98 protein-coding genes (1 of these 98 running past the window's edge) are annotated in these 114,929 nt (G+C 62.9%); 51 read left to right on the top strand and 47 right to left on the bottom strand.

What is annotated here, in order from left to right; translation table 11 throughout:
• The 3 genes in view from ACELLULO517_RS21495 to glyA are tightly spaced (at most 32 nt apart) and all read right to left on the bottom strand, a layout consistent with a single transcriptional unit that may run on beyond the window.
• Positions 1–555, bottom strand: the 5' portion of a protein-coding gene (locus tag ACELLULO517_RS21495; RefSeq protein WP_227309481.1) for a riboflavin synthase. It extends 63 nt beyond the left edge of the window; 555 of the gene's 618 nt are visible here — the first part of the coding sequence; it begins with the start codon at positions 553–555; its stop codon lies beyond the left edge, outside the window.
• Between the two features lie 32 nt (positions 556–587).
• Entirely contained in the window at positions 588–1,064 is a 477-nt protein-coding gene (gene nrdR, locus ACELLULO517_RS21490) for a transcriptional regulator NrdR (protein ID WP_227309480.1), read from the bottom strand.
• A gap of 13 nt (positions 1,065–1,077) precedes the next feature.
• Positions 1,078–2,382 (bottom strand): serine hydroxymethyltransferase, encoded by a 1,305-nt coding sequence (gene glyA, locus ACELLULO517_RS21485; RefSeq protein WP_227309479.1) that lies wholly within the window; start codon positions 2,380–2,382, stop codon positions 1,078–1,080.
• A 178-nt stretch (positions 2,383–2,560) separates the two neighbouring features.
• Between glyA and hemB the strand changes: the two genes are divergently transcribed.
• The 9 genes from hemB (at position 2,561) to ACELLULO517_RS21440 (ending at position 13,242) form a co-directional block, all read left to right on the top strand.
• Positions 2,561–3,553, top strand: a complete 993-nt coding sequence (gene hemB / locus ACELLULO517_RS21480; protein ID WP_227309478.1) for a porphobilinogen synthase — start codon at positions 2,561–2,563, stop codon at positions 3,551–3,553.
• A gap of 180 nt (positions 3,554–3,733) precedes the next feature.
• On the top strand, positions 3,734–4,486 hold the full coding sequence (gene radC, locus ACELLULO517_RS21475) for a RadC family protein (protein WP_227309477.1): 753 nt from the start codon (positions 3,734–3,736) through the stop codon (positions 4,484–4,486).
• Positions 4,487–4,731: 245 nt separating this feature from the next.
• Positions 4,732–6,792 carry a putative bifunctional diguanylate cyclase/phosphodiesterase gene (locus tag ACELLULO517_RS21470; protein ID WP_227309476.1) on the top strand — a complete coding sequence of 687 codons (2,061 nt, stop codon included), beginning with the start codon at positions 4,732–4,734 and terminating at the stop codon, positions 6,790–6,792.
• Between the two features lie 99 nt (positions 6,793–6,891).
• Positions 6,892–7,962, top strand: a complete 1,071-nt coding sequence (locus ACELLULO517_RS21465; protein WP_227309475.1) for a BMP family ABC transporter substrate-binding protein — start codon at positions 6,892–6,894, stop codon at positions 7,960–7,962.
• A gap of 19 nt (positions 7,963–7,981) precedes the next feature.
• Positions 7,982–9,541, top strand: coding sequence for an ABC transporter ATP-binding protein (locus tag ACELLULO517_RS21460; protein WP_227309474.1), 1,560 nt, complete (start codon positions 7,982–7,984; stop codon positions 9,539–9,541).
• Entirely contained in the window at positions 9,541–10,575 is a 1,035-nt protein-coding gene (locus ACELLULO517_RS21455; RefSeq protein ID WP_227309473.1) for an ABC transporter permease, read from the top strand. The genes ACELLULO517_RS21460 and ACELLULO517_RS21455 overlap by 1 nt, the downstream gene beginning before the upstream one ends.
• The gene (locus ACELLULO517_RS21450) at positions 10,572–11,459 is read left to right on the top strand and encodes an ABC transporter permease (RefSeq protein WP_227309472.1); all 888 of its coding nucleotides are present in this window, start codon (positions 10,572–10,574) and stop codon (positions 11,457–11,459) included. The genes ACELLULO517_RS21455 and ACELLULO517_RS21450 overlap by 4 nt, the downstream gene beginning before the upstream one ends.
• Before the next feature lie 56 nt (positions 11,460–11,515).
• Positions 11,516–12,460: a nucleoside hydrolase gene (locus ACELLULO517_RS21445; protein ID WP_227309471.1), complete on the top strand. Its 945-nt coding sequence runs from the start codon at positions 11,516–11,518 to the stop codon at positions 12,458–12,460.
• Positions 12,461–12,483: 23 nt separating this feature from the next.
• Positions 12,484–13,242, top strand: a complete 759-nt coding sequence (locus ACELLULO517_RS21440; protein ID WP_227309470.1) for a class I SAM-dependent methyltransferase — start codon at positions 12,484–12,486, stop codon at positions 13,240–13,242.
• 49 nt (positions 13,243–13,291) lie between these two features.
• Here ACELLULO517_RS21440 and ACELLULO517_RS21435 read toward each other — a convergent pair whose 3' ends face one another.
• Positions 13,292–14,026 carry a metallophosphoesterase family protein gene (locus ACELLULO517_RS21435; RefSeq protein ID WP_227309469.1) on the bottom strand — a complete coding sequence of 245 codons (735 nt, stop codon included), beginning with the start codon at positions 14,024–14,026 and terminating at the stop codon, positions 13,292–13,294.
• 132 nt (positions 14,027–14,158) lie between these two features.
• Here ACELLULO517_RS21435 and ACELLULO517_RS21430 point away from each other — a divergent pair, with 132 nt between their 5' ends.
• The 4 genes from ACELLULO517_RS21430 to ACELLULO517_RS21415 all read left to right on the top strand — a co-directional run bounded on the left by ACELLULO517_RS21430 (position 14,159) and on the right by ACELLULO517_RS21415 (position 17,157).
• Positions 14,159–14,905, top strand: a complete 747-nt coding sequence (locus tag ACELLULO517_RS21430; protein ID WP_227309468.1) for an ABC transporter ATP-binding protein — start codon at positions 14,159–14,161, stop codon at positions 14,903–14,905.
• A complete protein-coding gene (locus ACELLULO517_RS21425) occupies positions 14,905–15,723 on the top strand; it encodes an ABC transporter permease (protein WP_227309467.1) in 819 nt (272 codons plus the stop codon). The genes ACELLULO517_RS21430 and ACELLULO517_RS21425 overlap by 1 nt, the downstream gene beginning before the upstream one ends.
• 15 nt (positions 15,724–15,738) lie before the next feature.
• Complete coding sequence (locus ACELLULO517_RS21420) at positions 15,739–16,377, top strand: histidine phosphatase family protein (RefSeq protein ID WP_227309466.1); 639 nt, start codon at positions 15,739–15,741, stop codon at positions 16,375–16,377.
• Between the two features lie 87 nt (positions 16,378–16,464).
• A complete protein-coding gene (locus tag ACELLULO517_RS21415; protein ID WP_227309465.1) occupies positions 16,465–17,157 on the top strand; it encodes a lipid-binding SYLF domain-containing protein in 693 nt (230 codons plus the stop codon).
• Positions 17,158–17,228: 71 nt separating this feature from the next.
• Here the strand turns inward: ACELLULO517_RS21415 and ACELLULO517_RS21410 are convergent, their stop codons facing one another.
• The 4 genes from ACELLULO517_RS21410 to ACELLULO517_RS21395 all read right to left on the bottom strand — a co-directional run bounded on the left by ACELLULO517_RS21410 (position 17,229) and on the right by ACELLULO517_RS21395 (position 21,666).
• The gene (locus tag ACELLULO517_RS21410) at positions 17,229–18,704 is read right to left on the bottom strand and encodes a sodium:solute symporter family protein (protein ID WP_227309464.1); all 1,476 of its coding nucleotides are present in this window, start codon (positions 18,702–18,704) and stop codon (positions 17,229–17,231) included.
• The gene (locus ACELLULO517_RS21405; protein ID WP_227309463.1) at positions 18,701–18,913 is read right to left on the bottom strand and encodes a DUF3311 domain-containing protein; all 213 of its coding nucleotides are present in this window, start codon (positions 18,911–18,913) and stop codon (positions 18,701–18,703) included. The genes ACELLULO517_RS21410 and ACELLULO517_RS21405 overlap by 4 nt, the downstream gene beginning before the upstream one ends.
• A gap of 126 nt (positions 18,914–19,039) precedes the next feature.
• Positions 19,040–20,329, bottom strand: a complete 1,290-nt coding sequence (locus tag ACELLULO517_RS21400) for an NAD(P)/FAD-dependent oxidoreductase (protein WP_227309462.1) — start codon at positions 20,327–20,329, stop codon at positions 19,040–19,042.
• Positions 20,326–21,666 carry a glutamine synthetase family protein gene (locus ACELLULO517_RS21395; protein WP_227309461.1) on the bottom strand — a complete coding sequence of 447 codons (1,341 nt, stop codon included), beginning with the start codon at positions 21,664–21,666 and terminating at the stop codon, positions 20,326–20,328. The genes ACELLULO517_RS21400 and ACELLULO517_RS21395 overlap by 4 nt, the downstream gene beginning before the upstream one ends.
• 326 nt (positions 21,667–21,992) lie before the next feature.
• Between ACELLULO517_RS21395 and ACELLULO517_RS21390 the strand changes: the two genes are divergently transcribed.
• The 4 genes from ACELLULO517_RS21390 (at position 21,993) to ACELLULO517_RS21375 (ending at position 26,988) form a co-directional block, all read left to right on the top strand.
• A complete protein-coding gene (locus tag ACELLULO517_RS21390) occupies positions 21,993–22,889 on the top strand; it encodes an aldose 1-epimerase family protein (RefSeq protein WP_227309460.1) in 897 nt (298 codons plus the stop codon).
• 269 nt (positions 22,890–23,158) lie between these two features.
• Positions 23,159–24,751 carry an FGGY-family carbohydrate kinase gene (locus ACELLULO517_RS21385; protein ID WP_227309459.1) on the top strand — a complete coding sequence of 531 codons (1,593 nt, stop codon included), beginning with the start codon at positions 23,159–23,161 and terminating at the stop codon, positions 24,749–24,751.
• The gene (locus ACELLULO517_RS21380) at positions 24,738–25,976 is read left to right on the top strand and encodes an ROK family transcriptional regulator (protein ID WP_227309458.1); all 1,239 of its coding nucleotides are present in this window, start codon (positions 24,738–24,740) and stop codon (positions 25,974–25,976) included. Before ACELLULO517_RS21385 ends, ACELLULO517_RS21380 begins: the two co-directional genes overlap by 14 nt.
• Before the next feature lie 76 nt (positions 25,977–26,052).
• Positions 26,053–26,988, top strand: a complete 936-nt coding sequence (locus ACELLULO517_RS21375; RefSeq protein WP_227309457.1) for an ABC transporter substrate-binding protein — start codon at positions 26,053–26,055, stop codon at positions 26,986–26,988.
• Positions 26,989–27,104: 116 nt separating this feature from the next.
• Here ACELLULO517_RS21375 and ACELLULO517_RS21370 read toward each other — a convergent pair whose 3' ends face one another.
• From ACELLULO517_RS21370 to ACELLULO517_RS21360, 3 genes are all read right to left on the bottom strand, one after another.
• Entirely contained in the window at positions 27,105–27,857 is a 753-nt protein-coding gene (locus tag ACELLULO517_RS21370) for an SDR family NAD(P)-dependent oxidoreductase (RefSeq protein WP_227309456.1), read from the bottom strand.
• A gap of 76 nt (positions 27,858–27,933) precedes the next feature.
• Complete coding sequence (locus ACELLULO517_RS21365) at positions 27,934–28,848, bottom strand: EcsC family protein (RefSeq protein WP_227309455.1); 915 nt, start codon at positions 28,846–28,848, stop codon at positions 27,934–27,936.
• Between the two features lie 118 nt (positions 28,849–28,966).
• Complete coding sequence (locus tag ACELLULO517_RS21360) at positions 28,967–29,446, bottom strand: MarR family winged helix-turn-helix transcriptional regulator (protein WP_227309454.1); 480 nt, start codon at positions 29,444–29,446, stop codon at positions 28,967–28,969.
• Between the two features lie 113 nt (positions 29,447–29,559).
• Between ACELLULO517_RS21360 and ACELLULO517_RS21355 the strand changes: the two genes are divergently transcribed.
• Positions 29,560–29,940 (top strand): tautomerase family protein, encoded by a 381-nt coding sequence (locus ACELLULO517_RS21355; RefSeq protein ID WP_227309453.1) that lies wholly within the window; start codon positions 29,560–29,562, stop codon positions 29,938–29,940.
• A 31-nt stretch (positions 29,941–29,971) separates the two neighbouring features.
• Here ACELLULO517_RS21355 and ACELLULO517_RS21350 read toward each other — a convergent pair whose 3' ends face one another.
• A complete protein-coding gene (locus ACELLULO517_RS21350; protein WP_227309452.1) occupies positions 29,972–30,937 on the bottom strand; it encodes a GlxA family transcriptional regulator in 966 nt (321 codons plus the stop codon).
• A gap of 121 nt (positions 30,938–31,058) precedes the next feature.
• Between ACELLULO517_RS21350 and ACELLULO517_RS21345 the strand changes: the two genes are divergently transcribed.
• On the top strand, positions 31,059–31,352 hold the full coding sequence (locus tag ACELLULO517_RS21345) for a hypothetical protein (RefSeq protein WP_227309451.1): 294 nt from the start codon (positions 31,059–31,061) through the stop codon (positions 31,350–31,352).
• Positions 31,353–31,416: 64 nt separating this feature from the next.
• Positions 31,417–32,100, top strand: coding sequence for a GNAT family N-acetyltransferase (locus ACELLULO517_RS21340; RefSeq protein WP_227309450.1), 684 nt, complete (start codon positions 31,417–31,419; stop codon positions 32,098–32,100).
• 15 nt (positions 32,101–32,115) lie between these two features.
• On the opposite strand, the gene ACELLULO517_RS21335 is transcribed toward ACELLULO517_RS21340, so the two are convergent.
• From ACELLULO517_RS21335 to ACELLULO517_RS21325, 3 genes are all read right to left on the bottom strand, one after another.
• Complete coding sequence (locus ACELLULO517_RS21335) at positions 32,116–32,547, bottom strand: DUF302 domain-containing protein (protein WP_227309449.1); 432 nt, start codon at positions 32,545–32,547, stop codon at positions 32,116–32,118.
• A 53-nt stretch (positions 32,548–32,600) separates the two neighbouring features.
• Positions 32,601–33,119: a nuclear transport factor 2 family protein gene (locus ACELLULO517_RS21330; protein WP_227309448.1), complete on the bottom strand. Its 519-nt coding sequence runs from the start codon at positions 33,117–33,119 to the stop codon at positions 32,601–32,603.
• A gap of 65 nt (positions 33,120–33,184) precedes the next feature.
• Positions 33,185–33,937, bottom strand: coding sequence for an SDR family oxidoreductase (locus ACELLULO517_RS21325; RefSeq protein ID WP_456304399.1), 753 nt, complete (start codon positions 33,935–33,937; stop codon positions 33,185–33,187).
• A gap of 133 nt (positions 33,938–34,070) precedes the next feature.
• On the opposite strand from ACELLULO517_RS21325, the gene ACELLULO517_RS21320 reads away from it, so the two are divergent.
• Positions 34,071–35,021 carry a LysR family transcriptional regulator gene (locus ACELLULO517_RS21320; RefSeq protein WP_227309446.1) on the top strand — a complete coding sequence of 317 codons (951 nt, stop codon included), beginning with the start codon at positions 34,071–34,073 and terminating at the stop codon, positions 35,019–35,021.
• A 35-nt stretch (positions 35,022–35,056) separates the two neighbouring features.
• Here the strand turns inward: ACELLULO517_RS21320 and ACELLULO517_RS21315 are convergent, their stop codons facing one another.
• The 8 genes from ACELLULO517_RS21315 to otnK all read right to left on the bottom strand — a co-directional run bounded on the left by ACELLULO517_RS21315 (position 35,057) and on the right by otnK (position 42,845).
• Positions 35,057–35,800, bottom strand: coding sequence for an SDR family NAD(P)-dependent oxidoreductase (locus ACELLULO517_RS21315; protein WP_227309445.1), 744 nt, complete (start codon positions 35,798–35,800; stop codon positions 35,057–35,059).
• A 111-nt stretch (positions 35,801–35,911) separates the two neighbouring features.
• Positions 35,912–37,372, bottom strand: a complete 1,461-nt coding sequence (locus ACELLULO517_RS21310) for a CoA-acylating methylmalonate-semialdehyde dehydrogenase (protein WP_227309444.1) — start codon at positions 37,370–37,372, stop codon at positions 35,912–35,914.
• Between the two features lie 28 nt (positions 37,373–37,400).
• On the bottom strand, positions 37,401–38,027 hold the full coding sequence (locus tag ACELLULO517_RS21305) for a class II aldolase/adducin family protein (RefSeq protein WP_227309534.1): 627 nt from the start codon (positions 38,025–38,027) through the stop codon (positions 37,401–37,403).
• A 49-nt stretch (positions 38,028–38,076) separates the two neighbouring features.
• A complete protein-coding gene (locus ACELLULO517_RS21300) occupies positions 38,077–38,871 on the bottom strand; it encodes an MBL fold metallo-hydrolase (RefSeq protein WP_227309443.1) in 795 nt (264 codons plus the stop codon).
• 131 nt (positions 38,872–39,002) lie between these two features.
• Entirely contained in the window at positions 39,003–39,947 is a 945-nt protein-coding gene (locus tag ACELLULO517_RS21295; RefSeq protein WP_227309442.1) for an ATP-binding cassette domain-containing protein, read from the bottom strand.
• A gap of 29 nt (positions 39,948–39,976) precedes the next feature.
• Positions 39,977–40,936, bottom strand: a complete 960-nt coding sequence (locus ACELLULO517_RS21290) for a sugar ABC transporter substrate-binding protein (RefSeq protein ID WP_227309441.1) — start codon at positions 40,934–40,936, stop codon at positions 39,977–39,979.
• A 29-nt stretch (positions 40,937–40,965) separates the two neighbouring features.
• On the bottom strand, positions 40,966–41,529 hold the full coding sequence (locus ACELLULO517_RS21285; RefSeq protein WP_227309440.1) for an ABC transporter permease: 564 nt from the start codon (positions 41,527–41,529) through the stop codon (positions 40,966–40,968).
• Between the two features lie 23 nt (positions 41,530–41,552).
• Positions 41,553–42,845, bottom strand: coding sequence for a 3-oxo-tetronate kinase (gene otnK / locus ACELLULO517_RS21280; protein ID WP_227309439.1), 1,293 nt, complete (start codon positions 42,843–42,845; stop codon positions 41,553–41,555).
• Between the two features lie 457 nt (positions 42,846–43,302).
• On the opposite strand from otnK, the gene ACELLULO517_RS21275 reads away from it, so the two are divergent.
• From ACELLULO517_RS21275 to ACELLULO517_RS21265, 3 genes are read left to right on the top strand one after another with little or no spacing between them, the layout of a single operon-like run.
• Entirely contained in the window at positions 43,303–44,580 is a 1,278-nt protein-coding gene (locus ACELLULO517_RS21275; protein WP_227309438.1) for a sugar ABC transporter substrate-binding protein, read from the top strand.
• A 3-nt stretch (positions 44,581–44,583) separates the two neighbouring features.
• Complete coding sequence (locus ACELLULO517_RS21270) at positions 44,584–46,161, top strand: sugar ABC transporter ATP-binding protein (protein ID WP_227309437.1); 1,578 nt, start codon at positions 44,584–44,586, stop codon at positions 46,159–46,161.
• 22 nt (positions 46,162–46,183) lie between these two features.
• The gene (locus tag ACELLULO517_RS21265; RefSeq protein WP_227309436.1) at positions 46,184–47,206 is read left to right on the top strand and encodes an ABC transporter permease; all 1,023 of its coding nucleotides are present in this window, start codon (positions 46,184–46,186) and stop codon (positions 47,204–47,206) included.
• A gap of 99 nt (positions 47,207–47,305) precedes the next feature.
• Here the strand turns inward: ACELLULO517_RS21265 and ACELLULO517_RS21260 are convergent, their stop codons facing one another.
• Both ACELLULO517_RS21260 and ACELLULO517_RS21255 read right to left on the bottom strand, forming a co-directional pair.
• Entirely contained in the window at positions 47,306–48,310 is a 1,005-nt protein-coding gene (locus ACELLULO517_RS21260; protein ID WP_227309435.1) for a LacI family DNA-binding transcriptional regulator, read from the bottom strand.
• 271 nt (positions 48,311–48,581) lie between these two features.
• On the bottom strand, positions 48,582–49,676 hold the full coding sequence (locus ACELLULO517_RS21255; RefSeq protein ID WP_227309434.1) for a YeiH family protein: 1,095 nt from the start codon (positions 49,674–49,676) through the stop codon (positions 48,582–48,584).
• A gap of 363 nt (positions 49,677–50,039) precedes the next feature.
• Between ACELLULO517_RS21255 and ACELLULO517_RS21250 the strand changes: the two genes are divergently transcribed.
• A complete protein-coding gene (locus ACELLULO517_RS21250; protein ID WP_227309433.1) occupies positions 50,040–50,912 on the top strand; it encodes a sugar phosphate isomerase/epimerase family protein in 873 nt (290 codons plus the stop codon).
• Positions 50,913–50,927: 15 nt separating this feature from the next.
• Here ACELLULO517_RS21250 and ACELLULO517_RS21245 read toward each other — a convergent pair whose 3' ends face one another.
• Entirely contained in the window at positions 50,928–52,466 is a 1,539-nt protein-coding gene (locus ACELLULO517_RS21245) for an HAL/PAL/TAL family ammonia-lyase (RefSeq protein ID WP_227309432.1), read from the bottom strand.
• Between the two features lie 15 nt (positions 52,467–52,481).
• A complete protein-coding gene (locus tag ACELLULO517_RS21240; protein ID WP_227309431.1) occupies positions 52,482–54,209 on the bottom strand; it encodes an amidohydrolase in 1,728 nt (575 codons plus the stop codon).
• Positions 54,210–54,621: 412 nt separating this feature from the next.
• On the opposite strand from ACELLULO517_RS21240, the gene ACELLULO517_RS21235 reads away from it, so the two are divergent.
• Positions 54,622–55,881, top strand: a complete 1,260-nt coding sequence (locus tag ACELLULO517_RS21235) for an alpha/beta hydrolase family protein (protein WP_227309430.1) — start codon at positions 54,622–54,624, stop codon at positions 55,879–55,881.
• A gap of 6 nt (positions 55,882–55,887) precedes the next feature.
• On the opposite strand, the gene ada is transcribed toward ACELLULO517_RS21235, so the two are convergent.
• Entirely contained in the window at positions 55,888–56,982 is a 1,095-nt protein-coding gene (ada, locus tag ACELLULO517_RS21230; protein ID WP_227309429.1) for a bifunctional DNA-binding transcriptional regulator/O6-methylguanine-DNA methyltransferase Ada, read from the bottom strand.
• 219 nt (positions 56,983–57,201) lie between these two features.
• Between ada and ACELLULO517_RS21225 the strand changes: the two genes are divergently transcribed.
• Both ACELLULO517_RS21225 and ACELLULO517_RS28750 read left to right on the top strand, forming a co-directional pair.
• On the top strand, positions 57,202–57,930 hold the full coding sequence (locus ACELLULO517_RS21225) for a 2OG-Fe(II) oxygenase (protein WP_227309428.1): 729 nt from the start codon (positions 57,202–57,204) through the stop codon (positions 57,928–57,930).
• A gap of 71 nt (positions 57,931–58,001) precedes the next feature.
• Entirely contained in the window at positions 58,002–58,130 is a 129-nt protein-coding gene (locus ACELLULO517_RS28750; protein WP_264481604.1) for a hypothetical protein, read from the top strand.
• Between the two features lie 16 nt (positions 58,131–58,146).
• Here ACELLULO517_RS28750 and ACELLULO517_RS21220 read toward each other — a convergent pair whose 3' ends face one another.
• Positions 58,147–59,433: a hydantoinase/carbamoylase family amidase gene (locus tag ACELLULO517_RS21220; protein ID WP_227309427.1), complete on the bottom strand. Its 1,287-nt coding sequence runs from the start codon at positions 59,431–59,433 to the stop codon at positions 58,147–58,149.
• A gap of 81 nt (positions 59,434–59,514) precedes the next feature.
• On the opposite strand from ACELLULO517_RS21220, the gene ACELLULO517_RS21215 reads away from it, so the two are divergent.
• On the top strand, positions 59,515–60,918 hold the full coding sequence (locus ACELLULO517_RS21215; RefSeq protein WP_227309426.1) for an aspartate aminotransferase family protein: 1,404 nt from the start codon (positions 59,515–59,517) through the stop codon (positions 60,916–60,918).
• Between the two features lie 84 nt (positions 60,919–61,002).
• Entirely contained in the window at positions 61,003–62,055 is a 1,053-nt protein-coding gene (locus ACELLULO517_RS21210) for an aldo/keto reductase (RefSeq protein ID WP_264481603.1), read from the top strand.
• Positions 62,056–62,407: 352 nt separating this feature from the next.
• On the opposite strand, the gene ACELLULO517_RS21205 is transcribed toward ACELLULO517_RS21210, so the two are convergent.
• Entirely contained in the window at positions 62,408–62,953 is a 546-nt protein-coding gene (locus ACELLULO517_RS21205; protein WP_227309425.1) for a fasciclin domain-containing protein, read from the bottom strand.
• A gap of 839 nt (positions 62,954–63,792) precedes the next feature.
• Here ACELLULO517_RS21205 and ACELLULO517_RS21200 point away from each other — a divergent pair.
• The 3 genes from ACELLULO517_RS21200 to ACELLULO517_RS21190 all read left to right on the top strand — a co-directional run bounded on the left by ACELLULO517_RS21200 (position 63,793) and on the right by ACELLULO517_RS21190 (position 67,021).
• Positions 63,793–64,749: a formylglycine-generating enzyme family protein gene (locus tag ACELLULO517_RS21200; RefSeq protein ID WP_227309424.1), complete on the top strand. Its 957-nt coding sequence runs from the start codon at positions 63,793–63,795 to the stop codon at positions 64,747–64,749.
• Positions 64,750–64,778: 29 nt separating this feature from the next.
• Positions 64,779–66,479, top strand: a complete 1,701-nt coding sequence (locus ACELLULO517_RS21195) for an arylsulfatase (RefSeq protein WP_227309423.1) — start codon at positions 64,779–64,781, stop codon at positions 66,477–66,479.
• A gap of 170 nt (positions 66,480–66,649) precedes the next feature.
• Entirely contained in the window at positions 66,650–67,021 is a 372-nt protein-coding gene (locus ACELLULO517_RS21190) for a cupin domain-containing protein (protein WP_227309422.1), read from the top strand.
• A 49-nt stretch (positions 67,022–67,070) separates the two neighbouring features.
• Here ACELLULO517_RS21190 and ACELLULO517_RS21185 read toward each other — a convergent pair whose 3' ends face one another.
• From ACELLULO517_RS21185 to ACELLULO517_RS21170, 4 genes are all read right to left on the bottom strand, one after another.
• Positions 67,071–68,411: an LLM class flavin-dependent oxidoreductase gene (locus ACELLULO517_RS21185; RefSeq protein ID WP_227309421.1), complete on the bottom strand. Its 1,341-nt coding sequence runs from the start codon at positions 68,409–68,411 to the stop codon at positions 67,071–67,073.
• Positions 68,412–68,486: 75 nt separating this feature from the next.
• Complete coding sequence (locus ACELLULO517_RS21180) at positions 68,487–70,787, bottom strand: NADP-dependent malic enzyme (protein WP_227309420.1); 2,301 nt, start codon at positions 70,785–70,787, stop codon at positions 68,487–68,489.
• Between the two features lie 111 nt (positions 70,788–70,898).
• Entirely contained in the window at positions 70,899–71,630 is a 732-nt protein-coding gene (locus tag ACELLULO517_RS21175; RefSeq protein WP_227309532.1) for a siderophore-interacting protein, read from the bottom strand.
• A gap of 273 nt (positions 71,631–71,903) precedes the next feature.
• A complete protein-coding gene (locus tag ACELLULO517_RS21170) occupies positions 71,904–72,485 on the bottom strand; it encodes a TetR/AcrR family transcriptional regulator (RefSeq protein ID WP_227309419.1) in 582 nt (193 codons plus the stop codon).
• A 146-nt stretch (positions 72,486–72,631) separates the two neighbouring features.
• On the opposite strand from ACELLULO517_RS21170, the gene ACELLULO517_RS21165 reads away from it, so the two are divergent.
• The 10 genes from ACELLULO517_RS21165 (at position 72,632) to ACELLULO517_RS21120 (ending at position 80,635) form a co-directional block, all read left to right on the top strand.
• Entirely contained in the window at positions 72,632–73,318 is a 687-nt protein-coding gene (locus ACELLULO517_RS21165) for a hypothetical protein (protein WP_227309418.1), read from the top strand.
• 225 nt (positions 73,319–73,543) lie between these two features.
• On the top strand, positions 73,544–74,074 hold the full coding sequence (locus tag ACELLULO517_RS21160; RefSeq protein ID WP_227309417.1) for a sigma-70 family RNA polymerase sigma factor: 531 nt from the start codon (positions 73,544–73,546) through the stop codon (positions 74,072–74,074).
• The gene (locus tag ACELLULO517_RS21155; protein ID WP_227309416.1) at positions 74,064–74,705 is read left to right on the top strand and encodes an NrsF family protein; all 642 of its coding nucleotides are present in this window, start codon (positions 74,064–74,066) and stop codon (positions 74,703–74,705) included. The genes ACELLULO517_RS21160 and ACELLULO517_RS21155 overlap by 11 nt, the downstream gene beginning before the upstream one ends.
• A gap of 50 nt (positions 74,706–74,755) precedes the next feature.
• The gene (locus tag ACELLULO517_RS21150; protein ID WP_227309415.1) at positions 74,756–75,412 is read left to right on the top strand and encodes a cytochrome b/b6 domain-containing protein; all 657 of its coding nucleotides are present in this window, start codon (positions 74,756–74,758) and stop codon (positions 75,410–75,412) included.
• A complete protein-coding gene (locus ACELLULO517_RS21145; RefSeq protein WP_227309414.1) occupies positions 75,409–76,182 on the top strand; it encodes a molybdopterin-dependent oxidoreductase in 774 nt (257 codons plus the stop codon). The genes ACELLULO517_RS21150 and ACELLULO517_RS21145 overlap by 4 nt, the downstream gene beginning before the upstream one ends.
• 5 nt (positions 76,183–76,187) lie before the next feature.
• Positions 76,188–76,652 carry a hypothetical protein gene (locus ACELLULO517_RS21140; RefSeq protein ID WP_227309413.1) on the top strand — a complete coding sequence of 155 codons (465 nt, stop codon included), beginning with the start codon at positions 76,188–76,190 and terminating at the stop codon, positions 76,650–76,652.
• A 155-nt stretch (positions 76,653–76,807) separates the two neighbouring features.
• Positions 76,808–77,563 carry a TIGR04282 family arsenosugar biosynthesis glycosyltransferase gene (locus tag ACELLULO517_RS21135; RefSeq protein ID WP_227309412.1) on the top strand — a complete coding sequence of 252 codons (756 nt, stop codon included), beginning with the start codon at positions 76,808–76,810 and terminating at the stop codon, positions 77,561–77,563.
• Positions 77,560–78,924, top strand: coding sequence for a hypothetical protein (locus ACELLULO517_RS21130; RefSeq protein WP_227309411.1), 1,365 nt, complete (start codon positions 77,560–77,562; stop codon positions 78,922–78,924). The genes ACELLULO517_RS21135 and ACELLULO517_RS21130 overlap by 4 nt, the downstream gene beginning before the upstream one ends.
• Positions 78,903–79,958 (top strand): radical SAM/SPASM domain-containing protein, encoded by a 1,056-nt coding sequence (locus ACELLULO517_RS21125; protein ID WP_227309410.1) that lies wholly within the window; start codon positions 78,903–78,905, stop codon positions 79,956–79,958. The genes ACELLULO517_RS21130 and ACELLULO517_RS21125 overlap by 22 nt, the downstream gene beginning before the upstream one ends.
• Positions 79,946–80,635, top strand: a complete 690-nt coding sequence (locus tag ACELLULO517_RS21120; protein WP_227309409.1) for a glycosyltransferase family 2 protein — start codon at positions 79,946–79,948, stop codon at positions 80,633–80,635. Before ACELLULO517_RS21125 ends, ACELLULO517_RS21120 begins: the two co-directional genes overlap by 13 nt.
• Positions 80,636–80,640: 5 nt before the next feature.
• Here ACELLULO517_RS21120 and ACELLULO517_RS21115 read toward each other — a convergent pair whose 3' ends face one another.
• Positions 80,641–81,114: a nuclear transport factor 2 family protein gene (locus ACELLULO517_RS21115; protein WP_227309408.1), complete on the bottom strand. Its 474-nt coding sequence runs from the start codon at positions 81,112–81,114 to the stop codon at positions 80,641–80,643.
• Positions 81,115–81,199: 85 nt separating this feature from the next.
• On the bottom strand, positions 81,200–82,180 hold the full coding sequence (locus ACELLULO517_RS21110) for an AraC family transcriptional regulator (RefSeq protein WP_227309407.1): 981 nt from the start codon (positions 82,178–82,180) through the stop codon (positions 81,200–81,202).
• 121 nt (positions 82,181–82,301) lie between these two features.
• Between ACELLULO517_RS21110 and ACELLULO517_RS21105 the strand changes: the two genes are divergently transcribed.
• A complete protein-coding gene (locus ACELLULO517_RS21105; protein ID WP_227309406.1) occupies positions 82,302–83,192 on the top strand; it encodes an SDR family oxidoreductase in 891 nt (296 codons plus the stop codon).
• Positions 83,193–83,261: 69 nt separating this feature from the next.
• On the opposite strand, the gene ACELLULO517_RS21100 is transcribed toward ACELLULO517_RS21105, so the two are convergent.
• The 6 genes from ACELLULO517_RS21100 to ACELLULO517_RS21075 form a co-directional block, all read right to left on the bottom strand.
• Positions 83,262–83,957 (bottom strand): GntR family transcriptional regulator, encoded by a 696-nt coding sequence (locus ACELLULO517_RS21100; protein ID WP_227309405.1) that lies wholly within the window; start codon positions 83,955–83,957, stop codon positions 83,262–83,264.
• A gap of 60 nt (positions 83,958–84,017) precedes the next feature.
• Complete coding sequence (locus ACELLULO517_RS21095; RefSeq protein WP_227309404.1) at positions 84,018–85,526, bottom strand: ABC transporter ATP-binding protein; 1,509 nt, start codon at positions 85,524–85,526, stop codon at positions 84,018–84,020.
• Positions 85,523–86,197 (bottom strand): biuret amidohydrolase, encoded by a 675-nt coding sequence (gene biuH, locus ACELLULO517_RS21090; RefSeq protein ID WP_227309403.1) that lies wholly within the window; start codon positions 86,195–86,197, stop codon positions 85,523–85,525. Before biuH ends, ACELLULO517_RS21095 begins: the two co-directional genes overlap by 4 nt.
• 72 nt (positions 86,198–86,269) lie before the next feature.
• Positions 86,270–87,196 (bottom strand): ABC transporter permease, encoded by a 927-nt coding sequence (locus ACELLULO517_RS21085; RefSeq protein WP_227309402.1) that lies wholly within the window; start codon positions 87,194–87,196, stop codon positions 86,270–86,272.
• Positions 87,196–88,266, bottom strand: coding sequence for an ABC transporter permease (locus tag ACELLULO517_RS21080; RefSeq protein WP_227309401.1), 1,071 nt, complete (start codon positions 88,264–88,266; stop codon positions 87,196–87,198). The genes ACELLULO517_RS21085 and ACELLULO517_RS21080 overlap by 1 nt, the downstream gene beginning before the upstream one ends.
• Positions 88,267–88,270: 4 nt before the next feature.
• Positions 88,271–89,380 carry a BMP family ABC transporter substrate-binding protein gene (locus ACELLULO517_RS21075; RefSeq protein WP_227309400.1) on the bottom strand — a complete coding sequence of 370 codons (1,110 nt, stop codon included), beginning with the start codon at positions 89,378–89,380 and terminating at the stop codon, positions 88,271–88,273.
• A gap of 303 nt (positions 89,381–89,683) precedes the next feature.
• On the opposite strand from ACELLULO517_RS21075, the gene ACELLULO517_RS21070 reads away from it, so the two are divergent.
• The 3 genes from ACELLULO517_RS21070 to ACELLULO517_RS21060 all read left to right on the top strand — a co-directional run bounded on the left by ACELLULO517_RS21070 (position 89,684) and on the right by ACELLULO517_RS21060 (position 94,723).
• Positions 89,684–90,805: an FAD-dependent monooxygenase gene (locus ACELLULO517_RS21070; protein WP_227309399.1), complete on the top strand. Its 1,122-nt coding sequence runs from the start codon at positions 89,684–89,686 to the stop codon at positions 90,803–90,805.
• A 402-nt stretch (positions 90,806–91,207) separates the two neighbouring features.
• Positions 91,208–93,055: an alkaline phosphatase family protein gene (locus ACELLULO517_RS21065; protein ID WP_227309398.1), complete on the top strand. Its 1,848-nt coding sequence runs from the start codon at positions 91,208–91,210 to the stop codon at positions 93,053–93,055.
• A 390-nt stretch (positions 93,056–93,445) separates the two neighbouring features.
• Entirely contained in the window at positions 93,446–94,723 is a 1,278-nt protein-coding gene (locus ACELLULO517_RS21060) for a porin (RefSeq protein ID WP_227309397.1), read from the top strand.
• Positions 94,724–94,849: 126 nt separating this feature from the next.
• On the opposite strand, the gene ACELLULO517_RS21055 is transcribed toward ACELLULO517_RS21060, so the two are convergent.
• The gene (locus tag ACELLULO517_RS21055) at positions 94,850–95,497 is read right to left on the bottom strand and encodes a glutathione S-transferase family protein (RefSeq protein ID WP_227309396.1); all 648 of its coding nucleotides are present in this window, start codon (positions 95,495–95,497) and stop codon (positions 94,850–94,852) included.
• Positions 95,498–95,536: 39 nt separating this feature from the next.
• Positions 95,537–96,283 (bottom strand): SDR family NAD(P)-dependent oxidoreductase, encoded by a 747-nt coding sequence (locus ACELLULO517_RS21050; protein ID WP_227309395.1) that lies wholly within the window; start codon positions 96,281–96,283, stop codon positions 95,537–95,539.
• Positions 96,284–96,467: 184 nt separating this feature from the next.
• Between ACELLULO517_RS21050 and ACELLULO517_RS21045 the strand changes: the two genes are divergently transcribed.
• The 3 genes from ACELLULO517_RS21045 (at position 96,468) to ACELLULO517_RS21035 (ending at position 99,780) form a co-directional block, all read left to right on the top strand.
• Positions 96,468–97,358, top strand: coding sequence for a LysR family transcriptional regulator (locus tag ACELLULO517_RS21045; RefSeq protein WP_227309394.1), 891 nt, complete (start codon positions 96,468–96,470; stop codon positions 97,356–97,358).
• Between the two features lie 118 nt (positions 97,359–97,476).
• Positions 97,477–98,280 (top strand): DUF72 domain-containing protein, encoded by an 804-nt coding sequence (locus tag ACELLULO517_RS21040; RefSeq protein ID WP_227309393.1) that lies wholly within the window; start codon positions 97,477–97,479, stop codon positions 98,278–98,280.
• A gap of 201 nt (positions 98,281–98,481) precedes the next feature.
• Complete coding sequence (locus ACELLULO517_RS21035) at positions 98,482–99,780, top strand: glycosyltransferase family 4 protein (RefSeq protein ID WP_227309392.1); 1,299 nt, start codon at positions 98,482–98,484, stop codon at positions 99,778–99,780.
• Here ACELLULO517_RS21035 and ACELLULO517_RS21030 read toward each other — a convergent pair.
• Positions 99,765–101,105: a hypothetical protein gene (locus ACELLULO517_RS21030; protein ID WP_227309391.1), complete on the bottom strand. Its 1,341-nt coding sequence runs from the start codon at positions 101,103–101,105 to the stop codon at positions 99,765–99,767. The two genes, ACELLULO517_RS21035 and ACELLULO517_RS21030, sit on opposite strands and share 16 nt — an antisense overlap.
• A gap of 99 nt (positions 101,106–101,204) precedes the next feature.
• On the opposite strand from ACELLULO517_RS21030, the gene ACELLULO517_RS21025 reads away from it, so the two are divergent.
• On the top strand, positions 101,205–102,284 hold the full coding sequence (locus ACELLULO517_RS21025) for a tetratricopeptide repeat-containing glycosyltransferase (RefSeq protein WP_227309390.1): 1,080 nt from the start codon (positions 101,205–101,207) through the stop codon (positions 102,282–102,284).
• 16 nt (positions 102,285–102,300) lie between these two features.
• Here the strand turns inward: ACELLULO517_RS21025 and ACELLULO517_RS28965 are convergent, their stop codons facing one another.
• Both ACELLULO517_RS28965 and ACELLULO517_RS21015 read right to left on the bottom strand, forming a co-directional pair.
• Positions 102,301–103,926 carry a glycosyltransferase gene (locus ACELLULO517_RS28965; RefSeq protein WP_227309389.1) on the bottom strand — a complete coding sequence of 542 codons (1,626 nt, stop codon included), beginning with the start codon at positions 103,924–103,926 and terminating at the stop codon, positions 102,301–102,303.
• Between the two features lie 70 nt (positions 103,927–103,996).
• Positions 103,997–114,697, bottom strand: coding sequence for a Hint domain-containing protein (locus tag ACELLULO517_RS21015; protein WP_227309388.1), 10,701 nt, complete (start codon positions 114,695–114,697; stop codon positions 103,997–103,999).
• Between the last annotated feature and the right edge of the window lie 232 nt (positions 114,698–114,929).

Raw genomic sequence — 114,929 nt, 5'->3', positions numbered from 1 at the left:
AGCATCACCGACAGCCAGCGTCCCGAAGGTCGTTTCCTCGGCGGTATGGGGGATGATGTTCACGCCGAACACATCACCCTTCACCTCGTTCACCGTCAAGGAGACACCGTCGATGGCAATGCTGCCCTTCGACGCGATGAAGCGCGACAGGGCGGCCGGCACCCGGAAGCTCCAGCGCGTGGAGCCGTTCTCGACGGTGGCGGCAATCACCTCGCCCAAGCCGTCGACATGGCCGGAGACGATATGGCCGCCCAGTTCGTCACCGAGTTTCAGCGCGCGTTCCAGATTGATGCCACGGCCGACTTGCCAGCCGCCGAGCGTCGTCTTGGACAGGCTTTCGGCCGAAACTTCGACGGAGAAGGAGGTGCCGTCCATCTCGACGACCGTCAGGCAGCAGCCGGAACAGGCGATCGACGCGCCGAGGATAACGCCCGGCATCCCCGTCCATTCGGCCTTGTCCTGCGGCACCGCGATGCGCAGCCGCATATCCGCGCCGTCACCGATCGGCTGGACCTCGGCGACTTTGCCGACACCGGAAATGATACCTGTGAACATCTTTTGCCTCTTTCGCCCGCCAGTCTGGCCCGCTAACCGGTCTCGGGCTCGGGCTCCAGCTTGTCCCCGAGCTGCCCCAGGAACTGCTCGAAATCGCGGGCCTCGCGGAAATCACGATAAACGCTTGCGAAGCGGACATAGGCGACGTCGTCCACTTCCTTCAAGGTATCCATCACCAGCTCGCCGATCTGCTTGCTGGGCACATCGCTCTCGCCGCTCGACTCGAGCTTGCGGACGATGCTGTTGACGATGCGCTCGATCCGCTCCTCCTGCACCGGACGCTTGCGCAGCGCGATGCGGATGGAGCGGGAGAGCTTGTCGCGGTCGAAGGGCACACGGCGCTGGTCGGATTTGACGACGACCAGCTCGCGCAACTGCACCCGTTCGATGGTCGTGAAGCGCTGGCTGCAGGCGCCGCAGAACCGGCGCCGGCGGATCGCCGTCCCATCTTCGCTGGGACGGCTGTCCTTCACCTGCGCATCGTCATGACCACAGAAGGGGCAGCGCATTCAGGCAGGGCCCTTAGTTCGGGTAGATCGGGAAGCGCGCGCAGAGGGCCTGGACCCGCTTACCCACTTCCTGCTCGATCAGCGCATTGCCGCCTTCCTCGTTCGACCCGGCAAGACCCGTCAGAACCTCGTCGATCATCTCACCGACCTGGCGGAATTCCTCCGGACCGAAGCCGCGCGTGGTCGCGGCGGGCGTGCCCAGACGGATGCCGGAGGTGATGGCCGGCTTCTCTGGGTCGAAGGGGATGGCGTTCTTGTTGGCGGTCATATGGGCGCGTTCCAGGCTGGCTTCGCCCACCTTGCCGGTCACACGCTTCGGCCGCAGATCGACCAGCAGCAGATGCGTGTCGGTGCCGCCGGTGACGATGTCGAAGCCGCGCTCCACCAGGGTCGCGGCCAGAACCTTCGCATTCTCGGCGACGGCTTTGGCATAGGTGCGGAATTCGGGGCGCAGCGCCTCGCCGAAGGCGACCGCCTTGGCCGCGATGACATGCATCAGCGGGCCACCCTGCAGGCCGGGGAACATCGCCGAGTTGATCTTCTTGGCGAGGTCGGGGTCGTTGGTCAGGATCATGCCGCCGCGCGGACCGCGCAGGGTCTTATGCGTCGTCGTGGTCGCGATATGGGCATGCGGGAAGGGGCTGGGATGGACGCCCGCCGCCACCAGGCCGGCGAAATGCGCCATATCGACCATGAAGATCGCGCCGACTTCATCGGCAATCTTGCGAAAGCGGGCGAAGTCGATGACGCGGGGATAGGCCGAGCCGCCGGCAATGATCAGCTTGGGCTTGTTGGCGCGCGCCTTCTCCTCCAGCTCCTCATAGTCCAGCAGACCGTCTTCGCGGCGGACGCCATACTGCACGGCGTTGAACCACTTGCCGGACATATTGGGCGCGGCGCCGTGGCTGAGATGGCCGCCGGCAGCCAGGCTCATGCCCAGGAAGGTATCGCCCGGCTGCAGCAGCGCCAGCATGACACCGCCATTGGCCTGCGCGCCGGAATGCGGCTGCACATTGGCGAAGTCGCAACCGAACAGCTGCTTGGCCCGGGAAATCGCGAGTTCCTCAGCGATATCAACCGCATAGCAACCGCCATAGTAACGACGACCGGGATAGCCTTCGGCGTATTTATTGGTCAGAACGCTGCCCTGGGCTTCCAGCACGGCGCGCGAGACGATGTTCTCGCTCGCGATCAGCTCGATACCGTCCTGCTGCCGACCGAGTTCCTTTTTAAGGGCGACGGCGAGTTCCGGATCGGTTTCCTCGACGGAGGCCGAAAAGAACCGGGCAAGGCTGGCGGCGGGCGACTGCTCGTTCATATGCAACGTTCCTGTTGGACGGGCCCGGCCGGGTTAGGACAAGGACGGATCGACCGGGCGCGCCTTGTAACACGGGCCGCTATCCCTGGTGAACCGCCGCCTTCCCAAAGCTGGGTTGCCTGTCATGATGACTGTAGGGGTTCTATGGTGCGGTTCGCTCACAGAGAGGTTCTTGCTCATGACCGACAGCCGCTTCCCTCAAACCCGTCTGCGCCGGAATCGCTACGATGCCTGGACGCGGCGGTTGGTTGCGGAAAATAAACTGTCCGTCGATGACCTGATCTGGCCGATCTTTCTGCGCGACGGCACCGGCGACCCGACCGAGGTCAGCTCCATGCCCGGCGTGCAGCGCGTGACGCTGGGGGGCTTGGCCGCCCATGTCGAGACCGCCGCCAACCTTGGCATTCCCGCCATCGCCCTGTTTCCGGTGACGCCGCCCGAGCGCAAGGACGCTGAAGGTACCGAGGCCGGCAATCCGAACAACCTCATCTGCTCCGCCGCGCGCATCCTGAAGCGCGAATTCCCCGAAATCGGCCTGATCGGCGATGTCGCCCTCGACCCCTATACCGATCACGGCCATGACGGCGTCATCCGCGACGGCTATGTCGCCAATGACGAATCGATCGAGGTTCTCTGTCGTCAGGCGCTGGTGCAGGCGGAATCGGGCATCGACATCATCGCCCCATCGGACATGATGGACGGGCGCATCGGCGCGATCCGCCGGATGCTGGATCAGTCCGGGCTGATCCATACCCGCATCATGAGCTATGCCGCCAAATATGCGAGCGCCTTCTACGGACCCTTCCGCGACGCGCTGGGCAATGCCGGCTCGCTCAAGGGCGACAAGAAGACCTATCAGATGGACCCCGCCAATTCCGACGAGGCTTTGCGCGAAGTGGCGCTGGATATCGCCGAGGGCGCGGACATGATCATGGTCAAGCCCGGCATGCCTTACCTGGATATCATCCGCCGCGTGCATGACCGCTTCGAGGTCCCGACCTTCGCCTATCAGGTGTCCGGCGAATACGCGATGATCATGGCCGCCGCCCGAAACGGCTGGCTGGACGAGGAGCGGGCGATGATGGAAAGCCTGCTTGCCTTCAAGCGCGCCGGCTGCCGTGGCGTGCTGACCTATTTCGCCCCGGCGGCCGCCAAGGTGCTCAGCCGATAACGGAAGCCGCCGCTCTGCTGTCGCCCGCGGCTTCATGCCGCGGGTCTACCCGGTGGGGCGCCATCACGGCGTTTTGGCGCCACACCGGGTAGGTCCGCGCAATAAATACGCGGATGACGAATTTGGGTGCTATATCGAAACGTATTCCGTCTTTGCCGATGCCGTGCGACAATGCCCGTGATGGCAAAGCAGTCCCAACTCGCCGATGAACCGGGGCTTTTCGGCTCGGTTCCGTTAGACAACAACGAGACTTCCCCAGCCGTGCCGGGAGCCGAAGGCCATCGCGCCCGGATGCGCGACCGGCTGCTGCGGGCCGGGCATGAGGCCCTGGCCGACCACGAATTGCTCGAAATGCTGCTGTTCCTGGGTCTGCCGCGACGGGACACCAAGCCGATCGCGCGCGCCCTCGTCAGGCGCTTCCGCAGTTTCGCGAACGCCATTGCCGCGACCCCGCAGGAATTGCGGGAGATCGAGGGGCTGGGCGAATCCGGCATTGCCGCCCTCAAGACGGCGCAGGCCGCCGCTATCCGGCTCATCCGGGCGGAAGTGCTGGACCAGCCGATCCTCGCCACCTGGGACCGTATCATCGACTATCTGATCGCGGTTATGGCGCGGGAGAAGGTGGAGCATTTCCGCGTGCTCTATGTCGACACGAAAAACCGGCTGATCGCGGATGAGGCGCAGAGCCGCGGCACGGTCAACGTCACCTCCGTCTATCCGCGCGAAATCATGCGCCGGGCGCTGGAGCTGAACGCCTCGGCCGTGATCCTGGCCCATAACCACCCGAGCGGAAATCCCGCACCCTCGCGTCAGGATATCGACATGACGCATGCGATACAGGCCGCGGCAGCACCGCTATCCATCAGGCTGCATGACCATATCATCATCGGCAACGGCCAATGGGTCAGTCTACGGAAAGAGGGTCTGTTTTAGGCGCTGCCCTAAATGCCGTCCTTAGCCCTTGCACGAAAACGTGTCCCCAAGGGGCGGAAAAAATTGCACTTAATCGTAGTTTAGCCCCAAATGGGGCATGACGACGGTGAAGGCATTCCGCGATAGAAATTGGCCTAGTTCGCCTGGATTGTGGCCCGGCGAAACAGGTGCGTTTGCCCGTTGCGGTCCTATCCGCAGCCCAGTTTGATTTATCGCATCATAAGATTGGATTCATTATTTTAGCGATGAGGCGGCTCGGCAGCATAAAGCAGACCCAGCTGGACAAGGTCGGTGCCGAACGCCGCGCTTCTCCGCTCATCCTGCATCGCGCCATGCTGCTGCTCGCGGGTATCTCCATTCTCGCCTTAGCGCTGGTTCACTATGGTATCGCCTTGGGTCTGCCCCCCGCCGTCTCGGTCAAATCAGCGCAGCCCGATCTTTGCGCCTTGGCAGCCCTGGCTCTTCTCGCTATCGGGGCCGCCCCCGGCCCTTCCGCATCCTTCGCCCGGCGATGCACCGCGCTCTGCGCCGCCGGTCTTGCCGTCATGGTGACCTTGGGTCATTGCGCAGACCGTCTTTTTAGCGTTTCGCAGACCGCCAACGTCGCCCCTCAATTAGGGGATATGTCGGCACCCGATATGCTGGCTTTCGTTGCCTGGCCGGTCGGCGTCCTTCTTCTTGCCATCGGCGAGGGACTTTTGCTCTGCCGCCTCCGCCCTGGGCGCGCAACGTTATGGGCCGCAGCGCTGTGGAGCTGCCTGCCCCTTATCGGCTTCGCCATCAGATTCGATCATTTCCAAACGGCATCGACCCTGCTGCTCGCCGTCAGCAGCCTATCGATCGCTGGTGCCGCGCTGCTGAGCGGCGTCGACCGCAAGCCCCGCACCGCGCCCGCCGACGCGGTCGGCAACCAGCTTATGGCGATGTCCGACATCGGCTTCGATCTGCTGACCGGCCTGTTGACGCGCAACAGTTTCGAACGTTTCGTCGAAACGCAGACGGCGACGCAGTCCGCCGCCATGATGCTGGTCGATATCGATCGTTTCCGCGCCGCCAACCACGTCCTGGGCAATAAAGTCGCGGACGACATCCTGATTGAAATCGCGAAACGCCTTCGCGCCCTGGCGGCACCTCATCCCGTCGCGCGCACGGGCAGCGATGAATTCGCAATCTTCTGCCATCCGATCGCGGAGGACGCGGCCCAGGCCAAGGCGCAGCAGCTGGTGGCCACCATGGCGCGCCCCTTCGCCCTCAGCGATGGCCGGAATTTCTATCTCACCGCCAGCGTCGGCCTGGCCCATAGCGCGACCGACGGTGTGGGTGATCTGCGTGACGCCGCGGACGAGGCCGTCTTCATCGCGAAGAATCAGGGTGGCAATCAGGCGGTCTCGTTCCTGCGCACGCAGCATGACGAGCGGATCGAGCGTGTCGGCCTGGAACAGGATCTTTATACCGCCTTCCGCAGCGATGATGAGCTGTTCCTCGTCTACCAGCCGATCATCAGCCTGCGCGACCATAGTGTCATCGCGATCGAGGCGCTGGCGCGCTGGCAGCATCCGACGGCCGGTCTGGTGCCGCCGTCCCGCTTCGTCGGCATCGCGGAAACCGCCGGCCTCTTCAGCGGTCTGGGTGCCAAGATCCGCGAGCTCGCGGTCCGGCAGGTCGCGGCCTGGCGCGACAGCGGCATCACCAACCTGCCGGTCGTCAATCTCAATATCTCGCCATTGGAACTATCGCGCGCCGATGTTCCGGGCACACTCAGCGCCCTTGTCGATCGTTACGGGCTGGAGCGCAGCACCTTCTGTCTTGAAGTGACCGAAGGCGCCTTCGCCGATGAGGATGCCTCACGCGCGCTGCAGGTGGCGCGGGATGCGGGTTTTCTGGTCGCCATGGATGATTTCGGTGTCGGCTATTCCTCGCTGGCGCAATTGCCGAAACTGCCGCTGACCTCCCTCAAGCTTGATCGCGGCTTCCTCAGCCTTGCCCGCAACGGCGATGACGGAATCAGCCTCTTCGCGACCATCGTTCAACTCGCCCATGTCCTGAAACTGCCGGTCGTCGCGGAAGGCGTGGAAACGCCGGCCGAACTGGCCGTCGCCGCCGATTGCGGCTGCGATTTCGTGCAAGGCTATTTCTTTGCCCGTCCGCTCTCCCCGGCGCAGATGGAGCTTTGCCTGCGCAGCGCGACTGAACTGGGCGGGCCGATCCGCCTGATCTCCCCACCCCTCATCCCCGGCAGGGCCGGTATGTCGGCGACCTGCACAACCGGCACGACCGGCGCCCCCATCCTGAGCTGCACCATCTGAGCGGCAAGACCTCGATCAGTCGCCCCTTGGCTAATTGACGCTCTGCTATGCGCACCCCTAGGGTCTGACGGAAGTCAGCATTCACCCGGGGAACGTCCAATGTCCGAGCGCGTCAAGGATTTGCACAAGCTTGCTGTCACGGAACAGCCCAGCCGCCGCAACATCCTGGCCTGGGGCGGCCTGCTGAGCGCGACTGCCGCGACCCTGCCGCTGTTCGGCGGCCAAGCCTTCGCCGCCGGCAAGCTCGTGGCCCTGGTCCATACCCAGGCGGCCGGCGATAACGGCCCGATCGACGATATGATCGCGCATCTCAAGGCGCTCGGGAAACAGGATCATTTCCCAATCCGCACCATCTATGCGTCCGACCCTTCGACCTATCAGTCGATCCTGTCGACGCTCGCCGGTGCCGGCGCCGCCGTCATCGTCACCACGTTCAATGAAATGGCGGACCCCATCAAAGCGGTCGCGCCCGGCTACCCCGGCACGAAATTCATCCAGCTCTATGCCGACCCCTTCAAACCGGTCATTCCGAATGTCCGCACGGTCGAATACCAGGCCCATTACGGCATGTTCCTGGCCGGGATCTTCGGTGCCGGCGTCAGCCAGAGCCACAGGCTCGGCTATATCGGCGGCATGAGCCTGCCGGGGTTGAATGCTGACCTCAATGCCATGAAGGCGGGGGCCGACTCCGTCTCCCATACCGTCACCGTGAAGGGAGCCTTCGCCGGGTCCTTCCAGGACCCGACCAAGGGGCGGGAGATCGCGAACCAGCTATTCAGCACGGGGATCGACTTCATCCAGACCGATGGCGCGGCGACGGATGCCGGCGTCATCCGCGCGGCCGGTGAAGGCAGCAACCGCATCGTTAGTGCCGTGTTCCGCACGCAGTTCAAGCTCGGGCCGAAGACCGTCGCCTCCTCCGTGCTGGTCAATTTCGGCCAATCGCTGACCGATCAGGTCTCGGCCGCCGTTTCGGGCAAGTTCATGGCCGGGCATTACGTCAGCACGCTGGCCGATGGCATCATCGACTTCGTGCCCTCCGATCTGTTCATGCAGAACGGCCCGCCGGCCTATGTCCATGCCGCCAAAGCGGCCTGGCCCGCCGTCAATGCGGCCAAGGCCGCCATCATCGCTGGCACGCTGAAGGTTCCCTTCAACACCCAGCTCTGACCGGCTTGCTCTGACACCGATGAGCGCGGCCCTTGCCTGCGATGGGCTGACCATCCGCTTCGGTGCCTTCACGGCCTTGAGCGCGGTCAGCCTGTCCTTCGCCCCCCGCCAGATTCACGCGGTCTGCGGCCAGAACGGCGCGGGCAAGACCACCTTCGCCCGCGCCTGCGCTGGCCTGCTGGCACCTTCAGCCGGCACCATCCAGATCGGGGGCAATCCTCTGCGCGGCGGGCATGTGAAGGATGCCCGTGCGGCCGGGGTCGAGCTTGTGCATCAAAGCTTCGCACTCCCGCCCAGCTTCACGATTGCCGAGGCGATGGAATTCGGCCTGACGGGCAAGCGCGGCGCCGTTTTCACGCGGCGCGGCTTGCAGGCGCGCTGGCGCGGCCATCTGGAAGCCTTGGGGGTCGACGCGAAACCCTCCACCCGCATCCGGGATTTGCCGGTCGAGACCCAACAGGCGGTGGAGATCGCCCGCGCCCTGGCCGGGGACGCCCGGGTGCTGATCCTGGACGAGCCGACCGCCGTGCTGGCGCCGGCGGCAGCGGAAGCGCTGTTCGAACGGCTGAAGCGGCTGCGCGACAGCGGCGTCACCGTCCTGATCATTCTGCATAAGATCCGAGAGGTTCTGGCTGTCGCCGATACCGTTTCGGTCCTGCGCGGCGGCAAGCTGGTCGCCGGTCCGGATGATGCGGCCAGCCTTACTGCCGCGCGCATCGCGACCGCCATCATCGGCCATAGTCCTGCCCCCGCTGGCGATAGCGCCGAAACAGCGGAAGACATCGGCGCGCTGGTCGGCACGGACCTGCCGCACGGCCACCGCCACACGCTGACCGGCCCGCGCAGCGTCGCGGCGCTGACGGGCGTCACCACCCGGCCCGGTGCCGACGGTCAGAGCCTGCAAAACATCACTCTCACCGTCGGTGCCGGGGAAATCCTCGGCATCGCGGGGGTGGAGGGCAACGGCCAGCGCCCTTTGGTCGAAGCGCTGGCCGGTCTTGTGCCGCTGACCGAGGGCAGCGTGACGCTGGACGGCGCGACGGTTACGGACCTGCCGCTCGCCGAGCGGCGGAAGCGCGGATTGCGGATCATTCCCTTCGAACGCAATACCGAAGGGCTCAGCCTATCGAGCCCGCTTTGGGAGAATTTCGCCGCACGCAGCCTGCTGGCGAAATCGGCTTTGTCGCTGATCGATCCGGCGGCCTTACGCCGTGCCGCGCATAAAGCCTTTCAGTCCTGGGACGTGCGCTTCACCAGTGTCGATAACCCCGCGCGCTCCCTGTCCGGCGGCAATGCGCAAAAGGTCATTCTGTCGCGGGAAATGGATGCCGAGGCAAAGCTGATCATCCTGGCGCAGCCGACGCGCGGGCTTGATCTGGGGGCCACCGCCTTCGTCTGGCAGGCGATGCGCGAAACGCGCGACCGCGGCCTGGGGCTGATCCTGATTTCCTCGGACCTTGATGAACTGTTCGATATCAGCGACCGGCTGATCGTCCTGCAGGGCGGACGCATCGCCGGTCAATTCGCGCCGCCCTATGACCTCGGCCGCGTCGGCAGCGCAATGGTGGGGGAGCACTGATGCGCGCGCGCCTGCTGGCCATCATCCGGGCCATTGCCTTCATCGCCCTGGCGCTCATTCTCTGCGGCATCATCTTTGAGGCCTCTGGTTTTTCCGCGCCCGATATGTTCAGCGCCATTCTGGACGGTGCCTTTCTGTCGGACGGCGCGCTGATCCACGACCTGCGCTGGGCCTGCCCGCTATTCGTCTCGGCGACCGGCGTGGTGGTCGCCTTCCGCTGCGGCTATTTCAATGTCGGAACCCAGGGTCAGTTCTATCTGGGCGGTGTTGGTGCGACCGTCGCGGTCGCCCTGCTGCCGGGTCTGCCCGCCGTGATCGTGACCCTGGTCGCCATCCTGGCCGGCATCGGTTTCGGCGCGCTTTGGGCTTTCTGGCCGGGCTGGCTGCGCATCCGCTCGGGCACGGATGAGGTCATCACCACGCTGATGGGCAATTTCATTGCCGGGCTTTTGCTGGTCTGGGTGACCAGCGGCCCGTTGAAGGACCCGTCCGGCAGCGGCCAGGTGACGTCCAGCCCACCGGTCCCCCTGGCCATCCGCCTCAGCACCGATACCGGCGTCTCCGTCTGGATTCTGGCGCTGACGGTGCTGGTGGGTGTCGTCACCTGGGTGCTGGTCAATCGCACGGCCTTCGGTGTCCTCGGCGGTCTCGCGGGGCGCAATCCGGTGATGGTGACATGGCAAGGCGCGCGCCTGTCGCGCCTCGGCCTCGGCGCGTTTCTGTTCAGCGGTGCCACGGCAGGATTGGCGGGTGCGATGGAGGTTCTGGGACCGGACGGGCGATTGGTCAGCGGTTTCTCCCCGGCCCACGGCTTCACCGCCGTGCTCATCGCCCTCGTCGCCAATCTCTCGGTCAGCGGCAGCGTCATCGTCGCCCTGTTTTTCGGCGGCCTTGCCTCGGCGAGCCTCTATCTGCCCGTCATCGCCGGCCTGCCATCGGCCGCGATCGACATGGTCAACGCGGCCATCGCGCTGTTCATCACCTCCCGCGCCATGCCGGGATGGCTGCGCCTGCCAAGGCGGAACCGGTCATGATGGACCTGATCGTCGCGGTGCTGCGCACCGGCACCCCCATGATCTATGTCGCCATGGCCGGTGTGCTGGCCCAGCGCGCCGGTGTCTGGAATCTCGGCCTGGAAGGGCTGATGATCACCGGCGCCTGCGCAAGCGCGGTGATCGCGGAACAGACGGGGTCGGTCGCCCTGGGCCTGCTCGGCGCGGTCGGGTTTTGCGTCCTGCTCTCGGCGCTGCTCTGGCTCGTCATCGAGAAACTGAAGGCGAACCCGATCATCGCGGGACTGGGTTTGACCGGCCTTGGCCTGGGCGGCACGGATTTCGGCATCCAGGCCGTCTATGGCAGCGAAGGGGCGGTTACCGCGCCCGCCGGCATCCCGACGCTGGGCCCGGCCTTCGGCCCCTTCGGCGTGCTGGACGCGCTCGTCCTCGCCATGCCCGTCATGGTCTTCGGCGTCTGGTTCGCCTGTCGCCGCACGCGGTTCGGCCTCAGGCTGACAGCCTCCGGCGAACATCCCTTCGCCGCCCGCAGCGTCGGCGCGGACCCCGCGCGCATGCGCCTGATCGCGCTGCTGCTGGGCGGCGTGCTGGCGGGCCTGGGTGGCGCCGAACTGTCGCTCGGCGGGCTCGATATCTTCAGCGTCGGCATGACGGCGGGTCGCGGCTTCATGGCCTTCTCCGCCGTCATCTTCGGCGCCGGCCATCCGGTGGGGGCAACCTTCGCCGCCCTGTTTTTCGCGCTGGTCGAGTTCCTGGGTATCAAGGCGCAGCTTGTCTTCGGTGAGCACGCCCCGCGCGACTTCGTGCTGATGCTGCCCTATATCGCGACCGTCCTCGGCATCTGGATCAGCGCCCGTCTGCGCGGCGGCGCGCTTCTCAGCGCGATCGAGATGCGCGATGGATAGATCGGCGCTTCTTTCTAAAAAAAGAAGCAAAACTCTTATTCGCTAGGCTTTGCACCATGACCCGACGCGTCATTTTCGACACAGACCCCGGCCAGGATGACGCGATCGCCATCCTGCTCGCCCTCGCCTCCCCGGCCGAGATCAAGGTCGAGGCCATCGTCGCGGTCGCGGGCAATGTGCCGCTCAGCCTGACGTCGAAGAACGCGCGGAAAATCTGCGAATTGGCCGGACGGCCGGATATCCCGGTCTATGCCGGTTGCGCCGGGCCCATGGCCGCCCGCCCGCTGGTGACGGCCGAGCATGTCCATGGCGCGACCGGGCTGAACGGGCCGGACCTGCCCGAACCGAGCATGCCGCTGCAAGCCCAGCACGGCGTCGATTTCCTGGTCGATTATCTGCGCGCGGAACCAGCCTGTGAGATCACGCTTTGCGTGCTAGGGCCGCTGACCAATATCGCCATGGCGCTGATCAAGGCACCGGACATCAAGCCGCGCATCCGTGAGATCGTATTGATGGGCGGCGCGTATTTCGAGGTCGGCAACATCACGCCGACCGCCGAATTCAATATCTATGTCGATCCCGACGCCGCCGCCATCGTGCTGGGCAGCGGCGTTCCTGTCGTCATGCTGCCGCTCGACGTGACCCATCGTGTCTTGACGACACCCGCGCGCCTGGCCGCGATCCGCGCTTTGACAACGAAATCCGCTGCCGCCGCTGCTGCGATGCTCGACTTCTCCGAGAAATTCGACCTGGAGAAATACGGCTCTGACGGCGCCCCGCTGCATGACCCCTGCGTCACCGCCTATCTGATCAAGCCTGCGCTGTTCCAGGGTCGACACATCAATGTCGAAATCGAGACGTCAAGCCCGCTCACCATCGGCATGACGGTCGCGGACTACTGGGGCGTCACGGACCGCCACCCGAACGCGCTTTATATGCGCGATGTCGACGCCCAGGGCTTCTATGATCTTTTGACCGAAAGACTGGCCAAACTTCCCTAACTCCTAGCCCTGAAAGACCGATCATGCGTTATGCGCGCGTCGCGGCGATTGAGGATGCTTACCTCAAAACCGAAATCGACAAGACCGTGTCGCCGCGCGATCACATGTACAATACCGGGCAGGACTGGTATTTCACCGTCGGTCTGGACGGCATTCGCGTCGTTCTGCGCGCGCTGTCCATCAGCACGCTGGGTGAGGTCACGCGCATTCTGGACCTGCCCTGCGGCCATGGCCGGGTGGCGCGCCATCTGCGCGCTGCCTTTCCGCGCGCGGATATTTCCTTCGCCGATATCGATACGGATGGCGCCGATTTCTGCGCCAACCAGTTCCGTGGCACGGCAATCCATTCCCAGCCGGACCTGTCGCAGGTCGCGCTCGGCGACGGCTATGACATCATCTGGATCGGGTCCCTTTTCACCCATGTTGATGAAGCAAGAGCCGAAACCTGGACCCGTCATCTGTGCAAGCGCCTGTCGCCGCGCGGCATCCTTATCGCGACGCTGCACGGCAATTGGAGCAAGGAGGTTCAGCGCAAATACGGCGCCATGATCGGGGATGCCGAATGGCAGCAGATCCTGGCCGGCTACGAAGCGTCCGGCTGGGGCTATGCGCGCTATCCGGGCGAGGATGATTACGGCGTCTCGCTCTGCCGCGCCTCCACCATCATTGCCATGGCAAGCCGGATCGAGGGCGTCCGTATTCTGGGGTACAATGAGCGCGCCTGGGCCGGCAATCATGACGTATTGATGATCGAGCGCCGCGACCGCATGGAAGCCTGGTGACGGATCGCACCTTCGGCAAAACCATGCGCATGCCGGACAAGTTGCGCCTCTATCGCCCTCGGCGCGGCCCCGGTGCCTGCATGAAAGCCAGGCGGTCCTCTTCCAGCACCACCGCCGTCAACCGCCCGCCATAGACCGCCCCGGTATCGATGCCGATGCGATGGGCCCTGATCTCCGGCTGATCCTTCGGCGTATGGCCATGGACGACGACGGCCTCCAGCCGGCCTGGCCAGGATAGAAAGGGCTCGCGGATCCAGACCATGTCATGCGGGTCCTGCTCGGCCAGCGGCACACCGGGCCGCACGCCGGCATGGGCGAAGAAATAACCGCCGGCGCGGAAGAAAATCCGCTCCCCCAGCATCACCGCCATCTGCGCGGGCGGCACGTACCGCGCCCAGTCCTCTGACGGCGCCTTTAGCGGCACGCCCCAATCGGCCAGGCAAGTCTCCCCGCCATTGCGCCGCCATGACGCCGCAACCTCCCCGCCTTGCGCGAAGGCGGCGAGGCAAAGCTCCTCGTGATTGCCGCGCAGGTTAATGAAATCGCCGCCGATGGGCGAACCGCGAGAAATGCGTTCCAACACCGTCGCGCTGTCCGGTCCGCGATCGATCAGATCGCCCATATGGATCACCACTGCCTGCGCCACCGGCCGCGCCGCATAATCCTCGGCGATCTGATCGAGGATCGCGGCATGGGCCGCGACGCAGCCATGAACGTCGCCGATCGCGTAGATGCGCTGACCCGCCGGCAATTGGCCGGGCGCCGGCTGAAAGACAAGTTTCATGTCAGGACCGGTCAGGCGAACGGGTCAAAAACAAGTCCCTATCGGTCGGGAAGGCGCGCATCAGCCAAGCCTTATAAGGTTTATCGCCCAGAGGGCTCGACAGCCGCGCGCTGCCCCGGCACAGGAAGCGGTATGAACACGGTCAGCGTGCAAGCCCTCAGCAAGCGTTACGGCACAACGCTGGCCGTGGACAATATCAGCTTCACGATCAAGACCGGGCAAACGGTTGGTCTGCTGGGTGGCAACGGCGCCGGCAAGACCACGACCATCTCTCTGCTGCTCGGGATTCTGACGCCTTCCGGCGGAAAAATCGACATCCTGGGACATGACATGGATCGCGACCGCTTCGCGGCTCTCGCGCGGATGAATTTTTCCTCACCCTATATCGCCCTGCCCGGCCGCCTGTCAGTGCGCGAAAATCTGACCGTCTACGCGCATCTCTATAACGTCCGCGGCACCCGCCGGAGGATCGCGGAACTGGCCGAGGAACTGGACCTGCACGCCTTTCTGGACCGTCCGGCCGGCGCCCTGTCGGCCGGACAGAAGACGCGCGTGGCGCTGGCCAAATCCCTCATCAACCGGCCCGACGTCCTGCTGCTGGATGAGCCGACGGCGAGCCTGGACCCCGATACCGGCGATCTGGTTCGGAGTTGGCTGGAGCGCTACCGGGCGAGTTCCGGCTGTTCCATGCTGATCGCCTCCCACAATATGGCCGAGGTCGAACGGCTGTGCGACCATGTGCTGATGATGCGAAAGGGCCGTATCGTCGACGAAGGCAGCCCGGACGCGCTGCTGTCCCGCTACGGCCGGGAATCGATGGAGGATGTCTTCCTCGATATCGCGCGCGGACGCGGCTTGGCCGCGCAGGAGAGCGCGTGATGCAGGCCTCTCTCCGTCGCATCTGGGGGCTGATCTATCGCCATCTTTGCCTGTATCGCCGGTCCTGGCCGCGCCTGCTGGAACTGATCTACTGGCCCATTCTGCAGATGTGCATCTGGGGTTTCACGGCGAGCTTCATCTCCGGCCGGGCCTTCGCGGCCCAGGGCAAGGACCACACGCTGATCCTCGCTGCCAGCACGATGCTGGGCGGGGTGCTGCTATGGGAAGTCACGATCCGCAGCCAGATGGGGGTCGCGATCAGCTTCCTGGAGGAAATCTGGTCCCGCAATCTCGGCCATGTCTTCATCAGCCCGCTGCGGCCGTGGGAATTGCTCGCAGGGCTGATCGGCGTCGCCTTCGCGCGCGTCATCGGCGGCGTATTGCCGGCCATCCTCGTGGCCTATCTGCTCTATGCCTTCAATCTTTTTACCATCGGCCCGGTTCTGGTGCTGTTCTTCGCCAATCTGATGATCATGGGTTGGGCCTTCGCGCTCGGCATCGTCTCGCTCATCCTGCGCCATGGCGCCGGGGCCGAAGCCCTGGCCTGGTCGCTGCTCTTTGGTCTGACGCCGCTGGCGGCCGTCTATTACCCGGTCTCGACCCTGCCGGTCTGGCTGCAACCGATCTCGGAAGCCATTCCCGCGACCCATGTTTTCGAGGGCATGCGCCAAGCCCTACTCAATGGTCATGTGTCGTCCATCCACCTGCTGGCTGCCTTCGGCCTCAATGCCGTCTGGCTGCTTCTCGCCAGCCTTCTCTTTTCCAGCCAATTCCGTGCCGCCCGTCAGCGCGGCGCCCTGATTTCGATCGGCGAGTAAGTGCCAGGAGTTTCGATGCTGCCCCAATCCACCCACTTCTGGCTGATCCGCCACGCGCTCGTCGATGCCGAAGCCCGCAAGACGCTGTATGGCACCGCAGACGTGCCGATCTGCGAAAGCACCATGGCGGCGCAGGGGCCGGCCTATGCCGAACTCGGCCGCCGCTTGCCGCAGCCGGCCCGCTGGCTGGTGACGCCGCTCAGCCGCACCCACCGCACCGCACAGGCGATCTTCGCGGCCGGCTATCCGGAACAGAGCTGGACGGTGGACCCCGCCTTCATCGAACAATCCTTCGGCCGGCTGCAAGGATTGGCAGGCACCGACCTGCCGAACCATCTCGCCCTGCCCTCGCATGATTTCTGGCCGATCTCCCACGCCGAACGCCCGGACGGCGGCGAGAGCTTCGAAGAAGTGATCGGACGTGTCGGCGTCGGCCTGGAAGCGCTGGCCCGCGCGCATAAGGGCGAGGATATCGTTATCGTCTGCCATGGCGGCGCCATCCGCGCCGCCATCGCCCATGTTCTGGGCCTGGGGGGCGAGAGCGCGCTGCGCCTCAGCGTCGGCAATATTTCGCTGACGCGACTCGAACAGCGCGGGCAGGCTTGGCGCGTCGTCTCCGCCAATGAAACGGTCGAGGGCGTTCCCGCCCTGTGACTGTCACGAATTTGCCAAAAGCGCCGGCCACAAGGGCAGAGGAATCATATTTTGCCTGAGACGAGACCAGAGAGAGGGACTGCCATCATGACGCTCCGGAATTTCGGCTTTGCGGCCTGCCTGATGGCTTTGGCGCCGGTCCTCTCAGGCTGCGCCATTTCCGGGCAAGGGCCAGCGGCCCAACAGGATGTGGTCGACCGCTCCACCCTCGCCTTGCAGGAAATCCTGAACAGCACGCAGTCGACCAGCACCGTCGATAGCCTGCGCAGCGCCCGTGCCGTGATCATCTGCCCGCAGACCTTCAAGGCCGGATTCATATTCGGCGGTTCCGGTGGCAATTGCGTGCTAATGGCCCGTGCCGCCGGCGGCTCCTGGTCGGACCCCGCCTTCTACACCATCGGGTCGGGCAGTTTCGGCGCGCAGATCGGCATCCAGGACGCGGAAGTCATGATCATGGTCATGAACGACCGTGCGCTCGGCGCCGTCATGCGCAACCGCTTCAAGCTCGGCGGCGATGCTTCGCTCGCCTTCGCGACGGTCGGCGCCGGCGTGGGCGGCGCCACGACCACGCATATGCGCGCCGATATCGTGACCTTCGCGCGGACGCGCGGTCTGTATGCCGGCGTGTCGATCGAAGGGTCGGTGCTCTCGCCCGACACCCAATCCAACCAGGCCTATTACGGCCAGCCCTATAACGCGCCGCAGATCGTGGTGCAGATGATGGCGAACAACCCCGGCGCCAATCCGCTGCGCGCCACACTCAGCCAGTACGGCGGGTAAACCACCGCTATCGTCCTCTGAACGCGTCGTCCCCGGATCAGCTCCGGGGACGACATCCATTTGGTCGGCGGTTACTCCGCCGGCCCGCGCGCCAGCACCCCGCGCCCGGGTGCGGTCAGCGCACTGACGACGCCCGCCCCGACCACATTGATGATCAGCGCCCAGGTCCCGATATTGAGGTCGCGCAGCATCTCGGGTCCGCCCGGCCAAAGGGTCGCGACCGTCGTATTCGTCATGGTGAAATAGATCACGGCGAGGACGCCCAGGATGATGCCGGCGATCGCCCCCTCCCGCGTTACCGGATTGCGCGGCAGCAGGCTCATGATCATGGCCGGGAAAAGCTGCGTCACGAAGGCATAGCCCATCAGCAGCAGCGCCACGATCGTCGCACTGCCGGCGATGGCGCAATAGGCGCCGACGAAGGCCACCACCGGCACCATCGTTTTGGCGAGGCGCACGACGCCCTCCTCCGACACGCGGCCGGGACGGAGGAAGCCGACGAGGTTGCGCGCCAGCAGCGTCGACGCTGTGACCAGGATCAGCGACCCCGGCACCAGCGCCGTCAGCACGCCGGTGCCACCGACGATACCGACGACCCAGGGCGGAAAGCTGGCGACCACGATCTTGAGCAGCGCCATATTGGTCGCCGCCCCCTTCAGACCGGGCAAGACCAGCACGGCCGAAAAGCCCACAAAGAAGATGAACAGCAGCACCAACTGGTAGATCGGCAGGATGATCGCGTTCTTGCGGAAGACGTTCTCGTCCTTCGCCGTGAAACAGGCGGCGAAACTATGCGGCCACATGAAGAAGCCCAGCGCCGTCAGGATGACGGTCGAGACGAACCAGGAGACGCTTTTGCCGCTGGCGGCGAAGGCGAGGAAGCCCGGCTTGGCATGGTCCAGCGCCGTGAACATCGGCGTGATGCCACCCTGGTAATGGAAGGGCAGGTAGATGCCGAGGGCGATCGCCACGATGATGATGAGGATGTCCTTGACGACCGAGGTCCAGGCCGAGCCGCGAATGCCGGACAAGACGACATAGACCGAGACGACGGCCGCCCCGATGATGACGGCCGCATCCTTGGGCACCGCGCCATAGCTCGCCGTCTGCACGATGACGGCGAGGCCGGTGAATTGCAGGACCAGATAAGGGATCAGCGCCACGATGCCGACGACTGCCACCAGCAGGCCGAGGGCCGGGCTGCCGTATTTGGCGGCAAAGAAATCGGGCTGGGAGATCAGCTGCCTTTCCCGCGCATAGCGCCAGACGGGCGGCAGCATGAAATAGGCCATGACATAGCCGATCGTGCCATAGGCCAGGATGTAATAGGCCGGCGCGCCATAGCCGTAAGCCCAGCCCGAGGCGCCGAGGAAGGTGAAGGTCGTGTAGATTTCACCGGCCAGAAGGATGAAGACCAGGATGGCGCCGAAGCCGCGGCTGCCGACGGTCCATTCCTCCAGCTTCATCGCATGGCCGCGACGGGCGGCAAGACCCAGGCCCAGCGCCAGCAGGACCGAAAGGGTAATCAGAATAAGGGCTGCGTTCATCGGCGGTTAATCTCCGCCTTTGACGCCGCCCGCGCCGGATCGAGCGCGTAGATGATCGCCATGGTGACGGAGGTGAGCACGACCCAGATGACCATCCAGCCCAGCAGGAAGGGCAAGCCGAGGATGAAGGGCGTCGCACTATTGTGAATGACCGGGCCCAGTAACAGGCCCAGGATCGGCAGAATTGCCAGATAACCAATATGTTTCATCGATGCCCCCATGTGGTTTGAGCAAGCATCGGAAATTCTGGGGTCTGCCACGCTATTGACGCAAGTCTTTTATATGACAGCGGAGGTGCGGGCTGGTGCCGTCTGGCCAGATCGCACTCAGCGCGATCACAGCATATCGCGCAGCCGGTAGTAGCTGGTCGCCAGCAGCAGCGCCGGCACCCGAAGCGCGCGGCCGCCGGGAAAACGCGCCTGGGGAATGCGGCTGAAAACATCGAACCGCCCGGCCTGCCCGGCGGCTGCCTCCGCCAGCACCCGCCCCGCGAGCCCGGCCAGCGCCACGCCATGCCCGGAAAACCCTTGTGCCATCAGGATGTTCGGCGCCAACCGCCCGAAATGCGGCGCCCGATGGCGGGTGATGTCGACCAGTCCACCCCAGGCGAATTCCGCCCGCGCACCGGCCAGTTGCGGAAACACCGCCCTGGCCCGCGCCAGCATCACCGCCCCCAGCCGCGGCGGCGGCACGGCGGAATAGGAGACGCGACCGCCGAACAGCAGACGATTGTCCGCCGAGCGCCGGAAGTAATCGAGCACGAAGTTAAGATCGGCCACCGCCTCGTTCCGCGGCAGCAGATCGGCCACATCATCGCGCGGTTCGGTCGCGACGATATAGGTGCCGACCGGCATGACGTAACCTGCCACCTGCGGCCAGACGCGGCCGAGATAGGCGCCACCGACAACCAATACGGTCTTTGCCGTCACTGTGCCGCGGGGCGTGCGCAAGCGAACGAAGGCCCCTTCCTCGATCGCCGTCACCGGCGTGCGGCTGACTATCTTTGCCCCCGCCGTCTGGGCAGCGAGGCCCAGGCCCAGCGTATAATTCAGCGGATGCAGATGGGCGGCCATCGGCTCCGTCAGAAGGGCAAGATACCGGGTGCTCGCGATATGCGCGCCCATGTCGGCGCCACGGACGAGCTTGGCGCCATCGACGCCGAGCTTCGCCAGCGCCTCGGCTTCCTCCTCCAACTCCGCCACATGCCGGTGCTTGATGGCGGCATAGAAATAACCCGGCGTATAATCGGCCGGAATGGCATGCGCGCGGATACGCGCCTCCACCAGTTTTGTCGCTTCAACCGACATGTTCCAGAGCAAGCGAGCATCTTCGGCGCCGACCATGCGGGCAAGCTTGTGCTGGGCGATCGCATAGCCCGGCAGCACCTGCCCGCCATTGCGCCCGGACGCACCCCATCCGATGTCGCGTGCCTCCAACAGCGCGACGCCGACGCCGCGTTCCGCAAGCTCCAAAGCGGCGGAACAGCCCGTGATGCCGCCACCGATAATGGCGACATCGACGGTGATATCGCCGTCCAGCGGCGTTGTATTGAGGTCAACGGCCCGCGTTGCCTCGTAGTAACTGGGGGCCGGCGCCTCCCCCTTTTCGGCCGGCGCCGAAATCATACGTTCAGAAGCAGATGTTCACGTTCCCAGGAGCTGATGACCTGAAGATAGGTCTCGTATTCAAGCTTTTTGACCGCGACCAGAACCTCGATCATCTTCTCGCCGAGGATGTCTTTCAGCGGCTCGCATGCTTCCATCATGTCGAGTGCGTGGCTGAGTTCGCGCGGCAGCGCATAGGGCATGGAATAGGCCGAGCCTTCGTAAGGCGCGGTCGGTTCCAACTCATTCACCATGCCGAGATAGCCGCAGGCGAGTGTCGCCGCGAAAGCGAGATAAGGATTAGCGTCCGCGCCCGGCACGCGATTTTCGACGCGCATGGCGGAGGGCGAGCCGTACGGCACGCGCAAGCCGCAGGTGCGGTTGTCGTAACCCCATTCCAGATTGATCGGCGCGTTGGAAAAACGCGAGAGCCGGCGATAGGAATTCACATTCGGCGCCAGGATCGGCATCACGGCCGGCGTGTATTTCTGCAGCCCCGCCAGATAGTTGCGGAAAAGTTTGCTGGCCTTGCCGTCCTCACCCGCGAATAGATTTTGTTTCGTAACGGGATCGATGATGCTCTGATGCACATGCATCGCGCTGCCCGGCTCACGGCTCATCGGCTTGGCCATGAAGGTCGCGTAAATCTCATGCCGCAGGGCCACTTCACGCACGGTGCGCTTGAACAGAAAGACCTGGTCGGCGCGGGTCAGCGGCTCGCCGTGCAGGAAGTTGATCTCCACCTGCCCGGCCCCTTCCTCATGAATGAGGGTGTCGAGGTCCAACTCCTGCGCTTCGCAGAAATCGTACATTTCCTCGAACAGCGGATCGAATTCGTTGACGGCATCGACGGAATAGGACTGCCGTCCCGTTTCCTGCCGGCCGGACCGGCCGATCGGTGGCGACAGCGGATAATCCGGGTCGGTATTGCGGCCGACGAGATAGAATTCCAGTTCCGGCGCCAGGATCGGCTCCCAGCCCTTATCCTCATAAAGCTTCAGCACGCGCTGCAGCACCTGACGCGGCGCCATCGGTACCGGATCGCCATTCTTATAGTGGCAGTCATGGATAATCTGCGCCGTCGGTTCGCGCGCCCAAGGCACAAGACGCACCGTGCTGGCATCCGCGCGCAGCGTAATATCGATAATCGCCGGATCGGTCAGCCGGTCATCCTCGTCCGGCGGATATTCCCCCGTCACGGATTGGATGAAAATCGCCTCCGGCAGGCGCAGCGCGCCGCCGTTGAGGAATTTCTGGGCCGGTGTAATCTTGCCACGCGGAATGCCCGTGATATCGGGCACAAGACATTCCACTTCAGTGACATGATGTTCCGAAAACCATTCGCGCAGATCGATCATGATTGTCTCCTCTGTCTGAAAGCTCAGTCGCCAGGCGCGCATTCATGAAATTGGGGGCGCGCCATCTGCCATGCAGGTCGAATGGAACTGCCCCCTAGGGAGGGCCGGACACAGGACGGCAGAGAAGACTGCGTTCAGCGAGAGACAGTGACTGGCTGTCGAGGCGAGACAAGGGAAAACTCCTGTTCGCCGCAAATCTCGCACATCGCCCCCCGGGACATCAAGCGACAAGCTTGTGCGAAGCGGTGCGGCGATCGTCGCGCGGGTGGCTTCCAGCGCCCGCGCTGGCGCCCTATCCTGCCCGCCACAGTGATCAGGAGCGAAGCATGACCGGCACGAATGACGACAGCCATATCCTCTCGGGCGATGTCAAAGCGACCATTCTCGCCCAAGGGGCGGAACTCGCCTCGCTGAAAGGCCCGGACGGCCATGAATATATGTGGCAGGCGGGCCCAGCCTGGCCGCGACATTCCCCGGTTCTGTTCCCCAATGTCGGCCGGCTGACGAACGACACCTATAGCTATGACGGGCAGAGCTACCGGCTGACGCAGCACGGTTTTGCCCGCGACCGCCGCTTCACCTGGGTATCGCGCAGCGCCACCCATTGCACCTTGCGCCTGGTGGATGATGCCGAAAGCCGGGCCATCTACCCCTATGCCTTCCGCCTGGACCTGACCTATGAACTGCGCGGCAGCGCGCTGACGCTGCGCTATACCTTGACCAATACCGGCGATGTCACCCTGCCGGCCTCTATCGGCGCGCATCCCGCCTTCGTCTGGCCGATCCTGCCTGGTGTGCCGAAGACGGATCACGAGCTGCGCTTCGCCCGCGACGAAAAGGCGCCCATCCATGGCGTGAAAGGCGGGCTGCTGACGAAAGCGACCCATCCCTCCCCCGTCAGCGACCGCGTCATCAAGCTGAATACCGACCTTTTCGCTGATGACGCGCTGGTCTTCAGCAATCTCGAAAGCCGTTCGGTCTGTTTCTCGGGCCATGGCACGCCGGCCCTCGAAGTCTCCTGGGAAGGGTTCGAGCAGCTCGGCATCTGGACCAAGCCGGGCGGATCGGGCGATTTCCTCTGCATCGAGCCCTGGCACGGCTATGCCAGCCCCGAGGGTTTCACCGGCGACCTGACGGAAAAGCCGGGCATGATGCTGCTGCCGCCCAAAACCGACCGCGAGCTGCAATGGACGGTTCGTCTCATCGCCGACAAGACGTCCTGATCGGGCAAGGTTCTAAAAATAGAAGCACCCAACCTCTCCGCGTCGTCCCCGGGCTTGTTCCGGGGACCCATCGTCTCAAGCCACCAGGATCGCGATAACCCCCTTTTGACCAAATTTGGTCAAAATAGATTGCACGCGGCGTCGGAGCCTTCTAAGCTCACCTGAATAAGGGAAACGCCGCGCTTCCTATCCGGGCGCGCCAATAATAAGCCGGTCAAGATGGAACATTTCTGTCGCGCACCCATTGTGACTTTATCGGAAGCGACGCCGTGAGTGCGGGCTTCATCATCGGGCTGGATTTCGGCACGCTCTCGGCACGCGGCGTGCTGATCGATGCCGCGACGGGCGTGCAGCAGGCCATCAGCACGGCAGCCTATCGTCATGGCGTGATGACGACGCATCTTGCGAACGGGCGCCGCCTGCCGCAGCATTATGCTTTGCAGGACGCGGCCGATTACCGTGAAGCCGCCGAGAGCGTCTTGCGCGACCTCGGGCAAGGCCGCAAAATCCTCAGCATCGGTCTCGACTTTACGGCGAGTTCTCCGCTGCCCACGCGCGCGGACGGCACGCCGCTATCTGCGCTGCATCCAGATGATCCCCATGCCTATGTGAAGCTGTGGAAACACGCGGCTGCCCAGCCCTATGCCGATGCGATCAATGCGCGGGGCGGCGACTTTCTCGCCGCCTGCGGCGGTCGTCTGTCGGGCGAATGGATGCTGGCCAAGGCCGCGCAACTGGCCGAGGAAGCGCCTGATCTCTGGGCTGAGACAGATAAATTCATCGAAGCCGGGGATTGGATGACCTGGCAATTAACCGGGGTCGAGCGTCGCAGTCAGGATTTCGCTGCCTATAAGGCGCAGTACCGGCCCGGTATCGGCTATCCCGCCGATGTCGTCCTGGGCCTCGCCGCGCGGCTGGCGCCGCCCGCGACTGTCGGCACCGCAGTGGGTCCGCTGAACGCCGCCTGGCGCAGCCGCACCGGCATCGAAGGACCCGCGATCGTCAGCGTCGCCGTCATCGATTCTCATGTCGTGCTGCCGGCCGTCGGCGCCGTGCGGCCGGGCGCCTGGGTCGGCGCGCTTGGCACCTCGGCCGCCTATCTGTTGCTGGAAGACAAGCCGCTGCCTTTGCCGCCGGGGCTGGAAGCCATGGCCCAGGGCGCGGTTCTGCCTGAGTTCTGGTGTTACGAGGCCGGGCAAGCCGGTTTCGGCGATATGCTTGCCTGGTTCGTCAATACTTTCCCGCGCGACGCGGACCCAGCCCGCAACTTCGCGCTGTATAATGACGAGGCGGCGACACTCAGCCCCGGCGCAAACCATCTTGTGACGCTCGATTGGTGGAGCGGCAATCGCGTGCCTTATGCCGATTCCGGGTTGAGCGGTCTCATCGCCGGTTTCACCATGGGAACGACGGCCGCCGGGATCTATCGCGGATTGCTGGAAAGCCTGTGCTACGGCGCGCATGTCATCATGGACCGGCTCACGCAAAGCGGGCTCGATATTGCCGAGATCCTGCTGACCAGCGGCCTCGCACATAACAACCCGCTGCTGATCCAGATCATGGCCGATGTGCTGGGGCGGGAGATTACCGTGCCGGCGCTGGCCAATCCCACCTCCGTCGGTGCCGCCATTCACGGCGCGGTCGCGGGCCAGATCGTGACCGGCTTCGCGGATGGCGCCGCGCGTTTCGGCGCCACGGATGGCCAGCACTACAATCCTGACGACCAAAGGCACAAAGCCTATCAAGCCATCTATCGCAGCTATCTTGACCTCGCCGAGACCAGTGCGGTGCGTGATACGCTGCGCGGTCTGAACCATCATCAACATACCAGCCTGACGGTGCCCGGCTATGACGCGCGCTGACGACAGCACCGCCGCCAGCGGCCTCGGTCTTGTTCTGTCACGCGTCGCGGACGGCACGGCGCAGTCCCGCGCGGAACTCGTCTCCGTCACCGGCTTTTCCCGCACCACGGTCGGGCAGTATCTGACACAGCTTTTCGCGGCAGGCCTTGTGGAGGAAGCGCCGGAGGGCATGCGGCGCGGGGGCGGTCGCCCGTCGCGCCTGCTGCGCTTGGCGCCCGACGCGGCCGTGGTCCTGGCGGCCGATATCGGGGAAACCCACGCAAGGCTGGCGGTGACGGATCTTACCCCCGCCATTCTCGCGGAAAACACCATCGCGATCGACTTGAAGGACGGGCCGATCATCGTGCTCGCACAGCTGGCGGATGCCTATCGCGCGCTATTGCGGACGCTCAGGCAAAACGCCCGCGATGTGCTCGGCATCGGTCTCGGACTTCCTGCCCCGGTCGATCACGCCGGCGGGCGCATCGTCGGCCCTTCTGTCATGCCGGGCTGGGATGATTTCGACATCTGCGGATGCTTGACCACACATCTGGGTGTGCCTGTATTGGTCGAGAATGACGTCAACCTGATGACGCTGTCGGAATTTCGCGCCTTCTGGCCGGACGCCGCACAATTCCTGTTCGTCAAAGCCGGCACCGGCATCGGTAGCGGCATCGTGACGGACGGCAGGCTTTATCGCGGCGCGCAGGGTGCGGCCGGGGATATCGGCCATATGCAGTTGGACCGCACGGGCGGTCCCCTTTGTCGCTGCGGCAAGCAGGGCTGTCTGGAAGCGCATGCCGCCGGCTGGGCCGTTGCGCGCGATCTGCGCGCGGAGGGGCTGTTGGCGCAGACGGCGCGCGATGTCCTTCGGCTGATGCAGGCGGGCAATAGCGCGACCGCTTTGCGCCTGCATGAAGCCGGCCTGGTGCTGGGTGATGCGGTCGCCAATACCGTGAGCGTGCTCAACCCCAGCGCCATCGTCATCGGCGGCATGTTGGCGGAAGCGGGGGAGACGCTGATATCGGGCATCCGCAGTCGCGTGCAGGAACGATCCCTGCCGCTGGCCTTCCGGCATCTCAGCATTCAGCGCGCACGCAGCGGATCGGATGCCGGCTTGCTGGGTGCCGCGCGTCTGGTGATCGACACGCGCCTGCAGCCGCGCCATGCGGACGCGACCATCGCGGCTCATTCCCGCTTCAAACCCGGCAGTCGCACAAGGCCGCAAAAGCTTCGCCTCGTGTAACCGCCGGGCAGAACAGCCGCAGCGACCGTTGGGCCAGGTGCTGCGGATATCATAACGAGCCCGAGGAAACGCATCGATGTTGAAATCCCTTCTGGCCGGCGGCGTGGCTCTGCTCGCCCTCGCGGCCCTTACCCCCCAGGCTTCCGCCAAGGACCTCACCGGTCTTGGCATCACGGTCGGCTCGCTCGGCAATCCCTATTACGTGGCGCTGGCCAAGGGTGCGGCGGCGGAAGCAAAAAAGATCAATCCCAATGCACAGGTGACGTCGGTATCGGCCGACTACGATCTCAACAAACAATTCAACCAGATCGATAATTTCATCGCCAAGGGCGTGTCGATGATCCTGGTCACGGCATCCGACCAGAACGCCATCCTGCCGGCGGTGAAGCGCGCCCAGGCGGCCGGCATCGTCGTCATCGGCGTCGATGTGAACGCCATGGGCGCGGATGCCGTTGTGCAGACCAATAACGTTCAGGCCGGCGAAATATCCTGCCAGTATCTGGCCGACAAGATCGGGCACAAGGGCAATGTCATCATCGAAAACGGTGTCCAGGTCTCGGCCGTTATTGACCGCGTGGACGGCTGCAAATCTGTTTTCGCCAAATATCCGGATATCAAGGTCCTGAGCGACAACGAGAACGCGCAAGGGTCACGCGACGGCGGCTTCGCCATCGGCCAGGGCTATTTCGTGCGCTTCCCCGAGATCGACGCGATCTTCGCGGTGAACGATCCGCAGGCCATCGGCACGGAGCTGGCGGCCAAGCAGGCGCATCGCGACAATATCGTCATCACCTCGGTTGATGGCGCACCGGACATCGTGGCCGAGCTCAAGACCAAGGGCACCATCAAGGCCTCTGCCTCGCAGGACCCTTATACGATGGGTGAGATCGGCGTGAAGACCGGCTTCGACATCATGAACGGCCATGCGCCGGCCCAGCGCATCACGCTGATGGCACCCAAGCTGATCACGCAGGACAATGTCGACAGCTATGTCGGCTGGACGCAGCATTGAGATAGGTTGCCTGCTTAAATGGGTAGGTCCCCGGAACAAGTCCGGGGATGACTCATCTATAACTGTTATCCGCGCACGTGTTGCGCGGACCTACCCGACGCAGCGCGCGAAAACCGTCAAAACTGCACGCCGCGCGTCAATGCGCCGTCCACCACCAGATTGGTGCCGGTGATGAAACTCGCCGCCGGGCTCGCCAGAAACACGACGGCGCGCGCGATCTCTTCCGGCCGACCCATGCGCCCGGTCGGGTTCAGCGCCATCGCTTCCTTGAAAAGATCGGGCATGGTCTGCTCGATCTTTTCCCACACGCCACCAGGGAAATAGGTATTGCCGGGCGAGACGCTATTGGCGCGAATGTTTTTGGGCGCCAGCTGAAACGCCAGGCCTTGCGCGTAATGGATCAGCGCGGCCTTGAAGGCGCCGTAAGGGCCGGCGGCGAAATCGACCTCCCTACCCGAGACGCTCGAAATCACCACGATTGAGGCGGCGTCGGATTTTTCCAGCCAGGGCATGGCGGCATCGACCAGGCTGACGCTGCCCATGATGTCGGTCTCGAACCCTGCCTTCCAGGCAGACGCGTCACGGCTGACGGCCAGCGCGCTGACATTGGGCACCACGATATCGATCCCGCCCAAAGCCTGGGCGGAAGCCGCCACCCAAGCGGCGAGCGCCGCCGTGTCCGACACATCCAGCGCCTGACCGAAATTGCCGTCGCCCAGGTCCGCGACCGCCTGCGTCACCTCAGCCGGATTGCGCGCGCAGATGGAGACGCGCGCCCCCTCGGCCACCAGCATATCGGCTATCGCCCGGCCGATGCCTTTGGTGCCACCCGTGACCAGCGCTGTCTTGCCTGCGAGACCGAGATCCATCGCCCTATCCTCCCTTTGCCGAAACTGCGCCGAACCATGCAATCGGGCGGCCAGCGCAGGATGATGGCTAGAGAGGTCAGGCAACCTCGGCCGGTGTCGGCGGCAGGGTCAGAACCGGCGGACGCGGCCGGCGGCGGCTGCGCGCCCGCTCCTGCTCCACAAGCCTGTCCATGCAGGCGCGAACCTGGGCCGGGTCATAGCGCCGCTCCAACTGCCGGATCGCGAAATGCACCCGCGCCATCTGCTGGTAATAATCCATGAAAGCGTAGTTCAGCGCGCCGCCCGTCGCGGCCCCCACCACCGGCACGATGCGGGTCAGGAATTTCTGCGTGAAGGCGATGCCGAGCAGCGTCGCGATCCGCCGCAGAAAGCCGTCAATGGCAAGCCGGCTGAGCGCCGCGCGCGCCGCCCAATAGCCCGCCTGCCCGTCTGACCCGTCCCGATGCTCGCTGAGCGCGAAAACCTCCAGGCAGGCGCGGCGGCCTTCGGCCGTCGTCGGGTCCTCGCCATAGCTCCGCGCGATGCCGGCGATGGAGCGGAGCATGAGGCCGGTGGTGAGCGGAATATCGACGATCATGCCGGGCGCGCCCATGAAGCCGGTCGCCGCCCCGCTGACCGTGCTGATCAGCTTATGCCGCCGCCCGGCGGAGGTCGCCGCCATTTCCTCGGCAAGGGCGACCGTATCCATGCCGCGCGTCGCCGCGTCATAAAGCCGGTCGAGGCTGAGTTCGACGATCTTGCGGGCGCTGAAAGCACTGTTATTGAGCAGAAAGCGGCCGGCGGCGTTCATCAGCCCTTCGGTCTGGTCGCCGACGAAACTGCCCAGGCGGAAGGCGAGGCCCTTCTCCGCCACCAGAATGCGGGCAGCGTCGCGCATCATCGCCAGATCCTCGGGGGCCAGACCCGCGCAGGCATTGCCCAGCCCCTCAGCCGGATCAGGATCAGAACCGGCCGTCGGCGCATCGGACCAGATATCGCTCGCAATCGTCATGGCATCATCCCCCACTCCCCCTCATGTAGGATGCAACGCCGCAAAAGCGAGCCCCGCCAGCGTCGGGCAGCGCCCCTATGCCCGCGGTCGCCACATAGTCCCCATCTCGGTTAAGGGATCATGACAGGCTGACCTCGAAACCTGCCGCGAATTCACCGGAAATCAAAATCGTCAGCGCAGCGCGCAGGCTTTCCGATTGTGCAGCGCCGAAAAGAGAATCGAAGCGGTGCTGGGCCTGTTCCCATAGCGCATCCGATTCGATCAGCTTGGCCTGACCGATGGGCGTCAGACGGATCAGCCGCGCGCGCCGGTCATTCGGGTCGATGCCGATCGCCAGATAACCGTCCCGCTCCAGCGGTTTCAGCGTATGGGCCAGCGCCCCGGCATCCATCACCAGCGCGGCCGCCAATTGGCCGAGCGTCGCGGGTTCCGACCGCCGCAACTCGCCCAATATCGCCCGCTGCGTCGTCTTCAGCCCGCAGGGTGCCAGCGCCACATCATAGAGTTGAGAGATCCGGCGGGAGGCCTTGCGCAAGCTGGTGCAACTGCAACGGTGGCGCTGATCCTGCCCCCCGGCATCATCCCTGTTTGCACGCATGCGCCTCTCCCACCACCGTCTTGACTCTGATTATCAGCATATGCAGATATAGGTCAATTATCCGCATATGCTGATAATTTCGAGCCAAAGCTTGTTCGTAAGGGGATGGAAGAATGCCGCTCGTTCGGATCGATCTGCGTCGTGGCAAGGACAGCGCTTACCGGCAAAATATCGGCCGCGTGGTCTATGACGCGCTGCTCAGCGTCGGCGTGCCCGAGAAGGACCGCTTTCAGATCGTCAGCGAGCACGACGCCGGCGATTTTCTATTCGATGCGGATTATCTCGGCATCCAGCGCAGCGATGATCTGGTGATCATCCAGATCACCTGGAACGAAGGCCGCACCACGGCGCAGAAACAGGCGCTGTTCAAGGCGATTGCCGAGGGTCTGCATGAAACGGTCGGGCTGCGGCGGGAGGATGTCTTCATCAGCCTCGTCGAAGTGAAGCGGGAGAACTGGTCCTTCGGCAATGGTATTGCGCAATACGCGGTCTGACCGGCCGGACAGCCTTTGGGACAAGGCTGCGTCAGCGCAGTTCGGCACGGAGGTCGCGCACGCCGCGACCCAGCCGCTGGCGCAGCAATGTTCGCAAGGTGGCGCCATCGGCGTAGCCGACTTCAGCGGCGATGGCCTCGACGTCCAGCCCGCTGCCGTGCAGCAGGGATTGCGCATGTTCCACGCGCAGGTGCTGAAAATAGGCCAAGGGCGACTTGCCGAGCACGGCGGTGCAGCGCCGTTGCAGCGTGCGCGGACTGGCCCCCAAAGCCTCGGCCGCTTCGTCGAGCGAGAAACCTTCCCGCAGACGCGCCCGCGCCCATTGCTCGAAGCGCCGGATAAGCGGATCGGATTGCGCCAGATGGTTGGGAATGATGTAGGGCGCCTGCGCCGAGCGCAGGTCCGCGAGCAGATAGCGTGAGACGAGCGACGCCACTTCGGGGCTGGCTTGGCGGATCAGCCAAAGCGCGAGGTCGAGATGGCCCATCGCCGCGCCGGCCGTGACGCCTACGGCCGAGGGCACCAGCATCCGGGATTCGTCGAGCAGAATCCGCGGGTAACGCTGCCGGAACAGCGGAGCCATCGACCAGGTCGTGGTCGCCTCCTGCCCGTCGAGCAGCCCGGCTTCGGCCAGCAGAAAGGTGCCGATGCAGGATGCCGCCACGCTGGCGCCTTCGGCATGCCATCGCAGCAGCCGCGCCTTCGCCTCCTGCACGTCCTTGCGGGCGAGCGCCGGGATCAGGGTATCCGGCGTCACGGCGCGCAGAGCCGGGACGATCACCCAGTCCGGCTTCACGCCGGGGGGTACCACCGTCACCGGCACCGTCAGCCCCTGGGACGTCCGGACGGTTCGCCGCATGCCGAGAACGCTCACGTCAAACCGGGGCTTGCCGCCCGCGAACCGCGCCGCGAGGCCATTGGCGGTGCCCAGCGCGTCCAGCGTCACAGCAAGCCCGGTATCGAACAGACCCTCCAGGGCCAGCACGAAAATGCGCATGGCGCGAATGCCTTTATTATTGTCGTTTACGACAATACCGCCTCTTGCGGCGAGTGACTAGATCTGACCGCACCGGACGCCGCAGCAAGCGGCGCCGCAAGACAGATCAAGGAGATTACGCATGAAAGTCATGGCCATCGGGTCGCTGACGCAGCCGCTGACCCCGGAACAGCGGGCGGAGGTTATGCCCAAGGAAGTTCCGCATACGCTCAAACTTTATCTCGACGGCAAGGTCGACCAATTCTGGTTCCGCCAGGATCAGCCCGGCCCGATCTTCCTGATGAATGCCGAGACCGTCGAACAGGCGAAAGCGACGACCGACCAGATGCCGCTCGTGATCGCCGGCTATGCGACCTATACCTTCATACCGGTTGGGCCGCTCGCCCCGCTCGGCATGCTGATCGCCGGCAAGTAAGGGCTGCGGCGCCGCTCCTACGGCGCCGTCAGATTTGGTCTAGACTATCAGGAGGTTCGGTATCTTGGAGCATCCGCTCGATCGCCCGGTCTGGAACGCGTTGACAGGCCGGCAAGCGGCCTTCGCGGAGAAAGCGGGCGATATTCTTCGCTTCGGCGCAGCCTTCGGGCCCTTCGCCGCAACGGTCGACGGCACAGCCGAAAGCCTGTCGCACCTGGCTGATCTGGTGCCGGCGGGCGGGCAGATCATTCTCCAGCAGGCGGAGACGATTCCTCCGCCGCCCGGCCTCATGCTCCGCCGCACAGCGCTGACGGTGCAGATGGTCGCCGACAGGTTCGCGGGCGAGCCCGCCGGTTTTGACTATGATGTGCTCACGCCCGCGGATGCGGCCGAGATGCTGGACCTGGCGCGACTGACCAAGCCGGGCCCCTTCGCTCAGCGAACGCGTGAACTGGGCCGTTTTCTGGGGGTGCGTCGCGACGGTCGGTTGGTCGCGATGGCCGGTGAGCGGATGAAGCCAGGGTCCTTCACCGAAATCAGTGGGGTCTGCACCCATCCCGACCATCGCGGCCAAGGCTATGCGGCCGGTCTGATGCGGGATGTGGCGCTGGCTATCGTCGCGCGCGGCGAAACCCCGTTCCTGCACGCTTTCGCGGATAATCTGGGCGCTATCGCCCTGTACGAAAAGCTGGGCTTTGTGACGCGCTGGCGGCCGACGCTGACGGTGTTCGAAAGACCGGCCGGCTAGCGGCACCGACAAAAGTCAGCGAATGGCGTCGATCAGCGTTCCCACGATCGCGTCCAACTCGCTGGCCAAATCGGCGAGCCCCGGATAGCGACCGAGCAAGGAATCGACCGTGCAGTAGCGCACTGACACAGAACCGTCAGGCATCTGCATGACGACAAATTTAAGCGGAATCTCAGGCAAGGCCGCGGGATCGACCGTCAGCATCCTGGCCACGTAGCGCGCATGGAAAAAGAACAACTGCCGGGCCGGGGCAATCGCATATCCCCCGCGCGCGAGCAGCATTTGCGGATTGATTTCCTGAATTAGCCAAAGGTCATGCGCCGCGATGGCTTGCTTCAAGCGGTCAAGGGTCTGCTCAAAATCGAAAGCCGATAGCACGATTGTCTGGAAGGATGGTGAGGATGGCGCCGCATAGACAATAATCTCCAAATCCTCAGCTTGTTCCATGATCGACCTTTCGCTTCTTCATCTTGAACTCAGGGAGAGAAGCCCGCTTTTGGTCAGGGCTTGGGGGCCACTCTACGCCAGAACGCGTCAAAAGCGAAGCTATCGAAGAAGGCCGTTGCCTCCGCCACCCGGCCGTCACGGAAGGTGAGGAACCAGGCATAGGTATTGGCATAGGGCTTTCCGTCGTTCGCGGTCCCCTGGCCGTCGAACATCGCCACGACGACGTCACCGTCAGCGTAGATGCCTCTGATCGCGACAGGTCGGAACTTGTCGCTTGATTCTGCAAACCGCGCGGCGAAGGGCTGCAATATCTTGTCGATCAATACGCGCTTGCCGGTGGTCGTGCCGGCGATCAGACTGCCGCCGACAATGGTCCAGCGGATGCTGTCCGCGAATAAGTCCGTGATATTGCCTGTCCCGTTCATCCAGGCGCCGAGCGCCTCCGCGACCTTGTCCTTGTTCAGGGCGGTGACATTGTCCGGGCCAGCGGCCAAAGCCGCCCCGGCTGACAAACTCCCGAGCGGGGCGGCCATCATTGCCAGCCGTCGCGGGTAGCGCTGTTTCGTCGTCATGCTGGGCCTCACTCAGTGACAGATACGCGCCCGTTCCGCCTTGGCGGCTGGCGCGTATCGGAGGGTCAGAAGAAATTCTGCGCGGTCGGCCGGATCAGGATCTCATTGACGTCGACATCGGCCGATTGCGAGACGGCATAGACAACCGCCTGGGCGATCGCATCGGGGCTCAGCGCGGCCGTGGCATACATGGCATCAACCGCATCTTTTGCGGCACCTGCCGCGATATGGGACGAAAGCTCGGTCTGCACGGCGCCGGGGGAGATGACCGTGCAGCGGATGCCGGGACCGGCCTCTTGGCGCAAGCCTTCCGAAATGGCGCCGACCGCGAACTTCGTTCCGCAATAGACCGTGAAACCCGGCGCGACCTTATGGCCCGCGACCGACGACAGGTTGATGATATGCCCGTCTTCCTGCCGCTGCATGACTGGCAGCGCGGCCGCGATACCGTTCAGCACGCCTTTGACATTGACGTCGAACATCTGGTCCCACTCATCGACTTTGAACTCGCCGAGCGGAGAGACCAGCATCACGCCCGCATTGTTGATGAAGACGTCGAGGCGTCCGAAGGTCGCGACGGCGGCCTCGACAAAAGCATAGACGGAAGACCGCTGCGTGACGTCGAGGGTGCAAGCGACCGCATCTCCGCCGGCAGCCTTGATCTCGCTGACAATGCGGTCAAGCCGGTCCGTGCGGCGCGCACCCAGGACAACTTTGGCACCGGATTGCGCGAGACGGCGCGCGGTCGCTTCGCCAATACCGCTGCTGGCGCCCGTGATGGCAACGACTTTGTCCCCGATTGATCTGGTCATGGTCATTTCCTTAGGATTGAGATTTGCTATCGGATGTCGATCTGTCGTGCCGGTGGAGATAGCGGCATGCAGCCCTCTCCTCGGACCGATGCATTGGGCATAAGCGCCGCCATTCCGGAGAAAAAGATGATTTTGATCTATGCCCTGTGAACCAGTGGTTCATAATGGCGCCATGGATCGTGATATTCTGAGCGGGGTCTTGCCCTTCCTGGCCGTCGCCGAGCACCGCAGCTTCACCCGCGCGGCAGCAGCCCTTGGCGTCACGCCGACCGCCGTCTCAAAGGTCGTGCGGCAACTCGAACAGCGTCATCGCGTGGTCCTGTTCCAGCGCACCACGCGCAGCGTCGCCTTGACCGAGGCAGGCTCCGCCCTGCTCGCGCGGCTCAGGCCTGCGGTCTTGGACATGACCGGTGCGCTCAGTGACTTGGGCGGCTACCAAAGCCAGGTCACAGGCGTCCTTCGGCTGACGATGTCGCGCACGGCCGCTCAGTTTCTGGCGGAGCGCATCCTACCCGAATATCGGCGCCTTTATCCGGATGTCCGCCTTGACCTGTCGATCAACGAAGGCACCGTCGATCTGGCTTCCGGGGATTACGATGCCGGTATCCGCCAAAGCGAGGTTCTGGAGAGAGATATGCTGGCAATCCGGCTGACGCCGCCGGTGCGATGGGCGGTCTATGGCAGTCCCGGCTATTTCGCCAAGCAGGGGCGTCCCGCCAAACCCGAAGATCTCATGGGCCATCAAACGATCGGATATCGCTTCGTGACCGCGGGCAGGCTCTACCATTGGGAATTCGCGCGCGATGACCGCAGCTTTACCATCAGGACGCGCGATGAGATCCTGACCAATGACCGCCTCACCTTGATGACATTGGCCCGGGCCGGTCTGGGCCTTGCTTACCTGACCGAAGGGGAGGCCGCGCAAGCCGGAGAGGGCAAGCTGGAGCCTGTGTTGCGCGACTGGATCACGGAGAGCCCTGGCCTATTCCTGTATTTTTCGGCCAGGATGCAGAGCCAGCCTAAATTGCGGGCCCTCCTTCAAGTCATCAGGACAGGACCCAAAAAATCTGCCGGCAAAGCAGCCGATTGATGTGATCTGTCCTTTTCCGCAAGATCTGGCCGAGTCTAAGAATTGATCGTGCCACCATCGATATTGATGATTTGTCCATTCACGTAGCTTGCGTCAGGACCGCATAGAAAGGCGATGACCCCCGCGACTTCCGTCGGCCGGCCGTAGCGCTGAATCGGAATTTCCCGTGCCAGATCATCGCCGCGTCGCTTGATGATGGGTTCGGTCATCGGTGTCAGGATAATGCCGGGTGCTATTCCATTCACATGCACACGCGGCGCCAGCCGACGTGACAGCGCCCGCACCATGCCCGCGATGGCTCCCTTCGCCGAGGAATAGGCAACGCGATCCAGCCCCCCGCGCCGATAGGCCATGGACGAGGCCAAGACTATGCGAAAGGTATCGCTGGCATCGCCCAATCCTCGTCTTTCGATGACGCGTGCCAGCGCATAGGCATTTCTCGTATTGGCGGCGATCGTCCGGTCGAACAGATCAAGGTCCTCATAATCTTCGGGGTCCGGCAGCGAAATGCCGGCCAGATGAACCAAGGCATGAAATCCGTCGCCCGCCTTCTCCACCGCTACCTCGGCTGCGGCGACACTGTCGAGATAAGACAGATGCGTCTGCACCCGATCGGGTGAAGCGAGGTCAGACGCCGCCGCTTCCAGTCCTTGGGCATTGACGTCGACCAGCACAAGCTTCGCGCCGTCGTCCAGGAATCTTTTTGCGGTCGCCCGACCGATCGCGCCGCCACCGCCCGTGATGAGGATCGTCTTTCCGTCGAATGGGCCCTGAGCCATGTCTCTCTCCCTGCACAAGGCAGCTTTCGTCTTTGCGCTGTCACGCATCATCGCAGGCAAGGCGGAAGCGCCCGCGTCGCGAGCAGTCCCAACCGTCCGCCCGAACGCGCTTTACGGCCAGCGGCTCGTTAAAACCTGCCGCCGGGTATAGAAGTTGATGCCGTCCGGACCATGCGCCGCCAAATCGCCGAACAGCGATCCTCTATTGCCGCCGAACGAATAATAGGCAACCGGAGAGGGCACCGGCACATTCACGCCCGGCATGCCACACAGGATATCCCGCTCGAAGATCTGCGCCGCTTTGCCGGAATTGGTGAATAGCACGGCACCATTGCCAAGCTCATGGCTGTTCGAAATCGCAATCGCCTCTTCCAGCGTCGCGGCCTTCATAACCGCGAGCACAGGCCCGAAAATCTCATTCTGATAGATCTGCATCTCCCGCCCGACATCGTCGAAAATAATGGGGCCGATGAAATATCCTTTGCCGTCCCGGTTCGCCTGCGGATCTCTGCGGTCAAGCAGCAGTTTTGCACCATCCGTCACACCGCTATCAACGGCCGCTACGATTTTCTCGTATTGCTGGCGCGAGGTGACGGGCGGCACTTCGCAGTCGGCATCACTGCCGGCGGCCACCTTCATCTCGGCTGCCTTCTGCACAAGTTCCGGCATCAGCTTTTCATGCGCGTCGTCTACGGCCACGACGACCGCAATCGCCATGCAGCGTTGACCGGCCGAGTTGAAGGCGCCGTTCAGGATCGCCGAGACGGCGTTCGGCATATCGGCGTCCGGCATGACGATGGCGTGGTTCTTGGCGCCGCCCAGGGCCTGAACCCGCTTTCCGGCGGCCGTGCCCTTATGGTACACAGACCTTGCCACGGCGCTTGATCCGACAAACGACACCGCCTTCACGTCTGGATGTTCGATCAGCGCTGAGGCGACGTCAGATCCACCGTGAACGACGTTGAAGACGCCGTCTGGAAGACCGGCTTCCTGCAGCAGTTCCGCCAGGAAATTCGCGGCACTCGGCGTCTTCTCCGACGGTTTCAGGACAAAGGTATTGCCGCAGGCCAAAGCCAAGGGAAACATCCACATCGGGATCATCGCCGGATAATTGAATGGCGTGATCCCGACACAAACACCCAAGGGGCGGCGCGAGGATCGCGTCGAGACGCCGGTTCCGACATGATCGGAGTTTTCGCCCTTCAGCAGATGCGGCGCCCCCATGGCGAATTCCACAACTTCCAGACCGCGCTGGATCGACCCCAGCGCATCGACCTCAGGCTTGCCGTGCTCATGGGTGATGATCTGTGCAAGATCGACCTTGCGCATCTCTGCAAGTTCGCGGAAACGCATGAGAATGCGGGAGCGCTGCGACGGCCCTCTCTCCTTCCAGGCGGGGAAGGCTTTGCTCGCTGCGGCCACGGCCGCATCGGCCGCGGATTTGTCTCCGAGCGAGAGGGCGCCGATCACCTCCCCCGTTGCGGGATTATAGAGTTCGCTCGATCGGCTTCCAGGTGTCGATCGGCCAGCGATGATAGAACTCACCGTGTAAAAATCGGGTTTCGCGTCCATTGTCTGCTCCGATAAGAGGCTTTCGCCTCTAGTATATTCCGTAAGACTCGTATTTTTTCGCGGCCACCGCCATGTCTTCGGCGCTCAGCATCTGTACGCGCCCCGCCTGTCTGGCACCGATATATTGCCGGCATAGCGTCTCAAGCCGCAGCGCCGAAGACACCGCGCGATCCAGGCTGGACGAATGACAGATCATGCCATGATTGCCCAAAAGGCAGGCGTTTCTGTCCTGCAAGGCGACGACAGCGGCATCGCCGAGTTCAGGAGATCCGAAGGTCACGTAAGGGGTACAACGGACATCCGCACCGCCGAAGGAGGCCACCATATAATGGAATGACGGCAGCGGGTCCTGCGTTGCAGACATCGACACGCAGTAATCCGAATGCGTGTGTACTATGGCCTGCGCCTCGGGCGCCGATCGGTAGATGGCGCGATGCATCGCCCATTCGCTCGATGGTTTGATGCTGCCGAAAAATGTGCCGTCAAACTGCGTTTCCACGATACGGTCGGGCGTGATCGTTTTTGACGAAGCGCCGGCAGGCGATATCAGCATTCCCGTCTTCCAACGCATGCTGATATTGCCGGCGGACAAGAAAATGAGCCCGAGTCTGCTTAGGTCAATATAGGCGTCCCTCAGCTTTTCCCGAGCCGCCATCTCTTCGTCCGCGAAGTCAACCATGTCCGGATCTGCCCTCGGCTAACGGTCAGAGAAGCTTGTAGATCTTGTTCTGAACCAGGAGCCTGTAAGCCCCGATGTCATAATTCGGCTGAGCCGGATCCTGATCATAGGCCTTGTCGGCATAGTGATAGAGAAAGGTCTTTTCCTGAAATTGCTTAGGCAATGTCAGAAGCTGCTCGCGTGAGGCATGAAAGATATGCACATCCCCGCCCCGTTCGACCATCGGACCGAAGCAGCAGTCATGCAGCACGACATCCGCCTGATCCAGCCAGGCGATATGCTCGGGATCGAATCCTGCATCGGAACTATAGCCGAGCTTGAAATTTCCAAAATCGAACAGATAGGCCAGGGTTCGCGGGTAATGCTTCGTGAAGCGATGCTCGACCTTGAACCCGCCCATATCGTGGGGATTCTGCATGGGAATCGGGTCGAAATACCAGTCGAGCGAAGCCAGCCCACCATCGCCACGGCAGGATTCCTCCATCGCCGGACGAAGATGCGACCAGATGTCCTGAAGAAGCCATTGGGGCGCATACATCTTCATGGGATTATCTGTGCGGAAATATTGCTGATAGGAGAGTTCCTCGATCCCACCGACATGGTCCGCATGCATATGCGTCACGATCAGCTCGCGATAGTCGTCAAGCACGACCTTCTTCTCGCCGATACGATTGTTTTCAGCCAGCATCTTCGGAATATAGGGCGGGCAGTCGATGAAAATCTTCCTGCCATCGACGACAAGCATCATATGGCTGAACCAGAATCGCTCCGTATAAGCGTCGCCCACGCCGAGCGGATAAAGTTCAATAGATTTCGCCATCTCTCAACTCCCAGTTTCGTTTTATGCTTCTTATCTAAAAGCAATTTGCCCGGTATTTATATCATCTTCGATGACGCTTCCAAGCCAATCGCCGAATTTTCTTGTCAAGATATGCGGAGATGTCATTGCCATTACACCGCTGCGACCTCCGCTGCCGATGCGCTTCTCCGGCTGATCGCGGCCAATAGCGATGTCCTGTCCAATGCCGATCTGGAGACCAAGGTCGCCACGCCACCATCGGCCGCCAGGCCAATCAGCTTATGTATTTCAGCCTTAGCGCCGATATCCACGCCAGCCGTCGGCTGGTCCAGGATCAGAACCCTTGGCTTCGCCGCAATCGCGCGCGCCAGAAGAACCTTTTGCGCATTGCCGCCGCTCAGATGACCGACCGCCTTCTTGCGATTCGGCGGATAAATTCGGAAACTTTTGATCATGGCTTCCACAAGCTGGACTCGCCGGGACTGCCTGACCCAACCCAGTCGCGACAGTAGCGGCTTGAGCGCGCTCAACTCGATATTCGCCTGAATGCTCGACAGAAGTGCGAGGCCACCGGCTTTGCGATCTTCTGGAACCAGCAGGATACCATGCTCGGCACATCGCGCCGGATTGCGGCGCCTGATCTCGCGCCCATAGATCGTGACACGACCTTCGGCTTGCATGTCACCGACGATGGCCCGCGCCAGACTTGTTCTGCCCGCCCCCACCAGCCCGGCTATGCCGATGATTTCGCGCGCGTGGAGGCTCAAATTCGCCGGTGGACGCCCGGCCAAACAAAGATTCTCGACCTGGAGGATGATCTTGTCGTCGCGCTGCGCGCGATGCTGCCTGTCGCCCAGGGCCATCTCCGCGCCGCCCACAAGAAGATGCGCAAGCTCATCCAGCTTGATCTGGCTTGCCGGCCCCGTCTGGACCACCCGCCCTTCGCGCAGGACGGTCACCTTATCTGCAATCGACAGCAAAGTGCTCTTGCCGGCACCGTTATGGCCGACAAGAGCATGAATCTCCCCCGCCGCGACCGCGAAATTGATTCCATGCAGGATTTTGATACTGCCAAAATCCTTTCTGATATCTTGCATGATCAGTTTCATGGTCGCGCCCTTTAACGCTAGCCGCCCCAAGCCGGCGGAACGGCCGGCGCGTTTTTAATCGTGATGATCGGCAAATCCAGATAGTCGTTCGGCGCCTTGACCGCGGCATGCTTGCCGTCCAGCCAGTTGACCGCATCTTCCAGGGTGATTTTGCCCTGCATGCCGGGGTCCTGCATCACGGTTCCGACGACGGTCCCCTTCAGGATCGCATCGCGGACATCAGCGGGATAATCGCCCAGCACGAACTTGATATCGGTGCGGTTATTTGACTTGGCAAAATTGGCACCCGTGACACCCTCCGGCCCCTGATCGACGATCAGGTCCAGCGAGCCGGCAGGGTATTTGCTCAGATAATCCTGGATCACCGCCAGCGCTTTGGCATTGTCCCAATCGGCCGCCTGCCTGGCGACGATCGTGATGCCGGGATGAGCCTTCAGAACATCCATGAATCCGGCCTCCCGTTCGATCTGACTCGATGTGCCGAGCTTGCCAAGAACATAGGCGAGCCTTGCCTTCTCCCCGGCCAGGCTGAGGACGAGTTGCGCCTGCCTTTTGCCAAATTCGTAGTCGTCAGAGCCGACATAGGTCACCACTTTCGCCCCGGTCGTGGTATCCGCCTGCGTGCTGAAGGCGATCACAGGAATGGAGGCGGCATTGGCCTCGCGGATGACCGGAACGATTCCGCGCGGATCGCTCGGCGCAATCAGGATCATGTCCTTGCCCTCAGCGATGAACTGCTGAACGATGGAAATCTCGGTCGATAGATCGCCATTGCCGTTTTGGATATCCAGCCTGACATTATTCTTGGCGGCGACCGCCTTGGCCGCTTTGATCAGATTTCCATAAAATGGAACTGACGTATTCCAGATCATCATGCCGATATGCTTCTGCGCGGCCGAGGCCGGACCAGACGGCAGCATGCCCAGGCCTGCGGCAGCCAGGATGATGGGAAGGGTCAGCAGCGTTCGCTTTTTCATCGAGGCCTCCTTGGTTTCTTGTTTCTGATTTATCGGAGTTGAGCCATCCGACGCTTATACGCATCGAATCCAACGGCTAGGATGATGACCGCTCCGGTCACCACGGGCTGCCAGAAGGGCGAAATACCTGTCAGATTGAGCGCATTGCCCAGAACGCCCAGCAGAAGCGTTCCCAGGACCGCGCTTCTGACCTCGCCGACGCCACCGCTCAAAGGAACACCACCCACGACCACGGCGGCAATGGCGGTGAGCGGCCAATCCGTCGCTGAGGCCGGCTGCCCGATGCTTGTCTGCCCAAGCAGGCCGATGCCGCCGGCGACCGATCCGTGAACGATGAGCGCCGCTGCTATGACGGATGACATCGCGCCGACCGCGCCGACCGACAGATCAAACCCGCCGAGAATGATCATCAGCAGCATGCCGCAGGAAACGATGCCGATGATCGAATTGCGTTGCAGCACATTCGACAGGTTTGCCCAGGTGGCGAAATGCGGCAGGGTCAATGACAACAGGATGACGAGCCCGACGAAGACCGCCAGAAGCAGATTGCCGTCCAGCAGACGGCCCATATCGCCAAGCGCGCTGGCACGCATCCCTTGCCTGCTTCTTGCCAGCATCAAGGCTGCCCCGTTTCCAAGGCCTGCAGACGCTCCATGAAGGCGTCGTCATCACCCAGCTTGCCCGACTTCAGGCATAGGCCAAGCGGCCGCCCGACATCGGCATAGGCGAGCGGAATCTTGCCGGGTATTTGCGGGCCCACGGATAGTTTCTTGATCCCGAGGGCAGCAATGATGGCGCCCGAGGTCTCGCCGCCCGCAACAACCAGCCTGCCCAGGCCGGACTCCACCAAACCGCGCCCGATCTCGGCCAGGGTGTTCTCTGCCAGCTCAGCCACCGTGTCGCGCCCAAGCTTCGCCTGTATGGCGAATACATCCTCGGGCGGCGATGAGGTCGCAATCGCGATCTGCACGTCACCCAGCCTTGCGCGCGCCCATTCCAAGCTGCGCCCCACGACATCCTCGCCCGCCATGACCGCATGAAGATCGAGATGCAGCACCTGCCCGCCATGATTCTCGAAGACTTGAAGCTGCGCGCGGGTCTGATCCGCACAGCTGCCCGCAAGAACGGCACCGGCCCCTTGCACCTTCTGCAAAGATCCGGGCAAGGGGAACGCATCCAGCTGCCCGCGCTGACGCCATAGCTTGGCAAGATGGGCGCCGATCATCGCATTGCCGGTAACCAGGGGCCAGTCGACCGTCAGCTCCGCCAACCGATCGAGATCCTCATCCCTGATTGCATCGGCAATGATATAAGGCCGGCCCGCAGCCACGAGACGGTCAGTGGCTTCCTGCATGGACGCCAAACCTTTGGATAAAGTGCGCCAAGGCAAGAGGCCGACAGCAACCCTTGTCTGAGCCGCTAGAACCTTTGTCAGATCGGGCTCCGTCATGGGGGTCAGCGGATCGTAGCGCTTCGAGGAATCCGATACCAGGCGCTGACCGAAAAACAGATAGCCGTTATAGACGGTTCTTTCATTCAGCGGATGGGTGGGACAAAACAACACCCTGTCCGCTTGCGTCAGCGCCTGCAGCGCATCGACGCAACAGCCGATATTGCCCTTCTCGGTCGAGTCAAACGAACCGCTATATTTATAGAATATCTGCTTTGGCGCCGATGCAGAGAACCATGACGCAGACTGGAGGGTTTCCCGCACGGCCTGATCCGGGGGGGCCACTCTCGATTTCAAGGCGACGACCGTGGCCGCGACGCCCGCTTCGATCGGCGTTTCCGGCACGCCCACCCTGACGTCGACGGCCACACCCTGGCTCACCAGCTCACTTGCGAGATCCACGCCACCCGTCAAATCGTCCGCGACAGCTCCGAACAACAAATTCTGGCTTTCCACCATTAGTTCCAGAAACCTTTTTCTAAGCTCACGCCTGCTCATCTTCTTGATTGGCTTGTCGTCGCCACGCCAAGACCTTCGCGTCCCTTAACCCCATTGCCGGCGCAAAGGACCGGGCGTTCTTCCGTATGGTATCGATGTCATAAAATCACCGATAAACGCCGTCAAGCCATTTGTCAGATCCTAAAATCAATGAATGTTCTGGTAATTGCGCCGTTAAATGATATATTTACTGCAATGCAGCAGATGACACCGATGCCATCTTGACACTCGACGCGTTTAAAATTTAAAAGAACACATGCTATGGGAGGAGCAGATCGCGAAATGCGACGCTTGAGGAAAACCACCGGGCAAGTGTTGCACGAAAAGGCGGCAAACTGTCGCTCGCGATATGCCGCGCCGCCGCGCAACAGCGCTTCCTGTCAGTCTCAGTCAGAAAACCATAAATACGGGTTACAACATGTCTCTCGATAAGAAAGACTTTCCGCGCCGCACCCTTTTAAAGGCAGCCGGGGGTGGCGTCGCCGCTGCGGTGGCAACGCCTTTCCTGGGCGGCCCCACGATGGCTGATCCCTATAAGACCGCGACCTTTCACCAGTTGCTTTTGCTCAGCAATGAATGGTGCACGATCATCAATGACGCGGCCCATCGGGCGGCGGATGTGCTTGGTCTTTCCTATAAGGCGACGACCTTCAACCTCAACGATTCGATCGCCCTCACCCAGGCGCAGGCGGCGGCAGCGGCGGGCGAACGCCTGTTCCTCACGAATAGCGCCGACGGCAGCAGCCTGAGGCCGATATCGCAAATGCTTGGCACCGTCGGTGGCTATCTGGTCAATGTCGGCAGCAATCTGCCCTGGTCTTCACCGATCGAGGATGGACCGGCCTTTACGCAAGGATTCATTGCCCGCGAAAATATCGGCTTCTATAACTCCGTTAAATGCATGCTTAATCAAGCCGTCAAAAAGTTCGGTCCCAACCTCAAGATTCTGCATATCACGGCCGCCAAAGGTGCCTTCGTTGACAATCTGCGGTCGAACGCCGTGCATCACGCGGTCAGCGAATTCCCCGGTGCCAAAATCGTCGGCAGCCTTCCCGGCAACTGGAATGCCGAGGACGGCCAGAAGGCGACCGAGGATCTGATCTCGCGATACGGCATCCCCAATTGCATCGTCGCCCAGAATGACGGCGAGCTGACGGGCGTTTTGGCGGCCCTCCGCGGCCTGGGCATCCGGGCCGGCGATCAGGTCCTTACCTGCGGCATCGACGGATCAACCGATATTCTGCGCGCCATCAAGTCCGGCAAGGTGGAAGCGACCTGCTTTCAGTCTCCGGCCTATCACGGCATTCAGGCGACCGCGCGTCTTTTTGACGCATTGAACGGCTACAAACCCTCAGCACCCGAGCGGTTCGTTGGCTTCACCGGCGTTCTCGTCACCAAGGCCAATGTCGACGGCGTCCTCAAACGCTACGTGGACAACAAGAATCTTCCCTTCGATCCCAAGTTGCTCTCTCATGTGATCAGCGGCGATAAATGGGATCCGCAGGCGCCTTTGGTCCCCATCAAATACGAGGATTATTACGCCTCGGCCGGGATTGCCAAACCGGCCGGCTGGCAGCCGCCGGCAGCCTATGCCCAATCCATCCAGGACGGCGAATTCGACAAGGTCACGCAGCGCTATCAAGCCGCCTACAAGCTGTCGCTGGAAGATTTCGATTATCCTGGCTTTAAGGGCTGACACATGTCGGAACTGAGCGTGAAGGGCCTTACCTTTGCTTTTTCAAGCTTTGTCGCTCTGAAAAATGTGGATCTCAGCATCCGTTCCGGCGAGATCGTCGGCATTATCGGAGAGAACGGCGCAGGCAAGTCCACACTCCTGAACATCCTGTCCGGGACCCTTCACGCGACGTCCGGCAGCGTCACGGTTGATGGCGAGGCCCTCGCCGTCAAGAACTACAATGAGGCTAATCTGAAGGGTATCTGGCGAATCTTCCAGGATCCCGCAACCATTCCCAATTTACGCGTCTATGAAAATCTGTTTCTTGGGCATGAATCGAAATTCCTTCGCTTCGGGCTTTTGAATAAGTCCGCCATGATCCAGCTTGCGCGCAAGCTGGTCGCGGATATGCAATTGCGTGTCGATGTCCGCGACGTGATGCATAAATACGACTTTCCGACGCGCCAGGCGCTTGAGGTTGGAAAGGCCACGCTGCTGCCCAGCATTCTTGGTCTGTCGTCGGGCTATGTTCTGTTTGACGAGCCCACGACCGGCCTTACCCGATCCGAAGTGACCTTGCTGCTCAGCCGCATGCGACAGCTCAAGGCATCCGGTGCCGGGGTCGCCTTCGTCTCCCACCGGCTTCAGGAACTTTTCGACGTCTGCGACCGGATTGTGGTCCTGAAGGATGGGCATGTCGTCGGTGCCGGCGCAACCGCTGAATTTGACGAGGACAAATTGCATCGGATGATGGTCGGACGGGATGTCCAAAACCTGGCCGAGGTGAAGCCCCGTGCGCGATCAGACGCGCCGCCAAGACTGGTCGCAAAAGACCTGACGATATATGCGACCGCCGCCAAGGATGCGCATATAAGGCGGGCCGAGGTGGATCATGTCAGCCTGGAAATCGGGACAGGCGAGATCGTTGGCATCGGCGGGTTGCTCGGCTCAGGCAAGAACCATCTGCTGCGGCTTATCGCGGGTGACATGCGCGCCAGCGGCGGCGGCGTCACCTTGGACGGGCGCCCGCTTCTGGGCAGCCTGAAAGCGCGGAAGGATCTCGGCATCGCCTTCGTTCCCAGCGATCGCGGGCGCGAAGCGATCGTGGGCGCCCTCAGCGTCGCCTCCAATATTTCTCTGGCAAGTGGCCATAGCGGTGCGCTCGGCTTCAGCAACCGGATCGGCATCTGGCGCGGACGGCACGAACAGGCCGTGACGAAGGCGATGATCAAGGAATTGGCGATCAAGGCGAGCCCGGAGCAGACTGTCGGGTCATTGAGCGGCGGCAATCAACAGAAGGTTGCCTTGGCAAAGTGGATTCACCGCGACCCGCGGGTGATGCTGATTGAGAATCCGACCGCCGGCGTCGATGTCGGAGCGAAGGTCGAGATCTATCGCCACCTCCTGGCTCTGGCCGCGCGGGGCACCAGCATCCTTTATGTCACCGATGATCTGCCCGAGCTCATTCGCCTCAGCGACCGCGTTCTGATCATGCGCGACGGCGGATTGGTTGCCAATCTCGATAATCGCAGTCACGCTCTCAACGAGCATGAGCTGGTGGCGTTGATGATCGGCCGCAGCCAAGCTCAGTCTCTTCATTGAAATCATCCGCGGACAATGTTGCATGGCACATAAACAGACCACGACACTCGACGATTTCGGGGCCGCGCCCGCCGCGGATAAGCGCTTTCGATTTGTCATCTCCCGGGAGCAGCGCGCCACCTGGCTGCCATTGGTCGCGCTTGCGGTTCTCATCGGCTATTTCGCGTTCAAGCAGCACGCCTTCGTGTCTGGCCTGAACATAACGGTTATGGGTGCGCAGGCTGGCCCGCTTCTGTTGATTTCCCTGGGCGCGACCTTTGTCGTGCTGATGGGCAGTATCGATCTCTCCGTCGCAGCTGTGGCGACTCTGTCAGCGGCCTTGGGGGCCGTGCTGCTGCAGACCTTTGGCATGTCACCCGGATTGGCTTTTGTCGCGACCCTCGTGCTGGGGGCGGTCTGCGGCCTCGTCAACGCTTTGCTGTCCACGGTCCTGCGGGTCCCGTCCTTCATCGCGACACTTGCATCCGGATCGGTTTTTACCGGTGTCATGCTGCACGTGCTCGATGGTTCTGCCCTTCTGGTCGATAACGACGCCATTTCCGAGATCGCCAATGGACAGATCATTCCTATGATCCCGAATGTTCTGCTCCTGGCGGTACTGGCTTGGGGGGCACTCGCGGTTGCCAATTCCCATAGCCGCTTCGGTCGGTATATCGTCGCCATCGGCGGCGGTGAGCGTGTTGCTCAATTGAGCGGCATTGCGGTGACGCGATACAAAACCTACGCCTTCATGCTCTCCAGCGTCTTTGCCGCGATCGGCGGATATTTTCTTCTCGCCCGGCTGGGCTCTGCCACACCGTCCCTGGGTGACGGCTATCTGCTGGATTCCATCGCGGCGATCGTGGTTGGCGGCACATCCCTGTCCGGTGGCGTGGGCGGCGCGTCCCGGACCATTTTGGGCGTCGCGCTGATCACCGTCCTCAGCAATGGGCTGAACGTATGCGGCGTCTCGCCATTCACACAGGAAATCGTCAAGGGCGTGGTGATCGTCATTGCCGTGCTGACCACGATCGACCGTGTGAGCCTGCAACAGATCGTCAAGTAAGCTGTCTGGTCCGATGAAGCGAGGGGGGTGATCCTCCCCCCTCGCCTCTCGTCCTGAGAGACCGTCTGGAGATGCTAATGCGGCAGCGATCCGCCACTATCAGGACGTGCCGCGGATAATGATCTCAAACCCAAGATCCCTGACCGGATCGGTGATTGTCTTACCGGCCAGGCGATCGACAATCATCTGGGCCGTGACCAGACCAATCTCACGCTGCGGAACGCGGACCGTTGTCAAAGGCGGCTCCACCGCTTTCGCAAGGGCTGCGTCATCAAATCCGGCGATCGCGACATCATTGGGAATTTTGAGCGCCAGCCGGGCGCATTCAAGCATGAACCCGGCCGCGATGATGTCGCTCGCGATAAACAAAGCTTCAGGCCTGTCATCGGCACTTGCGAAGCGACGGGCGATTTCGGCACCGCTCGACAGCTCGATCGGGGGAGAGCTGACCCAATTCTCCATCACCTCCAGCCCGGCACTCATCACCGCCTCCCGATAGCCGGCTTCACGCTGTTGCGTCCGGTCATTGTCTGTCTGGGTGCCGCCGGCATAACCGATCTTCCGATATCCTTTGCGAATCAGATAGCTCGTCATGCTTTTGGCGGCCTGGAAATTGGAAAAGCCGACGGCCATGTCGATGGCGTCGAACCCATAATTCCACATTTCAACGACCGGAATTTTTGACCGCTTCAGAAGCTCGACCGTCGCCGGCGTATGGGTGAAACCCACCAGGATAATCGCTTCAGGCCCATAGCCCAGAAGGCTCTTTACGATCCGCTCTTCTTCGGTTCTTGAAAAGCCGCTGCTGCCGATTGTAATGGCATAACCGGCGGCGGAAAAAATCTCGCTCAATCCGTCGATCGTCGATTCGAAAACGGAGTTCGAGATCGTCGGAATCACCAAGGCGATCAGCTTGCTGCCTCTCTTGGAGAAGGCGCGCGCGGTATGATTGTAGATATAACCGAGTTCGTCGGCTGCCTTCTCGATCAGCCCGCGCGTCTCCGCAGTAACCGACGCTTCGCCGCGCAGCGCCCGCGAGACAGTAATCGCGGCCACACCGGATCGCTTGGCAATATCCTGCATCGTGACCGGTTTTTCGAGCATCCGATATGACCTTAGCTTAGACGTCTGGCATTATTTCTAAGTCAAAGCTGCCAAAAACGCCAGAGAGCTAAGACGCCGCTTGTGCCCTGAGCGGCATTTGCTGGTCGATTTCATGACCGACGCAGAAGATAAGCCCATCGTTCGAGAATTTGGGGTATTTTTACTACATAAAAACTCGATTAATGCCAATTAATAACAAAAATTTACTGTCGAATTTTAATATTAACGCCGAATTTTGTGAAATTTCCGGCCTCTTGCCGCAAGCCTCTGGCTATTGCCCCAGATGCAAGCAGCTGAGCAGGGCCAAGCTTACAACGCCCAGAGCCGCCAAGGACAATATGACCGTCGCCGTCACGCGCGCACCCGATTGAGCGACGGCTCTGATATCGACGCCGAGGCCGAGCGCCGCCATCGAAACAACGGTGAGGAGCGTGGCCGTCGTTTCCGCCGGTTTGATCAAGGCATGGGGAACCAGGCTCGCCGATCGCAGCACGATCAAGGCGACAAACCCCCAGATGAACCAAGGCACCAGCTGCGTCAGCTTGGGCCGTTTCCGCGCCGTGGCGGCCATGCCCAGGCTATCTTGTCCCAATCCCTGTTCCGCCACCGCCCGCGCCATCGTCAGGGATATGACCAGGCAAACGGGCCCGAGCATCAGCACACGAACGAGCTTCACCAAGGTGCCCATCTGAACGGCCGTGGCGCCCAGTGGCGCGGCCGCCGCGATGACCTGGGGAACCGCGTAAACCGTCAGCCCGGCGAAAGCGCCATACAGCGCTCCGTGCATATTCAACACGGGTCCCAGGAAGGGCAGCCCGACCACGACAATGATGCCAAAGACAGCGGTGAAGGCGATCGACGCCGCAACGTCATCCCCCTCCGCGCCGATCACCGAAGCCACGGCGGCAATCGCGGAATTACCGCAAATCGAATTGCCGCAAGCGATCAGCAAGGCTATGCGCGGCGGCAATCGCAAAAGCCTGCCGATCCCGAGGCTGAGCAGGATCGCGAAGGCAACCACCCCGGCGATCCCGACAAGAAGAGCCGGACCGGCCGCGAAAATTGTTTTGGCGCTGACGGACAGGCCGAGGCAGACGACGGCGACTTCAAGAAAATATTTGCCGCTGAATCTGACGCCCACCTGCCAATACTTGCTGGGCTTCCAGATGGTGCGAATAATGGTCCCGAGCAGAATGGCGAGCACCAGCGCTTCCAACCAAACCTTGCCAAGCTGGCCGGCTTCAAGAAACTGCAAGCCAAAGGCGATCACGGTGACACCGCAAGACAAGGCGACCCCAGGCAATACCGCGCCCGAGAGCGGTGGTAGAATAATCGGCCAGCTTTTCTCGGCTAGAGGTCGCTTCATCCGCATTCTCTCCTTAGCTTTCTCCTTATCTCTGAATGGTTTTACTGAACTAACAGTGCTTGGAGATGATTCCGATCACTAAAAGCGATCGATTATTTCGCATTTTCTACAGTTTAACCTGACTTTACTCTCGTGCAAAACCTATTTTTTAAACATATATTTTCAATGGTTATTTTTATATTATCCCATCCGATAATCGGGATGGTGAATTGAACGTTCATGGTGCTGAAATATGATTGTTTCCACCACCTCATGGCGTGCGATGGCGCTGCCATTCGTTTGCGCTCTGTGGATGGTGCTGCCCTGACCTTGCGCGCCTGCGACCTTCGTCCCTATTACTCCTTGCGATAGAGGAGAACGCCCATGAGCGGGACGGCCATACACGTCGGCGTGTGGGGCGGAGAGATCGGCGGGGATAACCTGCGATCGATCCTGGCGGCCGCCGAGGACATTGGCTACAGCCATTTAGCAATCCCGCTTCGTAAAATGGACAGGCGCGATGTCAGCGCCATTGCCCGCGTCTTCGCGTCCGGCCAGATCAAGCCGATCAATACCTCGGGTCTGCCGCCTGACGGCGACCTGACATCCCCAGACCCTACCGTCCGGCAAAAAGGGCGCGCGCATCTGGAAAACAGCATCCGCATGGCGCGCGATATGGGATCGACGCAGATCAACGGCGTTCTTTATGGCAGGATCGCGAAAGCAGACGCCCCCATACGGCGTGACACGTTCCGGGCCAGCGCGGAAACGCTGGCCGAGGTGGCTGGATTCGGTGCGGCATGCGGCGTGCGCCTGGCCATCGAAATCGTCAACCGATATGAGAGCAACGCCATCAATACGGTTGATCAGGCAATAGAATATTTAAGGCTGGCCGGAAGCCCCAATATCGGTCTTCATCTCGATACATTCCATATGAGCATCGAGGAGACAGACGTGAGAGCGGCGATCCATAAGGCTCTGCCCTCTCTGTTTTATTTTGAACTTTGCCAAAGTCACCGTGGCGGTCTTCTGGAAGGCGCGCTCGATCTGCGCCTGGCCTTGGGGCAAGTTCTGGACGCGGGCTATGATGGTCTCATCGGTGTCGAGGCTTTCGCTCGGTCGAAGCTCGCGGAAGATCACGCAAACGCCCTCGCCATCTGGCGCGATGTGTTTACCGATTCACATAAATTGGCTGGTCAGGCCTTGGCTTTGGTCCGGGAAACCTGGGCAGACCGCGGCGCTTTGGACCGCCGATGACGCTCTGCGCCCGCGTCAACCGCCGGCCAAAAGCGGATTGAGCGACAGGCCGAGGAAATACCCGCGCAGCGCCGCCAACACCTCCGCATCCTGCGCGATATCATTGACGCGGTCGACGTCCGGGCCGATTTCACGGTCCTCGTCAAGCATCGGCAAGCTTGCCCGGATGGCCGCATGCAGGGCGGCCGTGGGCGCCGACAAAACCGGCTGACCGCGCAGATCCACGGCTTGCGCCGCCGTCAGCGCCTCGATCGCGATCAGCAGACGGAGCACCAGCACTTGCTCCTCAAGCTTGCGGATCGTCAGCGGCGTATTCGGCGCATGGTCCTCGACCGTCTCGGAAACCGGAACGGAATCGAGGCTGGCCGGCGTCGCCTTCAGCCGAATTTCCGCATGGAGATAGGATGCTGTCTTTTGCAGCGCATTGAACCCGACCGATGCGCCGCCGACCGGGGACAGATATTTGGGCAGGCCGGACAGGCGCGGATCCATCAGCTTGATCGTCCGCTGAAGACTGGCACTGGCAAGATGGCAAAGTGCTATAGCCAGACTGTCGAAGGCAAGGGCGATCGCGGGCGTGTGGAAATTTGCGGTCGAGAGGATCACCCTGTCCTCGGCGAGCACAAGGGGATTGTCGGCGGCAGCATTGATTTCAAGCGTCACGGCTTCGACCGCAGTATCGAAGGCCGCCAGCGTCGGCCCATAGATCTGGGACAGAACCCGGAATGACAAGGCATCCTGGATCGAGCGCGACGGCGCGTCATGCAGATAGCTGCCCGCCAGGATTTGCCTGAACATCGCAGCCGCGCGGGTCTGCCCATCGGCCGGGCGCGCGGCCGCCAGGCGCGCGTCGAAGATCGTGGGATTGGCGGCATAGCCTTCCATCGACAAGGCCGCGGCGGTGGTGGCGAAGATGAGGAGATCGGCAAGATCCGCCAGAACGCTGGCGGCATGGCCACAGGTCACGGCACTGGTGTTGAGGATGCCCAGCGCATCCTTGGGACCGAGCACCACAGGCGACAGACCGGCGGCGGCCAAGGCTTCGGCACCCGGCATCAGCCTGTCCGCGAACCAGGCCTGACCACGCCCGATCACGACCGCGCCCATATGGGCGGCAAGGCCGAGATCACCGGCCCCGATCGAGCCGCGACCCGGCATGGCGGGCGTGACGCCGCGATTGAATATGGCGATCATCCCGTCCAGCACGGCCGGGGAAATGCCCGCGCCGCCCTGGGCCAGGCCAATGATCCGGCAAAGCAACTGCCGGCGCGAGACGGCCTGGGAAAACAGCGGCCCCACGCCGATCGTCCGTCCCCTGATCATCTGGATCTGAAAGGCCGCGAGCGATGCGGGGTCAAGCCGATAGCCGAGATTGCCGCCAAGCCCGGTATTCAGCCCATAGACCGGCTCATCTCCCGCCGCATAGGCTTCCACCACCGCGCGCGACGCCGCCACACGGGCGTGCGCGGCAGGGCTGAGGCGGATTTGCGTGGACTGCGCGGTTGCCTTTACGATCTGGGCCAGGTCGATCGCGCAATCCCCGATCTCCAGCATGCCGATCAGACCCGATCAGGCTTCATAGCGAATCTGTCCGCCCATCAGCGTCAGCAGCACCTTTGCCTGATGGATCTGCTCCGGCTTGGCTTCGAACAGGTTGCGGTCGAGCACGATCAGATCCGCATCCTTCCCGACCTCGATCGATCCGACCTTGTGATCCAGGCGGATCTGGTGCGCCGCCGCCAGCGTATTGGCATGGATCGCCTGCGGCAGAGTGATCCGCTCATCCTGCGGCGGCAGCGGGGTCTGGCCGACGGCGCCAAGCTCGCAACGCGTCACCCCGACCTCGATCGCCTCCAGCGGCCGATAGGTGCTGTAATGGCTCGCCGCCGGCCAGTCGGTGCCGAAGGTAATGCGCGCACCGTCCCGCACCAGAGTGCCGAAGCGATAGGTATTATTGGCGCGTTCCTTGCCCCAGCGCGCCGTCGTGATTTCCGCCCAATAGGGGTCCGGCGCGGCCCATTGTCCGGAGAATTCGGCAATGACGCCCAACTGCTTGAAGCGCGGCAAATCGGCCGCGTCGATGCCCTGACAATGGGCGATGGTGAAGCGCCGGTCGCGCGCGGGATTGGTCTTGATTGCCGCTTCCATAGCGCTCAGCGTCAGCCGCGTTGCCCGGTCACCGATGGAATGGACATGGATGTCCAGGCCCTTCGCATCGGCGCGCAGCACGATGTCGTTCAGCATCGCGGGTGTCAGCAGAGAATCCCCGGTGACGCTCGGCATATCGGTATAAGGTTCCAGCATCGCCGCCGTGCGGGCGGCATCCACCCCGTCCATGTTCAGCTTCAGCACGGAGGCCTTGACCAGTTCCGTATTGAACGTCGTTTTGAGATCGGAGATGAGCGGCACCGGATCGATAGACGGGTCAACATGGTAATAGGAGCCGACGATGCGAACTGGCAGCTCCCCCGCCTTTTCAAGATCCGTGTAGTATTGGAAGCCGACGTCATTCGGGACGATCTGCAGACCGGCATCGAACAGGCTGGTAATGCCGGCAGCCGAGGCTTTGGGCAGCCATTCGTCCAGTGACGCGGCAATATATTCGGGCGTGAAGGGCATCGCGGCCGCCAGAACCTGCAGAATGGCCGGCACTTCCACCAGCCAGCCCGTGGGCTCATGCGTGACGGGATCGCGCTGGAAATAGCTGAAGCCAGGGTTCGGGTCGGGCGTATCCTTGGTGATGCCGGCCAGCGACAAGGCCTTGGAATTGGCCCAGGCCGAATGCGCGTCGATCGCGGCCAGCAGGACGGGCGTATCGGGCCAGATCGCGTCGAGATCTTCTTTGCGCGGGCCGGTGGTGGGGAAGGCGCTGTAGCGCCAGCCGAAGCCGCGCACCACGCCGCCGATCAGATTGTCCTTGTTCTTCCGCAATTCGGCAAAAACTTCCGCCTGCGAGTTGAACTGCAGGTCGATGCCGCGCGTGACCGTGGAACCTAGCACCGGATGGATATGGCCTTCGACGAAGCCGGGCAGCAGCATTCTGCCCTGCAGGTCGATCACCCGCGTTTTCGGGCCGATGAAATGCTGCACGCCGGCATCATCGCCGACATAGATAATGCGCTCGGCTTTCACCGCGACCGCGCGCGCCCAAAGATTCTTCTCATCGACCGTATAGACGGGGCCGTTATGGAAGACGATGTCGGCTTCGGCATCGTTCGCGGCGACCGGCGTCTCTGTCGTCTGCGCGAATGCCTGATGCGATCCCGCAAGCGCCAAGGAGACCGGAGCGACGGCCACCGCTGCCTGCAACATGCTGCGCCGGGACAAGCTGCCGCTGGGAAACGCAGCAGCTGCGGACTTGTCAAAAGCGAGATGTTTCGCCCAGTTGCACGCTAAACACATGGTCGTCTCCTTGGCAAAGATAGATCACGCCACTGCCACGATGGGCTCAATAGCATTGTGCTGAACAAAGACAATCCCTGCCTTGTCCAAAGCTGCCGGGAAACCTGCCTGTTCTGGCCGTCGGCTTGGCCTATGCATAAAATTATCCGCGTCAAATGGCCCCAGCCGCTTTGCACGCACAATTGACCTCAGCATCCCGGCACAGACCGCACCCGGCAAGCCTATCACAGCAGACTAACTTGCTGCATGATAGAGGCTGTCGTCGTCCCATCGTTTGACGTGAAATCATGACAAGGACTCTGTGACTATGGAGATGGAAACGACGGGTTTCCGCCGGCGTGATCTGGCGCGCGCCGGCATGGGCATTTTCGGTGCCACCGCCATGCTCGGCGCTGCCCTGCACAGCAAAGTGGCGCATGCCAAGGATGCGGACGCCATCCCAGTGACGGCGGGCATTTCCTATAGTCTCATCGGCCAATGGAATGCGGCAAAACTCAACCAGATTCTGACCCGCGATGCGCCGAAATTCTTTGGCATCTCCGGCACCTTCACGCCCGCGCAGCATGGGGTGACACTCTACCGGGTGCGCTATCCATCGGTCGTGCCCGAGCAAGGCAACCGGACGATCATGGCGTCCGGCCTTGTCGCGGTGCCGGATACAGCCGGAACCGCCTTCCCGATGCTCTCCTATCAACACGGCACCGTCTATGGGAAAGAACAGGTCCCATCCTTCCCCGATCAATCGACGGAAACCGCGCTGATTCTCGCCCAGTTCGGTGGCCAAGGCTATATCGTGATCGGCGCGGATTACTTCGGCATGGGCCAGTCCGCGGAGCCGGAAGGCTATCTGGTGAAAGGCAGTCACCAACAGGCGACTTTCGACATGGTGACGGCGGGTCGGGCGGTGCTGGCGCATCTGAACCTGTCGGCGACGAAGCTCTTTCTCGGTGGCTGGTCGCAGGGCGGGTTCGTGACCATGGCATTGCTGGAGAAGCTGGAAGCCAATGGTATCAAGGTCGATGGTGTCGCGACCGCGAGCGCACCGCTGGACGGTTTGGTGGCCTTTAACGGCTTCCTGGATTTCCCGCGTCAGATCGACGCGACCTGGGTCCCTGTTCTGTTCATTCTGACAGCCTTTTCCTTTGAAAATTACTATCGCATTCCAGGCCTCGCGCGCGCCGTCATCAAAGACGAATGCTTCGAGATCGCGCAGAAAGTCTATCTGCGCCAGCCTTTCGACCATGCGCAGGTGCCGACGAAGCCTGCGGCACTCCTGCGGCCAGACTATTTCAATCCGCAGTATTTCGCCGCCACCGAATATGGCCGTCTCATCAATACGACGCTACGCGTCTATAACTGGGTCATCCAAAGCCCGGTCCGCAATTACTTCGGCGAAATCGACGAGGTCATCACCCCTGGCCTCGGCCGCTTGGCCATGACCTATCAACGTGCGATGGGGACCGGGAATATGACGGTGGAGGCGATCTCGACCGGCAGGACCGATCATCGCGGCACCTATATGACCTCGGTGCCGCAATGGAAACGCTGGTTCGACAGCGCTGTCTAGAATGCGTCAGCCCCGACCGACCGATGCGGCTGCCTCACGCGTGATCAGCGCCCGCTTGCGCTCCACACCCCAGGCATAGCCGGACAGCGATCCGTCCTGTCTGACCACGCGATGGCAAGGGATCGCGACGGCGATATTGTTGGCGGCGCAAGCCCCCGCCACGGCCCGCACGGCCTTGGGTGCGCCGATAGCTTGCGCAATATCGGCATAGCTTGCCGTCTGGCCCGCCGGAATGTCTTTCAGCGCCTGCCACACGCGTTGCTGAAAGACCGTGCCCCGGACATCCAGCGGCAAAGCGAGGCCGATCTGCGGCGCTTCGATGAAACCGATGACAAGCGCCACGCGCTGCTCGTAGCCGGCATCTCCGCCAATCAGGCGGGCCTTCGGAAAGCGATCCTGCAGATCGCGCACCAAGGCCTCCGGATCGCTGCCCATCAGGATCGCGGCCACGCCCTTGTCGCTGGAGGCCACAAGGATCGCGCCGAGCGACGATTGGCCGACGGCGAAGCGAATGTCTTCGTCGGCACCGCCCGCCCGAAACGTGCTGGGGGTCATGCCCAGCATGTCCTTGGTCTTTTCGTAGAACCGGCCGCTGGAATTGAAGCCGGCATCATAGATGGTCGCGGTAACGGACTGGCCTTGGGCCAGGCCTTCCCGCACCCGCTCGGCTTGATGCGCCGCCACATAGTCTTTCGGGGTCAGGCCGGTGGCGGCTTTGAACAAGTGATGGAAGTAGCTGACGCTTAGACCGGCGGCCAAAGCAAGGTCCGCCAGGGAGGGCAGATCCTCGCTCGCCTCGATCAGGCGGCAGGCTTTGGCCACGATCGCGGCATTCTCGGCTTCCAAAGACGCCCCATCCGGCTTGCAGCGCAAGCAGGCCCGAAAGCCACTGGCCTTGGCGGCAGCCAGACTATCGTGAAACCGGACATTCTTCGGGTTCGCGGTTCGCGAAGGGCAGGACGGCCGGCAGTAAATCCCTGTCGTCGTCACCCCATACCAGAACTGGCCGTCGGCCGTGCGATCACGCGTCAGCACAAGCGCCCAACGCGGGTCGTCCACCGTCGCTACCACCGTCATCGGCCTGTCTTTGGTCTTGGTCATGGCAATCATCTCTCGGGTCTGTCTGTCGCGATCTTGCTGACGGTGCGGACGGAAGACACTCCGGGTCTTGCTTTCAAATTCGCATGTCGCGGCGATGGTCGCCGAACCTGACTTTATCTCAAGGCACGATACAATTCTCGGTTTGAAAGCAAGGGCCGGAGTGTCCGGCCTTCCTCAAACGACGATGTTGGGACCCATACAAGGATGGGAATCCCGATTTTGTCCAAACCGACCCTCGATCTGTCTGTCGCGGCGCGTATTGACGCGATCGACTGGGCAAGGATTCACGCGGAGCTTGACGCGCAGGGCTGGGCCGTCGCACCCGGCCTGCTGACCGGTGCCGAAGCCGATGTGATGACCGGCCTCTATCATCAACCGGCGGGTTTCCGCAGCCAAGTCATCATGGCGCGGCACGGCTTCGGCCGCGGCGAATACAAGTATTTCAGCTATCCGCTGCCACCTTTGATCCAGTCGCTGCGGAGCAGCGTCTATCCTCGCCTGGCGCCGATCGCCAACCGCTGGTACGAGCGCATGGGTCAGGCAGTGCGTTTTCCCAGCGACCATGCAGCGTTCCTGGAGCGCTGCCACGCGGCCGGCCAGACCCGCCCGACACCCTTGCTGTTGGAATATGCCGCCGGGGACTATAACTGCCTGCATCGTGACCTTTACGGTGATCTTGTCTTTCCCATCCAGATGGCGATCCTTCTGGACCAGCCCGGTCAGGATTTCGACGGCGGCGAGTTCGTGATGACCGAGCAACGGCCGCGCATGCAGACCCGTCCTATGGTTCTGCCGCTTCAAAAAGGCGACGCGGCCATCTTCGCGGTCAACGGCCGCCCCATGAAGGGCGTGCGCGGCGACTATCAGGTGAAGCTGAACCACGGCGTCAGCAAGCTCCATGCCGGCAAGCGCCATACGCTGGGCATCATTTTCCACGACGCCGTGTAAATCTCCCCGAACCGCCGCCGCGATTGGCGAAGGTCCGCGCGTCGAATGTCAGGCGGGGATTGAGGGAGCCGATGCAATGCCGCTACAGAACCGCGTCACCCCCTTGGGCGATCATCACCCCGCCATCCAGCCTGGCGGTACTAGCGGCCGGCTACCGGCCGCAGCTGCATGCCAGCGCCCTGCTGCTCTCCGCCGATTGACGGGTCTCCCGCAGCGCTAACTGGCCCGCGCCAGCACCCAGCGGCCGATGACATCGCAGGCAGCGTCGAAATCCGCGATCCGCATGGCCTCGCGCGGATTATGGCTGCCGTGCTGGTTGCGCACGAACATGAGGCAGGCCGGGATGCCCGCCTGGGCAAAGGCCGCCGTGTCATGCCCGCCGCCTGACAGCATGCGGCGGAAGGGCAAACCGGCGCTCTCGGCCGCTACCGCCAGCTCCGCCTGGATGGTCGCATCCATCGGGCTCGCCAGACTGCCGCTTTCCGGCCCGAGGTCGAAGCGCACGCCACGGCTCCGTTCGATCTCACCCACCAGACGCATCAGCGCGTCATGCAGCAGATCGACGCTCGCCCGGCTTTCGCTGCGCATATCGAGCTGGAAATAAGCTTCACCGGGAATGAGCGTAAACCCGGCCTCGGGCGCCGTCGCCAGCACGCAGAAAGTGCAGACCAGCACATGGCCATGTTCCTCCAGCTTCGCCCATTCGGCATCCAATCGATAGGCGAGTTCGGCACCGGCGATGGCCGCGTCCTTGCGCAGACGCCGGGGGGTCGCACCCGAATGATTATACTCGCCGAAGATCCGCGCCTCGCGATAGCGACGGGACCCGGGAATGCCGGTGACGATACCGAGCGGGATCTCGGCCTCGTCCAATTGCGGCCCCTGTTCGATATGCAGCTCGATGAAACCGGCGACATTATCCGGTGACAGCACGGCTTTTCCAGCCCGCACCGCGTCCGGGTCAAACCCTTCCTCAGTCATATGATCGGCGAGCGTCCGCCCGTCATCCATGCGGGGCACGTCCAGCGCCTCCGGCGGCAGACGGCCTAGGGCAGCGCGGCTGCCGACATAGCTCACCGGAAACCAGCTGCCGGCCTCTTCCGAGCGGATGAGCATCACGGTCACGTCTCGCCGGGGCTGAAAGCCGGCACGGGCAAGGCCGGAGACGACGGACAAGCCCGCCAGCACGCCCGCCGCGCCGTCGTAATTGCCGCCCGTGCGCACGCTGTCCAGATGGCTGCCGATGACGATCTGCGGCAGATCGGGCTCCGCCCCCTTCAGCACCAGATACATATTGCCGGCATGGTCGGTGCTGACGGACAGGCCCAGCGCCTCGGCCTCGGCGCGGACCAGCGCATGGGCCGCCGTCTCCTTCGGGCCGTAAGCCTCGCGGGTGATCCCGACCCCGTCGAAGCTCATGTCATGCAGGGCCTGAAACAGCCGGGGCGCGATCTCGCGGTCCGGCGGCAGGTTGGGGCGGAAGGGCCGAGATGGGGTGCTCATGGTAAAAAGACTGCCTCGGGTCTTCCCCCGGCTCAAGCGCCGGATCATCATGGGTGGGAACATTTGTGGAGCCCCGCGCACATGACCCCACCCGCTCGTCTCAATTCTCTGGCTGCCAGAGACGTCGCCGCCGTCTTCCATCCCTATACCGACCAGATCGCCCATGCCGAGAACGGCCCGGTCGTCATCAGCCGGGGCAACGGCGTCCGCGTGCTGGACGATGCCGGCAAATCCTATATCGATGTGGTGGCCGGCCTGTGGTGCGCCGCGCTCGGCTTTTCGAACGAGCGTCTGGTCGAGGCCGCCACGCGCCAGATGCGCGCCCTGCCCTTCTACCATGCCTTTGGGTCCAAATCGCACGAGCCGATGATCGAGCTGTCGGAAATGCTGCTGGCGCGCGCGCCGGTGCCGATGAGCAAGGTGTTCTTCGCCAATTCCGGGTCCGAAGCGAATGACAGCGCCATCAAGATGGTCTGGTACTACAACAACGCCCGCGGCCTGCATGAGAAAAAGAAGATCATCGGCCGTATCAAGGGCTATCACGGCATCACGCTCGCCTCGGCCTCGCTGACCGGCCTGCCCTATAACCACAAATCCTTCGACCTGCCGCTGCCGGGCTTCCTGCACACCATGACGCCGCATTTCTACCACGGCGCCCTGCCGGGCGAGACGGAGGCGGAATTCGCGACCCGCTGTGCGGATGAGCTGGAGAAGCTGATCCTGGCCGAAGGCCCCGAAACCGTCGCGGCCCTTTTCGCCGAGCCCATCATGGGCGCGGGCGGCGTGCTGATCCCACCCGCAGGCTATTTCCCCAAGATCAAGGCCGTGCTCGACAAGTACGACGTGCTGCTGGTGGCCGATGAGGTCATCTGCGGCTTCGGTCGCACCGGCCAATACTGGGGCAGCCAGACGATGGCAGTGCAGCCCGATATTCTGACCTGCGCCAAGGCGCTCTCGGCCGCCTATCTGCCGATCAGCGCCGTCATGGTGAACGACCGCGTGTTTGGGCCGATCGCCGAGGAAACGCACAAGCTCGGCACCTTCGGCCATGGCTTCACCTATTCCGGCCATCCGGTCGCCGCCGCCGTCGCGGTGGAGACGCTGAAGATCTATGACGAGATGAATATGCTCGATCATGTCGGCGATGTCGGACCCTATATGCAGTCCGAACTCCGCCGTCGCTTCACCGACCATCCGCTGGTCGGCGAAGTGCGCGGCACCGGTCTGATCGCCGCCATCGAACTGGTGGAAGACAAGGCCGAGCACCGCAACTTCGACGCCGGCCGCAAGGTCGGCGCCCGGACCGCGAAGCATATGGAAAACCTCGGCGTCATCGGCCGGGCGCTGCCGGGTGACGGCCTCGCCTTCAGCCCGCCGCTGATCATCACCAAGTCCGAGATCGACGAGGTTCTGGACGGGGTGGAGAAGGCGCTGGCCGCCATTACGGTCGATCTGCGCGCCGAGGGCTTCTCCGCCTCCGCCTGACGCTTTAGCCTTAGCCAAAGGCCCGGCGCCATCTGGTGCCGGGCTTTTCTTTGTCATCTTGCCCAATTTTCCGAGGATAGACCTTTGGCGGAATACCGCTTGCTGGGCCGCACCGATTTGCGCGTGTCGGCCATTTGCCTTGGCACCATGACCTGGGGCCAACAGAATACCGAGGCCGAAGGCCATGCGCAGATGGATTATGCGCTGGACCGTGGCATCAACTTCTTCGACACCGCTGAACTGTATTCGATCCCGCCGAAGCGGGAGACCACCGGTTCTACCGAGCGCATCATCGGCTCCTGGTTCAAGGCGCGCGGCACGCGCGATAAGGTGATCCTGGCCTCCAAGGCGGCCGGGCGTGGCAATACCAGCTGCATCCGGGAAGGCGATGCGCCGGCACGTCTGAACCGCGCGCACATCACCTTCGCGGTGGAGGAATCGCTCAAGCGCCTGCAGACCGATTACATCGATCTCTATCAGCTGCATTGGCCGGATCGGCATCTGCAGACTTTCGGCTCGGGCGGCAATGCGTTCAAGCCGCAGGATTGGTCGGACGAAGTGCCGGTCGAGGAGACGCTGGGCGTGCTGCAGGATATGGTGACGCAGGGCAAGATCCGTCATATCGGCCTGTCCAACGAAACCGCCTGGGGCACGATGAAATTCGTGAGCGCTTCGGAAGCCGGCAACCTGCCGCGCGTGGCGTCCATCCAGAACGCCTATAACCTCACCAACCGCACCTATGAGACCGGCCTTGCCGAGATCACGATGCGCGAACAGGTGAGCCTGCTGGCCTATTCGCCGCTTGGCCAGGGCTATCTGACCGGCAAATATCAGAAGGGCGCGCGTCCCCCCGGCGCCCGCACGACGCTGTTCGAGCGCGGCCAGCGGTATGAGAAGCCGGGCGTGGAGGAGGCGATCGAGGCCTATATGGCGCTCGCGGCCGAGTTCGGTCTTGATATTACAACGCTCGCGCTTGCCTTTGTGACGACGCGGCCCTTCGTCACGTCCAATATCATCGGCGCGACGACGATGGCGCAACTGAAGGTGGCGCTCGATTCCGAGGCCGTGGCGATCACGAAGGAGATGGAGGAGAAGATCGACGCGCTCTTCCAGATCCATGGCAGCCCGGCGCCGTAAGGCTCTGCGCTTAGCATGAAGCTAGGCCTTCTTTTTCTGAAGAAAAAGAAGCAAAAAGACTTTCATCCCCGGGGTGGCGACCGGGGATAAGGACTGCATGCGCAAGATCGCTTCCGCCACCACGGTTAACCTGACCGGCCGCGCAAACCAAACTTGAAGCGCTTCCGATCAGGTCCGACTAACTCTAGAGTCTGTCAGGTTTTAATAGATAAATTGTCATCCGCGCACTTGTTGCGCGGACCTACCCACCGCGGCGCCCAGCCGGCCGATTGCTTGCTCCGCCGGGTAGATGCGCGGGTCGGGGCCCGCGCACGACAGATTTAGTGGCGTTTCCACCTAAACCTGACGGACTCTAGGGGTGAACGTCGCTCGCCACGATCGGGTAAATCACGGATTGGTCCGACACCATCGGCATTCCGCTCACTGCGCCGGTCGCGTATTTCATCTCGACGGTGAGCTTGCCTTGAACCGTACCATCTACAGTGATCGGCGTCCCGGCGACGGAGGTCAATGTCACCTTCTTGCCGTCGAACTCGGACGGCGGATGCAGACCCAAAATTGCCTGCGAGCGCACGAGTTGCTGCATCTTCTGATAATTCGGAGAGCCGGACGCCCCCGGGGTCTTCAGCGCACCATGCCACACGGCGTTGATGTCGTTGAAACCCTTGTCCGTCAGGGCAAAGACCGTCACCGGATTGGTGGCAGCCGCCATTTTGAGGCCGGCCTGACCGACAATATAGCTCCACTGACTAAGGTCAGGGTTGCTCGCCATGGCCGTCGCGGCGTTCTGCGCTTGAGCCGCCCCTTGTCCAGCCAGCCCAAGACCAGCGGTGACGATCGCCACCGCAAAGGTCCGGGACAGGTTGCGGCGGAAGAAACGAATGTCTTGGCACACCATGTTCTTACTCCAATTGAGATGACTGCTATGAGCCCGTTTCGAAGGAACAATCCGACAATCGCTTGATTTATCTCATGACAGGAAACATCAGCTTCGCTAGCTCCTCTAGTTTGCCCTAAGAATTTTATTATTTATGCGAATTAAAAATTTCTCTGACAAATGCAGAGTTTAATAATATCCAGACCCAGACTCATATTTATACAACAATATTAACGACCCTCTCTGGCCGATTTTGCTGCATATGCCTCGGTATCGCATTGAATTTCGTCGATGAGGCATAAGTTTTATATCGGCATACGACAAACCCGCCCAAACGAATCCGATATTTGTGCGAGGCAATCCTCAAAAAAGAGACGCGATCAACCGATCCATCGCGACAGATCGATTGAAGAGGCGCCGCTAAGAAAACTAAAACTCTTATACATTCACTTCATAAAACTGATTATAACAAATTGTCCAGAACAAGAAAACGTTATCTATCCGATTCAACTGACCTGGACCGGCATAATCCAAACCCTAAACCAGAGAACTTTAATGATTTATTATGTATTTTATCGAACGTCGAGTCTAGCCAACGATAAAATATGACAGTTTTTAGATCAGTCTCAAATTCGAATCGAACTTGAAATATCGAATTATCTTGCTAATCGTTGCTTATCCAGCGTGAGGCCGGGCAAGATCACCGCAATAAGGATTGATCCTGGCCTATAAAATCATTCGGTCAAATTTGATGCAATGCACATCATTTGCCAGAACTTACCCATCCTTGCGGCGAATAGTTCAGAGTCCCGCTTCTGAAACGATCGGCATCGTCAGCGAACAGATATGAGGGTGACGAGATGAAGTCTTCAGCACTGGCTGTTCGAGAGAGTTTTACGCAGGACAGCATGATCCTTGTACCAGGGGGCCGCTTTCTGATGGGCTCGGATAGTCATTACGCCGAGGAAGCACCGGCGCATCACGTCTCTGTCGGCAGCTTCTGGATGGACGTCACGCCGGTGACAAATCGGCAGTTCGCTGCCTTTGTGCGTGACACCGGCCATGTGACCTTCGCCGAAACCGTGCCGGACCAGAACGATTATCCGGGATCGCTGCCGGAGCTTATCTTCGCCGGTTCGCTGGTCTTCATCTTTCCCAAGCAACCGGTCGATTTGCAGGACTGGAGCCAGTGGTGGCGGCTCTGCAAGGGCGCCAATTGGCGCCACCCCTATGGCCCGGAACGGGGCCTGAAGGGGCTGGAAGACCATCCCGTCGTGCATGTCACATTCGCCGATGCGCTTGCTTACGCCGCATGGGCCGGAAAAAGCCTGCCGACTGAGGCGGAGTGGGAATACGCGGCGCGTGGCGGCCTGGACGGGGCCGAATTTGCCTGGGGCGATGCGTTCATCCCAAACAATCGCCCCATGGCCAATACCTGGCATGGCGAATTTCCGCATCAGCGACAATCGCGCTTCCGCAGAACTTCTCCCGTCAAATCCTTTCCGCCGAACGGTTATGGTCTTTACGACATGATCGGGAATGTCTGGGAATGGACGACCGATTGGTGGTCGCAGCACCATCGGCCGGATAGCGCCAAGGCTTGCTGCCTGCCGTCCAATCCCCGTGGCGGACCGGAAAGCGGCAGTTACGACGGCGATCTGCCGCAAGTCAGAATTCCGCGAAAGGTCATAAAAGGCGGGTCACATCTTTGCGCACCCAATTACTGCCGCCGCTATCGGCCTGCCGCGCGCCACGCCGAACCAGTCGATACATCGACAAGCCATGTCGGGTTTCGGTGCGTTCTACGCGATATCTGAACAAGAATCACAGGCGAGGAAAACACAAGATGAGCACGAAAGACATCGGGCGGCGCGGTATGCTGCTGGGTACAACGGCCAGCGCCGCGACAATGCTCGCGTCCTCCGCCGGCGCGCAATCGCAATCGCCGTCACCCTCGACGGCGACAGCCCCCGTGACCGCCGCGGGTGGCACCAAGCCCAATATCGTCCTGATCGTGTCGGATGATTTCGGCTGGGGCGACGCCGGCGCCTATCTGGGCGGCAAGGCACGCGGCATGCCGACACCCAGTTTGGATCGCATGGCGGCCGAAGGCATGATGTTCACCTCCTTCTATGCGCAGCCGAGCTGCACGCCGGGGCGCGCCGCGATGCAGACCGGTCGCATTCCCAACCGCAGCGGCATGACCACGGTCGCGTTTCAGGGGCAAGGCGGCGGGTTGCCGGCGGCGGAATGGACATTGGCCTCGGTCCTGAAGACCGCCGGCTACAAGACCTTCTTTACCGGCAAATGGCATCTCGGCGAGGCCGATTACGCGATGCCCAATGCGCACGGCTATGACGAGATGAAATATTGCGGCCTCTATCATCTCAACGCCTATACTTATTCCGACCCGAACTGGTTCCCGGACATGGACCCTAAGCTGAGAGCGATGTTCGAACGCGTGACCAAAGGCGCGCTATCCGCCAAAGCCGGCGAACCTGTCAAGGAAGACTTCAAGATCAACGGTCAATATCTCGATACGCCGGACGAGGGTGTGGTCGGGATTCCGTTTTTTGACGCCTATGTGGAAAAGGCATCGCTGGACTATCTGGACAGCGCCGGCAGCCTTGGCGCGCCCTTCTTCATGAGCATCAACTTCATGAAGGTGCATCAGCCGAATTTACCTGCGCCCGAATTCATCCATAAATCGATGGCGAAAACGAAATATGCGGATTCGGTGGTGGAAAACGATACGCGGATCGGCCGCATCATGGACAGGATCCGGTCCCTTGGCCTGGACAAGAATACCTATGTCTTCTGGACAAGCGACAATGGCGCCTGGCAGGACGTTTATCCGGACGCGGGCTATACGCCGTTTCGCGGCACCAAGGGCACCGACCGCGAAGGCGGCTCGCGCGTCCCCTCCATTGCCTGGGGGCCAGGCATCAAGCCGGAAGGCCGGAATGACGAAATCGTCGGCGGGCTGGATTACATGGCGACCTTCGCGGCACTCGGCGGCGCCAAGATCCCCGATAATGATCGGGCGGGAAAGCCGATCATCTTCGACAGCTATGACCTGTCACCGGTTCTGTTCGGCACCGATGTCTCGCCGCGCAAATCCTGGTTCTACTTTACCGAAAATGAACTGACCCCGGGGGCCGCGCGTATCGGCAATTACAAAGCCCAGTTCAATTTGCGGGGCGCTGACGGCGCCCAGACCGGCGGCCTGGCGGTCGATACCAATCTCGGCTGGAAGGGACCTGACGAATATGTGGCGACGGTGCCGCAGGTCTTTGACCTCTGGCAGGATCCGCAGGAACGCTACGACGTCTTCATGAACAACTATACCGAACACACTTGGGTTGTGGTCACGATCAATACGGCCATTCATGATTTGATGCAGACCTATGTCAAATACCCCCCGAGGCCATCCCAAAGCGAAACCTATACCGGCCCCATCACGATATCCGACTATGAGCGTTTCCAGTTTGTGCGTAGCGAGCTGTCAAAGGATGGTGTCGAGATTCCGCTACCGACCGGGAATTAGGATCCGTCAGATTCGATCGGAAGCGCGCTCAATCTATCCTGCGCGGGCCTTGCCGGGCTTGGCCTTGGATTGGCATAAAACCCCGATCCGCAATAGACTGCCGGCAAGCGATGCGGATCATCCCGGATCGGTCTCGCGGGTAATCTGGGATAGCGGGCAATCTGGAATAGATGGACAAGCATGTGAAGAACGACGGTATCGTGAAACTCTCCATCGACGGCGTCCAGCCCAGGGTCGGCGCGCCCGCGGGCTGGGTGATTATCGACGGCAATCCTGAGGCGACAGCCTGGCCGAGCTATGCCAGCGAAGGTGCCGCCCGCACCTCAGGCGTGTGGCAGTCGACACCGGGCACCTATCGCGTGCGTTATGAGAAGTGGGAGTTTTGCCATGTCCTTGAAGGATCCTGCGTCATAACACCGGACAATGGCGCAGCGGTCGAACTCCAGGCGGGGGACGTCTTCGTCGTCGAGCCGGGATTTGAAGGCACTTGGCAGATTATCGAGACGATGAAAAAGCACTATGTTTTCGTCCTAGTTGCCTAAGCCGCGACCCTGGACATCCCCGCGATAAGCGGGGATGTCCAGCTGCCGCCTACTCGGCTGCCTTGGCCGCGCCCGCGAAGAACCTGTTCTCCGGCCGCGCCAGACCCAGATGATCGCGCAAGGTCACACCTTCGTATTCCCGGCGGAAAATGCCCCGGCTCTGCAGTTCCGGCACCACCATATCCACGAAATCGTCGAGCCCTTCGGGTACCGAATGGAACATGATGTTGAACCCGTCGCTCGCCTCCTGTTCCAACCAGGCCTGCATCTGATCGGCGATCTCGACGGGGGTTCCGACCATGGTGAGGCCGCCGAAACCGCCGACGAACTGGGCCAGCTGGCGCACCGTCAGATTGTCGCGCCGCGCCATCTCCACCAACGTCTGCCGCCCGCTCTGGCTGGCATTGGTCTCGGGAATCTCCGGCAAGGGCGCATCGAGATCGAATTTCGAGGCATCGACGCCGAGGCGCATGGAGAGGTTGGGCAGGCTGCTCTCCGGATGCACCAGACTATCGAGCAGCGCGAGCTTGGCCCGCGCCTCCTCAGTCGTGCGGCCGACGACCACCAACACACCGGGCAGGATCTTGAGCCCGTCCGGATTGCGGCCGATGGCCTTCATGCGGCCCTTGACATCGGCATAGAAGCGCTTGCCGTCCTCGATGGTACGGGCGGACCCGAAGATGACCTCGGCGGTCTCGGCCGCCAGTTGGCGGCCCGCCTCCGAGGCGCCGGCCTGGACGATGACGGGCCAGCCCTGCACGGGACGAGCGATATTCAGCGGCCCGCGCACGGACAGGTTCTCGCCCTTATGCCCCAGCACATGCATCTTCGCGGTATCGAAGAAAATCCCCGATTCCTTGTCCCGGATCCAGGCATCATCCGCCCAGCTGTCCCACAACCCGGTCACGACATCATAGAATTCGCGCGCACGGTCATAGCGCGCGTCATGCTCCATCATATCGTCCCGCCCGAAATTCAGCGCGGAATCCGGATTGGCCGTCGTCACGATATTCCAGCCCGCGCGGCCATTGCTGATATGGTCGATGGAGGCGAAGCGCCGCGCGATATGAAAGGGCTCATCGAAGGTGGTGGACGCCGTCGCGATCAGCCCGATCCGCTCCGTCACCATCGCCAAGGCCGAGAGCAGGGTCAGCGGCTCGAAGGAGGTGACGGTCCCGCTGCGCTTCAGCGCGTCCATGGACATATTGAGCACGGCGAGGTGGTCGGCCATGAAGAAGGCGTCGAACCGTCCGCGCTCCAGCGTCTGGATGAACTGGACCAGATGTTTCAGGTTGAAATTCGCATCCGCATAGGCGCTGGGATAGCGCCACCAGGCCGTGTGGATGCCGACAGGGCGCATGAAAGCGCCCAGATGAAGCTGTTTCGTCATGATGGATCTCCGCGATTGCGGAAAGTCTCGCCCTTATTCCGCCCCCGGCGCAAGCGGGGGCGGATAGCATGACTATTATTCGGCTGTCGGCCCTGTCGTATGCGCGGCGGCCAGACAAGCGAAGATCACGAGGTCCGAGACCTTCGCATCCATCGGCACCACCTGCACGGCATGCGCCAGGCCCGTCAGCACCGGGCCGATCACCCGCGCCTCGCCCAGTCTTGCCACCATCTGGGTCGCGATCTGGGCGGCGTCCAGCCCCGGCATGACCAGGACATTGGCGTTATCGGTCAGGCGCGCGAAGGGATAGCCGGCGCGCAGACGTGCATCGAGGGCGACTTCCGGCGTCATCTCCCCGTCGAATTCGAAATCCGCGCCCTCGGATTCCAGAATCCGCACCGCCTCCGCCACGCGGCTGCCGGCCCCGTCCTGCGGCTGGCCGAAGGTGGAGGACGCACAGAAGGCGACACGCGGGCTTTGCCCCAGCGCCCGCATGCGATTGGCGGAGGCCCGCGCGATCATCGCCAGTTCGACGGAGGAGGGTTTCATATTGATCAGCGTATCGGCCACCAGCAGGGTCTGATGGGCAGAGACGACCATGGAGAGGCCGAAGGGAATGCGGCCGGGCTTGGGATCGATCGCAAGGCGGATCGCCTCCAGCGCCTGGGCCGGCGCGCGGGTCAGACCCGTCACCATGCCGTCCGCGTCGCCCATGGCAACCGCGCAGGCCGCGAAAACATTGCGGTCCTGATTGACCATGCGCTGCACGTCGCGCAGCAGATAGCCGCGCCGTTGCAGCCGGCCGTACAGAAACTCGGAATAGCGCTCGTTCTTCTTGTGGTCGTCCAAGGCCGCCAGACGCGCATTGCGGATTTCGATCCCGTCATGCAGCGGCAGTTCCAGCCGCTTGAACGCCGCGCGCACGCGGTCCTCATTGCCGATCAGGATCGGCGTGCCGAACCCGTCCTTATGGTATTGCGCGGCGGCCCGGACCATCGTCTCATTCTCGCCCTCGGCGAAGACGATCCGCTTCGGCTGGTCGCGCACGCCTTCGGTGATGAGGTCGAGGATATTGACGGCCGTATCCAGGCGCGCGGCGAGTTCCCGGCGATAGCGCTTGACCTCCGGCAGTGGGCGGCGGGCGACGCCGCTCGCGACGGCGGCTTCCGCGACGGCCAGCGGTACGCGGGTGATCAGGCGCGGATCGAAAGCATTGGGGATGATGTAATCGGGGCCGAAGCGCAGTTGCCGGGCGGCGGCACGGTGCACCTCATCCGGCACGTCTTCGCGGGCAAGCTCGGCCAGCGCCTGGGCGGCGGCGGCCTTCATCGCCTCATTGATCGTCCTTGCCCGCACATCCAAGGCACCCCGGAAGATATAGGGAAAGCCAAGGACGTTATTGACCTGATTGGGATAGTCCGAGCGTCCGGTGGCGATAATGGCGTCCGGCGAGGCCGCGCGCGCTTCCTCCGGCGTGATCTCGGGGTCCGGATTGGCCAGAGCCAGGATAATCGGGCGCGGCGCCATGCTGCGCACCATCTCCTGCGTCAAGGCGCCCTTGGCGGAGAGGCCAAGGAAGACGTCAGAGCCCTTCACCGCTTCTTCCAGCGTGCGCAGCCCGGTCTCCACCGCATGGGCCGACTTCCACTGGTTGAGGTCATGGCGATCGCGATGGATGACGCCCTTGGTATCGCAGGCGATGATATTCTCCCGCCGCATGCCGAGCGTCAGCAGCAGGTCGATGCAGGCAATGCCCGCCGCCCCTGCCCCGTTCACGACCAGTTTCACGTCGGCCAAGTCACGTTTCGTCAGATGACAGGCATTGATCAGCGCGGCGGCGGCCACGATCGCCGTGCCATGCTGATCGTCGTGGAAGACCGGAATATCCATCAGCTCGCGCAGACGGGTTTCGATGACAAAGCATTCCGGCGCCTTGATGTCTTCCAGATTGATACCGCCGAAAGACGGGCCCAGAAGACGCACGCAATTGATGAATTCCTCGACGTCCTCGGTCGACACTTCAAGATCGATACCGTCGACATCGGCAAAGCGCTTGAACAGCGCGACCTTGCCTTCCATCACGGGTTTGGACGCCAAAGCCCCGATATTGCCGAGGCCCAGGACCGCGGTGCCGTTGGAGATGACGGCCACCATATTCCCGCGCGTGGTGTAGCTATAGGCGAGTTCCGGGTCTTTCGCGATTTCCAGACAAGGTGCCGCAACCCCCGGTGAATAGGCCAAAGACAGGTCCCGCGCTGTCGCAAGCGACTTGGATAATCTCGTTTCCAGCTTTCCCGGCCGGCCGCTGGCATGCAGGTCCAAAGCGGCCTCCGCCAAAGCGCTGAGGCGTGATTCTGACTTGTCCTGCTCGGGCATCCGGTTCCATTCCCTTTTCTTGGCAGCGCTTTTGCCGCACTTTGAGGGAAGCCTAGCCCGCAGGTCGGCGGGAAAGCTAGGGCTTTGCGGCGGGGCAGGAACGCGGGAGGGTCACGTGGCGTCCTCGAAGCTTTTCACCGCCGCGTCGGCCTCGCCCTGCACCCAATAGCCGGAAGCCTTCAGCCAGGCCTTCGGCAGGCCGCGCTCCTCCAGCAGATAGCGGCGAATGGCGCGGGCGACGCCGGCCTCGGCCGCGACCCAGACGAAGGTCTGCGGCGGCAGAGCGAGCTTTTTGACCGCGTCCAGCAGCGCCGCAGGATCGGCGGCGGCGCCATGCGGGCGATAGACCCAACGGGCGTCAAGCTCGGCCGCCGTCTCGAAGCGCTGCTCCTCACTTCTATCTGTCACGGCCGCGATGCTGATGACGGGCATGCCGGGCGCCAATTCCTCGATCCGGCGGCCGATGGCCGGCAGCGCCGTCTCATCGCCCACCAGCACCCAGCCGCGGATATCGCCGCCGATCGCCGAGGAACCGCGGGGGCCGGCAATGGTCAGGCTGTCGCCGACGCGGGCCGCCCGCGCCCAATCGGCTGCCGGACCGCCGTCATGATCGACGAAATCAAGGGTGAGGCTGCGCTCGGCCTGGCTGAAGCGGCGCGGGGTATAGTCGCGCCGCGCGGGCTCGCCGTCCGGCTGGGGCAGGAAGATCTTGATATGATCGTCCGGCGCGCCGCTGAAGAAATCCACGAGACTGTCATCCATCAGCGTCACGCGGATCATCTGGGGCGTGACGCGCGCGATAGCGGAAATAGTCAGGTCGCGGCGTTTGATCTCATGCCGCATCCGCTCGATGGTAGGCTGGGGAGCGTTACTGTCTTGGGTCAATGCCACTGCATCCTTCTTCTGCGGTCGTACGGAACCGGCAGCTGCGGGATGCAGGCGCACGGCTCCAGACAGCCTAAGCCGCCTATTCCGTGCGTTGATTGACGTTAACGCTTACGATGACCGGCGCCGCTAAGACCGACACCTGTCCTGATGTGTCATGCATCTAAGCGTCATGTGCTGGCGAGATCAACCGCCGCCTCGCATGGCTCCTATCGGCTGGTGGGAGAGGCTCTAGGCGCCGAGCCCGGCCAGCGCGACGGCCACCATGCCTTCCAGCAGCGCCTTCTCCGGGCGCACCCGCGACAGGACGCGGACACCCATCAGAATGCCCAGAAGATGCTGCGCCTGGGCCGTCGCCGAAATGGCAGCGCTGATCGTACCCTCCGCCTGCCCGCGTTGGATGCTGGTGAGAAAGAAGGTTTCGATGCGCCTCAGCACGGCCGCGATGCTCTTGCGGAATTCAGGATCATGCGGTGCCACTTCCAGCGCGGCATTGACCAGCATGCAGCCCTTATGCTCCCGGTCCGTCAGCGAGCGGCGCAGAATTTCGTGAAAGAAGGCTTCGATCGCTTCGCGCGGCGGCAGGTCTTCGCAGCGCGTGATCCGCGCGCCGATGCTGGTATCGACGTAATGATCCAGTGCCGTCCTGAAGACGGACCGCTTGTCGCCATAGGCATTGTACAGGCTTGCGGCCGTCAGCCCGGTTCGTGCCAGCAGATCCTTGACCGAGGTCGCCTCATACCCATGGCTCCAGAAACACTGCACCGCCGCGTCCAGAACGTCAGATTCATCAAACTCTCTCGGCCTCGCCATTTCTGCCCTCGTGCGCCGCATGCCGGGCTATTCTGCCACACCCGTCACTGTCGCGCATTTTATAGCGCCCATACCAGAATTGCGTGCCATCGATACGCTCTTCTGCCGTCTCCGTAACTAATCGCCACCGATCAACGAACCTGTCCTTGAAGACGCATGCAACCGTCAAGGACAATGCCATGAACGACAATCCCATCCATACTTTCCTGCAGTTCCTGACAGGCGGAATTCCGGATCAGGTTCATCTCGGCGACGGGCGATGGTTCACCGTCGCGCTGTACTGGATTCTTCTGCTCGGCAGTTTTCTGACCGTCTATGTCAATTGGCGGCGCGATCCCAGCCAGCGCAGCCTGCATCACATCAGCATCTATGCCATGCGACTGCTGGCCGCCGGCATGTGGTATCTCGGCACCTTGTGGAAACTGCCGCTGCCCGTTTCCGCCGGCTTCAAATACTGGCTTGGCGCGACCGTGAAATACAGTTCCTTCCCCGCGCATGCGGCCATCATGCAGGTCTTCGTCACCCATATCGCGCTGGTCCAGCCGGTTATCTATCTGCTGGAGATCTTCTTCACGGCCTCGCTCATGCTCGGCTTCATGGTCCGGCTGACGGGCATATTGGCCGCGCTCTTCACGCTGAATCTGCTCATCGGTCTTTATAACGATCCGACCGAATGGCCTTGGACCTATGTCGGCATCATCTGCACGCATGGCATGTTCGCCGCCAGTCAGGCCGGCCGCAGCCTCGGCATCGACAACCTGCTCGCCAAGCAATTGATCCCTCGATTCCGCTCTACCGGACCCTTGGCGCGCGTTCTCGCGCTCGCCTCCTGACCCGGCATGGGCGCCGCGGCACCCTACGCTAGCCATTTTAGATCGGACATTCTAGAACGCCCTGCGGCTGCCCTGGCGCCCATCGACCGACCCTGTAACCAAATCCGGACTCCCGTCGAATATGCTGCTGGACACCAAAGATTCGTACCTGACACGAGGTTTGCGGCGCGTGACACAAGGCACGAGTTCGATTTGGTCGCCAAGGTGAGAGCGACAGCGGCCGAAATGCCCCAGTCTGACTGGGACCGCATGATGGCGGCCGCGTTGGCGGGAGACGGCAATGCCTATCGCAAGCTATTGGCTGAGCTTGTGCCTTGGCTGCGGCGCTACTATCGCCGCCGGCTGCCGCTTTCCATGACCGAGGATGCGGTTCAGGACGTGCTGCTGGCGATCCATGAGAAACGCCACACCTATGATCCCGCACGGCCCTTCGCCCCTTGGCTCGCCGCCATCGCCCGCTACAAATGGATCGATCGGATGCGCGCCCCGTCCTGGGACAATACCGAACCGCTGGACGACAATCTGGGCGTCCCCGATCACGAAAACGCCGTGATCGCCGAAAAAACCTTCGATCGGCTGCTTGGGATTCTGAAACCCGCCCAGGCCCAGGTAATCCGTCTCGTCAAGATCGAAGGCTATAGCCTGGCCGAAGCCGCCAAGGCGACCGGCCAATCAGTCACACTCGTGAAGGTCAATATCCATCGCGGGCTGAAACGCCTGACGGCTGCCGCCCAGGATGGCTCCGATGAAGACTGACAGTCTTATCGACCGACTCAGCGAAAATCTCCGGCCGGTGCGGTCGCGCAGCATTCTGCGCGAAGCGGTCATCCTGCTGATTTTGGGCCTGGTTGAAATCGCGGTCGTTCTTGGCATGGGCTTCATGCGACCGGATATGCCGGTCGCCATGGCCGCGCCCTCCTTCTGGTGGAAGCTGGTCAGCATGGGGCTGATCGCCGTGCTCGGCGGCGGCATCGCGCTGATATCGATCGACCCGACACGCTCGCCGCGCCTTGGCCTCCGCTGGATTCTGGTGCTGCTCGCTATCATTTTCGCAAGCGGCTGGCTGATCGACGCAAGCCAGGCGGGGCTCGCGCATCTTCTCGCGCGGCTCGATTGGCGTCACGGCATTCAATGCGCCTGGAAGATGATCGCGCTGTCGGTACCGCCTGTCATCGCGTTCGGTGTCCTGGTGCGGCGCGGCGCGCCCTCCGACCGTCACGGCACCGCGCTCGCAGGGGCGCTCGCTGCCGCCGGCTGGGGCGCCTTCGTGTTCGTTTTTGCCTGTCCGTCCGACGACCCGCTTTACATCGCCGTCTGGTACAGCGTTGGATGTGGAATCGTCACCATCATCGGACAATGCGTGCTGTCGCGCTTGTCGCGATGGTAAGGTCTTGCCGCACAAGCTTACCTTCATAAAACGCGCCGAGGATCAAAACCTTGACACAAGAGCGACCGACGAAAGAGCGCCGTCTGCATCCCCTGGCCGTCAGGATCATGCATTGGATCAATGCGGCGGCGATGATGGTCATGATCACGTCAGGCTGGGGCATCTATAATGATGACGTGATCATCCACGGCCTGCATTTCCCCGGCTATCTGCGCCTGGGTGAATGGGCCGCCTGGAGCGTGAACTGGCATTTCGCCGGCATGTGGTTTTTCGGCATCAACGGCCTTATTTACCTCACGTACGGATTCGCGACTGGCCGCCTGCGGGAAAGGCTTTTGCCCATCCGTCCGCGCGATATCGTCAAGACCGTCATCGACACGCTGCATTTCAAAATCGCGCATGAGGATCTGACCGTCTATAATGCGGTACAGAAGCTGCTTTATATCGTTGCCATCCTCGCATCCATCAATCAGGCTTTGACCGGGTTGGCGTTGTGGAAGCCGGTGCAGTTTTCCAGTCTCGTCAGCCTGTTCGGCGGCTTTCAATCGGTCCGCGTCTTTCATTTCGCGGGCATGGTGGTGATTGTCGGCTTCGTCATCGTTCACGTCGCGCTCGCGGTGCTTGTTCCAAAGACGATCTGGGCCATGCTGGCCGGCGGTCCGCGTCTGCAATCCCCTAAGCCCAGCCGCGGGTTATCCAAATCATGAAATCGCCCTTTCGCCCGAATGACGCGCCGGATGCTTCCGTGTTGGATGTGCATCGTCCGCTGATCCGCTCGCTGGAACGGCGCGGATTGTTGCGGGGTGGATTGACCCTCGGCTCCCTGGTCATGCTGACGGGCTGCGACGTCAAACGCCCGGAAGCGGTGGAGGCAGCCTTGCTCGCCATCTCAAATCTCAATGACAAGGTTCAGGCGCTGCTGTTCGACCCGAACAAGCTGGCACCGACCTACCCAGATTCGATGATTCTGCGCCCACCCAAATTCAACGCCTATTACGATGTCACCGACGTCAAACCCGTCAATGGCGCGACATGGAAGCTGGAACTGAGCGGCCTCGTTCAAGATAAACGCCCTTGGACGCTGACGGATCTTCAAGCCCTTCCGCAAAGCTCGATCGTCATCAAGCATATTTGCGTCGAAGGCTGGAGCTATATCGGCGGCTGGACAGGCGTGCCGCTAAGGACGTTTCTGGAACGGACCGGCGCCGACCTGCGCGCCAAATACGTCGCCTTCAAGACCGCCGATAATTACCCGAGCAGCATCGATATGGCGGCCGCCCTGCATCCCCAGACCCTGCTGGCTTTGCAATATGGCGGGCAGCAATTGGCCGACCCTTTCGGCTTTCCGATACGTCTGCGCACGGCCGTTAAACTCGGCTACAAGAATCCGAAATGGATCACCGCCATTGAGGTCACCAATACCTATCCGGGTGGCTTCTGGGAATCCAAGGGCTTTCCCTGGTTCGCGGGAATGTGAAGGCCATGCCGCAAAACCTTCATCTTATCGTTGCTCTGGCAATGACCTTTGCCGCCGCGCCGGCCTTGGCGCAAAGCCCGATGCCGGGCGGCATGCCGCCGCCGCCGGGCATGAGCCTCGCGGAATCAACCGCCATGCGCTTTCCACAACCTGTGCGTGTCGGCGATCTGACGGATCGGCTCATTCTGCAGCCAGTCGAAAGCCAGATCATTCTCGGCCGCGTCCACGCCGTCGTTCGCAATGCCCAAGGCGAGGTCTCGGTCGTCATGAATTTCGGCGGCTTCTACGGCTATGGCGGCCGGCTGATCGCCGTGCCGATCGACGCCATGGTGCTGCTGGGCGATGAGATGGAAGTCGTTGCCTATACGCCGAAGCAATTGGCCGGATTTGCGACTTTCTCGGCTGATGGCACGACGCCGGTCGCGGATGATGCCTTCCTGAAAGTCGGCCTCGCGAAACCATCGCATTGAAGCATTATCCCATCGGGTGCGTCCACCCGATGGGAAGATTTGCGGTCTTGTGAAGCATGGGCCTCACTTTTCTGTGCTGAGGTGTAACCGCTTGGCTTGTCGCCCGTATAAGTCTCGAGACGATCGCGCAGCAGGCAATCTCAGAAGGTCAGATCATGACGGCGAGTGAAACGCGTGCTCCGGACGACACTTGCGCTATCGCGGTGATGGCAAAGACGCCAAGGCCGGGCTTTTCCAAGACCAGACTCTGCCCACCGCTGACGCATGAGCAGGCAGCCAGCCTCAGCGCTGCTTTCCTGCGCGATACAACTGAAAACCTTGGCGCGGCATCCCTCTCCGTTCCGATCACGAGCTACGCGGCCTATGCCCCGCTCGGCACGGAAAGCACGCTCGCACCCCATCTGGCCGCACAGACGGTCTGCATTCTGGCGGACGGCACTTTGCCGGCCCCGGCCGGCGTGGACGGGTTCGGCCGATCCTTATGGCAGGCCATCAAAGGACCGTTCGATCTCGGCCATGCCGCTGCTTGCGTCTTGAGTTCCGACACACCGACATTGCCGACCGAATATCTCGTCGCCGCCGCCAAAACCTTGCTGACGGGCAGCGACAAACGCATCGTCCTCGGTGCCTGCGATGACGGCGGCTATTATCTTCTCGGCATGCGCGCGCCTTACGCCGATCTGTTCCGGGATATCGCCTGGAGTACCGAAAGTGTTGCCGCCGCGACCCGAACCCGCGCGGCTGAACTCGGTCTCGACATTGTCGAACTGCCGTCCTGGTACGATGTCGATGACGCGGCCTCGCTCGGCCAGTTGCTTCTGGAAACCCACGGCTATGCCGCCCCCTTCACGCGCAAGACCATCGCGCGGCTTGGCCTGGACGCTGATCTGCGCCGGGCCTCCGCCGCATGACGAAACGGCTTTGCCTTCTCTCGGGTCTTGGACTGGCATTGCTCGCGCTGACGGTCGCGGGCCTTTGTATCGATCCACCGGCCATCGCGCGCGGCGCCCATGTGGCACGGCTCGGTCTGCTGGTCGGCCTTCTCGGCGTCAGTGCGGCCGTCTATTTCGGCGCTGTGTTCCTTGTACAGCGCGGCAACTGGCCCAGGCAGACAGTGTGGCTGGTGCTTGGCATCGCGGCGCTTCTGCGCCTTGCGCTGCTGACGACACCACCGATGCTCTCCACCGACATCTATCGCTATGTCTGGGACGGGCGTGTGCAGGCGGCCGGGATCAATCCCTATCGCTATATTCCGGTCGACCCGAGATTGGCCGCTCTGCGTGACGACACCGTCTATCCGCATATCAACCGCAAGGAATATGCGCGCACCATCTATCCGCCCGTCGCGGAAATGATCTTCGGCGTCGCCGGGCGGCTGTGGGACAGCGTGAACGGCATTCGTCTGGCGATGCTCGCCTGCGAAGCGCTCGGCATCGCCGCCCTGCTTTGGCTGCTGCCGCTCGCCGGCCTGCCGCGAGAGCGGATTCTGATCTATGCTTGGAATCCGCTCGCTCTTTGGTCCTTCGCGAGTGACGGGCATGTCGATGCCATCGCGGTCGGCTTCCTGGGCCTCGCTTTGCTGCTGCGCGCAAGACGTCTCGACGGATGGGCCGGGGCGGCGCTGGCTGGCGCCGTGATGGCAAAGTTTCTGCCGATCGTCGTCGCGCCCGCCCTGTTGCGCGGCGGACGGTTCTGGCGGCCGACGCTCGCTGGGCTCGCCGTCATCCTGGCCGCCTATGCCGTCTACATAGGCGCGGGTAAGCATGTTCTGGGCTTCCTGCCGACCTATGGGTCAGAAGAAGGTCTGGACAGCGGGTCCGGCATCTGGCTGCTGGCGGGATTGGGTGAGTTTACAACCCTGCCCGCCTATGCCGCGAAACTCTACGCGCTCGGCATGGTCCTGATATTCGGCACTCTCGCGATTTGGCTTCTGCGCCGGTCCTTGCCCCAGAATGACGCCCAACGTCTGTGCCAGGATGCCGGCCTTCTGGCCGCCGTCACCATGGTCGCCATCAGCGCCCATTATCACTGGTATTTCGCCTGGCTCGCGCTGCCGGCGGTGGTCGCCCCCTCGGCCGCTCTGCTCTGGCTCGCGACCGCGCCCCTGCTGCTGATCATCGGGCCGATCCCGCATGATCGCTTCCTTTGGCCTTCCCTCATCTACCTGCCGGCGGCCGCCATGCTGCTGTTCGACCTTTATCGGCGGCGTAGCGCATCGCGACGCGTGCCACCCCAATCCGGAGAGATGTCATGTCCGCTTCCGTCGCGCTGAAAGACCCCCGCCGCTATTTCGAGGAGATCGACGCCAAGCGCTCCGCCGTCGCCGCGGCACCACCCGTCTGCCTTTATCTGGAGGTGACGAACCGCTGCAATCTTCTGTGCGAAACCTGCCCGCGCACTTTCGAGGAATTGGAACCCCCGGCGGATATGAGCTGGGAGCTGTTCACCAAGATCGTCGACCAGGTCCCAAATGTCGCGCGTGTCGTCATGCATGGCGTGGGCGAGCCGATGCTGGTGCAGAACCTGCCGCAGATGATCCGCTATCTGAAGGATCGCGGCACCTATGTGCTGTTCAATACCAACGGCACTTTGATGCAGCCGAAGCGCTTTCAGGAATTGATCGATACCGGGCTGGACGAGTTGCGCGTGTCGCTGGATGCCGCCGACCGCGAGTCCTATGCCCGCGTGCGCGGCAAGGATTTCTTCAATCGCATCGTCCGCGATGTCGGCAAGTTCATCGCCTACCAGAAGCAGGTGGGCGCGACCACGCCGCGCGTCTCGCTTTGGCTGACGGGCCTGAAGGAAACGGTCGACCAATTGCCGGCCTTCGTGCGTCTCGCGGCACAGATGGGCATTACGGAAGTGCATCTGCAGCGCCTGGTGTTTGACGAGCAAGGCTATGGCATGGCGACGGCCGCCAATTCGCTGTTCGAAAGCACGCAGGACGAAGAACGGATAGCGATCGAGGCCGCGCAGGCACTGGCCATCCCGCTCGGCGTCACGCTCGACGCCTCTGGCGCGACGGAGCCGGGGCTGAGCCTGAAGCGACAGGCGGAGGATAAGGCCTGGTCGACCTGCCGCCGGCCTTGGTCGTTGATGTATTTCACCGCCCATGGCCGCGCGCTGCCCTGCTGCATCGCCCCTTTCTCGGTGCGCGGCTACAGCAATTACACGCTTGGCGACGCAACCCAGCAGGATCTGCGCGAAATCTGGAACGGGGACGCCTATCGCGACTTCCGTGACAGTCTGCTGTCCGACGCGCCCCCCGCCCCTTGCCAGAATTGCGGTATGCGATGGAGCCTGTAACCCTCGTCATCCCGGTCTTCAACGAGGCCGAAAGCATCGGCGCCGTTGTCCGGGAAATTCCGGCTGAATATCGGGGCGATATCATCGTCGCCGACGGCGGCAGCCGCGACGGCACGCAACAGATCGCCGCTGCCGCCGGTGCGCGCGTGCTGGACGCCGGGCGCGGCTACGGCCGGGCCTGCGCCATGGGCGCGGCGGCGGCCCTGCCCAGCAGCCGCGTGATCGTCTTCATGGATGGGGACGGTGCCGATCGGGGTGATCTGATCGCCCGCATCGCGGACCCGGTTCTGGCAGGCGCACAGGATTTCGTTCTCGCCTCCCGCACCGAAGGCGCGCGCGACCCTGGGGCGATGCTGTGGCATCAGGTTCTGGCCGGCCGGATGGCGGGCTTCGGCATGGGTGCGCTCTACGGCAAGCGCTATACCGATATGTGCGCCTTCCGCGCCATCAGCCGCACCGCCTTGGACAGTCTGGCCCTGCGCGAAATGACCTATGGCTGGAATATCGAAATGCAGATGCGCGCCGCGCGGGCGCATCTGCGCATTCTGGAAGTGCCGATGCCCTATCGCTGCCGCGCCGGCGGGCAATCGAAAGTCGCGGGCTCACTCCAAGGCACGATGAAGGCCGGCACCAAGATCGTCAGCACCTTTCTGCGCGTGGCCGCAGACCGGCGCTGAGCCGGCTACAATCCAAGATCGGTGAGACCCGGATGGTCATCTGGCCTGCGGCCCAGCGGCCAATGGAACAGCCGGTCGGCCTCCTTGATCGGCAGGTCGTTGATGCTGGCAATGCGACGCTGCATCAGCCCGCGTGCATCGAATTCCCAATTCTCATTGCCGTAGGACCGGAACCAATTGCCGCTGTCGTCATGCCATTCATAAGCGAAGCGCACGGCGATCCGGTCATCCGTATAGGCCCAGACTTCCTTGATCAGCCGATAGTCCAGTTCCTTTTGCCATTTGCGGGTGAGAAAAGCCTCGATCTCCGGGCGGCCCTTGATGAATTCCCCCCGGTTGCGCCAATGGCAATCGGCCGTATAGGCCAGTGCCACACGGGCCGGGTCACGGCTGTTCCAGGCGTCCTCGGCGCCGCGGGCTTTGCGCGCCGCATCCTCCGGCGTCAGGTAGGGCGGCAGCGGCGGGCGTTCGGCGTCCATCTTCTATTCTCCTTTTCGAGAGACCCATGCAAACAGGCGGTGACGGCCCGAAGCAAGCAGGGCGCCAAGCAGAGCAGACATCCCATCAGGAAACGAGACCGAACTGATCCGGCAATAGGATCGTTTCAGCGGTTGCGCGGCCATAGTCGCGTGGCGAAGACCCCATGATGCGCTTGAAGGCGGTGCTGAAGGCGCTTTCGGACTGGTAGCCGAGTGACAAGGCAATGACCGAGACCGGCTCGCCCGACTGCGTCAGCCTCTCGCCCGCCAGCAGCATGCGCCAGCGCGCCATGTAATCCATCGGCGCGCTGCCCACCGTCTCCTTGAATGTCTGCGCGAAGCGGGAGCGCGACATGCCGACCAAGGCGGCCAGCTGATCCAAAGTCCAGCGCCGGGCAGGATCTTCGTGCATGGCGTTCATGGCGGCGCCGATCTGCGGGTCCGTCAGCGCGAATAGCCAGCCGACGCTGGTGGAACGCTTGTCCCGCATATGCTGCCGCAGGGCCTGGACCAGAATCATATGCGCCAGATGTTCGATGATGAGAAAACCGCCCGGCTGCGGTTCGCGCAATTCCTGCATCATACGCTCCACCGCCCAACGCAGGTCGCCCTGCCGGTCATGCCGGATATGGACGATCGACGGCAGCATGCGCAGCAGCAGATGCGCGTGCTTGCCGGCCAGGGTGAAGCGGCTGGAAACGAGGGAGACCGGCGCCTGATCCTGGCCCGGCAGCATCGCACCGGCAATCCTTGTCACGCTGCCCCGCCCGGCCTGATTGCCCTGACGCTTGAAGATGGACAAGGCATCGACCGGCGGTAGCGCGCGATCGGTGCAGATGCGAAAGCTGCGGCCGCTCGGTAGCAGGAAGGCATCGCCTTCTTCCAGATAGACCTCGCCGCCGCCATCCGTCAGAGCCAGCCAACAGCCGCCGGAAACGACGGCGCCGCATTTGATGCTCTCGCCCTGATCGGGAAATACGAGCGACCATGCGCCCTCGGCCGCCATGCCGCTCGACAGGTAATTCTGCGGTTTCAGCAGGGACAGCACGTCGGATAGCGGGTCCATTCGGCCTCTCGATCATTGAACCGGTCTGGACGATCACAAAGATAAACCGGACGCTACAGCATAGATCGTATCCAGCCCGCGGGTCTATCCAGGCTCAAGCAAACGATCGGGGAGCATGATCATGCGATATTTCGTCACCGGCGCCAGCGGCTTCGTGGGGTCCGCCGTCACGCAGGAACTTCTCGGCGCCGGGCATCAGGTGCTCGGCATGGCCCGCAGCGATGACGGTGCCGCCAAGGTTGCCGCCATGGGCGCCGAGGTTTTTCGCGGCAGCCTGGAGGACCCGGAGGGCATGGCGCAGGCCGCCGCCAGCACGGACGGCGTGGCGCATCTGGCGTTTAACCACGACTTTTCCAAGTTCCTGGACAATTGCGTGACGGACGGGCGCGTCGTCACCGCCATGGGCGCGGCCCTCGCCGGCACCGGCAAGCCGCTGGTCGTCACCTCGGGCATCGGGCTATTTTCCGGCCTGAAGCTGATCAGCGAGGAGACGGTGATCGCGGACGCACCGCATCGGCATCCGCGCGCTGTTTCCGAGGAAGCCGTCGCGGATTTCGCGACGCAGGGCGTGCGCAGCATGGTGATGCGCCTGGCTCCCTCGACCCATGACAAGGGCGACCATGGCTTCGTGCCCATGATCATCGGCATGGCGCGGGAAAAAGGCATCTCCGCCTATCTCGGTGCGGGCGACAATCTTTGGCCGGGCGTGCATCGCCTGGATGCGGCAAGGCTGTATCGGCTGGCGCTGGAGAAAGGGACAGCCGGCGCGCGCTATCATGCGACGGATGAAAGGGGCGTGCCGTTCCGCGAGATTGCGACCTTGATCGGCAACCGCCTCGGCCTGCCGGTGAAAAGCCTGTCGGGTGACGCGGCGGCAGCCCATTTCACCTGGTTCGCCCCCTTCGCGCAGATGGATATTCCAACCACCAGCCAATGGACGCGGGAGACGCTGGGCTGGCAGCCGCGCGAGATCGGCCTTCTCGAAGATCTGAACAAGCATTATTTTGGTTGATTAGTCTTTTTGAGAGAAAAGTCGTCCCCGGACCCGGTCCGGGGACCTACCCGATTTCGCCAGCACAGCTCACGACTTCGTCGCACCCAGACGCGCTTCATGCATCATATGCAGCGTGATCTTGCGGACTTCCAGCTTGCTTGCCTCGATATGTGCCCGCAACATGATGATCGCCTCACTCAAAGCGCCGCGCCGCAACAGGCGCAGCAGCTCGCCGTGTTCGCGGTAGGTGGCGGCGGTACGGGCATCTTTAAAAAAATCCAGCCGCCGGATGATGCGGATCTTTTCCGTGATCTCGCGATGGATGATGGCCATTTCACGATTGCCGGCAGCTTCCACGATGCCGGAATGAAAGCCCTCGTCCAACTCCGTCATCCGTCGCGGCTCCGTCTCCCGCGCGCTTTCATCGATTATCCAAATGGCATCAAGATGGTCGAGCGCCGCCAATCTGATCTCCGGCTCCGCGCGCGACAGCCGCTCGAAAGCCGCGACTTCCAGGGTCATGCGCAGTTCATACAACTCATCGAACCGCTGGAAATCGAAGGGACAGACGAACCAGCCGCTGCGGAAGCGCACATCGACGAAACCGTCGCGCTTCAATTGCAGCAACGCATCGCGGATGGGCGTCCGCGACGCGCCAAAGCGGTGGGACAGGTCCGTCTCGGTAAAGCGGTCGCCGGGCAGAAGACGAAAATCCGCGATATCCGCCATCAGTTCCTGATAAACGAGGGCGGCAGCGCCCCCCAGTCTCGTCGTCGTCACCATGTCCTCACGCCAATCGGGGCGTTATGGTGACGCTTCTTAGCTCGGGGTCAAGCATGGTCGTTATGCATGACCGGCCATATGCAACCCGATGGATTGCCGGTCCGCGCTCTCACGCTTCGTCTCATAGACGATCGCACCACCCGACATCACCAGAATGCGGTCTGCCAATTCCAGCAATTCATCAAGGTCTTCGCTGACCAGCAGCACGGCGGCACCGCGATTGCGGGCAGCGACGATCTGCCCATGGATATCGGCGACCGCCGAGAAATCGAGCCCGAAGACCGGATTGGCGCAGACCAGAACGTCAACCTCACCCGACAATTCGCGCCCCAGCACCGCGCGCTGCACATTGCCGCCCGACAGTGTCATGATCGGGGCGTCGATCCCCGTGGTGCGGACATTGTAGCGCTCCACCAAGTCCCGCGCATGGCGACGAAGCGCACCGCGCTTGACCCAGACGCCGGAGCCGATCGGCGCGCGGTCGAAGCTGCGGAAAGCCATGTTCTCGCCCACGCTCATGCGGCCGACGCAGGCATTGCGCAGCGGCTCCTCCGGCAGCAGCGCGAAATTGTGGCGGGCGATCTCCTCCCGCGTGGCGCCGAAGGGCTCGCCGCCGACCGTCACCGCGCCCTGATGCCGGCGCTGCCCGCCCAATACCTCCACCAATGCCGTCTGCCCATTGCCCGAGACCCCAGCGATACCGACGATCTCGCCGCGCCGTACCGTAAGATCGACACCCTGCAAGGCCGGTCCCCCGGCATCGTCCAGCGCCTGAACGCCCGTCAGCGCCAACATCACCTCACCCGGTTCGCGTTCCTCTCGCCCGGCATGGTCACGGCTCGCCTGATCGCCCACCATCAGCCTTGCCATTTCCGGCACGGACAATTCGGAAACCTTGCCGCCGCCGACCTGCTTGCCACGCCGCAGCACCGTCACCTCATCCGCGAAGGCCAGCACTTCACGGAATTTATGGGTGATGATGAGGACGGTGAGTTGGCCTGCCGTCGCCATGGAACGGATCAGGCCCAGCATCTCATCCGCTTCCTGCGGCGTCAGCACGGATGTCGGCTCATCGAGGATCAGCAGCTTGGCCTGCAGGTAAAGCTGCTTGAGGATTTCCGCCTTCTGCTTTTCACCGGCAGCGAGCGACGAGACCGGGCGGTCGATCGGCACGCGGAAGGGCATCGTGTCCAGGAAGGCCGTCAGCTTGGCGCGTTCCACCTTCCAGTCGATCCGCCCCGGACGAAAGCCCAGGCCCATGGTGAGATTTTCCAAAATCGTCATCGACGGCACGAGCGTGAAATGCTGATAGACCATGCCGATGCCGGCCTGCTGCGCGTCGCGCGGATTGCCGACCTTGATCTCCCGCCCGTCCAGCAGCAACTCGCCCGCATCGGCGTGATAGAAACCCATGATGCATTTCACGAGCGTCGATTTGCCGGCCCCGTTCTCTCCCAACAGCGCATGCACCGTGCCGGGATGGAGCCTGAGGGAGACGTCGCTCAGCGCTGCGAAATCCCCGAAACGCTTGGTGACGCCGACAACCTCAAGCCCCGGGGCGTCGCTCATGCCATGCCTGCCAGAAAATCGACGGAATTGGAGACCGAGCCGAAGACCCCACCCTGCATCTTGATCATCTTGACGGCGTGATCATGATTGGCGCGATCCGTCGCCGCACAGCAATCCTCCAGCAGCAGGCACTCGAAACCTCGGTCATTGGCGTCCCGCATCGTGGTATGGACGCAGACATCGGTGGTGATGCCGGTCAGGATCAGATTGCGCACGCCGCGCACGCGCAGCAGCAGTTCCAGATCGGTCGCGTAGAAACTGCCCTTGCCCGGCTTGTCGATGATCGGCTCGCCCTCCAAGGGTGCCAGTTCGGGGATGATCTCCCAACCCGGCTCGCCACGGATCAGAATCCGCCCGCAGGGGCCGGGGTCGCCGATGCCGGCGCCGATCTGGCGCGACCGCCAGCGCTTATTGGCGGGAAGGTCAGACAGGTCCGGCCGATGGCCTTCGCGGGTATGGATGATGTGATAGCCGCGCGCGCGCATCGCCGTCAGCACATTGCCGATCGGTCCGATCGGCGCCTGGGTCTGCGCGATATCATAGCCCATGGCGTCGACATAGCCGCCCTTGCCGCAGAAATCGATCTGCATATCGATGATGATCAAGGCGGTGTCGGCGGGCGACATGACGCCATCATAAGGCCAGGGATAAGGATCAGCTTTAATGATCACGATAAGCTCCATGAGGAATGAAAGTTTTTGCTTCTTTGCGCAGGGCACCCTGTTTCAAAAAGAAGGCTTCCTTCATTTGGTAATCGACAACTCGCCGGGCGCACCGGCCAGCGTGCGGTCAGGAGAGCAGGCAATGATCATGATAACAAGCGTGAGCACATAGGGCGCGGCGTTGAACAGGTAATAGCCTTGGGAAATGCCGACCGATTGCAAGGCTGGTCCCAGCGCGCCCGCGCCGCCGAAGAGTAGTGACGCCCAAAGGCAATACATCGGCCGCCAGCGTGCGAAGATGACGAGTGCCACAGCGATGATGCCCTGGCCGGATGACAATCCCTCGCTCCAGCTACCGGGATAATAGAGGGAGAGGAAGGACCCGCCGACCCCGGCCATGAACCCGCCGAAACAGGTCGCCCATAGCCGGACCGTGAGCGGCGAATAGCCCATGGCCCGCGCGGCCTCGGCATTGTCGCCGACCATGCGGATCATCAGCCCGACACCGGTATTGCGCAGCGCCCAGGCGAGCAGGGGGGCCGCCGCCACGCCGATGAAGAACAGAACATTGACCTTCAGCGCTGCCTGGATCTGCGGCACATCGCTCCAGAACCCGAGCGGGATCGAGGGCAGGTTCGGCGCCTGCGGGGCCACGAAGGGCGTGCCGAGGAAGAAAGCCAAGCCGGTGCCGAACAGCAGCAGGGCGATGCCGACCGCGATGTCATTGACCTTCGGCAGCGAACAGATGCCGGCATGCAGGGCACCGAGCAGGCTGCCCACGATGCCGGCCGCCAGCACGCCCAGCCAAGGCGAGCCGGTATAGAAGCTGATGGCATAGCCGCTCATCGCGCCCATCACCAGCGTGCCTTCCAGCCCCAGATTGATGCGTCCCGATGTCTCGGTCACCACCTCGCCCAGGCTGACGAACAGGAAGGGCGTGGAAACACGGATGGCGCCGGCGCCGACGGCCAATGGCACGCCCCACCAGCCAAGTGCCTCGGCCGCCATCAGACGGTCACCGGCAGGCGGCGCGGCGCGAGGTAGCGCGTCAGCCGCCCCTGCAGCGCATCAGCCGACAGCAGCATGACGAAAAGCACGCCGCGCAGAACAAGCATGGTTGCATCCGGCAGGTTGAGGCGTTGCTGCAGCAATCCGCCTGCCGCATCCAGCCCGCCGAGCAGAACGGCGACCGGGATGATGGCCAGCGGATTCATCCGCGCCAGGAAGGCGACCAGAATGCCGGTATAGCCGGCACCGGTCGAGATATCGGAACTCACCGCGCCCTGCACGGCCGCGACTTCCACCATACCGCCCAATCCGGCAGCCCCGCCGGCCGCGAAGCAGAAGGCGAGGATCATCCGTTCCACCGGCAGACCGACCACGCGACCCGCGCGCGCATTGCCGCCGACGATACGCGCCGCGAAACCGAACTTCGTGAAATAGACGCAGATATAGGCGGCCAGACAGGCGATGATGCCAAAGATCAGCCCGACATGGATGGTGGTACCGGGAATGGTGCCGAGCATCAGATTGTCCGGCAGCGTGCGCGTCGCCGGACGGTTGAGGCTGCCGGGGTCACGCATCGGCCCGGCGATGATCTGGTTCATCACCGCGATGGCGATATAGGCAAATAGCAGGGAGGAAATCGTCTCGTTCACGCCGCGTTTGAAGCGCAGCAAACCGCATAGCGCGATGACCACGCCACCGGCACAGATGCCGGCCGCGGCCATGATGACCTGCACCAGAATATCGGGCAGGCCGAGATTGCCGGCGGCCAGGCCAGCCGCGACGGCCGCGAGCGCGCCGAGCACGAAGGCGCCCTCGCCGCCGATAATCATCAGCCCCATCTGCGCCGGCAAAGCGACGCAGAGGCCTGTCAACAACAAGGGCGCGGCCCGCACAAGACTATCCTGCCAGGAGAACCAGGTGCCGAAAGCGCCAAGCCAGATCAGCCGATAAGCGGTCAAGGGGTCAACCCCTTGCGCCGCCAGGAACCCGGCAAACAGGATCATGGTTGCCACAACCGCCAGGACGGGCGGCAGCAGGACGCCCAGAGAGCCTCGTGCGAACCCGCCCAAGGTCTTAGCTCGCCGAGCCGGAAACGCCGGCGACCAGATAGCTCATGCTCTCCAGCACCGGATCATGCTCATCCAGCACCGTGCCGGCCGCGATGACCGTATTGCCCTTATTGTCCTTGAGCGGGCCTTTGAAGATCGCGAAATTGCCGGCCGTGAAGCCGGCCCGCGCGGCGTCCGCCTGGGTGCGGGCGGCGGCAGGCACCATGGCGCCGTAGGGGGAGCTTTTGATGAAACTCTCCTTGAAGCCGCCGCGGATGTAATTCGGCATGCTACCGCCGGCCTGCAGCGCCGTGATCCATTTCGGATAAAGATAGGTCCAGTTCCACTCGGCGCCGGTCAGATAGCCCTTCGGCGCCAGCGGTGCCTGATCGGTGTGATAGCCGCAGGTATAAAGGCCGCGCTTCTCCGCTGTTTGGATCACGACCTTCGGGCTATCGACATGGCAGGTGATGACATCCGCGCCCTGGTCGGCCAGGCTGTTCGTCACCTCCGCCTCGCGCACCGGCATGAACCAGTCGCCGGTGAAAATGACCTGCATGGTGATGGACGGGTCAACCGATTGCGCGCCGAGAAGGAAGGCGTTGATATTGCGCAGAACCTGCGGAATGGGCTTGGCGGCCACGAAGCCGAGCTTCTTGGACTTCGTCATATGCCCGGCGACGATGCCCGAAACATAGACGGCTTCATCGATATAGCCGAAATAGGAATGCGCGTTGAGGGGATCGCCCTTCGCCCAAAGCCCGCCGCAATGCATGTAGTTGACGGAGGGGTTCTGCTTCGCCGCCTTCAGCATATAGGGATTGAAATAGCCGTAGGAGGTCGGGAACAGCAGAGTTGCACCATCAAGATGCACCATGCCGGCCATGGCATTGGCGCAGGCCACCGTCTCGGGCACGCGCTCCTGCTCCACCACCGTCAGGCCGGGCATCTTGCGCACCGCCGCCGCACCTTCGGCATGGGACTGGTTATAGCCGAAATCGTCTCTCGATCCGACATAGATGAAGCCGACCGTCATGCTGGCGGCCTCAGCGCCGCGCCCGCCTATCAGGGCGGTGCCGGCGGCCGCCGCCCCTCCCAGCAGAACCGAACGGCGGGTAGGCGTGATTTTGACCATGTGAGAAGACCCCTATTTTGCCGAGGAGGACGCGCAAACTTGCCGACAAACTTGTATTCAAGATGCATGCCAGGGGGTCGGACCGGAAAAACTTCCTCATCCTGCATGAAAGAATGACCCCTGGCCTTTGTTGCTGTCCAGAGTCTATTGCCAGCCGCGATCGAGACCCTGCGCACTTCCTGCTGCCCAGTTTCTGAGCCGCTGCTCAAGATTTGCTCAAATTTCCGGGCTGGCCGATTGTAACTCTTACCCTCGGCCCAAATCTGGCATCCTGCGACCCATCATCAGCCCAGGTGCCAAAGCATGCCGTCCGTCCTGATTTCCGGAGCCAGCATTACCGGCCCGGCCCTGGCTTATTGGCTTAGCCGCGCCGGCTTTCAGGTGACGGTGGTGGAACGGGCGGCCGGCCTGCGCTCAGGCGGCCAGGCGATCGACATCCGGGGACCCGCGCTCAAGGTGATTGAGCAGATGGGCCTTCTGCCCGGTGTTGTGGCGCTCCGCACCCATCACAAGGGCATGACGGTGCTGGACCGCGACGGGCAGGAGATTTCGCGCACGACGGAGCGCACCGCCAGCGCCGGGCGGCTCAATTCCGGCGATGTCGAGATTTTCCGCGACGATCTCTCCCGGCTTCTGGTCGAAGCGGCGCAGGACAAGGTGGAATACATCTACCGCGACAGTATCGAAGAGCTGGAAGATGATGAGGCCTCCATCCTGGCCAGCTTCCGCCGCGCTTCCAGCCGGCGCTTCGATATCGTCATTGGCGCGGACGGGCTCCGCTCGCATGTCCGCTGGCTCGCCTTCGACAGTGACGGGCGTTGGCTGAACCCGCTCGGCATCGGCTTCGCCATCTATACGACACCCAATATCCTGGGCCTGGAGGACTGGCAGCTTTCCTTCCGGGATGAGACATCGGGCTATGTCATCTACCCGTCACGATCGAATGAGGATCTGCGCGTCAATCTGGGCTTCGCGCTGATGCCGGATGAATTTCCGCGCGGGGACCCGGAAGCGCAGCGGGAGATCATCCTTCGCCGCACGGCCCATCTCGGCGGCCCAATCCCGCAATTGCTGGAGCATCTGCCGGAGGCCTCAGACCTTTGGTTCGGTCCCCTCGCCCAGGTCAAGATGCCCTCCTGGTCGAACGGGCGTGTGGCGCTGGTGGGGGACGCCGCCTATTGCCCCTCGCCCTTCACCGGCCAGGGCACCAGCCTTGCCATCGTCGGCGCCTTCGTGCTGGCCAAGGAGTTGGAGCGGAGCCCGGCTGAGCCCGAAGCCGCCTTCCAGCGCTATGAGCAGCGGATGCGCCCCTTCGTCACGCTCAACCAGGATCTGCTGTCCCTCACCCGTCAGGGTCCCGCCCCGGACGATGTCTTCGACCGCGCGAAGAACGCGATCGAGCTGAGCGATTACTGGGGCAGGTAAGCCTCAAAGCTGGAATTATAGGGGCGGTTCAGCTATCGGATTTGAGCGGGACCACCACGAAATCTGTCGTGCGCGGGCCCCGACCCGCGCATCTACCCGTTTGTGCAGGCATGCGGCTGTCTGGGCGCCGCGATGGGTAGGTCCGCGCAACAAGTGCGCGGATGACGAGTCTTCTATTAAAACCTGACAGACCCTGGTGCTCCATCTTGATACCTTGCTCATCGTCGCCGCGCTTTCGAACGAAGCGATAGCGGCGCGGGCCGCAATTAGCTGGAGGAACAGGGGCCGCCGCTCGGTGTGCCGACACATTTGCTGGTGTAACCGTCATCAATCTGTCGCAAGACAGCCCTGCCGCACGACTTTAAGCCAGGGCACCCCTGGACCGATGGATGAGGTGCTGCCTTGAAAAACCCCTGGAAGCTCGCGTTTCTGGCGCCGCCATTTTTGCTGCCGGTCGCAGCCCAAGCGCAAACCCAGCCGCATAACGTCCTGCTATTCGTGGCGGACGGCCTGCGCCCCGGCATGGTGACGCCGCAGACCGCGCCGACCATGTATGCGCTGGAACATCAGGGCGTGCGTTTCGACAATACCCATTCCATGTTCCCGACCTTCACGACAGCGAATGCCTCTGCCATGGCGACCGGCCATAAGCTGGGCGATACCGGCGATTTCTCCAATACCATCGATGCCGGCTTTCAGGTGCCGGGCGCCGGCAAAAGCCTGACGCCGTTTCTCGAATCCGACCCGGTTCTGGGTGACGTCGACGAGCATTTCGAAGGTGACTACATGAACCAGGAAACCGTCATGCGCGCCGCGCGCCTGGCGGGGATGAGCACGGCGACCATTGGCAAGCTGGGCCCGGCGCTGATCTTCGACCATACGAGTGCGAATGCCGAGACGCAGAGCGTCGGCACCACCATCGTGGTCGATGATTCCACCGGCACGCTCGACAAGACCGGCAAGAAAATCGGCATTCCGCTGACACCCGAGATGCAACAACTGATGACGGCGGCCGGCATTCCGCTGACCGCGACACCGCGCGGCGCCAATGCCAAGGCCGGCACCTTCAACACGCCGGGCACGCTGGTCGCCAATGGCGCGCAGCAGACCTATTTCGTCGATGTTTCCACCAAGGTTGTGCTGCCGCTGTTCAAGCAGCGCGGCAAGCCTTTCATGATGGTCTTCTGGTCGCGCGATCCGGACGGCACGCAGCATAATCAGGGCGACAGCCTCAATACGCTGACCCCGGGCATCGACGGCCCGACATCGCTCGCTGCCATCGCCAATGCCGATCACGATTTGTCGGCGCTGCTGGCAGCCCTGAAGGCTCAGGGCCTGGATAAGACCACGGATGTGATCATCACCTCCGACCACGGTTTCTCGACCATTTCCAAGCAGAGCAAGACGAGCTTCGCCGCAACGCAGAGCTATGGCGATGTCGTGCCACATTTCCTGCCCGTGGGTTTCGTGGCCCTCGACATCGCGCATGGGCTGGACATGCCGCTGCTGGACCCGGACGCGAAATATGCGCCGGTGCCGGCCGGCGGCCATCCGTCCCATGGTGACGGCTTGATCGGCGGCAGCATGGATCAGCCCAAGGTCGTGGTCGCGGCCAATGGCGGGTCCGATCTCGTCTATCTGCCGGACGGTGACCCGTCACTCGCGAAGAAGGTCGTCGGCATTCTGTCACATGAAGACTATGTCAGCGGTCTTTTCGTCTCGGCCAAGCTCGGCAAAATTCCTGGCACCTTGCCGATTTCCGCGATCGACCTGCAGGGATCTGCGGTGACGCCCGTCCCCTCCATCGTCGTCAATTTCCGTACCTGGTCGACCGGTTGCGTGACGCCGCTGACCTGCGGGGTGGAGAATGCCGATACCGGGCTGCAACAGGGCCAGGGCATGCATGGCAGCTTCTCCCGCGCCGATACCTCCACCATCGGCGGCGCCACCGGACCGGACTTCAAGACCGGATTTGTTGATAAGGCACCGACCAGCAATGCCGATATCGGCAAGACCATGGCCTATATTCTGGGTCTGCATGTGCCCGATACGGGCAAGCTGGTCGGCCGCGTGATCACCGAGGCCTTTACCGGCAGCAAGACCCCGCATTGGACAAAAGGCTGGGAGGTTTCCACCACCGATGCCGAGGGCCACAAGACCGTCGTGGTTACCCAGACGGTCGGCACGGAACGCTATTTCGATGCCGCCGGCTATCCCGGCCGCACACTGGGGCTGAACGCCGGTAAATAACACTGGAACTGAGTGCTGCAAAGGGCCTGGTTGCTGCGGCAGCAAGGCCCTTTTTGTTGCATATGAAAAAGTTGCCTTAGTCATCGACAAGAATCGTTTTGTGTCAAATCGAATAACAATCATTCCGGATTTTTATCGTAACGAAACAGGAATTTCGTTCTTTGTTGGAATATTCCGCAAAGCTCATCCTGCATAAATCTTATAGCCTGTAAGTATAGTGTGTTCTAACGGCGACACTTACCGGTGACGACGCGCGGTTTTGCAGAAATGTCGCTATCAAGTGTTGCAGTCAGGTCACTGTCCGCATAGTCAAATGGCGCTTCAGGCAAACGATCATCGTTCTGACGAATTTGATGATGGTTCAACCATGAATGATAGCGGGATAAATCCATGCGAAAAATATTGCTCGGCTGCACGGCCGTCATTGCCGGCGTGATCGGATATGCGAGCATCAACGCCGCCATGGCGCAGTCGGATGCCAGCCAGGCTCCCGGTTCGATCAAGGTCCGCCTGAACGGCCGCGTGAACTGGTATGCGGGCGTCGAAAGCTCGTCCCTCGACAATATCGGCGGCACCAAGACCTCAACCGACAGTTTCTATGGCTATTTACGCCTTTATCCGGGCTTTGACGGCGTCGCCGCCAACGGCCTGCATTATGGTGCCGCCAGCGAAATCCGCGAAAACAGCGGCGAATCTGCCAGCAGCGAAACGCTGTATGTGCATCAGGCCTATGGCTATCTCGGCCTGCCGCAGCTCGGCCAGATCAGCTTCGGTTCGCAGAACGGCCCGAACGTTCTCTTCCAGACCGGCACCTTCGAAGGCTTCAACGATGGCGGGTGGAACGGCGATATCGAAGCCATGGTCCCGGAATCCGCGATCCCGGAATATGGCTGGGCCGACGGCAATTCCAACTACAGCGAATCCACCGACAAGATCGTCTATCTCTCGCCCACGATCAGCGGCTTCCAGTTCGCGGTCGGCTTCACGCCGAACAAGAATGCCGGCAATTTCAGCCCGGCCATCACCTCCTCCCCCACCGCCATCAGCGGCGGGCAGCCCCGCAACCTGATCGATGTCGGCGGCCAGTATACGAATACCTTCGGTCCCGTCGGCGTCCAGGCCGGGCTCGACTATAGCTATGCCGGCCAGGTCGCCTATACCGGCCCCGCCGAGACCAATAGCGTGAACAGCTACCACGATCTCAGCATCGTCCAGGGCGGTATCACGGTGAGCTACGCTGGCTTCACCGTCGGCGGTAACTCGGAATACGGCAACTTCAACGTGGCCGACAGCTACGACATCGACCTTGCCCCCTCGGGCGGCTCCAAGGCCGTCGGCTGGCTGGTCGGCGCTCAATACACGACCGGCCCGGTCGTGGTCGGTGCAAGCTTCTTCCGCCTCAACCAGACCGGTGACCTGCCGGGTGGCGTCGATGCCGGTTCCGGCGCGACCATCACCTCGGACGGCCTCAGCACCGGCCAGCAGCAGAATACGGGTGTGGCCGTCGGCGGCACCTATACGCTGGTGCCGGGCGTGAGCCTGTTCGTCGATTACCTGTATGGCACGCGCCAGCAGGGCGGCTACGACTTCTCGACCGGCAATGCCGGTGTCGACCACAATACCGCGCAGGCCCAGCTCTTCGGCTTTGGCACGCAGATCCAGTGGTAATCGCCTCGCTGTCCTGATCCCAGGATAGAGGCCGACAACAGCCCCGGCTGCAGGGTTTTCGGACCCTGCAGCCGGGGTTTTGCTTTTTTGCGCAGATGACGCACTGCGACCGGGATCTACTCTAGGTCAGGCCGCCGCACTCGAACGTGCCGCGACCTTGTCGTACCAAAGGCGCGTCGCGTCATTGCCGTCAGGAATGCCAAGCTCCAGCGCCCTGGTTGCAAAATCGATCGTGACGAGTGCGGTGATATCGGCCGCACTAAACCGGTCACCGGCAACGAAAGGCTCCGTCGCCAACCGCGCTTCCAGATCGGCATAGAAATCCAGAATACGCTGGCGGCCGCGGTCGACGATGGCCGGGATCTGGTCATAGTCATGCGCGCCGGCAATCGCCCGCCCCTTCAGACCGGGGACCTTGTTGCGCACCGTCTCCATCACGGCCGCGAAGCCTTCCAGCTCCATCCGGCGCTCCCACATCACGACCAGCGCTTTGTCCTTCGCTGTCGTGCCGAGCAGCGGCGTATTGGGATAGGCCTCCTCCAGATAGCGGAAGATGGCCGGCACCTCGCCGATCGCCGTGCCGTCTTCCAGCACCAAAGTCGGCACGACGCGGCGCGGATTGATCCTGGCATAGGCGTCGGAGAATTGCTCCTTCACGCCGAGATCGACCGGAACGCGCGCGACGCAAATCCCCTTCTCGGCCAGAAAGATGCGCACGCGGCGGGAATTCGGAGAGCCGCTTGATTCATAGAGTTTCAGATTATCGACGGACATGACATCACCTTTAACATATGAAGAAATAGGGTCAGGCTCTCAGCCGGCCGACTTGCCGCCGTCGATGGTCAGGATATGACCCGTGACGAAGCTCGCCCCATGCGAACCGATATAGATGATTGCGCGCGCAATCTCGTCCGGTTCGCCGATCCGCTTCTGTGCATTGAGGCTGGCAAGATAGGCCTTGCCTTCCGCGCCACCGGTGAAACGATCCAGCATGGCGGTCTGAACCGGTCCGGGTGCGACCGCATTCACGCGAATGCCGAAGCTGCCGACCTCAAGCGCTACCGACTTGGTCAACCCCTCCACCGCATGCTTGCTCGCCGCATAGATCGAGGCACCGGCCCCGCCCTGATGACCGAAGGTCGAGGAGATATTGACGATGCTACCCGCGCCCTGCGCCTGCATGACGCGAATTTCGTGCTTCATGCTGAGGATGGTGCCAAGGACATTGGTATCGAAGGTGGCCGCATAGCTTTCGGGCGTCTGCTCCACAGCCGGACCCGGCTTGCCCTCGGTGCCAGCCGCATTCACGGCGATATCGAGCCGGCCGAAGCGCGTGACGGTTGCATCGATCAGTGCACGGACATCCGCCTCATGCCGGACATCGGCGCGGACAAATTCGGCTTCCGCGCCTACGCCACGCAGTTCGGCGACGAGCGCCGCGCCGGCGTCATCATGACGGCCGGAAACGACGAGCTTCGCGCCCTGCCTGGCGAAGGCGACAGCGGTGGCGCGCGCTATGCCGGTCAGCGCGCCGGTAATCAAAACGACGGGGGTATTCATGGCTATTCCTTTCCTGCGGCGCTCGCGGTTCCATGCCTGATCCGTCTGGTCAGCAGCCCTGCAATAGGCGCCTTCTGACTGGGACCGGGCTGGATATCGCGGCCGTTGGCGCAGAATTAGTCGCGCGCCGCGCCGGCGAAAAAGACTTTGTTTCTAGGGTCCCATGCCTTTAAAGTATGGAATCATGGATCTGCGCCATCTTCGCTACTTCATCGCCGTCGCCGAGGAAGGCAGCCTGACGGTCGCCGCCGAGAAGCGGTTGCACACCGCCCAGCCATCGCTGAGCCGGCAGATGCGGGACCTTGAAACCGAACTCGGCTGCGCCCTGATGATCCGCACCGCCAAGGGCATTGCACTGACCCCGGCCGGACATGTGTTTCTGGACCATGCCCGCCTCGTTCTGCTTCAGATCGAAGGGGCCATCGGGGCAACGCGGCGCGCGGCGGCCGCCGCCAAGGCATCCTTCGTCCTCGGCTTCCTGACGGGCTATGAGTTCGAATGGCTGCAGGCGGTGATGGCGATCATGCGCGATGAACTGCCCAGCACCGAGGTCGTCCTTCTCAGCCTGCCATCCCCCGAACTGGCGGACGGGTTGATGCGCGGCAAGATCGACCTTGCTTTTCTGCGGCACGAGCGCAACAAGCCGGGGCTGATCTTCGAACAGTTGATCGACGAACCACTGATCGTGCTGATGCCGGCGGACCACCGCCTGACGGCGAAGGATGCGATCACGCCTCAGGATATCGCCCGTGAAGAAATCGTCGGCGTTCCGCGTGACACGTCTCCTGCGCTGCGATCGGTGACGGACGCTTATGGCGCCAAGATCGGCATCGACCTCACGCCGCATCATTGTGTCGACAACCTGTCGATGGCCATGACCCTCGTCGCCTCGACCCGCGGTATCGCGCTGATGCCGCTTTATGCGCGCAACCTGCTGCCGCCCAAGGTCGTCAGCCGGCCGCTGGCGGGCGTGGCACCCACGATCGACCTCTCGCTCGGCTATCACGAAGCCAATACCTCACCGCTCCTGAAAGCGATCGTCTCCCGGATCGGCGATCTTAAATTCGCACGGTGACGATGACGGCGACGCAATCGATGTTACATTGACCAGGGGCGAGATCGCACGGCTGGAAGCAGCCTATGTGCCGCATCCCGTCACCGGATTCGAATAACCCAAGGCAGGGAGCGTGACCATGGCCAAGGCAGAGAGTGGCAAGATCCGGATCGGCATCGGCGGCTGGACTTATGAGCCATGGCGCGGCGCCTTCTACCCGGAAAAACTGCCACAGAAGCGCGAGCTGGAATATGCCGCCAGCCAATTGACCGCGATCGAGGTCAACGGCACCTATTACGGTTCGCAAAAGCCTGAGAGCTTCCGCAAATGGCATGATGAGACGCCGGAGACATTCGTCTTTTCCCTCAAGGCGTCTCGCTATTGCACCAACCGGCGCGTGCTGGCCGAAGCCGGCCAGTCGGTCGAACGTTTTCTGACCAGCGGCTTGCTGGAGTTGCGCGACAAGCTTGGACCGATCAACTGGCAATTCATGGCGACGAAAAGCTTCGATCCCGTCGATTTCGAAGCCTTTCTGAAGCTGCTGCCCAAAAGCGTGGAGGGCCGCGCCATCCGCCATGTGGTAGAGGTGCGGCACGAGAGTTTCCGCAATCCTGACTTCACCGCCATGCTGCGCGAATACGGCATTGCCGCGGTGGTCGCGGGGGATTCGGAATTTCCGCAAATCGCTGACGTCACCGCGCCTTTCGTCTATGCCCGCATCATGGGCACGGCGGAGTCCGAACCGCTCGGCTATGCAAAGAAGAACCTCGACCTTTGGGCGCAACGGGCGAAGCAATGGGCGGCGGGAGACAGGCCGAAGGACCTGCAATATGCCGGTGAGGCCAAGTCAGACGGCATCGCCCGCGATGTCTATCTGTTTGTCATCAGCGGGCACAAGGTCCGCAACCCGGCAGCGGCCCGGGCGCTGATCGAGAGGGTTTAGGCGCGGCAGATGGCCGCAGCCAGGCCGGAATCGGAGCGCAAGCCTGACGCATCTGTTGCATCTGTTGCATCTGAGAAATGCAGTCTAGGATCAAAGCTTGGGAATTCCGGGGCTGGACCACCGCACGGTGAATAGATGACAGAATACGCTGTTTTACGCACCGGATGGCGCGATCCACGATATCTTCGCACGCATAATGGTATGCTCGCCCATCGCAGCGCCGATGGCGCCGGCTTTGCCCAGGCGGAAGCCGATCTGGCGCCTAAAAATCTTGTCATCGCCAAGCATCCGGATCTGGGCTGGCGACTTGTGCATTTGCACGATGAGTCCAGCAAGCTTCGCGCGCCCGAGGCGATTGTCGCGGCCCTGTGCGACCCAGCGCAGAGCACCATCATAGACGGCGTCACGATCGAAGCCATGCCGGGGCCGGACAATGTCGCTTTGCGCGAAGGGCGGCTCTATCTCAGCGCCGGAAAAACCTCGGAACTCCTATTCGCGGCGCCGCATCGCTTGTCATGGGAAATCTTCGAGGCGGCCAGACCCGGCCTGCTGGCCTATCAGCTATGGCGACCGGCGGCCACGATGGGTGGCACGCAGTTGATGCAGCACGGATTGTCGCAGCGGCTCGGCCAGGATCTGGACGCGATCAACCTTCAACCTCACCGGCCGGACCTTGATCGGCTTGATGACCGACCGCTGGTCATATGGCTGCATAATGACGCGAGCGACAATTTTCGCTGGTGTGCCGATGCGCAAATGACCCGCCACGTCGCGGCGTTCGTTTTCGTATCTCACTGGCAGTGCAAACGGTTCCTGGGCAGATTCCCAACCTTGCCGGCCGAACGCTGCCACGTCATCCATAATGCGACCGATATCGACGGGCCGATAAGGCCCTGGCCGACAGAAAAGCCATGGCGGTGGCGCTGCGCCTATACCAGCGCGCCAGATCGCGGTCTTTCGATCCTGCTGGATGCCTGGGAACGTCTCGACCCTGGCGATGCGGAACTGCATATCTGGTCGAGCTTTCGCCTATGGGGTCAACGCTTTTCCGATGCGTCCTACCAGTCCATCTTTGCCCATGCGCGCCGCCTGCCAGGGGTGATCTATCACGGCATCAGGCCGAATGCCGAAATACGCGCGGCACTCCGCGATATGCATTTCCTGACTTATCCTGCGACATTCGACGAAACCGCCTGCATCGCCGTCATGGAAGCGATGGGCGCCGGCGTGCGGGTTATCGCGACGTCACGGGCCGCGCTACCGGAAACGACTGCCGGCTTCGCGCATCTTTACGCCACGGGGAACGATCGCGAGGCGCGCGTCACGGACTTCGCCCGCGAATTGGCGGAAGAATTCCGCAACCCATGGGGTGGCCGACCGTCCATGGCATTGGCCGCTCAGGACTATGCGCGGGCGGTCTATAACTGGCCCAGCTGTCTCCAAGCCTGGCGTCAACTGATCAGCCGACTGACCGACCAAAAGGCTCAGCCGCCTAACTGATCGAGCGCGCGTACATAGTCTTTCATCGCGCGCAGCTTCTCCGCCGGTCCCCGCGGCTTCCAGAAATGAACCAGGCCACAGCGTCCTGCGACACCCATGCCGGCCCCGCCCCACCGGACATACTGACCCATGTGAGAGGTCTCGAAGCCACCGACCAGTTCGGCCACGTAATTGGCGATCGGCTGATCCACCCAAGTGAAATGGCCGCGCCCGAACACGTCGCTTCTATTGCCGATGATCCGGCGAATAAGCTGCAGATGGTCGCCGTGGCGATGCAAATTGGGCAAGCCGATCGATCCTGAATTGAAGCCAAACCTCGCCCCGGGATCGAAATAGTCCCCGCTGAAAAGCTTGGCACCGACCGATTCGGCGCTGCGGCGCGGGGAAAATTCCTCGGCAGGCACGACAATCCGATCCGACAGGACGATGTGGGTCAGAAGCGGCTCGATATCGGCGTCGAAAATAATATCGGTATCGACGATGAGTAGGGGCTGAAACGCGGCCAGTTCGGGCCAGTCCATGAGAGAATACCGCGCCGTCATCGCCCCGATGCGATCCGTATAGGTGAGGTGCTTGAACGAGACGCGACTTGGGTCCAGTTCGGGAACAAGGTTCAGCAGCTCGGCAGGGTTTCGGTCCGTGGCAAGATGGATGTCACCCTTGTACCGGCCCCAGCGCAGCAGCGACGTCAAACTGAGGACAAGCTGCTCGAAGATCAGCGGATTGCCGACGGCGCTGTAGCAAATGAGCGGTTTGAACGCCCGCGCCTTCGCGATGCGCCAGCTATCGCGCAGCAAGGTCAGTTGCCGCCCTTCGTGCTCGCCCAGCAAAGGAAGCTGATAGCGGAGGTCGAAGTGATGCTCATCGAACCACAAACCATGTTGCGTCGACAGTCTCACAGACCGCGCCGGAATCCTGCGCGAAGACGTGGACAGCACCCAGTCGTGTGCGCGGAGCGATAGCAGCCGATCCAATTCCTCCATTTGCACGGGCACAAACCGCTCCCACCCGGCCGCCTGTTCGCGGTCGGTCAGCATGCTCCCGTTGAGCTGAGCCGAGAGGTAACGGTCGCCTTGCGATAGCAGGACGGAGCGGCGGTCAGGCTCGATATGCAAGGTGAATCCGGCGAGGTCCCCGAAGGGAACCGTCGAACGGATTTCGGCGGGTTTCGCCCGAAGATTGCGATCGAAATCACTCCGCACACGCTCCCAGGGCAGGTCCAGGCGAACCGGCGAAACGCCGGCGCGATTGTCCACAGATCGATGCACCAGCTTCGCCCCGTCCCGACAAAGCAGCGTTCCGTGATAGGTCAAAAGGAAAGTCACGCTTGCTTACCACCTGTCAGTCCGGCACCGTCGGCCGAGCGGTCAGATAATGCCGCTTGTGTCGAGACCGTTACATTAGCGCGAAGGCCGAATGGAGCAATGCGTATCGCGATCTATGCCATCGCAAAGAACGAGGCGAAACACGTCGATGGCTTTCTGAAAACCTGTCAGGGCGCGGATTTTGTTTTCGTGGCGGACACCGGCAGTACCGACGGCACGGTGGAGGCTTTGCGCGCCGGCGGCGCGACCGTGGTGCCGATCATGATCCGGCCCTGGCGTTTCGACACCGCCCGCAATGCCGCCCTGGCCCTGTTGCCAGCCGATATCGACATCTGTCTGGCGCTCGACCTCGACGAACGGCTGAGCGACGGTTGGCGGGAGCATTTTGACAAGGAATGGCGACCTGGCGCCACGCGCGGGCATTATCTCTATGCCTGGTCGCATCAGGCCGATGGCTCGCCCGGTGTTGAGTATTGGACGGATCGCTGCCACGCAAGGCAAGGCTACCTGTGGCGCCATGCCTGCCACGAAGCCCTTTTCCCGGATCGCCTGGAGGAGGTTCACGTCTATTTCAAAAATTTGCGCGTGGATCACTGGCCGGACTCGTCCAAGTCGCGCGGCCAATATCTGGATTTGCTGGAGGTGGCAGCAGCGGAAGAACCGCATAGCGCGCGCAACGCCTTTTATCTGACGCGCGAACGTATCTTCTACCGAGACTGGACCGGCGCCGAGCAGGAGGCCCGGCGCTACCTGGCATTGCCGTCGGCGACCTGGAAGGAACAGAACAGCGCGGTTATGGGCTATCTGGCCCGGTGCCGAGCCGCCGTCGGTGACAGGGCCCATGCCCTCGAATGGCTGAGACGAGCGACGCAGACCGCGCCGGAGCGGCGCGAGGCCTGGGTGCAATTGGCCGATATGCTGTACGAAACCGGCGACTGGGCCGCGTGTTACGCCGCCGCGGCCAAGGCCCTTGCGATCAAGAAAGGCCCAACGGCCGCCTTCAACGATCCCCGCGCTGCCAGCGCTCACCCCCATGATCTCGCGAGTTTTGCCGCCTCTCGGCTCGGGCAGCACGCGACGGCACTGAAACATGCGCAGGACGCCCTATCGCTCAGCCCGGGGGATGAGCGTCTGGCCCGCAATGTCGCTGCCCTCGGCAAACTGGCGGCATCGGCGTAACCGCGCGCTGGCGGGCTTACCCGGGATCTGCGCCGAGCGCGGTCGCGCGATCCGTGGGCAGGCCAGCCGCGTCGCGCATCAGGGCATCGATCCGCGCTTCCGACAGGGTCGCGGCCGTGTAGGAAAGCCCGGCCTCCCGACAGGCGCGGTTGAACGCCTCGTCCTGATGCAGCCGGATCGCATTGGCCGCGATATTCTCCACACCCACCGATACCAGGGAGTCCAGGCTCGGCGGCAGGTCCAGGCCTTCCGCCGCGACCGGTGTGCAGGAACAGGGCACGCCCCAGGCCAGGCTCTCAAGCACTTTGCCTTTGATCCCAGCGCCATACAGCATCGGTGCGACCGTCAGCCGCACGCGGTCAAAGACCGCGGACAAGGAATCGACCTGGCCGATCACCTCCACACCCGGCCGCGCGCGCCGCAAATCATCCGGCATATTGCTGCCGGCGAGCAGACAAGGAATACCGGGGTCGCTGGCATGTATCCGCGGCATGATTTCGTCGACCAGCCAGCGCGCGGCTTCGAGATTCGGAGCATGACCGTAATGACCGATGAAAGCCAGCCCATGACGGGCGGAGAACGGCACCTCTGTCGGCTGCTGCGCAACCGCCCAGGGGATGACATGGATCTGCGCCCTATCCACATGCTGACGCAACACCGCCGCTTCATGGCTTGAATGCGTGATCACCGCATCAACCGCCGCCGCCGCGCGCAGTTCCACAAGCTGAAACCGCCGCGCCAATGCCATCATTTCCGGGCGTTCCTCGGCTCTCGCTTGCCGCGCGAACCGCAGATGGTGCAGGTCGGCGACGCTATAGACGACCCTGGCCCTGGGCTGTTCCCGGCGGACCAGACCGAGATAGGAGGCCGCGACCGTCGCCCGGTGCAGATAGACAAGGTCGAAGCTGCCGTGTTCGCGCCGCAATACCTCCTCGACGGAGCCATGCCAGGGCGCATGACACCCGATGATACCGGCATCATCCAGCACGCCCGTGGTATCGCGCGCCATGTCGGTGGCCACGAAATTGACCTCGAACCCAAGACGCTGGAGCGAGCGCATATGTGACAGCACGGCATTCGACCCGGCGTCGCGGGACAGCACCGGCAAAGTCTCGTCGATCACCAGGGCTCGGGGCAATAATTGGTCCGGGCGCATTGCGCCGGCCTGCGGCCCTGACCCTGTCCAGCGCCATTTGACCTGCCGCAGGGCCGTGCGTTCCACGGGGCGACTGCGGCGATGCGCGCGCTGCTGCATCAGCGCCTCCGCCTGCTCGGCGAGGAAATCGATGCGTTCGGTCAATCCCGCATCGTCCGGCGCATCGCGGAGCAAGGCAGCGCATTGCGCGCGAAAAGCCGCGTCGAACTGACTGACCGGCTCCAGCAATACCGGCGAGCAATCCACATGGGCCATGTCGCTTTCACGCTGCACGGCGATGACATGGGTTTCGAAGGGCGATAACCCCTTGATCTCCAGATCAAAACCGCAACGACCGTCGCCGATCCCGGCATCCCGGACGTCCAGTCTCGGCCGATCCGCCAGGACACGGGCCAGCAGCTTGTCATTGGCCGTGATCAGCAGCGTGACGCAGGACTGGCCAGAGAGCGCGTCATGCACCCATCCGGTGACGCGCTCCCTTGTCACGCATTCGATCTTCCCGCGAAAGGTCGGAGCCGCTTCAGGCTCCGCCTTCTTCGCGGACCGCTTTCTTGGACTAGGCAACTTGCATCAAATTGGACGAGCGCGGCAGGATCGCTTGATCCGATGAGCGTCGCACTTCAATCCGCGCCATCTGCGACGGTGTCAGCGGTATCGGCAGCGTCAATGAGAAGCCGTTATCGCCGCGCCCGAACCCAGCGTCCGCCAGATCCGGACGGTGCTGATTGGCCAGGGTCTGCGCGATCAGCACGCCATCGACCAGGATATCGAGACAGACCGGCACGTCGCTCCGCAGCGGGTTTTGCGCCCATCCCGCGACCAAGCCTTCCTCCATGAGGTCGAGATAGCCGCGCAAGGGCTCTGCCGCCACATCCGGCCGCAGTCCGGCACGCACATCCAGCCGATGACGGATCGCCGCCAGAGCAAAGCCGTCCGTCACGCGTGGCGCGCAATAGACGGCCGGCACCCGCTTCGCGTCAGGGTAAAGCGCCGCATATTCATGGGCGTTATGGAACATCATGCGGCTGTCGTCGTCCACGAAACTCTCGGACGCCGCGCCTTCGGCGAGCAGCACGTCATGCCGCGTGAGCTCGATATGGACATACTCGACACTCTCGGCCAGGTCGCCGCGGAGGATCGTCTTGCCGTTGACCAGATCGCAAGCCGCCACCAGGACATCGTCAATCAGCATCGCATGCAAGGGCGACACCCACAGATCCCGGCCGGGAATGCCATCCGCCAAGGCGCCCGCTTGGATGCAAATGGGCAGGACGTCGCGGTTCCTGCGGATGAACCGCCCATTATAGCTGCGCCGCCCGATCCAGCGGATGGGTTCCGGTCTTCCGGACAAGGTCGTCACCAGATCGCCGATGCGCAGGCTCTCCACCCTCTGCTCGCCGTCCGGCGTGGCGATATGCGTGCCGCGCAGGAAGCAGGCGATCACATCGCCCTCAATCGTCAACGTCTGGATCGGCAGCGCACCCAGCACGCTATCGATCGGTGTCAGCGTGATGACGTCCTGTATCTGGCCTTCGGCCGTCGGCGAGATCGTAAATTCGTAGATGCCGGATTCGTCGCCAGGCGCGAGTGTCGGAATATCCCCGAGCGATTGGGTGACGCCGAGCGACGTATAGGACAAGGACCCGCTCAGGGAATCCGCGATCCCCGAGGCGGCATTGGAGACAGCGATCTTGATGGTCTGAGCAGCGGATTTTACGACAATCGATCCCAGATTGAGTATCTGGTCCTGACCCGGCGCGCCGCTGAGCGAACCCGGGCCCGAGACTTCGACAAAGGCGGGGATCGCGTCACCGATGACGGTCCCCTCGACCTTGACGTTCAAGGTGCCAAGCGTCGCATCCGGCTGTGCTGCGTCATGCGTCGTCAGCCGCAGCGTCACATTGCCGTCCACCACACCCGCGATCGAGGTATCGAGGCCGATAGCGCCCGGGCTGGTCGTCTCCCCAGGGTCGATCGTTACCTGTTGGTCGCTGGTGGCAAAGATCCCTCTCGGCATTGCGGCAATGCTCGCCAGGAGTTCGTCCGACAGCGCGCCCGACGCCACGGCATTGGTGAGCGAGATGATCTGGCTGGTCTCGGCGTCGCCTTGATGGACCGTGCCGAAATTGAAGATCGTCGTATTCAGGGTCGGGTCTGCCGCCAGATATACGGTCCCGTTCAGCGTCACGCTGCTGCCCGTCTCCGCCACCGTCGGATGACCGGTGCTGGACGGCGGCACCGAGGTATAGGCGATATTGAGCGTATCGGTGAAGGTGCCGCTCGTCGTCGCAAGACTGTTGAGCGACAAGGTGGCCGAGGCGCCCGGCGCCAGCGGCGTGGTTTGCGTCGGCAGGACATGACCCCCACTATCGGTCAGCACGACGCCGAGGGAGTCGCTGCCGATCGGCGAGGTATTGGCGACGGTCAGGCTGCCGGTCGACCCGCCATCCACGCGGGCATCGAAGGTGATGACCTTGGGCGTCGCCGCCGCCTGCGCGATCGGCGAGACGACATTGTCCATGATCGTCAGGGTGATCGGCGCCAGCGTCCCCGAATAGCCGCTGCTATTGGTTTGCGTCGGGTTGAAGGTCAGGATCTCGGTATGCACGCCGAGGGACGTGCCCGCCGTCACGGTCAGGCCGCCTGCGACACCACCCGGCGTCAGGCCGGTCACGGTGGGCGTGACGATGGTGAACCCGCTGCCGGTCGTGGTGGCGAATGTGCCGCCGAGCATATTCGCGTATCCCGCCGCGAAATTGGCGATCGCCAAATTCATCGCGTCGACGCCGTCGGCACCAATCGTACCAAGGTTCAGCGTATAGGCCGTCCCGTCCTGCGTGAACGCGCCAGGGCCGGAGATCTGCTCGAAACTCGGCAGGGCGTCAGACCCTTCGATGGGCAGGCTGCTGTCCAGCGTCGCCGCCCCCGTCGCATTCGCGAGAGTGACGCCCGTCGTTGCCGTCGCAATGGCGAGTTGCAGCGTTTCCACCGGCAGTCGCAGATTGCCCGGCACCGCGATTGTGATGCTGGCCATCGTCGCACCCGCCGCGACCGTGACCGAACCACTGGGCAAAGTGCCGCCAAAATCGGCCGCGCCGAGTTGGGCCGGCGAAGACCCGCCGACGACGGCATAGGTCACCACGACCGGCTTATCGCTCGGGTTGTTCAGGAACACCTGGAACGTGACGTTGACCTTGCCGGAACCGATGCTGACAGGCCCGATCGGGCCGGTGACGCCGACCAGCTCGACCGGCGGGCTGGTCACCTGCAACGTCGAAGTGGATGTACCCGCCGTGGTATTGGCGATATCGCTGTCGATCGCTGTCTGGCTGCCGGCGGCCAACAGGTAGTCGAGCACCGCATCCTGCTGCTGCGTCGCATTGGTGATGCCGAGAGACTCCACATACTCCGTCGCCTGCTGAACAAGCGCGGTCGGCAAGTCTGCAAGCGTCACCGGCGTCAGCGGGAAGTTCGGGATGGTGTAGGTGGCCGTCGTCTGTCCCACGCCATAGTCGAACAGAGACGTCGCCTGCGTCACGCGCCAGGCGTCGGCGTAGGTTTTATAGAGTTCGTCCGAAGTCAGCGTCGTGGGCAGGACAGTACCATCCGGCAGTGTGAGATTCTGCGGATCCGTACCATCCGCGGTGCCGAGGAGGCCGCTGACGCCCGTCGTATGGCCACCCAGAATGACAGAGGTGTTTTCGTTGCCGATTTTTACCTCTTCACCGGTATTTGCTTCCACGACGAAGCCGCTTGACGTCGCATAGACGGTGCCGACCGCCAAAGGCAGGAATTGCCCCGAGATAAGGGTGACAGGCGCTCCGTTGAGCCAGAAGGGCTGTGCCCGCGAGAAGTCGAAGGTGAGACGATCGCTGCCAAGACCGATCGCGGTCTGCTCGATAAAGGTGACGCTGCCAGACGGGTTCTGCGGTCCGCCGGTCGGTTCAAGACGAACCTGTACTATGATGTCGGCATTCTGCGCGAAGACGAATTCGCCCGCGGCCTGGAAGTCGTAGTGCAGGCCGTCGAATGTCGTGATGTGCGTGTCACCCGCACCACCACCGCTCGGCCCCGGCGGGCTACCGCCAGAACCGCCGCCGCTCGGGCCGCCGCCGGTTCCACCACCTGTGCCGCCGCCAGTGCCACCACCGGTTCCACCACCCGTGCCGCCGCCGGTACCACCACCCGTGCCGCCGCCAGTGCCACCACCCGTGCCACCACCCGTGCCGCCGCCCGTGCCACCACCCGTGCCACCACCCGTGCCGCCGCCAGTGCCACCACCGGTTCCACCACCCGTGCCGCCGCCAGTGCCGCCGCCAGTGCCGCCGCCAGTGCCACCACCCGTGCCGCCGCCCGTGCCACCACCAGTGCCGCCACCGCCAGTGCCGCCACCGCCAGTGCCGCCACCACCGGTCGGCATGGTCGCAACCACTGTCCCTTCGATCAGCAGGTAATGGGGCGACAGCGCAAAACTGCTGCCGGAACCGTTGGTGCTGTCTCCATCAAACTCGATGGTCTCAGAGAATGTTCCGGTGGTTCCCGTGTTGAACCTGACCGACAGGAAATTCTCCTGATCACCGGCCGCCAGGCCGAGGACATCGGAAAAGCCGTCAACGGTAAAGGCGGGATCATCGGCGTATAGGTAACTGCCGGAAAGACTATCGCCTGGCACGCCATTGTCGTTGAGAAGCGCCAGATCGATCGGGGCCAGGACATCACCCTGATCGACCGTGCCGAAATCCAGAATCTGCTCGGTGACCGTTCCGGGCAGCGGATCGCCCGCCTCGGTAAAGACCGGATCGGCCGGCTCATTCACCGTAAGACTGATATGGGCCGGGGCAGCATTGTTGCCGAAGCTGTCCTTCGCGCCGATGGTCAAGGTGTCGCTCGGCCCAGCGCTGTCATTGTCCGTCAGCGATGCCAGGTCGGTATTCACGTCAGCCAGCGAACCCTTGAGCGTCAGCACCGTGGTGCCCGCCCCGGAAACGCCGGCGCCGGTGGCCGACAGCAACCCGTCCGTATCCGACACCGTCACAGTGAAAATCTCGCCCGTGATCGCACCGGCCTCGGACAGGCTGACGCCCATAATCGGGCTCGCCTGGCCTTGCTCGATCGTCGCCGTCGCCGGCGCCGCAATCACTGGGTCATTGGTGACCGATACGGCGATCGATGCCACGGGCGCCGTATTGCCGAAACTGTCCTTCGCATCGATCGTGATGCTATCCGAAGGCGTGGTGCTGTCCTTATCGCCCAGCGTCGCAAGACCGGCATTGACCTGCGCCAGGGACCCCGTGAACGTAACCGCGGTCGTGCCCGATCCGGACACGCCCGTGCCGGTGGCCGAAAGCAAGCCATGCAGGTCCGAGACCTTGACGGTAAAGGTTTCGTTGGACAGCACGCCGACTTCCGACAGGCTGACCCCCGGGACGGCACCAGCCTGTCCGACGCCGAGTATCAGCGTGGCGGGCGCCGTGATCTGCGGCAGACCCGCCACGGACACGCCGATCGTCGCATCCGTCGCGTCATTCCCAAGGCTGTCCTTGGCGGAAAGCGTAATGGTATCGGAAGGCCTGGTCCCGTCCGTATCGGTCAGCGTCGCCAGGGCCGCGTTCACCTCGGCCAAGGTCCCGGCTATGGTGATGGCTGTGGTGCCGGAATCGGATACGCCCGTGCCGGTGGCGGACAGCAACCCATTCGTGTCGGATGCCGTGACGGTAAACGTCTCGCCCGCAATGGCGCCGGGCTCGGACAGGCTGACGCCCGCAATCGTACCCGGCTGTCCCTGCCCGAGGCTGAGGGAGGCCGGCGCGGCGATCACCGGATTGCTTATGACCGTGATCGGGATCGTGATGTCGGTGGCGACATTGCCGAAGCCGTCTTTCAGCGCCAGCACGATCGCGTCCTTGCCCGGCGTGCCGTCAGTATCCACCAGCGCATTGAGACTGGTCCGCACGTCGGACAGCGAGCCGGTAATGGTCAGCGTCGTGGTGTTGTTTCCGGTGACACCGCTACCGGTGGCCGAGAGCAATCCGAACTGGTCCGATATCACGGCCGTAAAGGTCTCGCCGGTCGTATCGCCCGACTCAGTGATATCGAGCGAGAAAGGCTCAGGCTTGTTCTGTTGCAGCGCCAGGGAGGAGGGATAGCTGTCATAAGACGGCACCCCATTCACGGTCACGGCCGTGCTGCGGCTGCCAGCCGTATTGCCAAACCCATCAGTCGCCGCGAACACGATTGAGTCGTCAAGCTGCGTGCCGTTCTTATCCGTCAATGTCGCGAGCGCGGCATTCACCTGGGCCAGCGTGCCGGTGATGGCGAGGCTCGATGTCCCCGCACCGGACACGCCGGTGCCGGTCGCCGACAGTAGGCCATTGTTGTCGGACGCGGTCACGGTAAAGGTCTCGCTGGCCGAGGCCCCGCTTTCCGAGATGCTGACGCCTGCGACGGAAACAGGCTGGTCGACACCGACGACCAGCGTGCTGGGTGCCGCAATGACGGGATCATTGGCGACGGTGATGGCCGTCGAGGCGGGGGCCGCGATATTGCCGAAGGAATCGGACGCGGTGACCGACAGCGTATCGGCGGCCGGATTGGTGTCGGTGTCGGTCAGCGTTGCCAGATCCGCGTTGACCTGAGCGAGCGAGCCTTGGATCGTCAGGCTGGTGCCGCTGAAACTCACGCTCGCGCCCGTAGCCGACAGCACGCCATTGGTGTCGGAGACGGTGACGGTGAAGGTCTCGCCGGCGCGCGCGCCCGTCTCCGCCAGGCTCAGCCCCGACACGAGGGTCGCCTTCGCCAGACCGACGGCAGCGCCGGCCGGCGTGGTGATGACCGGCGTCAGCGTCGGATTGACGGTGACGGTCGTCTTCTGCGGCCCGGTCGCATTGCCAAAGCTGTCGACGACCGTGACGGAAATCGTATCCGACGCCGTGCCGGCCTCATTGACCGTCAGGGTCGCCAGGTCATTGTCGATTTGGCTGAGCGATCCGGTGATCGTCACGCTTTGGCTGCCGGAGCCGGATACACCGGTGCCGGTCGCCGCCAGCACGCCGCTTGTATCGGCAACCGTCGCGGTGAAGGTCTCACCGGTCGTATCGCCGCTTTCCGAGACGCTGAGGAAAACCGCCGTGGTCACGCCTTGATGAACCGTGACAGCGCTGGACTGCGAAATGCTGGGCGGCCCGTTCACCGTGACCGCAACCGTTTTATCGCCGGCCGTATTGCCGAAGCTGTCGACGGCCGTGATCAGGATGTTATCGGCCTGCACCGTGCCGTTCTTATCCGTCACCGTCGCGAGCGCGGCATTGACCTGGGCCAGCGTGCCCGCAATCGTGAGAGCCGCAGTACCCGAGCCTGAAACGCCAGTGCCGGTCGCGGCCAGCAGGCCGTTATTGTCCGACAGATTGACCGTAAAGGTCTCTCCGGCCGTCGCCCCGGTTTCCGCCAGGCTGATCCCTGCCACCGGATTGGGCTGAGCCTTGCCGACCGTGACGGCCGTGGGCGCGGTGATCACCGGCCCGTTCGCGATGGTGACAGCGATGTTCGCAGCGGTCGCGGCGCCGCCGATGCTATCCGTCGCGTTGATCGTGATCGTGTCGGCGGCCGCCGTCGCGTCTGTATCGCTCAGCGTCGCCAGGGCAGCATTGACCTGGGCGAGTGACCCTGAGATCTGCAGCGCGGCGCTGCCATTGCCGCTGACGTTCGATCCCGTCGCCGACAAGGCGCCGTTGGTATCGGTCAGCCTGACCGTGAATGTTTCGCCGGCGGATGCATTGGCTTCAGCGATCGATACGCCATTGATCGCGGTCGGCTTGCTGAGGCCGACGACCGCCGAACCGGGCGCGGTGATCTGCGGAATATTGGTGATCGCGACGGCAATGTCAGCGGTGGTGGCGGTGCCGCCCTTGTTGTCCGTGGCATTGAGCGTGATGGTATCGGACGTGCCGCTGGTCTCGGTCGTGGTCAGGGTCGCGAGGTCCGCGTTGACCTGGGTGAGCGAGCCCGTAATCGTCAACGCCTTGGAGCCGGCGCCGGTGATGCCCGTTCCGGTGGCGCTCAGCAAACCCGTCGTGTCGGTCAGCTTGACCGTGAAGGTCTCGCCCGTCGTATTGCCGGATTCCGAGACGGCGACGCCGCTGATGGCGCCGGCCTTGCCTTGGACGACCTGTGCGGTCGTGGGCGCGACAATCACCGGGGGGCCGTTGCCGCCCGACGCACCCAGCAGATAGTCGATGCCAAAGCCGCTCGATGCGGTCGTGCTGACAAGGTCGAAACTGACGGTCACGGCAAGGTTGGCAGTCTGCGTCACCGCACCGAGGTCAAGCGCCTGGTTCGTGAAATACGCATTGGCCGTCGCGAGCGAGGTGAAGCTCTGGCTGACGACCGTGGTCCCGCCGACCGTGATGGTGAAAGCCAGGGATGAGAAGCCGGTGCCCGTCGCACTCGTCGTCAGCAGCCCGGCATAAAGATCACCGCTCAGGCCAAGGGAATCGACCGAATAGGTGATAGAGTTTTGGAATTCCTGGGAGCCGTTGCCCCCTGATACATAGTAGCCGCTCTGCCAGCCGGCGCCGATCGTCACGGCCTGGGGGGCGCCGAAGATCGCCGCGACATTGCCGGCTGATCCATCAACGCTGCTGACGAAACTGCTGCTCGGCAGGCCGGTCGCCGACGCATAGGAATCGATCGACTGATTGCCGAGGGAGAAGGTGTCGCCGGAGAAGTCGACATTCGCCTGCGTCGCATCCACGCCGGCGGTCGTGACCTGTGCAGACGCGACCAGGCCTTGCAGCAGCCCCGTTCCGCTGGTCGTCGCGGTGGATTGCGTCAGACCGCTGCTGCCACTGCTGTTGCTGCCAGCGGATGCCAATTGGCCATTTGCCGTCTCGGCCGTCGCTTTGGCTGACGCATGCCCGGTGGTTCCGCCGGTTCCGCCCAAGGCAGCGGCCGTGGCACTTGCCGTTCCGGAAATGCTCAGCCCCGTCGCGATCGCCTGCGCGGTCGCGGCCGCCGCGCCGCCCGCGCTATTGGTCGCACCACCGCTGAGACCAGCCCCGCCATCGGCGGTCGTGGTCGCGGTGACAGCATTGACGCCGGTCAGCGTCACCCCGGCCGTCGCAGCGCCACCGGCGCCGCCGGCGCCGGTGGTGCTTTGGCCTGAATTGCCGCCGAAGGCCCGGCTATTGCCATAGAGGGAGCTGGCATGGGTCGCGCTGGCGGTATCGTCGAAGGTCAGGTTGGATGTCGCGATGCCGCCGGCACCGTCGGTCGCAGCGCTGTAACCGCCTCGGCCGCCGCTGGCGGTCTGGGTCAGGCGCATCGCACCGCCACCAGTCAAACCCGTGGCAGCGTTGGTGAGCGTGCTGGCCGCGCCGGCACCGCCGGCCGCACCGCTATAGCCACGGCCACCCGCGCCGCCCGTCTGCGCCACGGTTGCGGTGGCGTTGAAGCCGGTGGCCGTGGCGGTGGTCTTGCTGGCCAAACCACCGGCGCCGCCGGTCTTGCCGGCGCCCGAGCCACTGCCGCCGCCGCCGCCCGTGGCGTTGGCCATGGCCGAGGTCACGCCGGCTGTCGCATCGGCACTGGTCGCGGTCGCATAGGTTCCAGTCGCAGCGCCACCGGCCCCGCCATTGCCCGTGCTGCCGTAATAGACACCGCCGGCGCCGCCAGCGCCGCCACTGGTGTTAGCCAGCGCGTAGGTCGAGGCAGCGCCGATCGTCGTGCTCGTGCTGTCAACGGCGCTGGCGGCAGTCCCGCCGACGGCACCATTGGCAGTGCCGGTCCCACCGCCACCTGCCCCGGCCGTCGCATAACCGCGACCGATGACCGACCCGGCCCCGGTGAGGGTGATCGCGGTATTAGCCGCGCCCGCCTTGCCGGCTGTCGTGCCGGCGCCGCCCGCGCCGCCATTGGCTGTTCCCAGCCCCGTGAGAGAAGCCGCCGCTGTGGGATTGGCCGTCAGATCGTCGAAGGACAGGGTGGAGGTCGCGGCCCCACCCGCACCACCCGCGCCCGTCGTTCCGCCATATCCGCCGCTGCCGCCACCGGCGTTCTGGGTGAGGTACAGCGACCCGCCCGTGGTGGAACCGCTCACCGCATTGGTCAGCGTGCTCGCCGCCCCGGCACCGCCGGCCGCCCCGCTTTGGCCACGGCCGCCGGATCCGCCGTTTTGCGTGACGCTGGCATAGGCCGTATGGCCTGTGGCCAGGGCCGTGCCGCTGGCCGTGCCGCCCGCCCCGCCGGTCTGGCCGGTGCCGGATCCGCTGCCGCCGGCGCCGCCCGAGACAGTGACGGTCTCCCGCGCAATCCGGCTGGTCGAGGTGGTTTTGGCCGAGCCGTTCCCCTTGGCCGTCCCGCCCGCACCACCATTGGTCGCGCCCGCACCGCCGCCACCGCCGCTGGCAGACAGCGAGCCGTTGACAGTGCTGGCACCGGTCAGCGCCAGCGTTGCCGTGCCCGTGGCACCGGCCTGTCCGGCGCCGACATGGCTTTGGCCGCCGCTTCCGGCATTGGCGACGCTACGGCCATAGAGATAGCTGGCATGGGTCGCATTCGTGGTATCGTCGAAGGTCAGGTTGGATGTGGCTGCGCCGGCCAGGCCGCCCAGTGTCGCCCCATAGCCACCCGAGCCGCCACCGGCGGTCTGGGTCAGGCTGAGATTGCCGCCGGTCGTCGACGCCGTGGCGGCATTGGTCAATGTGCTGGCCACGCCTGCGCCGCCGGCCGCACCGCTATAGCCGCGTCCGCCTGACCCGCCCGTCTGGGTCACGATTGCGGTAGCGTTGAAACCGGTCGCGGTGGCGGTCACTTTGCTGGCAAGGCCACCGGCGCCACCCGCGTTGCCGGCCCCGGCACCGCCGCCGCCGACACCACCCATGGCATTGGCGTTGGCGGTGGCCGCGCCGCCGGTCGCGGTTGTGCTGGTCGCGGTCGCGTAGGTTCCGGTGGCAGCACCACCGGCCCCGCCATTTTCGGCATTGCTGTAGTAGCGGCCGCTGCCACCGGCCCCGCCGCGCGTAAAGGCATGCGCATAGGTCGAGGCGCTGCCTGTCGTCGTGCTCGTGCTGGCAACGGTGCTCTTGGCCGTGCCGCCGACGGCACCATCCGTGGTGCCGGTCGCGGCCCCGCCCGCGCCGCCATCGGCGTAGCCACGACCCGTGACCGCACCGCCCCCTGTCAGGGTGACCGCGGTATTGGCCGCACCCGCCTTGCCTGCCGTCGTGCCGGTGCCGCCCGCGCCGCCATTGGCGGTCGTCAAGCCATAGAGGAACGCAGCGGCCGTGGGATTGGCCGTCAGATCATCTAAGGACAGGGTGGAGGTCGCGGCCCCGCCAGCGCCACCGGCGCCCGTCGTTCCGCCATATCCGCCGCTGCCGCCGCTGGCATTCTGGGTGAGGTACAGCGTCCCTCCGGTCGTGGATCCATTGGCAGCATTGGTCAGCGTGCTGCCGGCCCCGGCCCCGCCGCCAGCGCTGTTCTGGCCGCGCCCG

Source organism: Acidisoma cellulosilyticum (assembly GCF_020621385.1).
Taxonomy (GTDB): Bacteria; Pseudomonadota; Alphaproteobacteria; order Acetobacterales; family Acetobacteraceae; genus Acidisoma; species Acidisoma cellulosilyticum.
The sequence above is the reverse complement of the archived record's forward strand: the minus strand, read 5'-3'. Positions and strand labels throughout refer to the sequence as shown.

Excerpts from the sequence above, each read along its gene's own strand:
- nrdR (WP_227309480.1), bottom strand. The coding sequence starts at position 1,064 with ATGCGCTGCCCCTTCTGTGGTCATGACGATGCGCAGGTGAAGGACAGC.
- glyA (WP_227309479.1), bottom strand. The coding sequence starts at position 2,382 with ATGAACGAGCAGTCGCCCGCCGCCAGCCTTGCCCGGTTCTTTTCGGCC.
- hemB (WP_227309478.1), top strand. The coding sequence starts at position 2,561 with ATGACCGACAGCCGCTTCCCTCAAACCCGTCTGCGCCGGAATCGCTAC.
- radC (WP_227309477.1), top strand. The coding sequence starts at position 3,734 with ATGGCAAAGCAGTCCCAACTCGCCGATGAACCGGGGCTTTTCGGCTCG.
- ACELLULO517_RS21470 (WP_227309476.1), top strand. The coding sequence starts at position 4,732 with ATGAGGCGGCTCGGCAGCATAAAGCAGACCCAGCTGGACAAGGTCGGT.
- ACELLULO517_RS21465 (WP_227309475.1), top strand. The coding sequence starts at position 6,892 with ATGTCCGAGCGCGTCAAGGATTTGCACAAGCTTGCTGTCACGGAACAG.
- ACELLULO517_RS21460 (WP_227309474.1), top strand. The coding sequence starts at position 7,982 with ATGAGCGCGGCCCTTGCCTGCGATGGGCTGACCATCCGCTTCGGTGCC.
- ACELLULO517_RS21455 (WP_227309473.1), top strand. The coding sequence starts at position 9,541 with ATGCGCGCGCGCCTGCTGGCCATCATCCGGGCCATTGCCTTCATCGCC.
- ACELLULO517_RS21450 (WP_227309472.1), top strand. The coding sequence starts at position 10,572 with ATGATGGACCTGATCGTCGCGGTGCTGCGCACCGGCACCCCCATGATC.
- ACELLULO517_RS21445 (WP_227309471.1), top strand. The coding sequence starts at position 11,516 with ATGACCCGACGCGTCATTTTCGACACAGACCCCGGCCAGGATGACGCG.
- ACELLULO517_RS21440 (WP_227309470.1), top strand. The coding sequence starts at position 12,484 with ATGCGTTATGCGCGCGTCGCGGCGATTGAGGATGCTTACCTCAAAACC.
- ACELLULO517_RS21435 (WP_227309469.1), bottom strand. The coding sequence starts at position 14,026 with ATGAAACTTGTCTTTCAGCCGGCGCCCGGCCAATTGCCGGCGGGTCAG.
- ACELLULO517_RS21430 (WP_227309468.1), top strand. The coding sequence starts at position 14,159 with ATGAACACGGTCAGCGTGCAAGCCCTCAGCAAGCGTTACGGCACAACG.
- ACELLULO517_RS21425 (WP_227309467.1), top strand. The coding sequence starts at position 14,905 with ATGCAGGCCTCTCTCCGTCGCATCTGGGGGCTGATCTATCGCCATCTT.
- ACELLULO517_RS21420 (WP_227309466.1), top strand. The coding sequence starts at position 15,739 with ATGCTGCCCCAATCCACCCACTTCTGGCTGATCCGCCACGCGCTCGTC.
- ACELLULO517_RS21415 (WP_227309465.1), top strand. The coding sequence starts at position 16,465 with ATGACGCTCCGGAATTTCGGCTTTGCGGCCTGCCTGATGGCTTTGGCG.
- ACELLULO517_RS21410 (WP_227309464.1), bottom strand. The coding sequence starts at position 18,704 with ATGAACGCAGCCCTTATTCTGATTACCCTTTCGGTCCTGCTGGCGCTG.
- ACELLULO517_RS21405 (WP_227309463.1), bottom strand. The coding sequence starts at position 18,913 with ATGAAACATATTGGTTATCTGGCAATTCTGCCGATCCTGGGCCTGTTA.
- ACELLULO517_RS21400 (WP_227309462.1), bottom strand. The coding sequence starts at position 20,329 with ATGATTTCGGCGCCGGCCGAAAAGGGGGAGGCGCCGGCCCCCAGTTAC.
- ACELLULO517_RS21395 (WP_227309461.1), bottom strand. The coding sequence starts at position 21,666 with ATGATCGATCTGCGCGAATGGTTTTCGGAACATCATGTCACTGAAGTG.
- ACELLULO517_RS21390 (WP_227309460.1), top strand. The coding sequence starts at position 21,993 with ATGACCGGCACGAATGACGACAGCCATATCCTCTCGGGCGATGTCAAA.
- ACELLULO517_RS21380 (WP_227309458.1), top strand. The coding sequence starts at position 24,738 with ATGACGCGCGCTGACGACAGCACCGCCGCCAGCGGCCTCGGTCTTGTT.
- ACELLULO517_RS21375 (WP_227309457.1), top strand. The coding sequence starts at position 26,053 with ATGTTGAAATCCCTTCTGGCCGGCGGCGTGGCTCTGCTCGCCCTCGCG.
- ACELLULO517_RS21370 (WP_227309456.1), bottom strand. The coding sequence starts at position 27,857 with ATGGATCTCGGTCTCGCAGGCAAGACAGCGCTGGTCACGGGTGGCACC.
- ACELLULO517_RS21365 (WP_227309455.1), bottom strand. The coding sequence starts at position 28,848 with ATGACGATTGCGAGCGATATCTGGTCCGATGCGCCGACGGCCGGTTCT.
- ACELLULO517_RS21360 (WP_227309454.1), bottom strand. The coding sequence starts at position 29,446 with ATGCGTGCAAACAGGGATGATGCCGGGGGGCAGGATCAGCGCCACCGT.
- ACELLULO517_RS21355 (WP_227309453.1), top strand. The coding sequence starts at position 29,560 with ATGCCGCTCGTTCGGATCGATCTGCGTCGTGGCAAGGACAGCGCTTAC.
- ACELLULO517_RS21350 (WP_227309452.1), bottom strand. The coding sequence starts at position 30,937 with ATGCGCATTTTCGTGCTGGCCCTGGAGGGTCTGTTCGATACCGGGCTT.
- ACELLULO517_RS21345 (WP_227309451.1), top strand. The coding sequence starts at position 31,059 with ATGAAAGTCATGGCCATCGGGTCGCTGACGCAGCCGCTGACCCCGGAA.
- ACELLULO517_RS21335 (WP_227309449.1), bottom strand. The coding sequence starts at position 32,547 with ATGGAACAAGCTGAGGATTTGGAGATTATTGTCTATGCGGCGCCATCC.
- ACELLULO517_RS21330 (WP_227309448.1), bottom strand. The coding sequence starts at position 33,119 with ATGACGACGAAACAGCGCTACCCGCGACGGCTGGCAATGATGGCCGCC.
- ACELLULO517_RS21325 (WP_456304399.1), bottom strand. The coding sequence starts at position 33,937 with ATGACCATGACCAGATCAATCGGGGACAAAGTCGTTGCCATCACGGGC.
- ACELLULO517_RS21320 (WP_227309446.1), top strand. The coding sequence starts at position 34,071 with ATGCCCTGTGAACCAGTGGTTCATAATGGCGCCATGGATCGTGATATT.
- ACELLULO517_RS21315 (WP_227309445.1), bottom strand. The coding sequence starts at position 35,800 with ATGGCTCAGGGCCCATTCGACGGAAAGACGATCCTCATCACGGGCGGT.
- ACELLULO517_RS21310 (WP_227309444.1), bottom strand. The coding sequence starts at position 37,372 with ATGGACGCGAAACCCGATTTTTACACGGTGAGTTCTATCATCGCTGGC.
- ACELLULO517_RS21305 (WP_227309534.1), bottom strand. The coding sequence starts at position 38,027 with ATGGCGGCTCGGGAAAAGCTGAGGGACGCCTATATTGACCTAAGCAGA.
- ACELLULO517_RS21300 (WP_227309443.1), bottom strand. The coding sequence starts at position 38,871 with ATGGCGAAATCTATTGAACTTTATCCGCTCGGCGTGGGCGACGCTTAT.
- ACELLULO517_RS21295 (WP_227309442.1), bottom strand. The coding sequence starts at position 39,947 with ATGCAAGATATCAGAAAGGATTTTGGCAGTATCAAAATCCTGCATGGA.
- ACELLULO517_RS21290 (WP_227309441.1), bottom strand. The coding sequence starts at position 40,936 with ATGAAAAAGCGAACGCTGCTGACCCTTCCCATCATCCTGGCTGCCGCA.
- ACELLULO517_RS21285 (WP_227309440.1), bottom strand. The coding sequence starts at position 41,529 with ATGCGTGCCAGCGCGCTTGGCGATATGGGCCGTCTGCTGGACGGCAAT.
- otnK (WP_227309439.1), bottom strand. The coding sequence starts at position 42,845 with ATGGTGGAAAGCCAGAATTTGTTGTTCGGAGCTGTCGCGGACGATTTG.
- ACELLULO517_RS21275 (WP_227309438.1), top strand. The coding sequence starts at position 43,303 with ATGTCTCTCGATAAGAAAGACTTTCCGCGCCGCACCCTTTTAAAGGCA.
- ACELLULO517_RS21270 (WP_227309437.1), top strand. The coding sequence starts at position 44,584 with ATGTCGGAACTGAGCGTGAAGGGCCTTACCTTTGCTTTTTCAAGCTTT.
- ACELLULO517_RS21265 (WP_227309436.1), top strand. The coding sequence starts at position 46,184 with ATGGCACATAAACAGACCACGACACTCGACGATTTCGGGGCCGCGCCC.
- ACELLULO517_RS21260 (WP_227309435.1), bottom strand. The coding sequence starts at position 48,310 with ATGCTCGAAAAACCGGTCACGATGCAGGATATTGCCAAGCGATCCGGT.
- ACELLULO517_RS21255 (WP_227309434.1), bottom strand. The coding sequence starts at position 49,676 with ATGAAGCGACCTCTAGCCGAGAAAAGCTGGCCGATTATTCTACCACCG.
- ACELLULO517_RS21250 (WP_227309433.1), top strand. The coding sequence starts at position 50,040 with ATGAGCGGGACGGCCATACACGTCGGCGTGTGGGGCGGAGAGATCGGC.
- ACELLULO517_RS21245 (WP_227309432.1), bottom strand. The coding sequence starts at position 52,466 with ATGCTGGAGATCGGGGATTGCGCGATCGACCTGGCCCAGATCGTAAAG.
- ACELLULO517_RS21235 (WP_227309430.1), top strand. The coding sequence starts at position 54,622 with ATGGAGATGGAAACGACGGGTTTCCGCCGGCGTGATCTGGCGCGCGCC.
- ada (WP_227309429.1), bottom strand. The coding sequence starts at position 56,982 with ATGACCAAGACCAAAGACAGGCCGATGACGGTGGTAGCGACGGTGGAC.
- ACELLULO517_RS28750 (WP_264481604.1), top strand. The coding sequence starts at position 58,002 with ATGCAATGCCGCTACAGAACCGCGTCACCCCCTTGGGCGATCATCACC.
- ACELLULO517_RS21220 (WP_227309427.1), bottom strand. The coding sequence starts at position 59,433 with ATGAGCACCCCATCTCGGCCCTTCCGCCCCAACCTGCCGCCGGACCGC.
- ACELLULO517_RS21215 (WP_227309426.1), top strand. The coding sequence starts at position 59,515 with ATGACCCCACCCGCTCGTCTCAATTCTCTGGCTGCCAGAGACGTCGCC.
- ACELLULO517_RS21205 (WP_227309425.1), bottom strand. The coding sequence starts at position 62,953 with ATGGTGTGCCAAGACATTCGTTTCTTCCGCCGCAACCTGTCCCGGACC.
- ACELLULO517_RS21200 (WP_227309424.1), top strand. The coding sequence starts at position 63,793 with ATGAAGTCTTCAGCACTGGCTGTTCGAGAGAGTTTTACGCAGGACAGC.
- ACELLULO517_RS21195 (WP_227309423.1), top strand. The coding sequence starts at position 64,779 with ATGAGCACGAAAGACATCGGGCGGCGCGGTATGCTGCTGGGTACAACG.
- ACELLULO517_RS21190 (WP_227309422.1), top strand. The coding sequence starts at position 66,650 with ATGGACAAGCATGTGAAGAACGACGGTATCGTGAAACTCTCCATCGAC.
- ACELLULO517_RS21185 (WP_227309421.1), bottom strand. The coding sequence starts at position 68,411 with ATGACGAAACAGCTTCATCTGGGCGCTTTCATGCGCCCTGTCGGCATC.
- ACELLULO517_RS21180 (WP_227309420.1), bottom strand. The coding sequence starts at position 70,787 with ATGCCCGAGCAGGACAAGTCAGAATCACGCCTCAGCGCTTTGGCGGAG.
- ACELLULO517_RS21175 (WP_227309532.1), bottom strand. The coding sequence starts at position 71,630 with ATGCGGCATGAGATCAAACGCCGCGACCTGACTATTTCCGCTATCGCG.
- ACELLULO517_RS21170 (WP_227309419.1), bottom strand. The coding sequence starts at position 72,485 with ATGGCGAGGCCGAGAGAGTTTGATGAATCTGACGTTCTGGACGCGGCG.
- ACELLULO517_RS21160 (WP_227309417.1), top strand. The coding sequence starts at position 73,544 with ATGCCCCAGTCTGACTGGGACCGCATGATGGCGGCCGCGTTGGCGGGA.
- ACELLULO517_RS21155 (WP_227309416.1), top strand. The coding sequence starts at position 74,064 with ATGAAGACTGACAGTCTTATCGACCGACTCAGCGAAAATCTCCGGCCG.
- ACELLULO517_RS21145 (WP_227309414.1), top strand. The coding sequence starts at position 75,409 with ATGAAATCGCCCTTTCGCCCGAATGACGCGCCGGATGCTTCCGTGTTG.
- ACELLULO517_RS21140 (WP_227309413.1), top strand. The coding sequence starts at position 76,188 with ATGCCGCAAAACCTTCATCTTATCGTTGCTCTGGCAATGACCTTTGCC.
- ACELLULO517_RS21135 (WP_227309412.1), top strand. The coding sequence starts at position 76,808 with ATGACGGCGAGTGAAACGCGTGCTCCGGACGACACTTGCGCTATCGCG.
- ACELLULO517_RS21130 (WP_227309411.1), top strand. The coding sequence starts at position 77,560 with ATGACGAAACGGCTTTGCCTTCTCTCGGGTCTTGGACTGGCATTGCTC.
- ACELLULO517_RS21125 (WP_227309410.1), top strand. The coding sequence starts at position 78,903 with ATGTCCGCTTCCGTCGCGCTGAAAGACCCCCGCCGCTATTTCGAGGAG.
- ACELLULO517_RS21120 (WP_227309409.1), top strand. The coding sequence starts at position 79,946 with ATGGAGCCTGTAACCCTCGTCATCCCGGTCTTCAACGAGGCCGAAAGC.
- ACELLULO517_RS21115 (WP_227309408.1), bottom strand. The coding sequence starts at position 81,114 with ATGGACGCCGAACGCCCGCCGCTGCCGCCCTACCTGACGCCGGAGGAT.
- ACELLULO517_RS21110 (WP_227309407.1), bottom strand. The coding sequence starts at position 82,180 with ATGGACCCGCTATCCGACGTGCTGTCCCTGCTGAAACCGCAGAATTAC.
- ACELLULO517_RS21105 (WP_227309406.1), top strand. The coding sequence starts at position 82,302 with ATGCGATATTTCGTCACCGGCGCCAGCGGCTTCGTGGGGTCCGCCGTC.
- ACELLULO517_RS21100 (WP_227309405.1), bottom strand. The coding sequence starts at position 83,957 with ATGGTGACGACGACGAGACTGGGGGGCGCTGCCGCCCTCGTTTATCAG.
- ACELLULO517_RS21095 (WP_227309404.1), bottom strand. The coding sequence starts at position 85,526 with ATGAGCGACGCCCCGGGGCTTGAGGTTGTCGGCGTCACCAAGCGTTTC.
- ACELLULO517_RS21085 (WP_227309402.1), bottom strand. The coding sequence starts at position 87,196 with ATGGCGGCCGAGGCACTTGGCTGGTGGGGCGTGCCATTGGCCGTCGGC.
- ACELLULO517_RS21075 (WP_227309400.1), bottom strand. The coding sequence starts at position 89,380 with ATGGTCAAAATCACGCCTACCCGCCGTTCGGTTCTGCTGGGAGGGGCG.
- ACELLULO517_RS21070 (WP_227309399.1), top strand. The coding sequence starts at position 89,684 with ATGCCGTCCGTCCTGATTTCCGGAGCCAGCATTACCGGCCCGGCCCTG.
- ACELLULO517_RS21060 (WP_227309397.1), top strand. The coding sequence starts at position 93,446 with ATGCGAAAAATATTGCTCGGCTGCACGGCCGTCATTGCCGGCGTGATC.
- ACELLULO517_RS21055 (WP_227309396.1), bottom strand. The coding sequence starts at position 95,497 with ATGTCCGTCGATAATCTGAAACTCTATGAATCAAGCGGCTCTCCGAAT.
- ACELLULO517_RS21050 (WP_227309395.1), bottom strand. The coding sequence starts at position 96,283 with ATGAATACCCCCGTCGTTTTGATTACCGGCGCGCTGACCGGCATAGCG.
- ACELLULO517_RS21045 (WP_227309394.1), top strand. The coding sequence starts at position 96,468 with ATGGATCTGCGCCATCTTCGCTACTTCATCGCCGTCGCCGAGGAAGGC.
- ACELLULO517_RS21040 (WP_227309393.1), top strand. The coding sequence starts at position 97,477 with ATGGCCAAGGCAGAGAGTGGCAAGATCCGGATCGGCATCGGCGGCTGG.
- ACELLULO517_RS21035 (WP_227309392.1), top strand. The coding sequence starts at position 98,482 with ATGCTCGCCCATCGCAGCGCCGATGGCGCCGGCTTTGCCCAGGCGGAA.
- ACELLULO517_RS21025 (WP_227309390.1), top strand. The coding sequence starts at position 101,205 with ATGCGTATCGCGATCTATGCCATCGCAAAGAACGAGGCGAAACACGTC.